Raw genomic sequence first — 110,853 nt, 5'->3', positions numbered from 1 at the left:
ACCGAGTTGCGCAGGCCGGGTCCGTTATCGTTGCGAACCATAGCGAGTCCGACAGCAGGAGCTGCTTCCCGCAGGCACCCATACTTCTGCTGCTCCCTCTCCTTCGAGCGGGTCGCCATGCCAAAGGCAGCCATCGTCGCATCAGCCCGCGGCTGATCCGTCAACACCCACGCCAGTGGCATCCTTGTGGCGACGTCGAGCATCAAGACGAGATAGATGCGCTGTTTCCGGATACCGTCTTCCAGTTCCACGAGGCGCGCGCGCTGGACCTCGTCCAGTTCTTCCCACTGCCCGGCCTCCTTGATCCCGACGATGATGGACAGCTTGCATTCATCGATCTCGACCAGCTCGCCCAACATCTGCGCACGGACATCGGTCGAACCGGGGCCCCGCTTGTTATGGGCGTCTTTCTCGCCATTGCGGGCGATATGCCGCGCGATCGAAGGCACGTTCTTCATGATGTGGGCACGCAGGGTGGCGAGGGATGGCACTTGCAGGTCCTTGAGGCCCCTGCTGCGACGAAGTCTGTTCTTGCTTTCGATGAGGTCACGCAGCTCAGCGTGAGCTACCGCCATTGAAGGTTTGCGCTCAGTTAGCCAAACCTTGCTGGCCTCCGTCATGAGCAACCGGACATCGTGGGTAACCCGACCGCTGCGGTTACCCTTGAGTCGGTGCCTGTCCTGCAGCGAAACGCTGTGCGCCCCTTCGTCTTTGAAAATGCGGAGGTACTTCAGGAGTGTCCGCCCTTTCGGCAAGGGCCAGGCCAGCTTTGCCCGTCCACCCCGCATCTCCGCGCGGCCGATCTTCTGACCAAAGATTGTCCCTGCGGTCTCTTCGATCTCGCGCCGCACCTGTGGCGTGTTGAGACGGCCCTCGGTCAGCCGGCCGTCGCGACCTTCGATCTCCGACATGGCATGGCAGAGTGCTGCCCGGAACTTGACGTTTTCACGTTCCTCCTCGGAAAGCTGCCACCGGTACCGGAAGTAGCCATGGGCTTTCTGGTCGACCGCATTGCCGGTCGCGGCAGCCAACATGCTGGCACCCTGCTTCACGGGACGACCATCGCTATCGTGAAATGGAGCCCATCCAGATCCTGTCAGGTTGATCAGTGCATGGCCCTGCTCGGACCGGGCAGCGACAAGCACCTGCTCTCCCTCGGCCGTTACGAGGGCAGCAGTCGGAAGTTCAGGGAGCCTCGACTTGCTCATTCGGGCCACCAGATACGCGAATGATAGCCCACCACCTGGTCGAGGTTCGCCTTGATCTGGCCGCGGCCGATAAGGCGCAGGATCGACTGGAAGGAGCGCCACGGCTCGAGGTCGATGGCGGCGATCAGGTCACGCATGAGCCAGAGGTTGCGCTGGTGGCAAGCCGCGTCGAAGACAACCTCGTCAGCCCAATCGTCGGGATGATCGAGAGCGATCCTCATCCGCCGCAAATTGTCCCGGCGCGGGCGCGAATAGGAATCGGCATCAACGACCAGAACGCGATGCCCTTCGCTGGCGGGCGTGGCCGCCACGATTGCCAGCAGCTGCGCTTTCGTGCGCGGGCGCTTCAGGCTTTCCCTATAGCGCACGTAGATCAGGCGCCGCTCGCCGGACGTCAGCGTCAGGCGGAAATCGTAGGTGTGGCTCTCGAGGGCACCGTCGAACTTGAACTTCACGGTGCAGGGCTGAAACTCGAGATCGTAGGTATCCCGGTGCATCAGCAGGTCGTGCGCCACGGCAAGCTCGGCAGCGCTATCGCAAAGGCCGATCTTCGGCTGGTTGTCGTTGGCCGGCACCCGGTAGGTCAGCATGACCTTGTGGCTGGAATGGCTGGCGGACAGCGGGTTGCGCACGCCGGTGTAGGGCAGAACGCCCCGCACCTGTCCCAGCTGGATGGCCGTCTGTCTTTTGTACTTGAGCGGGGAGTACCGCCATTCGTCGTTATCGAGGATCATGTCTTCTTCCGCTCCCGGAAACCAACGGCTCCGGGCGATCGATGGATATGACCGCCTGCGTTGTTGCGGGTGCCCGGTGTTCGGGTCTACGGTCCGCGATGTGATAGGGCCGCAGTCGGCCTTCGACTTCTGCGCGCTCTTCGGGGCGCGCTCTTTTTTTGCCTGCTCTGCGCCCTGACGCCGTGTTCGAAGCCCGCTGTATGGCGGCCCGGTGGGTCAGGTACGGCTTCCTCGAAATCTCCAACCGCCTCGTCTGCCTTCAACATGAGCGAACCGGGTGAAAATCCCGAGCGGAGATTCTCGGTTGTCCACATGTTCGAGGCAGCGAGGCCTAAAGCAGCACCCCGGAGATTCGTAAACACCTGAAATTATGCGAAAAATCGAGGATTATGATTTTTCGCAAACCTTCCTGCGCCTTGCCTCCAAGGGGCTGACGCCCCCCTCTGACCGAGGTCGCGGCGACTATTTTTCAGATGACCTTACGTCATGAAGAAGGGTCTTCTCGAGTGAACCCGCGCTTTGCCCACGGCCGCTTGTAGCGTGCCGCCGATCGGCTAACCTCCGGCCATGCCGAAGCCCAATCCGTATCGCCCCTACCAGCCCGACCCTGCCCAGATGGCGCTAAGACCCATCGTGTCGGGGAATGACATCAACGGGCTGGATGATCCCGATCCGCATCCGCCGCGCCTGGTCTACTGGGCCCCCGATCCGGACCAGATCCCGCATGGCAAGATGCAGCGTTGGTTCTACACGGTCCAGCCCGACGCCCCCGCCCTTCTCGCGGAACGGGCCGCGCGGCAGGCGATCCTCGAAGCGCCGTTGCCGGAGGTCGGCACCGAGCAGGTCACGCGCGCGCCTGAAGATTGGACCGCCCTGCTCGACAGCTTTGTCGAAGCCAGCCTGTGCGAGAAGACCGGCGTCGCTGAGATGCAAGCCGAGTGGTGCTACGAGGGCCGCTCTGTGCCGCAGTCGCGGGTGATCATGCTAGGGGTGCGGCACGACTACGCCCGGCTTAGCCAAGCGCCCGAGGTCGAGGCCTGCGCAGAGGTCATCCATCAGTACGGACGGGCCGCGCATGCCGCCAAGCAGGTTGCGGGCTGGCTGCGTCAGGAGGGATGGGCAGCGGAGCCGGTGACCGGGCCGATGACCGGGGACTTCACCCTCATCCCACCCGCGCTGGCCTGCGGCTTCGGGGAACTCGGCAAGCACGGCTCGATCATCGACCGCGATCTCGGCGCGAACTTCCGGCTCTCGGCGGTGCTGACCAATGCACCCTTCGCCCCCACCCCGCAGCGTGAGCATGGCATCGATGCCTTCTGCGCGAGCTGCCGGATCTGCGAGGATGCCTGCCCGCCCGAGGCGATCTACCCGGAGAAGCAGCAGGTCCGCGGCACGCGCAAATGGTACGTCGACTTCGATAGATGCCTGCCCTTCTTCAACGAGCACCATGGCTGCGGGATCTGCATCGCGGTCTGCCCTTGGTCGCGGCCCGGCGTAGGACCGAACCTCGCCGAGAAGCTAGCGCGGCGGGCCGACCGCGAGAGCCTCGCCTCCACCTAGATGAAGCGGGTCTATTGGCGCAGCACTTTATCAGGCAGCTCTGGTTCCTAGCATCCCCGGATGACAGAGCTGCCGCGCTTCGTTGTCTGCGCCCCAAACTCAAGCTCGTACTCAGGTCAAAACGCACATTTCTTTGGATCTTGCAGTCCAAGGGGGCGATGTTGCGCGAATCAGCCCCGAGCATGACTGCCCCCTTTCCGGTCTTTTCTCAGCGAACCGCTTCTATCTTAGTCCTGCCAAGGCCCGAGATCGTTCGCTTGGCTTGAAGCGCGACGGGAGAGGGAAAACTTCGGGCCGCACCGGATTAGCGCAATTGCGCCACTCGACACTGGCGAACTCTCGGATTCGGACATCCGCGCGATCTGCGACCGGCTGAACGCCCCCCCGGGAACGCCTCGGATGGAAGCTCTCCGCCGAGGGGTTCCGGGCCACGATGCTGGAGAAGAGGCCACGAGCGCCCTACCGTGAGACAATACAAAGGCGCGGTCTGAGTATTGCTCATAGGCATTCTCAGACCGCCCTAATCGGACGGTCAGCCGGAGCGGAATATCCGCGCCGCTGCCGCTGCGGCCACACCCACTACGATTCCCCAGAAGCTGCCACCGAGCCCCCAAAGTCCTGCGCCCGAGGCGGTGACGACGAAGGTCAGGAGCCCCGCCTGCGCCTCCCGCGGATCGGCCATCATCTCCGACAGGCCCCGCCCGATCGGGCCCAGAAGCGCCAGCCCGGCCAGGAGGGCGATCACCTCGCCCGGCAGGAGCGACAGCGCCGCAACAATGCTGCCGCCGAACACACCCGCAAGGCAGAAGAACACGCCACAGGCCACCCCGGCGACATAGCGGCGCGACGGGTCGGGATGGGCCTCGAGACCCGCCCCCAGCGCCATGGTGATGGAGGCCAGCGCCGTGGTGATACCCCCCATCAGTGCGGCAGGGAGGGCTGCCAGGCTTGCTGCCACGAGGATCGGTCGAGCCGGTGCGTCGAAGCCGTTTGAGCGCAGCACGGCCAACCCGCCGAGGAACTGTCCGGTCAGCGTCACGACCACCAAAGGCAGCGCCAGCCCGAGCAACGCCTGCGACGAGAAGACCGGCGAAGTCATGTGAGGCTGCGCCAGACGCAACCCGACCTCCCCGAGCGGCACCTCGTAGACCCCCCATGACAGCGTCAGCGCCAGCAGCAGCACAATCGGCATCACCATGCGTGGCAGGCGCGCCTGCAGGACGAGAAACGCCGCGAGTAGCACCGCGAAGGCCAGCGGCATCGCGCCAAGCGCCCCCATAGCCTCGGTGCCGAAGCGAAACAAGATCCCCGCCATCATTCCGCTCGCCACCGCGCGCGGCACCAGCGCGACGATCCGGTCGAACAGCCCGCTCGCCCCGATGACGAGGATAGCCGCGGCGGTGACCAGATAGGCCCCTGCCACCTCGCCTGGTGACAGCGTTGGCCCAGCCGAGATCAGCAGCACCGCCCCGGGTGCCGACCATGCAACCAGCACCGGCGCGCGCAGCCACAGGCTTAGCCCGATGCAGGCCAGCCCGGCCGAGACCAGCGTTGCGAAGACCCAAGACGAGAAGACCTGCGCTCCCACCCCCATCGCCTGGGCCGCCTGCGACAGGATCAGGAGCGGCCCGGCGCAGGAGACAAGCACCGCCAGAAGCCCCGCCGTCACCGCCGAGGCCGAGAGATCACGCGGTCCCCGCCCCCGGGCGGCAGGAGTCGCGACGGGCGCCGTACCCTCGTTCACGCCGCTCGTCGCGCCGCGTCGGGCATCCGCGCCAGCGCCGCCAAAAAGTACGGGCGGAACCCCTCGGGATGCTCGCTCATCGGGAAATGGCCTAGCTCGTCCATCACCGCCAGCGTCGCGCCGGGGATCGCATCGGCGGTGCGGCGGGCATCTTCGGGCGTGCAGGTCAGGTCATAGGCGCCGACCATTAGATGCACCGGCGTACGCGCGGTGTCGATGTCGCCCAATCGCCCGATTAAGCTGTCGTCGCGGGTGTAGAAGCTCAGATCGCCACGGAACACGCCGGGCCCCGACTGCATGAACATCCACTGGGTGTTCCAGCGCTCGGCTTCCGGCGCGTGGGGCGAGATGTTGGCCGAGACCAGCGCCGCGCCCATCTCGCCGCCATGGGCGTCCGGGCGGTGGAACCAGTCGATGTCGTACCATGCGGGCTGGAAGTCGCTGGCCTCGATCGCGATGAAGCCCGAGAACCGCTCGGGGTGCAGCGCGGCGAGCTGCAGCGCGATCCGCCCGCCCATGGAGCAGCCCGCCAGCACCGGTCGCTCGAGCCCGAGTGTCTCGACCATGGCCAGCACAGTTTCGACATAGGCCTCGGTGGTGAGCAGGTATTCCTCGGTCTCGAACCCCTCCGGCGGCAGCGACTTGCCGTGCCATGGCATGTCGAAGGCGACGAGCCGGTTCGAGGAGGTGAGCTCGGCGTCGTTGAGCAGGTGCCGCCATTGTCTGGTGTCGGCCCCGGCAGTGTGAAGGCACAGCACCGGACGGCCCTGCCCGGCCTCCTCGAAATAAACGCGATGGGCGCGCCCGCCCAGTTCCAGCTTCAAGTAGCGCCCGGTGATCGCCTCGATCGTCCCACTCATGCCGCTACCTCTTCGACTTCGCGCCCCAGCGCCATGAATTCCTTGAAGAAGCGCAGGTTCTTCACAAGCGTGAGGATGTCGCCATCGACTCGGCCCCGGCCGATCTTTACCAGTCCAAAGATGTCGTGAAAGCCCGGCTCGGGCTTCTCCTGCCAGAACGCTTCCAGCGCCTCGGCATCGGTGGTGAGCGCGAAGCGCCACGGCGTCTTGCGGCTCGGTCCGCACTGGATCGCCGCCAGCGCGCCGCGATCGAAGACTAGGTAGTATTCCGCGTCGTCCACCTTCAGCAGCACAGTCTCAGAAAACAGCCGTCCCAGCCGCCGCAGGTGCGGCATACCGTTGAGCCGGGCCTGCATGGCGCGCAGTCTGGCTTGCATGATCCTCTCCTCTCGCTCACCCGGATGGGCGTTCGGGCGGCAGGCTGCCGTGGAAGGGGCGCGGCGGGCAATGTCGCTCAGGGTATCCCGCGATACCCCGGAGATCGCCCCGCCACGGCTCGGAAGTTCGGGTATCGGGCGATACCGGCCCAAGCATTGGCCGGGCCGGGCCGCTCGCTCAAGATGCCCGCGAAGCGACCCCTTGGAGGAGGAATGAGGATGCGCAACGTTACCAGAGAGACCGTCACAGATGCGGTCGTCGCCTCGCTCGGCCAGCACGGCGAGATCAGCGACCGCCAGCGCGAGATCATGACCGCGCTGGTCCGTCACCTGCATGATTTCTGCCGCGACGTGACCCTGACCCATGGCGAATTCATCGAAGCCTGCCAGTTCCTCGCCCGTGCCGGCGCGGCGTGCGACGACAAGCGGCAGGAATTCATCCTGCTCGGCGACATTCTCGGGGTCGAAGTGCTGGCCGACATGCTCACCCATCCGGTCGAGGGTAGCGAGAGCGAATCCACCGTGCTCGGCCCCTTCTACCGCGAGAACCCGCCAGTGCTGCCCAAGGGTGCCTCGACCGTGCAGAAGCATTTCGACAACGAGGAAACGGTCTATTTCGAGGGTCATGTCAGGGACGCCCATGGCAATCCCGTCACCGGCGTCACCATCGACGTCTGGGAGGACGCGCCCAACGGTCTTTACGAGAACCACGACCCCGACCAGCCCGACTACAACCTGCGCGGTCGCTTCGAGACCGACGAGAACGGGCACTACGCCTTCCGCGCGGTGCGTCCCGTGGCCTACCCGATCCCCGACAACGAGACTGCGGGCGAGCTGCTGCGCTACATGGGCCATCACCCGAACCGCCCTGGCCACATGCATTTCATCCTCTCCAAGGACGGCTACCGCACCCTGGTCAGCCAGGTCTACGACGCTGACAGCGACTGGCTCGACAGCGACTCTGTCTTTGCGGTGAAGGAGAGCCTGATCGCTAAGTTCGAGAAGGCCGGTGACGATCTCGACACCGACCTGCGGGTGAGCTTCGATTTCGTGCTCAAGGAGGGGGCGGCCGAGGCCGCGCTCGCCGCCGAGTAGAATTCACCCCCTTTGCGTATCCCAGACCCCTGCTTCGGCAGGGGTTTTTTTCGTGCCAGTGCCGCCCGTACCCCATATGATCGCAGTTCGGGGGAGACAGATGAATTTCAGACAACTGACCTACTTCACGGCGCTGGCTGAGGAGCTGCATTTCGGCCGCGCAGCGGAACGTCTTGGCATGGCGCAGCCGCCGCTTAGTCGCCAGATCAAGCAGCTCGAGGAGGAGCTCGGTGCCCAGCTCTTCGACCGCAGCCGCAGCGCAATCTCGCTCACGCAGGCGGGCGAGCGGCTCTACGAGCGTGGCGTGTCGATCCTGCGCCAGATCGAGGATGCCCGGCTCGAGGTGAAGCGGATCGGCCAGGGCGCCGAAGGCCGTCTCAGGATCGGCTTCGTCGGCTCATCGACCTTCGGCATCCTGCCAACTATCATTAAATCCTTTCGGGCCAACTACCCCGAGGTCAATCTCAGCTTGCTGCCGATGAACAACGCGCAGCTGCACCGCGCGCTGGTGGCGCGCGAAATCGACGTGGCCTTCGGGCGCCCGGCACTAGTGGATGCCGAATTCGTCACCCGCGAGTTGCTCGAGGAAAAGCTGATCTTGGCCCTACCTGACACTGTCGATACCGGCGGGCGTATCGTGGCCAAACTCGAAAGGTTGGCGACGCACAATCTGATCCTCTACCCTGAATACCCCCGGCCGAGCTTTGCCGACTTCATTCTCGACGCTTGTGAGAAGGCCGGCTTCCCGGTGCCACTTCGAGTCTGGTGCATGGATCTACAGACCGCACTTAGCCTCGTCTCGGTGGGCGAAGGGGTCTGTATCGTCCCGGAATCAGTTTCCTCGGCACCGCGCAAGGGCATGAAGTTCCTGCGCATCGAACCTGAGATCGCACGGACCGCACTGTCGCTGAACTATCGCTATGACGAACAGAGTGCGCATGTGCGCAACTTCGTCGACATCGCCCAGAAGGTCGCGCGCAAAATGTTTTGAATCACGGGCCGCCGCGTTGGCGGCCCGTACCGATGCAGCCTTCAGACCCCGAGCCAGCGATGCTGCGCCTCCACGTCGGCGCGGATCTCGGAAGCGCTGCCGGTCCAGACCACCTGCCCCTTACTAACTACCGCCACGTCGTCGGCAAGGGAGGTGGCGAAACCGAAATTCTGCTCGACTACCACCATGGTCAGCCCCGCGCGCTTAAGCTCCTGCAGCTTGTCATGGATCAGCTTGACGATAATCGGTGCCAGTCCCTCGGTCGGCTCGTCGAGGATCAGCAGCCGCGGGTTCATTAGCAGCGCCCGCGCGATCGCCAGCATCTGCTGTTCGCCGCCCGAGAGTTGCGTGCCGCCATTGTCCATCCGCTCGCCCAAGCGCGGGAAGAGTTCGAGCACTCGCTCGAGCGTCCAGCTCCCCGCGCCTTTCGCAGCAAAGCGCCGCGCCGCGAGTTCGAGGTTCTCGCGCACCGTGAGCGAGGGAAAGATGTCCCGCGTCTCCGGCACGTAGGCGATGCCGTCGCGGGCCACGTCGAAGGGGCGCTTGGCGATCGGCACGCCGTCGAGGCGGATCTCGCCGCCCCGGCAGGGCAGCAGCCCCATGATGGTCTTGAGCGTCGTGCTCTTGCCGGCGCCGTTGCGGCCCAGCACCGCCAGCACCCGTCCCGGCCGCGCCGCGAGCGACAGCCCGTGCAGCACCTGCGTCTCGCCATAGCCCGAGCGGACATCCAGCAGATCAAGCATCTTCCCAGCTCCCCAGATAGATTTCCTTGAGCAGGCTGCTGCCGCGCGCCGCCTCGGGCAGCCCGTCGAACACCACCTCGCCGTAGTTCAGCACCGTGATCGTGTCGGCCACCGCGAAGGCGAGGTCTATGTCGTGCTCGATGATCAGCAGCGTCAGGTCGCGCGGCAGCGCGGCCAGCAGATCGTGGAAGCCCTTGGCCATCTCCGGCCCGACCCCGGAGGTCGGCTCGTCCATCAGGATCACCTTGGGCCGGGTGGCCAGTGCCACGCCGACCTCGAGCTGTCGGCGCATGCCATAGGAGATCTCGCTTACCCTTGCGTCGAGATGGTCCGACAGCCGCAGCTGCGCGGCGACCTCCTCCACCGTCTCGCGTACCTCCGGGTGGAGGAGCCCGTCGCGACCGAGCCCCATGCCCCGGCCCTGCGCCACCATCGCCGCGAGGCCGAGATTGTCGGCCACGCTGAGCCCGTCGAACAGCGTGTTCTTCTGGTAGCTGCGCGACAGGCCGGCCCTGGCGCGCTGCGCCACCGGCAGCGCGGTGACGTCCGCGCCGTCGAGGATGATCCGGCCCGAGCTCGGGGCGATCTCGCCGGTGAGCTGGTTGAACAGCGTGGTCTTGCCGGCGCCATTGGGGCCGAGAATGACGCGGCGCTCGCCGCGCTCCAGCTTTAGCGACACGTCGCGGGTGACGTGGATCGCGCCGAAGCTCTTGTCGAGATTGCGGGTCTCAAGCATTGCCGGGCACCTCCTTGGCCAGGGGTTGCGGTTGGCGGGCCGCGCGGCGCCGCCCGACCCAAGCCTCCAGGGCGCCGAAGATGCCGTTGGCGCGGCTCATCACCACCGCTATCAGCACCAGGCCGGTGACAAGGTGCCAATAAGGGGTGATCGCGCCGACCTCGTGCTTGAGCACCACGAAGAAGGCGGCGCCGACCAGCGGGCCGACCAGCGTGCCCAGGCCTCCGAGGATCACCACCACCAGCGCCTCCCCCGAGACGGTCCAGGACAGCAGGCCGGGCGAGACATACATGATGTGCTGCGCCGCCAGCGCCCCCGACAGCCCGGCGATCATGCCCGACAGGCCGAAGACATGCGCCTTGACCCGCCAGACGGTGAGGCCGAGCGCGCGCATCCGCTGCTCGCTCTCATGCACGCCCGACAGGCTGCGCCCCAGCCCCGAGCGTAGCACGAAGGCGCAGGCGGCATAGGCCAGCGCCACCATGGCGAGGCAGAACAGCGCGAAGTTGCGGCTGTCCATCAGGTCGAGCCCGAGGACCGAGAGGTCAAGCCGTGAGATGCCGCCCAGACCGTCATCGCCACCGAAGACGGGGGTCTCAAAGATGTAGGAATAGGCCATCTGCCCGAAGGCCAGCGTCGCCATGATGAAATAGATGCCGTGGCTGCGCGCGCAGACCGCGCCGATCGCCCAAGCCAGCGCCCCGGTCAGCCCGATCGCGCCCAGAAGCGCGATGGGCGGCGCGACGCCCGCCTGCGCCTGCAGCATGGCGTAGCCATAGGCCCCGACCCCGGCCAGCGCGCCATGCGCCAGCGAGACCATGCCGCCGAAGCCCGCCACCATGTCGAGCGCCAGCACTAGGATCGCGAGGATCGCGATCTCGGTCAGGATCTCGAGGCCGAAATAGCTCGCGCCGAAGGCGTAGCCGATGCCCGCGACGGCGAGCAGCGCCAGCGCCGCGACGCGCAGGGGAGTGTGTCTGAACATCGCTCTATCCTTTCGCGGGGAAGAGGCCGGTCGGCCGGGTCACGAGGACCAGCGCCAGCAGGGCGTAGATGAGAACCGAGGAGAGCTGCGGCGCCAGCACCGCGCCGAAGGTCTGCACCACCCCGTAGATCAGCGCCCCGGCGATCGCCCCCTTGAGCGATCCCAGCCCGCCGATAACGATGACGATCAGCACCGGGATCAGGATCTGCAGCCCCATGTCGGGCGTCACCGACAGGAGCGGCGCGGCCACCGCCCCCGCCAGCCCCGCCAGCGCGCAGCCGACGCAGAACACCACGAAGAACAGCCGCTCGACATCGATGCCGAGGCAGGCGGCCATGGCGTCGTTGTCGACGCCGGCGCGGATCATCGCGCCGATCTGGGTGCGCCCCAGCACGAAGGCCAGCACGGCGAGCACCGCTAGCCCCAGCCCGATCACGAACAGCCGGTAGGCCGGATAGTCGACGCCCAGAAGCCGCACCTGACCCTCGAGCAGCGCCGGCACGTCCGAGGCCAGCGCCACGTCGCCCCAGATGATGCGGGTGAGGTCCAGCAGCGCGAAGATCAGCCCGAACGTGACCAGCACCTGCGCCATCGGGCCCGAGCGCCGCATCCGGCGGATCAGCCCGCCATAGAGCACCACCCCCATCGCGGCGACGGCGATCGGGGCGACGATCAGCCCGACCCAGAAGCCGCCCCAGGCACCCGCCACGCTGGCCGCGACATAGGCGCCGAGCGCGTAGAGCGCGCCATGGGCGAGATTGACGAAATGCATCAGGCCGAAGATCACCGTCAGCCCGACGGAAAGCAGGAATAGCAGCATCGAGAGTTGCAGCGCGTTGAGCGCCTGCAGCACCCAGAAGCCGGCGTCATGGGTCATGGCGGGTCTCCCGGTTCGGATCGCAGGGAAAGGATCGGCCGCGCCCGGTCGGGCGCGGCCGGGGCCCTCAGTTCATCTCGCAGCCATTGGCCGGGTCGGCCTCGGCCGGCAGGGTGGCGAGCACCTTCTGCGTCAGCCCGTCCTCGCCGGCGACGGTCTCGTAGACATGGATCGGCTGGACGATGTTGTTGGTCGCGGGGTCGATCGACAGCTGGCCGCGCGGTCCGCCGAAGCTCACCTCGCGCAGCGCCTGCGCCAGGCTCTCGCGGTCGGCGGCGCCGGTGGCCGTCGCCTCGATCAACGCCCGCGCGGCGTCGTAGCCATGCACCGCGAATTCCGAGGGCAGCCGGTCGTTCTCGGCCTCGAAGGCCTGTACGAAGGCGGCGTTGGCCTCGTTGTCGATGGTCGGCACGTAATGCCCCGCCGCGATCACCCCCTCGGCCGCCGGCCCCTCGGCCGCGACGTAGAGCGGCGAGGTCAGGAAGCCGGAGCCGTAGAGCGGCAGCTCGCCCTTGAGGCCGAAGCTGTCATACTGCTTGACGAAGGAGATCGCCTCGCCGCCGGCATAGAAGACATAGACCGCGTCGGCGCCGCTGGCCTTGGCCTGAGCGAGATAGGGCCCGAAATCCTGGGTCTGCTGGAACGGCGTGAACTCCTGGCCGACGATCTCGCCGCCCGCCGCCTCGAAGGTCTCGACGAAGCCGCCGATCATCTGCCGCCCGGCGGCGTAATCGGGGGCGAGGGTGTAGACCTTCTCGACGCCCTGCCCGGCCAGCCAGGTGCCCATCGGGCGGTTGACCTGGCCGTTCGAGAAGGAGATCCGCGTGATGTAGGGCGAGCAGTCCACGCCGGTGGCCTCATCATTGCCGGCATTGGCGACGATCAGCGGCACGCCCGCCCCGTCGACCATGTCGCGCACCGCGCCGAGCACGCCGGAGGACACGATGCCGACCATCACGTCGACATTGTCCTGCAGCATCAGCTTGCGCGCCTTGGCAAGCGCCACGGGCGGCTTGACCTCGGTGTCCTCGGCGATCACCTCGAAGGTCGCGTCGGTCTCGGCGCCGAAGGTATCGAGCCCGAGCCGGAAGCCCGCCTCGATGTCGTTCCCGAGCGCGGCATAAACGCCCGAGAAGGGCAGCAGCAACCCGACATCGATCTGCTCGGCGGATGCGGTTTCGACGCAGAAGGTCGTGGCGAGCCCGGCAAGGGCCGCCTTGGTGATGGTCGTCATGATTCTCTCCTCCACTGTTTCGGCCGCGCCGCCTCCCACGGCTCAGCCAAGATCTCCGCCTCCCACGGGCAATGTGACGCCCGTGATGTAGGATGCCTCGTCCGACGCCAGGAACAGGATCGCGCCTGCCTGCTCGTCGAGCGTGCCGTATCGTTTCATCAGGCTGGACTGGATCGTCTGGTCGACGATGGTCCGGTACCAGTCCTCGCGCTGTTCCTGTTCCGCGTTGGGGTTGCGCGGCACGGCGCGCGGCGGCGCCTCGGTGCCGCCCGGCGCGGTGGCGACGACGCGGATGCCGCGCTCGGCAACCTCCCAGGCGAGGCTGGCGGTTATCGCATTCACCCCGCCCTTGGCCGCCGCATAGGGCACGCGGTTGAGCCCGCGCGTCGCGATCGACGAGACGTTGACGATCACGCCGCGTCCCGCCTCCAGCATCGGCTCGAGTGCCGCGCGGCAGCAATAGAGCGTCGGGAACAGCGAGCGGCGGATCTCGGCGTCGATCTCCTTCTGGGCATAATGCTCGTAGGGCTTGGCCCAGATCGTACCGCCGACATTGTTGACGAGGATGTCGATCCGGCCGAACAGCTCGACCGCCTTCTTCATCGCCTTCTCGCAGCCCGCATAGGTCTCGAGATTGGCGCTGATGTCATGCGCCACGCCGCCCGCCGCGCGGATCGCCCGCGCGACCTTGCGGCGTTGTGGCGCCCGGTCGACGATCAGCACCTCGGCGCCCTCGGCCGCCGCGCGCTCGGCGACGCGCTGGCCGATGCCCTGCGCGGCGCCGGTCACCACCATCGCGCGGCCCGCGAAGCGTCCGCTCATGCCGCCGCCGCCGACTCAGTGGGGGCGAACTTCTCGTAGTGGAAGCTCGCGGGCTCCACGCCCAGCGTGGCGAAATGCTGGCGCACCGCCTCGACCATCGGCGGCGGGCCGCAGAGATAGACGTCGCAGTCGCCCCCGTTCAGATCCCCGGCCGCGATGTGGTCGGTGACGAAGCCTTTGCGTTCATGCGCATCTTCCTCTGCCGCAAGGATGGTGATCACCTCCACCCCACCGATCCTTTCGGCCAGCGACTGCACCCGCTCCAGTTCCACCAGATCGGCGGCGCGGGTCACGGCGTAATACAGCGTCACCGGCTGCTCGCAGCCCTGCGCGGCGAGCTGTTCGAGCATTGACAGGAAGGGCGCGAGCCCGGTGCCGCCCGCAAGCCAGAGCTGCGGCCGCTCCACCGGGCGCAGGTAAAATGCGCCCATCGGTCCGGTCAGCTCTAGTCGATCACCGATGGCGGCGGCTTGGGCGAGATAGCCGCTCATCACCCCGCCGGGCAGATTGCGGATCAGGAAGCTGGCCTCGGCAGCACCGGGCGCCGAGGAAAAGGAATAGGAACGATGCACCCCCGCACCGGGCACCGAGACGTTGACGTATTGCCCCGGCAGGAAGCCCATCGGCTTGTCGAGCGTCACGCGCAGCCCGAAGGAGGTCTCCGACAGCACGTCCACCCCGGCCACCGCGCCGCCCAGCGTTTCGGCGCCAGTCTTGCAGACCAGTGAAGAGGCCGGAACGCGGATGACGCAATCGCTCTCGGGGATCATCTGGCAGGTCAGGACATAGCCTTCCTCCGCCTCTTCCTCGGTCATCGCCTCGTCCATGTAGAACTCGAGCTCGTACTCGCCCTTCTCGGCGAAGCACTTGCAGGTTCCACAGACGCCGTCGCGGCAATCCATGGGGATGTTGATCTTCTGCCGGAAGGCGGCGTCGGTCACCTTCTCGTCCTCGTCGCAATCGATGACGCGGGTGACCCCGTCCTCGAAATTGAGCGCGATGCTGTAGCTCATGCTGTTCCTCCTCCCGGTCGCGCGCCCCCTCCCCGGGGCGCGCGGACGCCTCGGCCATCGATCGATGGCCGCGGCTCAGATGTGGTAGACGTCGATCACGTGGTGGATGCGGTCGTTCTTCAGCACCACCTTCTTGTCGGCGATCAACGGCTTCTCCCCCGAGACGTCGAGCGTGTAGAAGGACGTCCCCCAGTGGGTGTCGGTCTCGCCGTAGCGGTAGGTGTTGGTGATCCAGTTGAACCGCAGCTTGATCGTATTGCCGGCGCGCTCCAGAACCTCGATGTTCGAGAGGTTGTGCTGGGTGCGCGGCTCCGGCAGCGAGGTCGCCGAGGAGCGGTCGGTCTTGATCCGGAACACCCGGTCCTCGATGCCCGAACGGTCGTAGTAAAAGATCAACGACATCTCGTTCTCGGGATCTTCGGTCAGCGTGTCGAAGTCGTCCCAGGCAGGCATCCAGAACTGGCAGTCGGGATGGTAGAACCCGATCCAGTCGTCCCATTCGCGGTCGTCGAGGGCGCGCGCCTCGGCATAGAGAAACGCCTGGATCCGCTCGAAGCTCAGTTCGGTAACAGTAGCGGGGCGGTCGATGGTTTCGGTGCTCATGATCTTACTCCGCAGCGATGGTGTTGTTACCAAGAGCGGCGCGCTCCTTCTCGACCGCCTTCGCCATCCGCTCCGTCCATTGCCGGTGCTGGACCACGAAGAGGCCTTCATCCTCGGTGCGTGCCCCCGACATGATCGGCTCGATGCCGAGCGCCTTTGCCTCCTCGTCGGGGCCGGTGATCCAGTGGGTGGCGCCGCGCGTCAGGTCGTTCCACTTGGCATGGGCCGCGCCTTGGTAGCCGCGCTGCGTGGCGCGGAATTCCTCGGTGTCGTCCGGCGTGGCCATGCCTGAGGCGTTGAAGAAGTCCTCGTATTGCCGGATCCGACGCGAGCGCGCCTCCTGGCTCTCGCCCTTGGGTGCGATGCAGTAGATCGTCACCTCGGTCTTGGTGGGGCTGATCGGGCGGAACACCCTCAACTGCGAGCTGAACTGGTCCATCAGGAACAGGTTCGGATAGAGGCACAAGTTGCGCAGCACGCCGACCATCCAGTCGGCCTTGGCCTCGCCGTACTTGGCGGCGAACTTGTCGCGCTCAGCATAGAGCGGGCGGTTGGTCGGATCGGCCCAGGTCGTCCATAGCAGCAGGTGGCCGTTGTCGAAGCTGTAGAAACCGCCCTTCTGCTTGGACCATTTCGAGGCGTCGGTGGCCTTGATCTTGTCCTCCTTGCCCTCCTGGCCGCGCCGCCCGGTGGTGGCAACATAGTTCCAATGAACCGAAGAGACGTGATAGCCATCGGCACCATTCTCGGCCTGCAGCTTCCAGTTGCCGTCGAAAGTGTAGGTCGAGGCGCCGCGCAGCACCTCCAGCCCCTCCTCGGACTGGTCGACCACCATGTCGATCAGTTTGCGGGTCTCGCCCAGATACTCCGCGAGCGAGGAGACATCGGCGTTGAGCGAGCCGAACAGGAAGCCGCGATAATTCTCGAACCGCGCCACGCGGGTCATGTCGTGGCTGCCATCCTTGTTGAACTGCTCGGGATAGCCACCGGTCTTGGGGTCCTTGACCTTCAGAAGCTTGCCGGTGTTCGAGAAGGTCCAGCCGTGGAACGGGCAGGTAAAGGTCTTCTGATTGCGGCGCTTGAAGCGGCACAGCATCGCACCGCGATGGCTGCAGGCATTAACCAGCGCGTGCAGCTCGCCTTCCTTGTCGCGGGTGATCACGACCGGGGTGCGGCCCATGGTCAGCGTGTAGTAATCGCCCGGCTCGGGGATCTGGCTTTCATGCGCCATGTAGATCCAGTTGCCCTCAAAGATGTGCTTCATCTCCAGCTCGAACAGGTCCTCGTCCGAGAACATGTCGCGGCGGGCGCGGAAGATGCCCTTCTCCGGGTCGTCCTGCACGATGCCGTCGAGGCGGCGCTCGATCTCCGTAAGATCCGTCGATGTGAACATGGCTATTCCTCCTCCTCGGCTGTCCGGCGCGGCGGCGCCCCGGACAGCATTGCTGTTGCGCGCGGCGCGGGGGCCGCGCCTTACTCCCCCGCGACGCTGCGCAGCACGCGCCTCGCGTCGCGGTCGTAACAGGCGATCTTCTCGGGGTCCGGCACCACGCCGAGACCCGGCCCCTGCGGACGCACCAGCGAGAAGTCGCGATACTCTATCGGCGAGGCCAGGATCTCGTCCTTCATCAGCAGCGGTCCGAACAGTTCGGTTCCCCAGCCGAGCCGCTCCACCGTCGAGAAGAGCTGCACCGCGGCGGCGGTGCCGATCCCGGCCTCGAGCATTGTGCCGCCATAGATCCCGATCCCGGCCGACTGGGCGATCGCCACCACCTCGGCGGCGCGCCTCAGCCCGCCGGACTGGGCGATCTTGACGGCGAAGACATCGGCCGAGCGTTCGGCCGCGACGCGCATCGCGTCCTCCGGCCCTTGAAGGGCCTCGTCGGCCATCACCGCGATCTCGTAGGCGTCGCTGAGATGGCCCAACGATTTGTGGAAGCGGGCGGCTATTGGCTGCTCCACGAGATCGACGCCGATCTCCTGCAGCCCCCTGAGGCCGTGGCGTGCTTCGGTGACGTTCCAGGCTTGATTGACGTCGACCCGGATGCTGGCGGCGTCGCCGAGTGCCGACTTGATCGCGCCAACATGGGCGAGGTCGTCGCGCAATGCGCGCTTGCCGATCTTGAGCTTGAAGATGTTGTGTCGGCGCGCGGCGATCATCTCGCGCGCCTCGTCGATATCGGTCTCGGAATGACCGCTGGCGAGCGTCCAGGCCACCGGCATCGTCTCGCGCACCGGGCCGCCGAAGAGCTGCGCCACCGAAACGCCGAGCCGCCGTCCGAGCCCATCCCACAGCGCCGTCTCGACCGCGCAGCGAGCGATGGGATTGCCGCGCACCAGCTTTTCGACGCGGTGGGTAACGGCGTTAATGTCGTCACCGTCCATCCCGGTGATCGCCGGGGTGATATAGGCGTCAATGGCAAGCCGGATGCTCTCAGGGCTCTCGGGCCCGTAGCTCATTCCCCCGATCGCGGTGCCCTCGCCCCAGCCCTCGGAGCCGTCGCCGAAACGGATCCGCACCAGCACGACAGATTGCACGGTCATGGTGGTCATCGACAGCACATGGCCTCGGATCGTTGGAATATCGAGGATCGTCGTTTCGACGTGTTCGATCTTGCTCATCGGGTCCCCATGCGGCGTTTGGGCTTCGGTCGAAAGGACCATGGGCCAGCCGAAGGGCCGGAATCCAATACCGAGGCGGTCTGATGCGATACCCGAGCCCCGGGGCCGCTCGACCGAGCTTGCGCCCTGTCCTAGCGTGGCCACATGGCGAAAGGGAACGCGGATGGATCGGCTAGCCTGCGACAGGATGTTCGCCACGGTGGTGGAGACGGGAAGCTTCGCGGCGGCGGCGCGGCGGCTCGGCACCAGCTCGGGGCAGGCCTCGAAGCTGGTGGCGCGGCTCGAGGCCGATCTCGGCGCGCAGCTGATCCAGCGCTCGACCCGGGCGCTGTCGCTGACCGAGGCGGGCCGCGCCTATCACGAGCGGCTGCGCCCGCTGCTCGAGGAGTTCGACGCGCTCGACGCCGAGATGCGGCGCGAGGGCTTCGAGCCGCGCGGCCTCTTGCGCCTCACCGTGCCGCTCAGCTTCGGCTCGGCGATCCTAGCGCCGCTCCTGGGCGACTTCGCCGCGCGCCACCCGCAGGTCGCGCTCGACGTGGCCTTTTCCGACCGGCTCGCCAATCTGGTCGAGGAAGGCTTCGACATGGCGCTGCGAATCGGCCAGCCACGCGACAGCGCGCTGATTGCGAGGCGGCTCTGCGCCGTGCGCCTCGTCACCTGCGCGGCGCCCGCTTACCTCGCCCGGCGCGGCCAGCCCGAGCGGCCCGGCGATCTCGCGGCGCATGACTGCATCCTTGACGGTAACCTCGCCCAGCCGGGGCTGTGGCCGCTGCGCGGGGCGGGCGGCGCGGCGCAGCCCGTGCAGGTAAAAGGCCGGATCACCTTCGCCAATGCCGAGGCCTGCGCCATGGCCGCGCGGGCGGGCCTCGGGATCTGCTTCGGGCCGAGCTTCGTGGCCGGGCCGATGATCCGGGCGGGCGAGCTGGTGCCGGTGCTGGAGGCGTTCGAGGCCGAACCGCTCGGCCTGCACGCGATCTACCCGCCCTCGCGCCACCTCGCCGCCAAGTCTCGCGCGCTGATCGATTTCCTCGCCGAGCGGTTCAGGGGACCACCGGACTGGGACGCGGCGCTTCCATTCCGGAAGGAATGACTTTCCGATCTCCCGTCTAATGTTTGCGGCGGAACGGGTGCAGATAGTCGGCACGGCACCGGCGGGCCCCGACCCGGCGCGGCGCCGACCGTCACACCTGCCGCGCCGCGCGGCCCCTCGAAAGGACCGGCACCATGACCGATACCCGCACCGCCCCCTGGGGCCTCCTGACGCTCCGCGTCACCCTCGGCGTCTTCTTCCTGCTGCACGCCTATCTGAAGTTCTTCGTCTTCACCCCCGCCGGAACGGTCGGCTTCTTCCAGAGCCTCGGCCTGCCCGGGCTGCTGGCCTGGGCCGTGATGCTGGGCGAGCTGGCGGGTGGCCTCGCGCTGATCGCGGGGCTGTGGACCCGGCCGGTGGCGCTCCTGTTGCTGATCCCGGTCGTGGGCTCGATCTGGACGCCGCATTTCGCCGCCGGCTTCTGGTTCTCGAACGAGGGCGGCGGTTGGGAGTTTCCGCTGTTCTGGGCGCTCGCCCTCGTCGTGCAGGCGCTTCTGGGCGACGGCCCCTATGCCTGGCGCGCCAGCCCCTCGCTGCGCGCCCTGCGCGCCTGACCCCTCCCGCCGCGGGCCCGGCGACCGCGGCCCCCACACACAGGGAGACCGACATGGCCACCAGCGATGCCCCGATCGAGATCGACCGACTGCGTCTCGTTGTGCGCGACCTCGATCTCATGCGCGGCTTCTATGCCACCGCCCTCGGCCTCGACGAACTGGCCGCCGACGGCGACAGCGCCAGGCTCGGTGCGGGCGGGCGGACGCTGCTCGACCTGCGCCGCGACACCGCCGCCCGCCCCCGCGATCCGCGCGCGGCGGGGCTGTTCCACACCGCCTTCCTGCTGCCCTCGCGCGCGGCGCTGGGGCGCTGGCTGCGGCATGCCGTCGACACCGGGCTGCCGATGCAGGGCGCGGCCGATCACCTCGTCAGCGAGGCGGTCTACCTCGCCGATCCCGAGGGCAACGGCATCGAGGTCTATGCCGACCGCCCCCGCGACCAATGGCGCCGCGATGCGCGCGGCATCGCCATGACGACCGAGCCGATGGACGGCGCGGGCGTGCGCGCCGCCGCCGAGGGGGCATGGCACGGCGCGCCCGAGGACATGGTGGTCGGCCATGTCCACCTGCAGGTAGGCGACCTCGCCGCGGCCGAGGCGTTCTGGGCGCAGCGGCTGGGCTTCGACGTCACTTGCCGGCTGCCCGGCGCGCTGTTTCTCGGTGCGGGCGGCTATCATCACCACGTCGCCGCCAATGTCTGGAACAGCCGCGGCGCGGGCCCCCGCGCGGCCGGCACGACGGGGCTGGAGGCGGTGGTGCTGCGCGCCGAGAGCGGCGCGGCGCCCGCCGCCACGGACCCATGGGGCATCCGGATCGAAACCGAAGGCAAGGAGAGCCATCATGCTCATTGACGGCAAGTGGAGCGCCGACTGGCACCCGGTGCAATCGACCGACGAGAAGGGCGGCTTCGTGCGCCAGACCTCCGGATTCCGTCACTGGGTGACGCCGGACGGCGCGCCCGGCCCTACCGGCGAAGGTGGCTTCAAGGCCGAGGCTGGCCGCTACCACCTCTATGTCGCGCTGATCTGCCCATGGGCCTCGCGCACGCTGATCGCCCGGCGGCTCAAGGGGCTGACCGAGTCGATCGGTGTCACCGTGGTCGATCCGCGGCTCGGGGCCCAGGGCTGGGCCTTCGGTGGGTATCCCGGCGCTGACGAGGACCGGCTGAACGGCGCGCGTCACATGCACGAGATCTACACCCGCGCCGATCCGTGCTACACTGGCCGCGCCACCGTGCCGGTCCTGTGGGACAACGCCACCGGCACCATCGTCAACAACGAGAGCGCCGACATCCTGCGCATGCTGAACTCGGGCTTCGGCGAGTTGGCTCAGGGCGGGATCGACCTCTACCCTGAGCCGCTGCGCACCGAAATCGACGCGCTCAACGCCGAGATCTACCCCAGCCTCAACAACGGCGTCTACCGGGCCGGCTTCGCCACCACGCAGGAGGCTTACGAGGAGGCGTTCGAGGCCGTATTCGCCATGCTCGACAGGATCGAAACGCGGCTTGCGGTAGGTGGTCCCTTTCTCTTGGGCGAGGCCTTCACCGAGGCTGACATCCGGCTTTTCGTGACGCTGATCCGCTTCGACGCCGCCTATCACGGGCTGTTCAAGTGCAACTTGCGGCGCGTCGCCGATTACCCTGCACTGGCCCGTTTCCTCCGGGATATGCTAGCTGTCGAAGGGGTGCGCGAGACGGTCGACATCGACCATATCAAGGTGGGCTACTACTCCATCAGCGCGTTGAACCCAAACGGCATCGTACCCAAGGGCCCCGACATGTCGGCGCTGCTGCCCTGCTGAATGGCGGGCGGGACGGTCGGGCCGTCCCGCCCTGGCAACTCACACTCCTTCGAGCGCCACGGTGATGCCCTGGCCCACACCGATGCACATGGTGGAGAGCGACTTCTCGCCCGGCTTCAGCTCCAGCGCGGCGGTGCCGGTGATCCGTGCCCCGGACATGCCCAGCGGGTGGCCGAGCGCGATGGCGCCGCCATTGCGGTTCACCCGCGCGTCGTCATCGGCGATGCCGAGATCGCGCAAGGTGGCGAGCCCTTGGCTCGCGAAGGCCTCGTTGAGCTCGATCACCGCGAAATCCTCCGGTGTCAGCCCGAGCCGCGCCATCAGCTTCTTCGAGGCGGGCGCGGGGCCGAAGCCCATGATGCGCGGCGCGACGCCCGCCGTCGCGCCGCCGAGGATACGCGCGATCGGGGTCAGCCCGTGCCTCTTCGCCGCCGCCTCGGAGGCGATGACCAGCGCCGCCGCCCCGTCATTGACGCCCGAGGCGTTGCCCGCCGTCACCGAACCGCCCTCGCGGAACGGGGCGCGCAGCTTGGCCAACGCCTCGAGCGAGGTGGCGCGGGGATGCTCGTCGGTGTCGACGATCTTCGGATCGCCCTTGCGCTGCGGGATCTCGACCGGGGTGATCTCGCGCGCCAGCCGCCCCGAGGCGATGGCCTCGGCGGCCTTGACCTGGCTGCGCAGGGCGAAAGCGTCCTGGTCCTTGCGCGAAATGGCGAACTCCTCGGCCACGTTCTCGGCGGTTTCGGGCATCGAGTCGACGCCGTATTGCGCCTTCATCAGCTTGTTGACGAAGCGCCAGCCGATGGTGGTGTCGAAGATCTCGGCCGCGCGCGAGAAGGCCGTCTCGGCCTTGCCCATCACGAAGGGCGCGCGGGACATGCTCTCGACGCCCCCCGCCAGGATCAGCTCGGCCTCGCCCGCGCGGATGGCGCGCGGCGGTGATCACCGCATCCATGCCCGAGCCGCAGAGCCGGTTCATCGTGGTGCCCGGCACCGCCTCGGGCAGACCCGCGAGCAGCGCCGACATCCGCGCCACGTTGCGGTTGTCCTCGCCCGCCTGGTTGGCGCAGCCATAGATCACCTCGTCGACCGCCTCCCAGTCGACGCCCTCGTTGCGCGCCATCAGCGCGCGCAGCGGGATCGCGCCCAGATCGTCGGCGCGCACGGTCGAGAGCGCGCCGCCATAGCGACCGATCGGGGTGCGGATGTAGTCGCAGATGTAGGCATCAAGCATGTCAGAGCTCCGGAACGGTGAGATCGGCCACGGGGCCGTCGAGATTGAGCGTCGCGCCGGTCACGGCCTGCAGATCGCCCATGGAGATCGCGGGCAGCTTCTCGCGCAGCACGAAGCGCCCGCCCTCGATATCCACCACCGCCAGCGAGGTGTAGACCCGCGTCACGCAGCCGACCCCGGTGAGCGGCAGCGAACAGCGCTCCACCAGCTTGGGCGCACCGGTCTTGGTGACGTGGTCGGTGATCACCGCGACGCGCCCGGCGCCATGCACGAGGTCCATCGCGCCGCCCACGGCGGGCACCCCGCCCTTGCCGACGCTCCAATTGGCGAGGTCGCCGGTCTCGGCCACCTCGAAAGCGCCGAGGATGGCCACGTCGAGATGACCGCCGCGCACCATGGCGAAGCTGTCGGCGTGGTGGAAGAAGGCGGCGCCGGGGTTGAGCGTCACCGCCTTCTTGCCGGCATTGATCAGGTCCCAGTCCTCCTCGCCCGGCGCGGGGGCCGGGCCGAAATCGAGGATGCCGTTCTCCGTGTGGTAGATCGCCTGCCGCCCCTCGACCTGGTAGCGCGCCACCATCTCGGGAAAGCCGATGCCGAGATTGACATAGGCGCCGTCCTCGATGTCCTGCGCCGCGCGCCAGGCGATCTGGGCGTTGGAGAGCTTGATGTCGGAAATGTCGGTCACGGGTAGACGGCCTCCGCCCGGTTGAGGTCTTCTTCCTGCTGCGGGGTCTCGACCCGCACCAGACGCTTGACGAAGATGCCCGGGGTCACGACCTGCTCGGGATCGATCTCGCCCGGGGCCACGATCCGCGTCGCCTGCACGATCGTGGTGGCGGCGGCCATGCACATCAGCGGGCCGAAATTGCGGCCAGCCTTGCGGTAGACGAGGTTGCCGTGCCGATCCGCCGTCTCAGCCTTGACCAGCGCGTAGTCGGCCTTGAGCCAGCGCTCCTGCACGTAGCCGCGCCCGTCGAACTCCGCGGTGGGTTTGCCTGCCGCCAGCTCCGTGCCGAAAGAGGTTGGCGTGTAGAAGGCGGGAATGCCCGCACCGCCCGCGCGGATCCGTTCGGCCAGGGTGCCCTGCGGCACCAGCTCCAGTTCGATCCGGCCGGCGAGATAGGCCTCGGTGAAGGCGCGGGGATCCTTGGACTTCGGAAAGGAGCAGACGATCTTGCGCACCATGCCGGCGTCGATCATCGCGGCAATGCCGATCCGGCCATTACCGGCATTGTTGTTGATCACAGTCAGATTGCGCGGACCGCGATCGATCAGTGCGTGGATCAGCTCGATCGGCGCGCCCGAGCCGCCAAAGCCTCCGATCATCACGCTCGCCCCGTCGGGGATGTCCGCCACCGCCGCGGCGGCGACATCGCCTATCGTTTTGTCCATGCTCCTATTCCTCCGCTACACCGCGCCATGGCGCGGATCCATGGCGTCCGTGCTACGGTTCGGCACACAGTCGGAGCAAGCGACAACGTTCGCATCTCGAACTTTGTTCGGCCACCGTTTAAATATGTGCGCATGACGAACAAATCATCTGATGTCATCGCGGCCTTTGCCAAGGGCCTTCGCGTGATCGAAGCCTTCGACGCGCGACATCCGCGACTCTCCGTTGCCGAGACGGCTACGCGCACCGGGCTTGATCGCGCCACTGCGCGACGCTGCCTGCTGACGCTGGTGGCGGGGGGATATGCCGCTCATGACGGGAAGTACTTCACGCTGACACCTCGGGTACTGCGGCTCGGCATGGCGGCGCTCGCCACCTTGCCATTGGCGCAGATCGTACAGCCCTGGCTCGACCAACTCTCGGAGCGCGTCGGCCAGTCGGCCTCGATCGCGATCCGAGACGACACCGAGATCGTCTATCTCGCCCGCGCTGCACAGCGGCGGGTAATGTCGATCGGGCTGATGCCGGGCTCGCGGCTGCCGGCGCATTGCACCTCACTCGGGCGGGTGCTGCTCGCCGCGCTGCCCGAGCCGCAAGCCCGCGCGCTGGTGGAGCGAAGCGATCTCGCGCCGCGCACGGCGCTGAGCCTCACCGACCCCGAGGAGATCATGGCGCGGGTGGCGCAGGCACGCCGCGACGGCTTCGCGATCATCGACCAAGAGGTCGAGATCGGGCTGCGCTCGATCGCGGTGCCGCTGATCGACGCGCGGGGGCGGGTGGTGGCGGCGCTCAACGTCGGCATGGCCGCGACCCAGGACCGCGCCGAGACGCTGGTCGAGACCTACTTGCCCGAGATGCGCCGGGTGCAGTCAGGGCTGGAGCGGGTAATCGCGTGAGAAACGGGGCATCCCCCCTGACCTTGTTGCACATCTCGGTGAGGGGGATTCACCGAGCGGGTCCTGACGGTTAGCTCGGGGGGCATGCCGAAGCCTTCCCCGATCCGCTACCGCACGACGAACTGGTCCGACTACAACGCAGCGCTGCGCAAGCGGGCTCGCTGTCGGTCTGGTTCGATCCCGAGATGGTCTGGCACGCCGAAAAGACCGGCAAGCGTGGCCGACCCGAGACCTTCTCGGACGCTGCGATCCAAACATGTCTTACCCTGAAAGTGCTCTTCAGCCTTCCGCTCCGGCAGACGGTCGGGCTGATCGAGAGCCTGATCCAGATGGCGGGGCTGGATTGGCCGGTTCCGGACTATTCGACGCTGTGCCGGCGGCAGGCGCGGATCGCAGTGCAGATCCCATATCGAGCATCGGAACAGCCGCTGAACCTGCTTGTCGACAGCACCGGCATCAAGTTTCGCGGTGATGGTGAGTGGCAGGCTCGAAAGCATGGCCCATCACGCCGAAGGCAATGGAGGAAAGTCCATATCGCCATGGATGCGGGCACGGGAGATGTGCGCGCGGTCGAGTTCACCTCGAGCCGCCAAGGCGACAGCCCGCTGCTGCCGGACCTGCTGGCGCAGATCCCGCCGGAGGAGGCGATCGGCACGGTCACCGCCGATGGGGCATACGATACACGACGATGCCATGGCGCCATCATCGACCGAGGCGCCGCCGCTGTCATACCGATCCGGCGCAATGGTCGCGCCTGGAAAGAGGACTGTCCCGCTGCTGCCGCGCGAAATGAGATCCTGCGGGCAACCCGGCGCTTGGGTCGGACGCTCTGGAAGAAGTGGACCGGCTATCACGTCCGAAGTCGGGTCGAGGCTGTGATGAACTGCCTGAAGCTCTTCGGCGAGAGGATCATGTCACAAGACCCCGACCGCCAGACCGCTGAAGTCCAGATCCGCATCGCCATCATGAACCGCTTCTCGGCCCTCGGCAGGGCCGAGATCGAAGCCGTCCGCTGAAGGATGACGGGAAAGGGTGCAGTCATGCTCGGGGCTGATTTGCGCAACATCGCCCGGACAGGCCGCCCGCCATGCCTGAAACCGGAGCGCGGGGTGCCTCGTTCGCTTCCTGCAGGCACGCAACCAAGGGAAAGCACCATGTCCGACTTGCCCCACCCCTGCCGGATCCTGCGACCGGGCGAGACCTGTTGGAAGATGGCGCAGGCCGATCGCCTGGCCGTCATCGTGGATGCGGCCGATTACTTCTCCGTCATCCGCGAGGTCGTGCCGCAGGCGCGCCAGAGCGTCCTCTTCATCGGCTGGGACTTCGATACCCGGATCGAGCTCGAGCCCGGGGCCCCGAAGGGCGAGGCGCCCAACACGCTCGGAGCCTTCCTCGACTGGGTGGCGGAGCGGACCCCCGGGCTGCAGATCCACATGCTGAAATGGGACCTGGGTGCGCTGCAGACCCTGGCGGGGGGTTCGACGCCGTTGATGGTGGCGGACTGGTTCTCGCATCAGAACATCCACATGCGGCTCGATCACGCGCATCCCTCGGGCGCCGCCCATCACCAGAAGATCGTGGTGATCGACGACGCGCTGGCGTTCTGCGGCGGCATCGACATCACGGCAGCGCGCTGGGACACGCGCGAGCATCGCGACGCGCACCCCCATCGCCGGCGTCCGACCTCGAAACGGCACTACGGTCCCTGGCACGACATCACCACCGCCGTCAGCGGCGAGGCTGCCCGGGCCTTGGGCAAGCTCGCCCGGGACCGGTGGGAGGCGGCGACGGGCGAACGGCTTGACGCCCCGATGCCGGGCGAGCCGATCTGGCCCGACAGGCTTTCGCCGGTGGCGGTCGAGCAGCCGGTCGCCATTTCCCGGACACTGCCGGAATATCAGGGCCGCGCGGAGGTGCGGGAGATCGAGGCGCTCTACCTGGAGATCATCCGCCAGGCGCGCCATAGCCTCTACATCGAAAGCCAGTACTTCGCCTCGCACCGCATCGCCGAAGCGATGGCGGCGCGGCTGCGCGAACCGGACGGGCCCGAGATCGTGGTGATCAACCCGCAAAGCGCCGAGGGCTGGCTCACGGCTGAAGTGATGGGCGCGGCGCGGGCGCGCCTGCTGCGATTGGTGCGTGAGGCGGACCATCACGACCGGTTTCGCCTCTATACGCCGGTGGCGGCCGAGGGGGCGCATATCTACGTCCATGCCAAGGTCGTGGTCATGGATGACAGGCTGCTGCGGGTCGGCTCGTCGAACCTCAACAACCGGTCCATGGGCTTCGACAGCGAATGCGACCTGTCGATCGAGGTGGATGACGCGTCCGACCCGCAGCTGCGCGCGAGCATTGTCGGCCTGCGGAACGATCTTCTGGCCGAGCATCTGGGCGTTCCCAACGCGGCCGTGGAGCGCCTGCTGGACGAGATGGACGGATCGCTCGTGCGGGCGATCGACAGCCTGCGGGGTGAGGGCCGCAGCCTCGTGCCGTTCGAGCCCTCCGAGTATGCGGATGTCGAGATCGAGGCCATCGGTGAGAACGAGCTCTTCGATCCCGAAAGCGTATCGAGCAGCTGGACCGGCTAGGCCCTTGCCCAGCTCGGGTCCCGGAAAGGCGCGCCCTCAGTCGGAGTCCGCCTTCTGGTAGAGCTTCACGAGCAGGTTGCCGAAGGCGCCGATGAACATGAAGAAGGCGCCGAAGATGAACAACCAGACGCCCACCGTCTGCCACTTCATGTCGATCACTCCCGCATCGGGGTTCTGCTGTTCGAACACCGGCAGGAACAGGACGCTGCCGGCCAAGAACATCACGTTGCCTGCCAGGCCCAGCGAGAGGTGGATCCATTCGTAGTCCTGCACCAGGGTCTTGATGGGGTTGGCCATCCTGCCCTCCTGTCTTGCGTATCCTTTTCCGATCCGGATCCCCCCGGACTGATGAAAAAGCGCGGCCGGTGCGTCACCGGCCGCGCCCTCTCGATCCTCCGTCAGTCGCGCACCGGACGCCCGAACGCGGCGCCTGCCACGGCCGCGACGAGACCCAGCAGCGAGGCGATGAAGGCGGCCATCGCGGCGTTGCCCGCCGCATCGACTGCGGTATCCATGGCCTGGGTCGCCGTTTGGCGCGCCTCCTCCAGCGCCGATTGCGCTGCATCCACGGTTTCCTCCAGCTGCGCCTGAACTTGATCGACGAATTGCTCCGCTTCCGTCTGCGAGATGTTGAAGCGATTTTGCAGCATTGAGAGCGCCTCGGCCCGATCCTCCTCGTTCAGCACCCCGCCCTGGCCGAACAGCGTGCCGACGAGATCGTCGATCTCACCGGGGGCCGTGCTCGGCTGCTGGATGACCTCCTGGGCGGTGCCCTGCACCGCGTTGAGCGCGCGGCGCTGCTCGGCCTGATCGATGACCTGTCGGAAGATCTCCCGCGCCTCGGCCTGGAAGTTCTGCGGCGTGAGGCCTTGAGCGTTGAGGGTCTGGCGCAGATCTTGCGGCAGTGCTTCCATGCTGACATTGGGCAGTGCAAAGTCCGGCAGCTGCATGTCTTCGGGGATTACGGCCTGCGCCGCATCGGCCACGTTCTTCGCGGTGCTGGTCAGAAGCGAGCCGGTCATGTTCACCAGGCTCATCGAGGCCGACACGCCGAGCCAGACCGCGGCGAGCGTGGCCAGCCCCCAGACGGCCGCGCCGTGCAGCATGCTGCCGGTCTTGTGCAGGACGCCTGCGAAACGACCTGCCGCATAGCCACCGACCAGCAGGGCCAGAATCTGCGATACCACGATCCACCACGGCGCCACCGAGGGCACGGCCCCAATCGGATTAGCCTCGGTCGGCTCCAGCGCGGCAAAACCCCACCAGAGGCCCAAAAGGCTGAGCAGTATGAAGGCGGCGAGGCCGATGACGGTCCCCGCGAAGATGGCGCCCCAAGACGCCCGGCCGCCCCGGTCGAGCGTGGCCTCCGTAGCCGTGGCGGCAGCTGTGGTTGGCTTCATCGCGATCACCCTTGTGTTACCTGTCTTAAGGGCGAACGGGAGAATTTCGGGATGGTTCCCCCCAGGTGCCAACCCTTGCCCGCGGCAACGCATCTCGAGCGGTGGCAGCGAGATGGGCGGAACCCCCTTGGACAGCACCGGTTGACCTCCCAACCGAAGCGGCAGCTTGAAAGGCCCATGCAGAAGATCGAGATCACCGGACCCAACCCCGACCTCATCCACGACATGATCGGGGGTGGTGACGTGCCTCAGGTCAAGATCGAGGCCGAATTGTACCTGCCGCGAGACACGCGTGTCCCCTGTCCGGCCGTGGTGGTGTCCGAAGGTCTCGGCGGCTTGCAGGACAAGCGCGAGCGGGATTATGGCCGCCTGCTTTCGGATGAGGGCTACGTGGTCTTGGTCATCGACAGCTTCGGCGCGCGAGGTGTCGGCAGCAATGGCGACTTCCTTCGCGCCATGTCGGTCACCGAAGCGATGATGCTCGGGGATGCCTTCACCGGGCTGCGTTACCTGGCGGACCGTCCTGACGTGGACGCGCGCCGGATCGGCATCATCGGTTTCTCCTATGGGGGCATGATCACGCAGCTGGCCGCCTATGAGCAGCTGGCCCAGGCATATCTCCCCGACGGTCCCCGCTTCGCCGCGCATGTCAGCTACTACGGTTGCTCCATCCCGCGTCTGGAGGATCCGACCACGCCCGGGGCCCCGGTCACCATCCTGATCGGCGGCCAGGACCGCAACGTGAGCATCCCCCGGGTCCATGACATCGCCGGCGACCTGCGCCGCGGCGGCTCACCCACAGAGGTCATCACTTACGACGACATCTACCACCAATGGGACGGGACGGATGAAACGCGGCGCTGGGTACCAGCCAACCTGCGGCGGCTGCATCTGCGTGTCGGGCGCGATTATAGCATTCGCGACGAAAAGGGTTCCATGCAGATGCAAGGCCGCTGGAGCCGCCGGGCCCTGATCGCACGGCGCACCGACCCGCGCGGCTATCACATCCAGCGAAACCGGATTACGACGTTGAAAAGTAACGAGGTGCTGCTCGAGCGATTGCAGAGCATGTAGAGGCCGCCCGGCATCGATGCCAAGCTGGCCCGAACGCCGGGAGCGATCGAGCAGTACGGGTCCAGCTCGCAGCGCCTGCAACGATCCGAGAGCTCCCCGGCGACCTGGTCGTCTGCGTTCCATTGACAGCGCATGGCAGCCCACCAGGCGCGCGCCTCTCGCCCTCAACTCCCGGTCACGAAGCATTCATGCATGGACCTGCCGCCTTCTCCGCGTGTTGCCCCTGACCGAATGAGGGAGCAATCGCCATGCAATGGCTCGCCGAACACAGCGCTGCCCTCTCCTTGGTCACGAATGCGGCCATGCTCGTGGTTTGGATTTCCTACCTGAACATCTTCCTGTTCAGTTTCCTGCGTCAGCGTCGCCAACTTGTCACGATCACCCAAGGCGCCGGTGCTGAGCTGAAGGCCAAGTGCTTTGTCTCCAACCTCGGTCTGGAACCGATCTACATCGTCGAGGTGGTCGTCGACTTGATGGTGAATGGAAAGCCGTGCCAGGCGGTCGTCACAGACCGCACATTGATGACTGACCATGAACTGGAGGATCCCCGCGAGGCGACGAACCAAGGGCCCCTTCAGAGCGGGCGTCACAGCAGCATCGGGGAGTTCGAAGATCTCGTCCGGCGGGGCCTTTCGGCGAGCAAGCGCGAGGGCAGCCTCGAAGACGTGTCCGAAGTCACCATCACCGTCGTCACAGCGACGGCGGCCAAGGGAGCGGTCACGGGCTCACGGCGTGCCTTTGTCATCGAAGGCACAGGGGAGGACCGGATCTTGCATGGGCGCACGCTGATGGCCGAGCAAATTACGGGCCGGGCGGCCAGCCGCAAGCTGCGCCGCGACCTGGAGGTACGCCTCGGGATTGGATGAAGGTCATTTTCCGGCGATGAAGGCCGCGTTGCTCTCGCAGCGCATTGGACCGCCAAGCCCTTAACCAGAGAAACCGAACTGCCAAGCCGCCAGCGGCACCGCGAGCAGCAGAAGCATGGAGGCAAGCACCACGATCCCGTCGCGTGTCAGAAGCCCGGCCGCAAATAGCGCGATGACAGCAGAGGCGATCGATCCAGAGGTGGGGATGATTTCCATGAAGGGCATGAACAGGGTCAGCCCGAGGATCAATATCAGCGGCAGCCAGAGCCACGGCCGGTGAAAGAAAAAGGTCAGCCGGGTCTTCAGAAAACGCTCCGTGAAGCGAACCGGGCCCCGAAGCCAGCCAATCCCCTTGCACAACTTCGCGCGCGACATCTCCCGCCGGGTGACAAAATCCGGCAGCCAGACGCAGTCGCGCCCTGCGATCATCTGCACCACCAAGATGAAGACGATGGCCGCCACCGTGGCGGTGATGCCGGGAATGGCGCTCGCTGGTGACGCAGAAATCAGCGAGAATACGAGCATCAGCGACGCGAAAGATCGATGTCCCAGCTTGGCGATCACGGTTTCCACCTTGACGCTTTCACCCTCAACCGAGCTTTCCAGCTGATCCAGGACATCACTGAGCGCTCGCGTGCGGGGATGTGACATGGTGTGTTCTCCGTATCCGGGCAAACGGCTCTCGAGCGCGATGGGTCCCAGGCTGCTTTCAGCGGCCCGATCAGCACCTGTCATGGCATCGCCCCGTCGACCTGACGGTCGACGGGGCTCGGAAGCGACCACATTGTCAGGACAAGGCGCGGATCAGCTGCCCAGACGCTCATAGTCGAACCGCTCCAGTTCACCGACCTCATCCTCGGTATAGGGCAGGTCGTAGTAGGGGCTGCCCGCGTCCCAGCCCATGTCGTAATCGTAGCCATAGAAGGGGTAGGCTTGATAGCCGGCGCCGTAGCCGGAGCTTGCGTTGGCGACCACCGCGGCAACTTTGCCGTCGCGCAGAATCAGGTCGCTGATGTAGCCATACTCCGAATAGAGATCACCATCCTGCAGTCGTGCAGAGTCGCCGATCAGCTCAGTCGCCCGCCAAGCGCGCAGGACGGTCGCGTCATCCAGACCAGAAACGACCTCTTCGGCCGCCTCGTCGGCGCGCACCGCGTCATATGTCCACAGGTCGTAATCGCTGACATTGTCTTCGGTGACCGGCACGAGAATGCCGTCGCCATCATCGGCCAGCGCCACCTCCTCGAAGGGAATGCTCACGTGGGTGTCGCCGATGTCCCAGAAGCCGCCGACTTCGGCGATGACCGACAGCACACGACCATCCGGACCGATGAGAAGATCCTCGACATCGCCGATCTCCTCACCGGTGATACCATAGACTTCCATCTCGTCGATGAACTCCTCGGCGCTGATACCGCCAGCATAGACATCGTCGTAGTTCCAGTCGGACAGCGAGATGACATCATCCACCTGAAGCGTATTCACCGGGTCATAGCCGAAGCTGCCGAAGGTGGGGACAGCCTCATACTCGACCTGCGAGATGGTGAGATTGTCGTCGGAATCGTAGACATCAAAGAGAACGGTCGCGAACTGCTCCTCGTCGAGCGGGCCACCGCTCCAGCTGTCGAAGAGACCGGCATTCACTGCGCCATCGGAAAACTCGTCGTCGGTCAGAAGACCGTCGCCATCGAGGTCCACCGCATCATAGCCGATGGTCTCGTAGTCATCGAACCAGGTGTTCCAGTTGCTCGTGTATTCGGCCTCGGTCAGCACGCCATCGTCATCGGTGTCCCAGGCATCGTAAAGGCCGCCGACGAACTCCTGTTCCACGATGGTGCCATCGCTATTGGCATCCCACAGCCCGAACAGTTCGCCACTGTAATTCTCGAACTCCACAGAGCTGAGCTCGAGGTTCCTATCGGTGTCGATGTCGTCATAGGTCCACGTGGTCTGGGCCAGAGCAGGCATCGCCCCGGTCACGGCAAGGGCCAGCCCCATGGCGGTCGCGGTCTTCAGTCGCATATCGTGTCTCCTCCTGGTCGGTAAACGGCCGCCGGCGACGCTGTCAGCGCATCGCCACGTGCGACGACCTCTTGGATGGCCGCCCAACGGTCCGATCCATATGCGGTTCCGATTTCTGACGGAGCTGTGAGGCCGTTTTCGAAACTGCAGCGCTCTCTCCCCGTTGGGTCAGTTCAACCGAGCCCATGATCCATACCCACGCGATTTCAGGAGTGAGCATGATGATCAGAACTGTCGGTATTGTAGCCGTGGCCGGCGCTGCTGCCCTGATCGCAGCCAGCTTTGTCAGCGACGACATGGCCGATGTCACCCAGGTCGACAACGAGTTCAGCCAGCTTGCGGAACCGCCCACGGCGGATATCGGCGGCAATGCGGATTCACACACCGAACCTGTGGAGGATATCGGTGAAGAGGCAGTTCCCGCGATCGACCAGCCGACGACCGAGATGTTGACCAATGAGGTCGAAGAGGAAACCCTGCCGCCGGTGCCCGGACGGGAACCGACCGTGCTGCGCGGGGATGATATCCTTGCGCGCCAGGTCGAAAGCGAAGCGGAGGCCATCCTCGGCACTGAAGCCGCGGGTTCCAATGTGGGCCTCGCGATCCTCGAAGAGGCGGTGTCATCGGAAACCTTCGACTACGACGCCCTTCTCGAAGAGATCGGCAACTCGTCCCTTGAGGAGAACCGCAAGGAGGAACTCATGACGGCTCTCGGGCAGACCGGCGGTGAGCGCGAGGCTGTCGCGGAGCTGCTCGAGCAGCGGCGTTCCCTTGATTTCGACAGTGGCCTCTGGGACCGGGATGGCGATGGCCTGATCACCAAGGTCGAGTTCGATCTCGCTTGGGTGGAGGCAACAGAATATACGACGAGCTACGACGGCGATCTCAGCGGCGGGCTGGACGCACCAGAAGAGCTCACAGGTGACTTCTCCGCCTTCGACCTGAACAGCGATGGTGTGCTCGCCGGTCCCGAAATTGCGCATCTCGCAGCCATGCTTGAGGGCGAGCCGGCGGAGAGCACCGAAGCCGATTAACGAACGAACTCGCCGAAGCGCGTTGTGGGGGCAAGCAGAAGAGGCTGCCCTCCGGTATGGAACCGATCGCAGAGCAAGGGGTTCGCCTATCATCAGACCGCACGGTCAATGTGTCATTCAGTGGCTGCATGGGATCTTGATGCCTATGCAGCCACTGAAACAGCATCAGAAGGTTACTGGTCCTCGTCGTTGAGACCCCCGCTGGTCTGGATCAACGGATCTCCCCCCGGCCGATAATCAGGGCGATCTTCGTCATTGAAAACGGTGCCACCAGCCCCGGTCGGCGTCAGTGGCTCCGTGCCGGTTTGCATATCCGCGCACGCCGTAAGAAAAAGTGCAGCGGGAAGAAGAAACTTGTAAAACATGTTGGTTCCTTTCTCTCGAACTCTGGCTCAACACGCCCGCCGCACAATCTGTTCAAATTTCTAGGTAGGTTCGAAAGCAAATTCCGCCCTCCCCAGTAGGTGGTAGATAGCAAGCACGGCATCAGCACTTTAGCAGGCTTTTTCATTTCTCAATTGTTCGCGCGGCAATCAGAGCCGCATTCGCCGACCGCTGCGGTGAGCGCGTCTACGTCTCCAGCATCGCCTCCGCCTGTCGCTGTATTGCCGGCCGTGGCGTAACTGGCGTTGACCACTGTGTCGCCGCCGTTTCCCTCATCGAGTATGACCGCTGAGCCAAGAATTGCGGCCGAAGTCAGGGCCGCGCCGCCAAGGCCGGATGCCATGGCAGTTCCAACCCCGGGAGAGGAGGCCGATTCCCGCGCAATGACCACCGTCTGGCCAGGGTCGCTGACGTCATAGGTTGTCAGCGCCGTAAGGACCGGCGCTCCCCCTGATCCGTCCGCCGCGACGGTGACGACATCCTGAAGAACACGACCATTGGCCAGCTGATATGCCGGCAGTGCGGTGGTCCTCATCTCCGCGCAGCCGGTCATCAGGACAAGCGCGACGGCCGTAAGCATCCTCGGAATGTTGGACATTGAATGCTCCGCTCAGTTGCTCGGCTTGCAGTCCGCCTGTTCGCCCGGGCAGATAACGGTGACCGCGTCTATATCCGCGTCCCCCGCAGAGTCGTTGCCGGTATTACGGTAAGAGACCGAAACGTCGCTGATAGAGCCCAGCCCATGCACGTCGCTCTGCGCAAGCAGTTCCGGCCGGAAGATGCGCAGCGTCATCTCCAGATCATTCACTCCACCAATCGGCTGAAAGAAGCTTTCCATCCTGTCCTCACGCCAGACCGAGAACGTCTTGAACTCCTGGAAAACGAGAGCACCCTCGATGTAGCTGATCTCCGCATCAAGATTAGACACTTCCAGCCGGGAGAGCTGTTTCTCTTGGCCCATCCCGAGGAGGTTCGGCACGACGTCTCCTGCCATCTTTACATCTGAGGCAGTGAACTCGAGGAGGAGGACCGTCTCCGACACTGCCTTCGCCTCGCCCTTCGCAGCGCCCTGCTGTGCCCAAAGCGAAGGCGACGACATCACGAGCGCCAAACCAGCGGTAAGAACGATTTTCGATGCAACGGGCATGTCGGGCCTCCTCTTAGATTAGCACGTCAACGTGGGATCTCGTTGCTCGTTCCGATGAGCCTCAGGCCACGCTCTTTACCTCGACATCTGCTCGGGCCTACGCGAAACATCTGAACACACGCCCTGACGCGTCTTCGAATGTCCGTTAGTAGACCAATGTCGTGGATCGCCCGGATTGGCAGGAACAAATCCACATGGTTCCCGTTGGGCCGAACACGTCCGGGGCGAGGTCGCTTCGCATGTCTAAAGGGTCCGGCCGGTGCAAAGCGAAGACGCACGAGCGCCCGCCGGTTCACCCTTTCAGGAAGGCTTGGCGGTCCAACGAGGAGCATCGGTTCAAGAGCGGATCGGTCTTCTCGGGAAACGTTGTCCCGCGCAGATGAGACGATGGCGATGGGAGAAAACATCATGCCCAATACGCATCATCTGTACGGCTCCGACGCGGCTCGCCGGAGCCGTGCGGACGCGAGACGGGTCGGATCGAACTCGGATCCGACCCGATCTTGAGACGCAGCGCCCGGACAATGTCCCGATGGGTTTTCGTCCGCCGGATGAGCCTCATCGTATATCCACCCGAAAGGAGAGACGTATGACGATCAAGCTCAAGCTTCTTGCCGCCGCTGCGACCGCCGCCCTCCTCGCAGGTCCCGCGACCGCCCAGATGTTCGGCGACGAATACGGCACGGATTACGACTACGACACCTTCAACACGGGCTTTGGTGAAACCGGCTACTACGACGCGCTCGACACGGATGACGACACGTTCCTGAACGAGAGCGAGTATTCCACCGGTCTCTATGCCGACTACGACCGCGACAATGACCGCGTCATTTCGGAAGAGGAATTCGGTCTGGGCACCGAGCGCTATCTCGGCGCCGATTACGAATCCGACTTCGCCACTTACGACGCGGATGAGGACGGCTTCCTCGATCAGGAGGAGTTCGGCGAGTTCTACGGCGCGGACTACACCGACCACTACGCCGGTCTCGACACGGATGGCGACGAGCTGCTGAGCGAGGACGAATACACTACCGGCATCTATGACAGCGCCGATCTGGATGACGACCAGGTCGTCACCATCGAAGAGGAAGGCTGGTTCGAAGGCTGGTTCGACGGCGACGACATCGAGGCAGAAATCCAAGAGGTCGGCGAGGTCTACTGATCTGCTGCCCCCCTGCCGGGGCGCCGTGCCACGCGGGCCGCGGTAGATGAAGCTGCGAGGGGGTGGACGACTTCCACCCCCTCCTCCCTCGCGGGTGATCCTGCAGAAGTCGACCGACGGACTATCGCTTACGATGCGCCGCCTATGACGGGAGACAATGTCCCGGCGGTCGCTCGCCTCCACCCCGGTCCGACCCGTTCGTCATGACGTGATGCGCCTCCTGCGGCCGCTGCGAGCGAAACGACCAATGGTGTTCCCCGCAGGCTTCCCTCGGTCCGGCTCCTCGGCCGACCCTCCTCCATTCTGACATGTGAAGGACTTATCTCATGACCTTTCCCATGCTGCGTAGCGCCGCTTCGGCGATTGCCATAGTTGGTATACTGTCGCCTGCCACGCCTGCATTGGCGCAGGAGAGCGCCGAGAGCTCAGGCAACTTTTCAGCACCCGCCGACTTCACCGGAATCGTCGAAGCCCAAAGCCCCGCGGTCGTGGGCATTGCTGCAAAGGGCGTCGTTGGGCCACCGCCGCGTTTGCGTGACATGCCGCCCCCGCCCTTCGGTGCGCCCGAGCCGCAACAGCCGCGCGAAGGCACGGCGATGGGGTCAGGCTTCATCATTGATGGCAGCGGCCACATCGTCACGAACAACCATGTGGTGGAAGGGGCCAGCGAGATCGAGATCCTGATGCAGGATGGTGAAACCCGCGAAGCCTCCGTCATCGGCACCGATCCGGCCACCGACATCGCAGTGCTCAAGCTCGAGGATACTTCCGACCTGACGACGGTCTCATGGGGAGACAGCGACGCCATGCAGCCCGGGGCTTGGACGATCGCGATTGGCAGCCCCTTCGGTCTTGGTGGCACAGTGACCGTGGGTGTGCTGTCCGCCACATCGCGCGACATTCGCTCTGGACCCTATGACGACTTCCTGCAGACCGATGCCTCGATCAACTCGGGCAATTCCGGCGGCCCGCTCTTCAACGACGCCGGTGAAGTGATCGGCGTGAACACGGCAATCTTCTCGCCGAGCGGGGGCAATGTGGGGATCGGGTTTGCCGTACCCGCCAGCACAGCACAGGACGTTGTCGAGCAGCTCATCGAAACCGGCAGCGTGGAGCGCGGCTTCATCGGCGTGAGCCTGCAGGGGCTCGACGACAACCTCGCTGAAGCGCTGGGGCTCGACAACGCCAACGGTGCCATCGTGATCGGCGTGGAGCCCGGCAGCCCTGCCGCCGCCGCAGGCCTGCAGGAAGGAGATGTCCTGTTGGCGCTCGATGATGAGGAGATCGAAGACCCCCGCGGACTGACGCGCCGGGTGGGCGAGCTTGCGCCCGATACCACCATCTCTCTCGATCTTCAGCGCGATGGCCAGAACCAAACGGTTGAACTGACGCTGGCCGAACGGGACACGCAAGACAGCGCCAGCAGCGAAGGTCCGGCGGTAGAAAGCGGCGTGCGCATGGGGCTCGGTCTTACGGCAATCCCGGAGGTCGTGCGGCGCGAGATCGGTCTCGAAGAGGGCGTAGGCATCATGGTGCAGAATGTCGCTCCCGGCAGCGCCGCAGCCGAAGCCGGGTTGGTTCAAGGCGACATCTTGACGAAAGCCGGGGGCAGCGACATCTCCAACCCGCAAGATCTCATTGACGCCTGGAAGTCAGCCGTCGATGCAGAAAAGCCGCTTCTGGTCCGCGTGCTGCGCAACGACCGGTCCCTGTTCGTGGCCGTCGATCCAGCGCAGGCTGTTGAGCAGTAAGTTATCGAAGAAGGGCCAGAGGACTATCCACTGGCCCTTCGAGTGTCGCTTGCCATTTCCGCCGATTTGCCTGTGCCGCCTTGGCTGTCAGGGTAGTGCGACCGAAAAGGGAGAACCGCATGGAACGCGTATTCGAGCATGAGGGAGACATTTGCCGGATTGATGCCCGGCTCGACGACGAGGTCTGGCACGTGCGCGCAATGCGGGGCAAAAAGATCCTGTGTCAGGCCGGACGCGTGCCGAAGACCTATCGACTTGATGCCGAGGCTCTCGGCGGTCTCGATCCGCTCGAGGCGATGATAGACACCTACGAGGCGCGCATCCGCTCCGGCGATCTTTAAGACATATCTTGCTACACGAACTTGATCGCCCAGCTGAGTTGAACGGAAACCTTTGAAAAAGGCGAGATGCAGCTCATGAATGGTCTTGCCCCCGTTTCACCGAACACTCAGGCAGTTGCGGTTTGAGCTGCGATGAATTCGCGGGGCGAGCGCATCTTCAGCCCTGAGTGTGGGTGATGGCTGTTGTAGTCCTCGAACCAGTCGGCGAGCAACTCGAGGACGGTGATGGCATCTGGCAGCGGCGTGACATGGACGTAGTCGCGCTTCAGCGTTTTCACGAATGCCTCCGCGATGCCATTGCTCTGCGGGCTCTTCACCGGCGTGTAGCAGGGCTTCAGGCCGAGTTGCCTGGCGAAGATGCGGGTGTCCTTGGCGACGTAGGGCGAGCCATTGTCGCTGAGCATCTCAACCGGATGCGGCGTGCGGTAGCCCCCGAAGCGGGTCTCGACGGCCTCCAGCATCATGTCGCGGATGTCCGAGCCGCTTATGCCGGCGTTCACCACGGCCCGCCAGGCGATGATCTCCCGGTCATGCGCATCGATGATGAAGGCCCCTCGAGCGACATCGCCGTTCCAGCAGGTGAACTCGAAGCCGTCCGAGCACCAGCGCAGGTTAGAGCGCATGGTGATGACCTTGCCCTCATGCGTCTGATCCGGCCGCTCGGTGTATCTGCGTGCCAGCAAAAGGTCGTGCGCCTGCATGATGCGGTAGACCCGTTTGTGGTTCACCGGCGCCGCGCCTTCGGCCCGGAGCCGCCGGTTCAGAACCGCCGCGATGCGCCTGTAGCCATAGGTCGGCCGTGCCGCCACCAGCGCCGTGATCAGTGGCAGCACCACCGCGTCTTGCGCTTTGTGATAGCGCCGACGCGGCTTCGCGCTCCCGTCCAGCCGGGCATTCAGGTTCGAGCGGGAGACACCCAGCGTCTCGGCCACGGCCTTCACCGCGAACCGCCCTTCGGCTGCGACTGCGCGAGCCAGATCGGTTTTTTTGACCGCGACTTGTCGAGGGCTTCCTTGAGGATCTCGACCTCGAGCGTCTTGCGCCCGAGCTGCCGCTCCAGTTCCCGGATGCGCTCCTCCATCTGCCGGACAGCGCGATTGCCGGTAACGTCGTCATCTCCGGACACGGCCACGGCTCCCCCATCCAGCATCAGGCGCCGCCAACGATACAGCAGGTTTGCCGCTACGCCATTGCGGCGGGCGACCACTGAGATGCTGGCGCCCTCTTCCAGCGTCTCCTCGACGATCCGAAGCTTCTCGGCCGCAGACCAGCGGCGCCTGCGGCCGCCATCGGTGATGATCTCGTAGTCAGACATAAGCACGTGCTTAGGCATATGCCTAAGTCTCCATGGTTATGCCTGAGTGTCCGGTCGAAACAGGGGCCAGTTCAATGAACTTGGGCCATGAAGTGGTAGGCATTGCCGCGTGCAATACAACGGCGATCAAGCTGGCGCGCGCGCATGCACCCGACTTGGGCCTCGTCGACCTGCACCTCGCAAGACAGACAAGCGGTGCCGAAGCCGCGGCCCTCATGCGCGCCGACCTCGGCATCCCGTCGATCGTCGTCAGCGGCAGCCTGCACGAGCTGGCGGAGGCGGACATCGCTCCGGTGGCCATGCTCGGCAAGCCGTTCAACCCGATGAAGCTGCACGCCGCGATCCGTGATGTAGACGATGGCCGAGATCAGCTGGCACGGGCGGTCAAATAAGACACGACGGCGGTCCTGCGCCCCCTGTCTAAGCGACCGCCATCGGTACCGCGAGCGAGGCAGCAAAGCGGAACGCGATGCAAATCGCGGCGGCCGCGGACGCCAGCGCGGCCCGGCGGTTGAGCAAGGCGCTGCGGTTCATCGCGACGACCATCCGATTGAGGTCGGCATGGTCGAGATCTTCGAAGCGCGAGATGCGACGCACCGTGCGGGCTCCGGCCTGATACCACAGCGCCGCGGCCACGAGCGAGCTGACGATCGCGGCCAGATCGAGGATGACGAACAGTATGGGCATGTCAGGCGGTCTCGCTTGGTGACGGGTCGGTCTCGGGCGGACTTGTTTGCGCCGGGACATGGAGCGTCGTCAGCAGATGCCAAGTGATCTCGCTCTCCAGCTGCTCCGCGGCAGACAGGGGGCAGAAAAGCGTGATCTCGGCGCGCAGCTTTCCCAGATCCGTCGTCCGAAACCGGATCGTAGGCGCCGGGTCCGGCAGGTCGGCATGGGTGCGGCGTTCGATCGCGGCATTGGCCTTGGCGGCCCGCTCGCGGAACGGCTCGTAGCGCTCCTGCACGATGCCTGCGACCTTCTCCCGTAGCCCTTCCAGCTTCGGCATCGGCTCCAGCGTCACCGCGAAGTGGTGATAGGCGTGCTCACGCAATGCCGTCTGATTTCGAACGGGGGTGACCAGAAGCATGCTGTTGGGCATCACGATGGTCCGGCCGGTGGGCATGTGGGCATGGGCTCCAGCGCCGAATTCCTGCACCGTTGTGGCCAGCAGGGTATGGTCCGTGACCTCGCCCCGGATCTCGCCCACCTCGATCCAGTCCCCGACCGAGAAGGCGCGCGTCGTCGCGCGCAGCACGGCGCCGGAGAGGCACAGGATCAGCTCCTTGGTGGCCACGACGATCGCGACGGCGACCGCGGTCAGGGACAAGGCGAAGGTCCGCAACTGCGGTGCCCAGATCAGCACCAGGCCCACGAGAGTCAGGAAGAGGAAGAGGTTGCGGCTCGATGCCATCAGCCTGCGCTGCTCATGGACCGGCAGCTCCGACCGGGCGCGGATCGCGCGCAGGGCCGCCTTGCGCGCGATCCAGAGGGTCGCGAGCAGCAGCAGCGAAGCGAAAAGGTCGAACTGCGGCAAAAGCGCGGGATCGAAGGGAAGGTTCAGCCTATCGAGCATGGGCAAGAACTGAGTGCTGCACGGAGCGTAGGCAAGCATTTCGGATAGGGCTGGCCTCCGATGCCCATGTCTCATCCGCCATGCCATCCACGCGAGCGCATCGGTCGATGGCAGGCAGCCCAGCCAACTGAGCCCCCGGGCGGCTGGAGGTGGTCGCAGGCGTCGTCCGACATATCATCGTGGGTCCGGACACCCATGAACGGACGATAATGAGGGAGTTTGGTCGATGATGGACATGTGGCTGCCGCTGATCGGAGGGCTTGTCCTCTTGATCGCCGGCGGGGATCTCCTGGTCCGCGGCGCAGTGAAGGTCGCCGAGCGGCTGGGGGTTTCGCCGCTCGTGATCGGTCTCACGCTCGTGGGGTTCGGGACTTCCACGCCCGAACTCGTGACCTCGGTTCAGGCGGCCCTGTCGGGATCACCGGGGATCGCGATCGGCAACATCGTCGGTTCGAACATCGCCAACATCCTGCTGATCCTCGGCATCTCCGCGCTGATCCTGCCCATCGCGGTCTCGTCCTCGGCGCTGCGCCGAGATGCCGTCGTCATGCTCGGGGTCGCAGTGGTCTTCGCCGTCCTCTCGTTCGCCATGCCGTTCGGGCGACTTGTCGGCGTCGCCCTCATCGCGGCCCTCATCGCCTACATCTACCTCGCCTTCCGGCAGGAAAGTTCTGCCGCGGAGCATGGAGCCATCTACGACAAGGCCGCGGCGCTGGAAGCGGTGGACCCGGGCCTGCATCCGAAGCCGTCGCCTGCGGGCGGCATGATCACGCCTCTCCAGCTGGCGGTCGGCGGGCTCATGCTGGTGGTGGTCGGCGGCGCCTTTCTCGTGAAGGGCGCGGTGGCGATCGCCCAGTCCTTCGGCATACCGGAGACCGTGATCGGCCTGACCATCGTGGCCGTCGGCACCTCGATGCCGGAACTGGTCACCTCGGTGGTGGCCGCCTTCAAGCGACAGAGCGACGTGGCCTTCGGCAACATCGTCGGCTCGAACATCTACAACATCCTGGGCATCGGCGGCGGCACCGCGCTCATCTCCCCCACACGGGTCCCGGAGCAGATCGTCACCTTCGACAACCTGCTGATGGTGGGGGTGTCCCTCCTGCTCGTGATCTTCGCCGCCACCGGCCTCCGGATCGCCCGCTGGGAGGGCGCCGTGCTGCTGACCGGCTACCTGGTCTACCTCTACGTTCTTTGGCCGTAGACCAACCGCCAGAATTCGGTCGGAGGTCATGACAGGTTCCCGCCAATTGTGTCCACGGCTTGGCTCCGTGCGCCACGTGGCGCGAAGGTCTATAAAGGGCTGTCCCAGACGCTTGCTGCGCCCGATGCGAACGACCGGCTTATGTTTGCAAGCTTCCGGGCCCCATCGCTAAGGACTATCGAAGCAACTCAAGAATAGCGGTCGCCCCGCGACGACGGTATTCGAAAGGCACAGCCCAGAAGCCTTCGCTTCTTGGTCACCCCTGTTCGTCTCCGAGATCTCTATGGCTTTACTTCCCCTCACTGTTCCACTTGGCGAACGGGAACCAGCTTTTTCATTCATGTCACGTCTTGCGAACCGGAACGGCTTGTCTGCTGTGACTTTCGGCGCAGATTTCGAGCTCCCATTTTCGGACGTCATCCAGGGTGATGAGTTGGCCTGCCGACGACTGGCTGAGCTGGGCGGAGTAGCGCCGGCGGCTCTGCTTGAGTGGACACCCGTCCATCTTGGCGAACGCGAGCATTCGTTTCGCAGGGAGCTCTTTCACGCCAAGAGCATCAAGCCCGTCGGGATCCGCGGTTGTCCTGCATGCCTTCGAGAGGACTTGGTCAAGGATTCGTCGCTATGGATGCCCCACCTGCGCGCCGACTGGCTACTTCGCCCTCTCCGTATCTGCGAGAGGCACGAAGTCCCGCTGGTCGCGCTATGGGCCGAACCGGCCTTGACCCAGCGCTTCGATTTCACAGCCCGCCTGACAGAGATCCGCGCTTCCCTCGAACAGGGACACCTCGACTGCGAGCCGAGGGAGGCGAGCGCTTTCGAAGCATACGTTCTAGACCGGCTGCATGGTCGCCCTAGTGGCGGCTGGTTCGACGCTATTGACCTGCAGGTCGTCTGCACCTTCGCTGAGCTACTGGGCCGGGCCGCAGTCCGCCTTGAGACTGAAGGGCGAGGTCGCGTTCATCCGGAGGATCTATGGGCCGTAGTGCAAACAGGGTTCGAACTCTCAGCCAAGGGGCCGGATCAAGTCCGCGCTGCGCTCACGCGCCTGCAAACCAGATTGGGCACGCCCCGGCAGGGTCCGAAAGGTGTCTTTGGCGATCTGTATGGTCGGTTCGCTCATGAGCTGCCCTCCAGCTCCTATGACATCTTCCGCGAGATCCTTCGCAATCACATTCTAACTACCTGGCCGGTCGGCCCCGGAGACAACGTAATGGGAGAGCCTGTTCTGGAACGCAGGCACCATTCCGTTCGAACGGCCGCGGAGGAATACGGCGTCGATGATCGCCGCCTACGCAAGCTTCTCCGAGCGAAGGGAATTCTGGCCCACGCGTCGGGTGACGATGAGTGGGAAGTATTCGACGCCAAGGCTGCGAAGCCCATCCTCGAAAGTCTCGACCGAATGGTAAGCGCAATCGAACTGCAGCAGATGATGAACATCTCACGGGGGCATTTCGAATCGCTCAGAGCGGATGGCCGCTTCCCCCCGGCAATTACGGCAACAGATGCAAAGCCCCTGTGGCAGGCAACGGATGCTCGCCGTTTTGTCAACGAGTTGCTACGAGGCGCCCTGACAGTCGACGCCAAGATGCATGGCTGGCGTACGCTACAGGAGGCTTGCCATCAACTTCGGGTCCGCCCCTCCGAGATAATAAATTTGATCGAGAAAGGCGAGCTTCGCCGGATCGGCCGCTACTCGCAGGCAACGGGTTACGCCTCGATCCTCGTCGACCGAAAGGAACTGGAGAGCAAGCTACACTTCGGTGACGCCCCTGGCCTTACGCTGGAGGTGTTCGCAAAATCGGTAGGTCTCAAGCCGCGGCAAGCCACGCGGCTTGTGGCAACTGGGCACATCCGCGTCACCAAGGCCCCCAATCCAAAGCGCAAGACAGTTCAATCTTATATCGCTGATAGCGACCTTCAGGATTTCCATTCGACTTTCGCTCCTCTGCGAGGCCTGTCCTTAGAAACGGGATGGTCATGGCAGAAGCTGCTATCGCCTGCTTTTGGCCTTCAGCAGCTGAGGTTCTCCGACGGGGAGACTGAACACGAAAATCTCTTCCTGTGGGCGATACTTGAACGCCATTTCCTGTGCCGGTGGCCCAAAAGAGAATGACCCCGGCATGTCTGCCGGGGTCATCGTAGAAAGCGCTTGACGTGCATCTCGCACGCTTATGCTTTCAATTCGCACTCTTATGCCTTTTTGGCAAATACCCTCAGCCCAAATCACCCGCACTTCGAATGGCCGCAGCTGCCGCAGGTCATGCAGCCTTCGACCATGCGCAGCTCGAAGCTGCCGCAGGAGGGGCAGGACTTGCCGCGCGGGGTGTCGAGGTTGACGACCTGCTGCTGCGGGTCCTCCTTGAGCCCTTGGCCCTCGCCCGCGAGGAAGCCGGTGGAGATCATGTGCTTTTCGATCACCCCGCCGATCGCCGCGAGGATGGAGGGGACGTATTTGCCCTGCATCCAGGCGCCGCCGCGCGGGTCGAACACGGCCTTCAGCTCCTCGACCACGAAGCTCACGTCGCCGCCGCGCCGGAACACCGCCGAGACCATCCGCGTCAGCGCCACGGTCCAGGCGAAATGCTCCATGTTCTTGGAGTTGATGAACACCTCGAAGGGCCGGCGATGGCCGCCGACGACGAGGTCGTTGACGGTGATGTAGATCGCGTGCTCGCTGTCGGGCCATTTCAGCTTGTAGGTCGCGCCTTCGAGTTCGGCCGGGCGGTCGAGCGGCTCGGACATGTAGATCACCTCGCCCCCCGTGGGCTCGGCGGGGGCCGATTTCGCCTCGGGCGCCTTGGCGGGCTCGGAGACCGACAGCACCGAGCCGGTGATGTCGTTGGGGCGGTAGGTGGTGCAGCCCTTGCAGCCCGTCTCGTAGGCTTCCATGTAGACGTCCTTGAACGCCTCGAAGGAGATGTCCTCGGGGCAGTTGATCGTCTTGGAGATCGAGCTGTCGATCCATTTCTGCGCCGCGGCCTGCATCTTCACGTGGTCCATCGGCGCCAGCGTCTGGGCGTTGACGAAGTAGTCGGGCAGCTCTTTGTCGCCGAACTTCTCGCGCCAGGCCTGCACGGCGTAGTCGACCACCTCTTCCTCGGTGCGCGAGCCGTCCTTCTGAAGCACCTTGCGGGTGTAGGCATAGGCGAAGACCGGCTCGATGCCCGACGACACGTTGCCCGCATAGAGCGAGATGGTGCCGGTGGGCGCGATCGAGGTCAGCAGCGCGTTGCGGATGCCGTGCTTGGCGATCGCGTCACGCACGTCCTTGTCCATCTGCATCATGTTGCCGGTGGCAAGGTACTTCTTGGCGTCGAAGAGCGGGAAGGCGCCCTTCTCCTTCGCGAGCTCCACGGAGGCGAGATAGGAGGCGCGCGCGATGCGCTTCATCCAGGCCTCGGTCTGGGCCGCCGCCTCGTCCGAGCCGTAGCGCAGCCCGACCATCAGGAGCGCGTCGGCGAGGCCGGTGACGCCGAGGCCGATGCGGCGCTTGTTGCGGGCCTCCTCGGCCTGCGCCTCGAGCGGGAAGTTCGAGGCGTCGACGACGTTGTCCATCATCCGCACGGCCATGGCGACGAGATCGTCGAGTTCGGCCTCGTCGAGCTTCGCGCCCGCCTCGAATTCGTTCTTCACCAGCTTGGCGAGGTTGATCGAGCCCAGAAGGCAGGCGCCATAGGGCGGCAGCGGCTGCTCGCCGCAGGGGTTGGTGGCCGAGATGCTCTCGCAATAGCCCAGATTGTTCATCTGGTTGATGCGGTCGATGAAGATCACGCCCGGCTCGGCCTGCTCATAGGTCGACTTCATGATCGCGTTCCACAGGTCGCGCGCCTGCACGGTCTTGTAGACCTTGTCCTTGAAGACGAGATCCCATGAGCCGTCGGCCTTCACCGCCTCCATGAACGGATCGGTGACCAGCACCGACATGTTGAACATGCGCAGCCGGGCCGGGTCGGACTTGGCGGTGATGAAGGCCTCGACGTCGGGGTGGTCGCAGCGCATCGTCGCCATCATCGCGCCGCGGCGGCTCCCTGCCGACATGATGGTGCGGCACATCGCGTCCCAGACATCCATGAAGGACAGGGGACCGGAGGCGTCGGCGGCGACGCCCTTCACCTCGGCGCCGCGCGGCCGGATGGTCGAGAAATCATAGCCGATGCCGCCGCCCTGCTGCATGGTGAGGGCGGCTTCCTTCAGCATGTCGAAGATGCCCGACATCGAATCGGGCACGGTGCCCATGACGAAGCAGTTGAACAGCGTCACGGCGCGCGCGGTGCCGGCACCGGCGGTGATCCGGCCGGCGGGCAGGTAGCGGAAATCCTCGAGCGCGCCGTAGAACTTCTCCTCCCAATGCGCCGGGTCCTTCTCGGGGGCGGCGAGCGCGCGGGCGATGCGGCGCCAGCTATCCTCGACCGAACCGTCGATCGGCGTGCCGTCGCTTTCCTTGAAGCGATACTTCATGTCCCAGATCTGTTCGGCGATGGGCGCGGAAAAACGGGTCATGAGGGCGGTCCTTCGGCTTGGTACATATCGGAAATTCAGGGGGGACTCGGGTCCCGACGGTGACCGTGGATATAGTGTATCATAGCATGATCCAAGCTAGAGATTGTGTTTGACACAGCCTTATCCACAAGAAATTGCGCTTCTGCCACAACACGAAAACGCGACTTGCGGCCCCTGCCCGGGCCACCTAAGTGCTTGCCCATGCTGCATCTCATCAAGCTTTCGGTCGGAACCGAAGACGTCTCGGACCTTGCCGCCTGGCAGGCCGACCGGCGGGGCCAGGGTCCCGACGGGCTGCCGCGCCATGTCACCCGCATGTGGCCCAAGCGCGCCGATGAGGTGCTCTCGGGCGGCTCGATCTACTGGGTGATCAAGGGCGTGATCCTGTGCCGCCAGCGGGTGCTCCGCTTCGACGAGGTGGATCGCGGCGACGGCATCCGCCGCTGCGCCATCATCTGCGAGCCGGATCTGAAACGGGTCGCCGCGACGCCCAAGCGGGCGTTCCAGGGCTGGCGCTACCTCAAGCCCGAGGATGCGCCGCGCGACATCGCGCCGGGGCGCGAGGCCGAGGAGGCGCTGCCGCCCGCGCTGCAGGCGGCGCTGGCCGAGATCGGCGTCCTCTAGAGCCCGAGCCTGTCCTCGAGCGCGTCGAGCGTGGCGCGATGCGCGTCGGACCATGGCGCGGTGTTCGACTTGAACAGCGTCGCCTGGCTCGAATGGATCATGCCGTCGGAGAGGATCTTGAGCCCGTTGGCGCGCAGCGTCTCGCCGGTCGAGGTGATGTCGGCGATCGCCTCGGCGGTCTCGTTGCGCACCACCCCCTCGGTCGCGCCCTGGCTGTCGACGAGCTGGTAGTCGGCGACGCCATGCTCGCGCAGGAACTCGCGCGTCAGCCGGTGATACTTGGTCGCGATGCGCAGCCGGAAGCCATGGGTGCGGCGAAAGGCGGCGGCCACGGCGTCGAGATCGTCGAGCGTGTCGACATCGACCCAGGCCTGCGGCACCGCGATGATGAGATCGGCGCCGCCGAAGCCCATATGCGCAAGCTCGCGCAGCCGCAGGTCCCAGCCCGCGACCTTCTCGCGCACGAGGTCCGAGCCGGTGACGCCCAGATGCAGCCGCCCCGCGGCCAGCTCGCGCGGGATCTCGCCCGCCGAGAGCAGCGCCAGCTCGACGCCCTCGATCCCCTCGACCACGCCCGCATATTCGCGGTCATTGCCGTTCTTGCGCAGGCTGAGCCCGCGCGCGCCGAACCAGTCGAAGGTCTTTTCCATCAACCGCCCCTTGGACGGCACGCCGAGGCGGATCATGCCCGGCCCTCCCTGATCTGGACGACGAGTTCGGGGCGGATGACACCGCCCACCGCCGGGACGGCGCGGCCCTGCCCCAGCTGCCGGGTCAGCGCGTCGTAGCGCCCGCCGGTGGCGACGGGCGGCAGGTCGGCGCGGGTGGGCGACTGGAAGCCGAAGACGAAGCCGTCGTAATATTCGAGCGTGGTGCGGCCGAAGCTGCCCTCGAAAGGCAGCGTCTCGACATCGACCCCGCGCGCCGAAAGCGCATCGAGCCGCCGCGTGAGCCCCGTCACCGCATCCGAGATGGCGGGCATGTCGACCGCGATGTCGCGCAAGGACGACAGCACGTTGGGCGCGGTCTCGCGCAGATCGACGATCATGTCGATCAGCGCGGTCTCCTCCTCGCCCAGTGGCGGCGTTTCGGCCTCGGCGCGCAGCGTGGCGATGCGCGCCTCGATCTCGGCCCGGCTGCGCAGCCCCGGCAGGGTCTCGATCCCGGCCATCGGATCGGCGGCGGCGAGCAGCGCCGTCTTGTGCGCGGGCAGCGGCGTGCGCGCGCTGTAGCGGTCGAGCAGCGCCCGAAACCGGCGCGGCCGCCAGACATGGCGCAACAGCGCGGCCTTGCGGGCCTCCGAGGTCCCGAGCCCCCGCACCGCCGCCATCAGGATACCGATATCGCCGGTCGAGGGGCGCAGGTCGAGCCCTTCGAGCGCGCCCGCGATGGTGGCGAAGACCTCGGCATCGGCCTGCGCCGGATCGCCGCCGAAGATCTCGAAGCCGGTCTGCAGGAACTCGATCGGCCGCGCCGGGTCGGTCTCCTGCCGCCGGAACACCTCGCCCGCATAGGTATAGCGCGCCGGATCGCCGCCCTCCTCCATATGCGCGCGCACCACCGGCACGGTGAAATCCGGGCGCAGCATCATCTCGCCCCGAAGCGGGTCGGCGGTGACATAGGCGCGGGCGCGGATGTCCTCGCCGTAAAGGTCGAGCAGCACGTCGGCGGGCTGCAGGATCGAGGTGTCGACGGCCTGCGCGCCGGTCGCCTCGAAGATCGCCGAAAGCCTTGCCGCCTCGGCGCGGGCGGGCCCGCCCATGGGACCGGGCATCATGAGGACTGGCCTTCGATCATCGCCCGCACCCGCGCGACCAGCTCGGCCCGCGGCACCTCGATCTGGGAGGGGCGGTCCTTCCATTCCTCGAGCGTGGCGTTCTGCGCGATCTGCGCGCCGAGGATCAGGTCCTTGATCTGCACGACGCCGCGATCCTTCTCGTCGCCGCCCTCGATCACCGCGACCGGGCTGCCGCGCCGGTCGGCGTATTTCATCTGGTTGCCGAAGTTCTTCGGGTTGCCGAGATAGACCTCGGCCCGGATGCCCGCCGCGCGCAGCTCGGAGGCCATCGCCTGGTAGTCGGCCATCCGGTCGCGGTCCATGACGGTGACGACGACCGGCCCCTGCGCCTCGGCCTCGCTCCGGCCCTTGGCCGCCAGCGCGGCGAGCAGCCGGTCGACGCCGATCGACACGCCGGTGGCGGGCACGGCCTGACCGGTGAAGCGCTTCACGAGATCATCGTAGCGCCCGCCGCCCGCGACCGAGCCGAACTGGCGCGGGCGGCCCTTCTCGTCGAGGATCTCGAAGGTCAGCTCGGCTTCGAAGACCGGACCGGTGTAGTAGCCAAGGCCCCGCACGACCGAGGGGTCGATGACCACGCGGTCCGGCCCCATGCCCTGCGCGTCGAGCAGCGCGGCGATGGTCTCCAGCTCGTCCACGCCCTCGGCCCCCATGGCCGAGCCGCCGACCAGCTCGCGCAGCCGCGCCAGCGTCTCGGGGGCCGTGTCGCGGCGGGCCTCCATGAAGCCCATGACCACCTCGGCCTGCTCGGCCCCGAGGCCCGCGCCCTTGGTGAAATCGCCGCTGTCATCCTTGCGCCCCTCGCCCAGAAGCGCCCGCACGCCGTTAGTGCCGAGCCGATCGAGCTTGTCGATCGCGCGCAGCACGATGCCGCGCTCGGCCGCGAACTTCTCCGGCTCGGAGGGGTCGAGCACGCCCGCCACCTCCATCACGCCGTTGAGCACCTTGCGGTTGTTCACCCGCACGATGTAGTCGCCGCGCGAGATGCCGACCGCCTCGAGCGTGTCGGCCAGCATGGCGCAGATCTCGGCATCGGCGGCGACGGAGGGCGCGCCCACCGTGTCGGCGTCGCACTGGTAGAACTGCCGGAACCGCCCCGGGCCCGGCTTCTCGTTGCGCCAGACGGGCCCCATGGCGTAGCGGCGATAGGGCGTGGGCAGGTCGTTGCGGTGCTGGGCATAGACCCGCGCCAGCGGCGCGGTCAGGTCGTAGCGCAGCGCCAGCCAGTCGCCGGGCTTCGCCCCTTCGACATCCTCCTGCCAGGCAAAGACGCCCTCATTGGGGCGGTCCACATCGGGCAGGAACTTGCCCAGCGCCTCGACCGTCTCGACGCCGCTCGTTTCCAGCGCGTCGAAGCCGTAGGCATGATAGACCTCGGCGATCCGGCGCAGCATCGCGGCGCGCGCGGTGACCTCGGCGCCGAAATAGTCGCGGAACCCCTTCGGCGTTTCAGCGCGGGGGCGGCGGATCTTGTCCTTGGCCATGGATCGTCCTTTCGGGAGCGGAGTCGCGCGCGGGCTTAGCGCGGGGCGGTCGCGGGAGCAAGCTTCGGGGCTTGAAACCCCGGCGCGGCTGGTGTGTTTAGCGGATATGAGCACACAGATCGACATCGAAGAGCGGCTGAGTCACCTGATCCGCACCGTCGACGACCTGTCGGACGTGGTGGCGCGCCAGGAGCGCGAGATCGCGGTGCTGACGCGTCAGGTGCTGCGGCTGACCGAGCGGGCCGAGGCGGATGCCGAAGGCTCCGTCACCCTGACCGACCAGCGCCCGCCGCACTGGTAGGGTCTCAGCCCTCGACCCCCATCGCCAGAACGCGCCTGTCATGCAGCAGCATGTCGGCGTGGCGTCCGCTCGCGCCGAAGGCGGCATAGGCGGTGAGAAAGCTGGTGTTGCGCGCGAGCCGGTCCGTGGCCGCGCCGCAGGGCTGCCCTTTTGGCACGCCGCAGATCTGCCGCTTCACCTCCTCATAGGCCATGGCGATCGGCCCATGGGCCACGCCCGCGCCATAAGCTGTCGTCTCATGCACCGAGACATCGCCGAACAGCGCCAACGCGGCGGTGAACTGCCGGGCGCAGCCATCGTCGAAACCGGTGAGATATTGCGTGCGCCGCGCGGTCGAGTTGGCGGCGGTGTCATAAAGCGTGAAGCCCGCCTCCGTGGCCACCGGCGTGCCCAGCGCCCGCCTGGACAGGCCGCAGACCCTGGCGACCTCGCCGAAGGGCAGCGTCGCACCCGGCGCGATCTCGCGCGTGTCGGGCGGCGGCGTGGAGAGGCTGGCGCTGCCGCCGCCGGGACCGGCCTCGCAGGCGGCAAGGAGGATCAGGGCGCAGATGACGGGCGCAAGGCGCATGGGGCGCATGGGGCGGTCTCCGGTTGCAATCTGGCGAGGTTCTAGCACGCCGCGCGCCCGCGTCCATCGCGCGGGCGGCAGCGCTTCAGACCTCCTCGACCTCGATCACGCCCGGAAGCGATCTGAGCGCGCCCTTGATCTGCGGCGTCACCGGCCAGTCGGCGCCGCAATCGATCTCGACCTCGCCGGGCAGCCCCTCGCCCATCAGGCAGATGCTGATCGGCCCGCGCGCGATGCGCTGGCCCTTCGGCACCTCGCGGCCCGCGCGTTCCAGAACACCCGCCAGCATGGTGATCGCATCGGGCTGTTCGAGGAACACCCTGAGCCCCGAGCCGCCCGCATCCGCGACCACCCCCTCGATCGGCGCGACCGAGCGGCCAAGAAGCTTGAGCTGGTCGCTCTCCATCGTCGCCTCGACCTGCACCACCACCTGTGAGCCGGTCTCTAGGTGCTCTCGCGCCGCCTCCAGCGTGTCGGAGAACATCGTCACCTCGAACTGCCCGGTCGGGTCCGAGAGCTGCACGAAGGCGAAGCGGTTGCCGCGCGCCGATTTGCGCTCCTGCCGCCCCGCCACCGTGCCTGCCATCTTGCCGACGAAGGCGCCGCGCGCGCCCGCCTGCTCGGTCACCTCGTCGAGCGTCATCACCCCTTTGCGCTTCAGGGGCGCGAGGTAGTCGTCGAGCGGGTGGCCCGAGAGGTAGAAGCCGACCGCCTTGAACTCCTCGGCCAGCCGCTCGGCGGGCAGCCAGTCGGTCACCTGCGGCATGCGCGGCTCGGGCAGGTCTTCGCCCGCCTCGCCGAAGAGCGAGACCTGCGCGGAGGCCTTCTGCTCGTGGATCGCGGCCGAATAGGCGACCAGCGCGTCGAGCCCGGAAAAGACCCGGCGGCGGTTGCGGTCGAGCGCGTCGAAGGCCCCGGCGCGGGCCAGCATCTCCAGGGGCCGCTTGCCCACCTTCTTGAGCTCGACCCGGCGCGCGAGGTCATAAAGCGTGGCGAAGGGCCTGTCGCCGCGCCCCTCGACGATCAGCTTCATCGCCTCGAGCCCGACATTCTTCAGCGCGCCCAGCGCATAGACGAGCTTGCCGTCCTGCACGTCGAAACTGGCCTGGCTGCGGTTCACGCAAGGCGGGGTCCAGTCGAGCGCGAGCCCCTTGCGGACCTCCTGGAAATAGACGCCGAGCTTGTCGGTGAGGTGGATGTCGCAGTTCATGACGCCCGCCATGAACTCCACCGGATGGTTCGCCTTGAGCCATGCGGTCTGGTAGCTGACCACGGCGTAGGCTGCGGCGTGGGACTTGTTGAAGCCGTAATTGGCGAACTTCTCGAGAAGGTCGAAGACCTCCATCGCCTTCTTCTTGTCGACCCCGTTCGCCATCGCGCCTTCGACGAATTTGGGGCGCTCCTTGGCCATCTCCTCGGCGATCTTCTTGCCCATGGCGCGGCGCAACAGGTCGGCGCCGCCAAGGCTGTAGCCCGCCATGACCTGCGCGATCTGCATCACCTGTTCCTGGTAGACGATGATGCCCTGCGTCTCGGCGAGGATGTAGTCGATCGAGGGATGGATCGAGGTGATCTCGCGCAGACCGTTCTTGACCTCGCAATAGACCGGGATGTTCTCCATCGGGCCGGGGCGGTAGAGCGCCACCAGCGCCACGATGTCCTCGATGCAGGTGGGCTTCATGCGCTTGAGCGCATCCATCATGCCCGAGGATTCCACCTGGAACACCGCGACCGTCTTGGCGCGGGAATAGAGCTCGTAGGTCTTGGCGTCGTCGAGCGGGATCAGGTTGATCTGGTTCTCACCGCCCTCGGGCGGCTGGTAGATCTCGGTCCCGTCCTCGGCGACATGCAGCGGGCGGCCCGATTTCAGGATCAGGTCCATCGCGTTCTGGATGACGGTGAGCGTCTTGAGCCCGAGGAAGTCGAACTTCACCAGACCCGCCTGCTCGACCCATTTCATGTTGAACTGGGTTGCGGGCATGTCGGAGCGCGGATCGCGGTAGAGCGGCACCAGCGCGTCGAGCGGCCGGTCGCCGATCACCACGCCCGCCGCGTGGGTCGAGGCGTTGCGGTAGAGCCCCTCGACCTGCTGGGCATAGGTCAGAAGGCGGTTCACCACCTCCTCGTTCTTGGCCTCCTCGCGCAGGCGCGGCTCGTCGGCCAGTGCCTTCTCGATCGAGACGGGCTTCACCCCCTCCACCGGGATCATCTTCGACAATCGGTCGACCTGCCCGTAGGGCATCTGCAGCACCCGGCCCACGTCGCGCACGGCGGCCTTGGACAAAAGCGCGCCGAAGGTGATGATCTGGCCCACCTTCTCGCGGCCGTATTTCTCCTGCACGTAGCGGATCACCTCCTCGCGGCGATCCATGCAGAAGTCGATGTCGAAGTCGGGCATCGAGACCCGTTCGGGGTTGAGAAAGCGTTCGAACAGCAGGGAGTAGCGCAGCGGGTCGAGGTCGGTGATGGTCAGCGCGTAAGCGACGAGGGAGCCCGCGCCCGAGCCCCGGCCCGGCCCGACCGGGATGTCGTGCTCCTTGGACCATTTGATGAAGTCGGCGACGATCAGGAAATAGCCCGGAAAGCCCATTCCCTCGATGATGCCGAGCTCGAATTCGAGCCGCGCCTCGTACTCCTCGACGCTCACCGCATGCGGGATCACCGCGAGGCGGGCCTTCAGCCCCTCCTGCGCCTGACGGCGCAGCTCGACCACCTCGTCATCGGCGAATTTCGGCAAAATCGGCGCGCGCTTGTAGGTCTTGAAGGCGCAGCGGCGCGCGATCTCGACGGTGTTCTCCAGCGCCTCGGGCAGGTCGGCAAACAGCGTCGCCATCTCCTGCGGGCTCTTGAAGTAGTGCTGCGAAGTGAGCCTGCGGCGCGGCTCCTGCTGGTCGACATAGGCGCCCTGCGCGATGCAGATCAGCGCGTCATGCGCCTCGTAGATCTCGGGCTTGGGAAAATAGACGTCGTTGGTCGCGACCAGCGGCAGGTCCATCGCATAGGCCATCTCGACATGGCCGCGCTCCGAGAGCTTTTCCGCCTCGGGCAGCCCGTCCTCGCCCGGGTGGCGCTGCAGCTCGACATAGAGCCGGTCGGGGAAGGCCGCCTTGAGCCGCCGCATCAGCGCCTCGGCCTTGGGCCTCTGGCCCTGCCGCAAAAGCCGCCCGACGGGGCCGTCCGGGCCGCCCGAGAGGCAGATCAGCCCGCCCGAGAGCGCCTCGATCTCCTCGATCGAGACCTGCGGCAGCTGCCCGTCCTCCTTCAGGTAGAGGCAGGAGTTCAGCTTCATCAGGTTCATGTAGCCGGCCTCAGACTGCGCCAGCAGAACGATGGGCGCGGGCAGCTCGGGCTTCTTGCCCGGCTCGGGCGGCAGGTAGCACAGATCGACCTGGCAGCCGACGATCGGCTGCACCCCCGATTTCGACGCGCCTTCGGAGAATTCGAGCGCGGCGAACATGTTGTTGGTGTCGGTGATCGCCACCGCGGGCATCTCGGCCTTGGCGGCGAGGCCGGGCAGCTTCTTCACGGGAATCGCCCCTTCGAGCAGCGAATGCTCGGTGTGGACGCGCAGGTGGATGAATCGGGGATTGGCCATGGGGGAGGTTCTACCCCGCCCGGGCGGGCGCGGGAAGCGCGCGCCGCCCCTGCCCCCCGGTCAGTCGGAAAGTTGTGATGCGAGATCCACGAGCTTTTGCGAGCCGGTCAGATCGGCGGCGGCCTGCGTGGCGCGGATCGCCTTGCCGTCGGCGCTCTCGACCGAGAGGAGCTGCCACGGCACGAGGATGCGGGTGCCCTCCGAGGTCTCGACCAGCGCGCCTGCGAGCTTGCCGCCGGGAATGGCCACGAAATCGCGCACCGTGCCGACCGTCTTGCCCTCAGCGTCGGTCAGCTCCATGCCAAGGAAATCCCGGATCAGCAGCTGGTCGGCGGCCATCTCGCCGAGCTTTTCGACGGCATCGCCGATGGGGCCACCCATGGCCCCGTCGATGCCGTCGATGCTATCGAGCGGCGATTGCGCCCCTGCCGGTCCGGCAATGAGGGCGGCGAGGGCAGCGGCGCGAAGGGGGCGGATCATGGTCGGGCTCCTTTCTGGCATGACCGGGGCGAACGCGGGCCCATGCGCTCGCGTTCCGCAACGACAGATACGAGAGGCTTGCCAAGCGCGCCCCGCATCGGGTTTCATGTCGGGTGACATGAGGGTGTCCCGGTCTACGCCGCATCGACCGGGAGCGGTTGCCCCAAGGCACATGGTAAGGCGGCGGATCTATCGTGATGACCGAGATCGCGTTTCTTCTCAACGGGGAGACGGTACGCGCAGGCGGAGCGCCGACGCGCAGCCTGCTCGATTACCTTCGTGAACAAAAGGGCCTGACCGGCACCAAGGAGGGCTGCAACGAGGGCGATTGCGGCGCCTGCACCGTGATCGTCACCGACCCCGATGGGGGGCTCAAGGCGCTCAACGCCTGCATCCTGTTCCTGCCGCAGCTTCAGGGCCGCGCCGTGCGCACGGTCGAGGGGTTGGCCGAGGGCGGCGCGCTGCACCCGGTGCAGCAGGCGATGGTGGAGCACCATGGCAGCCAGTGCGGCTTCTGCACGCCGGGCTTCGTGATGGCGATGGCCGCCGCCCACGCGCAGGGCCGCACCGACCATGACGACCAGCTCGCGGGCAATCTGTGCCGCTGCACCGGCTACGCGCCGATCATCCGCGCCGCCGAGGCCGCCGAGGGCGCGGCCCTGCCCGCATGGATCGATGGCGACCGCGAGAAGCTCGCGGCGCTGTCCGCCCAGACCACCGCCGGCGAGGCGGCGCAGAGCGCCGATGCCGCCGCCGCGCCCGCTGGCGGCCGCGCGCCCTATGAGCCCGAGGCGGGCCGGGGCTCGGACGCCACGCTGACCGAGGCGCCGGGCTTCATCCCCGAAAACGCCGACGAGCTGGCCGCTTGGTATCTCGACCACCCCGAGGCGACGCTGATCGGCGGGGCCACCGACGTCGCGCTATGGGTGACCAAGGGGCTGCGCGCCCTGCCCGAGACCGCCTTTCTCAACCGCTGCGAGGATCTCAAGACCGTCGAGACCGGGAATGGCCGCATCCGCTTCGGCGCGGGCGTGACCATGACGCGGGTGATGGAGACGGTTGAGGCCCCCTACCCCTCCTATGCCGAGATGGTGCGCCGCTACGGGTCGGTGCAGGTGCGAGGCGCCGCCACCATCGGCGGCAGCCTCGCCAATGGCTCGCCCATCGGTGACAACGCCCCCGCGCTGATCGCGCTCGGCGCGACGATCCACCTGCGGCGAGGCGACGACCGGCGCGAGCTGCCGCTGGAGGATTTCTTCATCGATTACGGCAAGCAGGACCGGCAACCGGGCGAGTTCGTCGAGGCGGTGAGCCTGCCCGAGGGCCGCGACAGCTTCCGCGTCTACAAGATCTCCAAGCGCTTCGATCAGGACATCTCCGCCGTCTGCGCCGCCTTCGACGTGACCGTCGAGGACGGCACCGTCACGCAAGTCCGCACCGGCTTTGGCGGCATGGCCGCGACGCCCAAGCGTGCTGCGGCCTTCGAAGCCGCGCTCACCGGAAAGCCGTGGAGCATGGAGAGCGTCGAGGCGGCGCTGCCCGCGCTGGCCGATGATTTCACCCCGCTGTCGGACATGCGCGCCTCCGCCGCCTACCGTCTGGAGGCGGCGCAGGGCCTCGCGCGGCGCTACTTTGCCGAAGTCTCGGGCCAGCGAACCAGCGTGTTGGAGGTGAAGGCATGAGCGTCGGCAAACCCCTCCCGCATGACAGCGCCGTCCTGCACGTCACCGGTCAGGCGCGCTACATCGACGACATCCCCGCCCCGGCCCACGCGCTGCACCTCGCCTTCGGCCTGTCGCGCATCGCGCGCGGGCGCGTGGTGTCGATGAATCTCGACAAGGTCCGCGCCGCCCCGGGCGTCGTGGCGGTGCTGACGGCGGACGACCTCGACCGCCCCGCCGACTGCTCGCCCAGCGCGCATGACGAGCCGCTCCTGTCGGACGGCACGGTGCATTACATCGGCCAGCAGCTTTTTCTCGTCGCGGCCGACAGCCACCTCGCCGCGCGCAAGGCGGCGCGGCTGGCGGAGGTCGAATACGAGGAAGAGGAGCCGATCCTCACCGTCGAGCAGGCGCTCGCCGCCAATTCGCGCTTCGAGGACGGGCCGCGCATCTGGACCAAGGGCGATGCCGACGCCGCCATCGCGAATGCCCCGCGCAAGCTCAAGGGCCGGATCGAGATGGGCGGTCAGGAGCATTTCTACCTCGAAGGCATGGCCGCGATGGCCCAGCCGCAGGAGGACGGCATGACCGTCCACTCCTCCACCCAGCACCCGACCGAGATCCAGCACAAGGTGGCCGACGCGCTCGGCCTGCCGATGTCGGCCGTGAAGGTCGAGTGCCGCCGCATGGGCGGCGGCTTCGGCGGCAAGGAAAGCCAGGGCAACGCGCTCGCCGTGGCCTGCGCGATCATGGCCGCGAAGACGGGCCGCGCCTGCCGGATGCGCTACGACCGCGACGACGACATGACCATCACCGGAAAGCGGCACGATTTCCGCGTCGATTACGAGGTCGGCTACGACGATCAGGGCCGCGTGCTGGGCATCGACTTCACCCATTACACCCGCTGCGGCTGGTCGCTCGACCTGTCGCTGCCGGTGGCCGACCGGGCGATGCTGCATGCCGACAACGCCTATCTTCTGGATGCCGTGCGCATCACCTCGCACCGGCTCAAGACCAACCACCAATCCGCCACCGCCTATCGCGGCTTCGGCGGACCGCAGGGGGTCTTGGGCATCGAGCGGGTGATGGATCAGGTGGCGCATGAGCTTGGCCTCGACCCGGTCGAGGTGCGCCGTCGCAACTTCTACCGCGCCGCGAGCCAGCTGAACGAGCAGCCGCAGCATCACGACGACCCCGCCCCCGCCCTGCCCAAGGACGGCGACACCGACCTCGCCTCGCGCGGGGCGCAGGCGCAGCTCCCCGAGAGCGAGGCCGAGCCGGAACAGGGCCGCAACACCACGCCCTACGGCATGGAGGTCACCGACTTCATCCTGCACGAGATGACCGAGCGGCTTCTGGAAACCTCGGACTACACCGCGCGCCGCGACGCCATCGCGCAGTGGAACGCCGAGAACCCGGTGATCAAGCGCGGCATCGCCTTTTCGCCGGTGAAGTTCGGCATCTCCTTCACGCTGACCCATCTCAACCAGGCGGGCGCGCTGGTGCATGTCTATCAGGACGGCTCGATCCACCTGAACCATGGCGGCACCGAGATGGGACAGGGGCTGTTCCGCAAGGTGGCGCAGGTCGCCGCCGCCCGTTTCGGCGTCTCGCCCGAGCGGGTGCGGATCACCGCGACCGACACCCACAAGGTGCCCAACACCTCGGCCACCGCCGCCTCCTCCGGCTCCGACCTCAACGGCATGGCGGCGCAGAACGCCTGCGACACGATCCGGGGCCGGATCGCCGAGTTCCTCGCCGGGCTGCACCAGTGCAGCGCGACGGAGGTGCGCTTTGCCGACGACCAGGTGCATGTCGGCGGCGAGACCCTGAGCTTCGAGCAGGCGGTGAAGCTCGCCTACGAGGCGCGGGTCAGCCTTTCGGCCACCGGCTTCTACAAGACGCCGGACCTGAAATGGGACCGGATCAAGGGACAGGGCCGTCCCTTCTTCTACTTCGCCCATGGCTGTGCGGTGACCGAGGTGGCCATCGACACGCTCACCGGCGAGAACCGCATCCTGCGCACCGACATCCTGCACGATGCGGGCCACTCGCTGAACCCGGCGCTCGACCGCGGCCAGATCGAGGGCGGCTACGTGCAGGGCGCGGGCTGGCTGACCACCGAGGAGCTGGTCTGGGACGATCACGGCGCGCTCAGGACCCACGCGCCGTCGACCTACAAGATCCCCGCCTGCTCGGACCGGCCGGATATGTTCGAGGTGAACCTGTGGGACGCGCCCAACCCGGCGCAGACCATCTACCGCTCCAAGGCCGTGGGCGAGCCGCCCTTCATGCTCGGCATCTCGGCCTTCCTCGCGCTGAGCCACGCAGCCTCGGCCTGCGGGCCGAACTACCCCAACCTCGATGCACCCGCCACCGCCGAGCGGGTGCTGGCCGCCACGCGGAGGGCCCGCGGGTGAGCTTCGATCGCGACGCCCTCGCCGCCTGCATCGCCGCGCATGGCGCGGCGGTGCGGGTGCTGGTCGCCGCGACCGCCGGATCGGCGCCGCGCGATCCGGGCACCGCGATGCTGGTCTGGGAAAACGGCCAGTCCGGCACCATCGGCGGCGGCGCGCTGGAGCACGAGGCGGTGCTGGCCGCGCGCGACATGCTGGAGGCGGGCCGCGCCACGGCGCAGCGCCGCCTGCCGCTCGGCCCCGCCTTGCGCCAATGCTGCGGCGGCGCGGTGACGCTGGTCTGGGAGCGGTTCGACGAAGCCACCCTGCCCCCGCCCGGCCCCCGTGCCCGCGCGATGGGCCCGGCCGGTGACATGCCCGAAGCGGTCGCCCGCAAGCGCGCGGCGATGCGCCCCGGCGCGCCGCCCGCGCTCCTCGACGGCTGGCTGATCGAGGCCGCCATGCCCGAAGCCCGGCCGCTCTGGGTCTGGGGCGCGGGCCATGTCGGCCGCGCCATCGTTTCGGTCATGGCGCCGCTGCCGGGCCGGGCGATCACATGGATCGACCTTGCCCCCGACTGTTTCCCCGACGATATCCCCGAGGGCGTCACCGCGATCCCCGCCGCCAATCCCGCCGCGCTCATGCCGCGCGCGCCCGCCGAGGCCGATCACCTGATCCTGACCCGCGACCACGATCTCGACCTCGCACTGTGCCACGCCGCCCTTGCCCATGGCTTCGCCAGCTGCGGGCTGATCGGCTCGGCCACCAAATGGGCCCGCTTCCGGTCACGCCTCTCCGCGCTGGGCCATTCCAATGCCTTGATTTCCCGCATCGCCTGTCCGATAGGCGACACCTCTCTCGGCCGCGATCCCCAGGCCATTGCCGTCGGGGTCGCGAGCGCGCTACTGAAAGGCGGGAATGAAAAGATGACGAGGGACCGCGCCGTATGACGACGCCGCTGCTGGAGCTGTCCGGCCTGACCAAGGCCTATCCCGGCGTGGTCGCCAATTCGGAGGTCTCCTTCGACATCGCCCGCGGCGAGGTGCACGCGCTGCTGGGCGAAAACGGCGCCGGGAAATCCACGCTGGTCAAGACGATCTACGGCCTCGTGCAGCCCGATACCGGGCAGATGCGGCTCGACGGCAAACCTTTCGCGCCCCCGGAGCCGCGCGCCGCGCGCGCCTCCGGCGTCGCCATGGTGTTCCAGCATTTCTCGCTCTTCGACGCGATGAACGTGGCCGAGAACGTCGCGCTCGGCATGGAGGAGCCGCCCGCGCTGAACCGGCTCGCGCAGCAGATCCGCGAGGTCTCCAACGCCTACGGCCTGCCGCTCGACCCCGACCGCATCGTCGGCGACCTCTCGGCAGGCGAACGGCAGAGGGTCGAGATCGTGCGCTGCCTGCTGCAGGAGCCGCGGCTCCTGATCATGGACGAGCCGACCTCGGTGCTCACCCCGCAGGAGGTGAACATCCTGTTCGAGACCCTGCGCAAGCTGCGCGCCGAAGGCGTCTCAATCCTCTATATCAGCCACAAGCTCGAAGAGATCCGCACGATCTGTGATCAAGCCACGATCCTGCGCCACGGCAAGGTCGTCGGCAAATGCGACCCCAAGACCACGGCGGCGCGCGATATGGCCGAGCAGATGGTCGGCGCGACGCTTTCGACGCCGTCGCGCGCGGGCGGGCGCACCGGCGAGGTGGTGCTGGAGCTGACGGGCCTTTCCGCCCCCGCCCCGCGCGCCTTCGGCACCGCCCTGCGCGATATCGATCTTGAGCTGCGCGCGGGCGAGGTGCTGGGCATCGGCGGCGTCGCGGGCAACGGGCAGGACGAACTGGCCATGGCGCTCTCGGGCGAGATGGCAACCGCTCCCGGCATGATCCGCTTCAAGGGCCGCGAGATCGGGCGCGAAGGGGTCACCGCGCGCCGCCACATGGGTCTCCTTTGCGCGCCCGAAGAACGGATGGGCCACGCCGCCGCCCCCGACATGAGCCTCACAGAAAACGCGCTGCTGACCGCCGGTCCGCGCGAGGATCTGGTGCGGCACGGCTTCCTGCGCTGGGGCCGCGCCAAGGGTTTCGCCGAAAAGGTGATCGAGCGCTTCGACGTGCGCACCCCCGGCCCCGGCACGGCGGCGCGGGCGCTGTCTGGCGGCAACCTGCAGAAATTCGTCATCGGGCGCGAGATCATGCAGCGCCCCGAGGTGCTGGTCGTCAACCAGCCGACATGGGGCGTCGACGCCGCCGCCGCCGCGACGATCCGGCAGGCGCTTCTGGATCTCGCCGAGGCGGGTGCTGCGCTGATCGTGATCAGCCAGGACCTCGACGAGCTGATGGAAATCTCGGACCGCTTCGCCGCGCTCAACGGCGGCACGCTGAGCGCCCCGCGCCCGGCGCAGGGCCTGGGAATCGACGAGATCGGGATGATGCTGGGTGGCGCGCATGACATGGCGCCAGCGCATGGGGAAAGCTGAGGGATCTTGCGTATTTTGAGAAAGATGAACGGGGGGCCGCGCGCCCTGGAGACCGCCACGTGATCCGGCTCGAACGCCGCCCCGAGCCGTCCCGCGCCTGGACCGTCGCCACGCCCTTCGTCGCCGTGGCGCTCACCATGGTCGCGGGCGGGCTGATGTTCGCCCTGCTGGGCAAGGACCCGGTCGAGGCGATCCGCACCATCTTCTGGGATCCGCTCTTCGGCGATTTCGCCTCTTATTCGCGGCCCCAGCTTCTGGTGAAGGCCGGGCCGCTCATTCTCATCGCCATCGGCCTGTCGCTCGGGTTCAGGGCGGGCATCTGGAACATCGGGGCCGAGGGACAATACATCCTCGGCGCGATCTTCGCCGCCGCCACGGGCCTCGCCTTCTACCCCGCCGAAAGCTGGCTCGTCTTTCCGGCGATGATTCTGGCGGGCGCGCTGGGCGGCATCCTCTGGGCGATGATCCCCGCGCTCCTGAAGGTCCGCTTCGGCACCAACGAGGTGCTGGTGTCGCTGATGCTGGTCTACGTGGCCGAGGCGCTGCTCGCCTCCATGGCGCTGGGGCTCCTGCGCAACCCCGAGGGCATGGGCTTTCCCGGCTCGCGCAACCTCGCGCAATACCCCTCCGCCGCCAATCTCGACCTCATCCCCGGCACCGGGCTGCATTGGGGCGTGGCGCTGGCGCTGATCGCCGTCATCGTCGGGCAGGTCGTGATGACCCGCCACCAGCTCGGCTTCCGCGTCCGCCTCGCCGGGCAAAGCCCGCGCGCCGCCGTCTTCGGCGGGGTCAATCCGGGCTGGCTGATCGTGGTCTGCATGGGCATCTCCGGCGGACTCGCCGGGCTCGCGGGCATGTTCGAGGTCGCCGGTCCGGCGGGCCGCCTCGGCATCGATTTCAACGTCGGCTACGGCTTCACCGCGATCATCGTCGCCTTTCTCGGGCGGCTGAACCCGATCGGCATCCTGCTGGCGGGCCTGCTGATGGCGCTGACCTATATCGGCGGCGAGCTGGCGCAGCTGCAGATGAACCTGCCGCTCGCCGCGATCCAGATGTTCCAAGGGATGCTGCTCTTCTTCCTGCTCGCGGTCGACGTGCTGACGGCCTTCCGCTTCCGCATGGGCCGGAGGGCCGTGGCATGAGCAATATCGATCCGATCCTGCTGCTCTCGGCGATCATCATCGTCTCCACCCCGATCCTGCTCGCCGCCATCGGCGAGCTGGTGGTCGAGCGCGCGGGCGTGCTCAACCTCGGGGTCGAGGGCATGATGATCACCGGCGCGGTCTGCGGCTTCGTCGTGGCGACCCTGAGCGGCTCGCCATGGCTCGGCTTCGCGGGCGCGGCGCTGGGCGGCGCTCTTCTGTCGATGATCTTCGGCATCCTCACGCAGCTTTTCTTGTCGAACCAGGTGGCCACCGGCCTCGCGCTGACGCTGTTCGGCCTCGGCCTCTCGGCGCTTCTGGGCCAGGGCTATATCGGCGTGAAGGGCCCGGCCGTCCCCGATCTCTATCTGCCGCTGCTGCGCGACATTCCCGTGCTCGGCCCGATCCTGTTTCGCCATGACATCATCGTCTATCTCGCGCTCGCCATCGTGCTGGGCGTGTGGATCTTCCTCAACCGCACGCGCGCAGGCCGGGTGCTGCGCGCGGTGGGCGAGAACCACGACGCCGCCCATGCGCTGGGCTACAAGGTGGTGCGCGTGCGCCTCATGGCGATCGCCTTCGGCGGCGCCTGCGCCGGGCTTGGCGGCGCCTATCTGAGCCTCGTGCGCGTGCCGCAATGGACCGAAGGCATGACAGCGGGCGCGGGCTGGATCGCTCTCGCGATCGTCGTCTTCGCCAGCTGGCGGCCCGGGCGGCTGGTGCTGGGCGCGTGGCTCTTCGGCGGCGCCACGGCGCTGCAGCTGGCGCTGCAGGCCTCCGGCGGCGTGCAGATCCCGATCGAATACCTGCAGATGGCGCCCTACTTGGCGACCATCCTCGTTCTCGTCATCCTGCGGGCGGGGCGTGCCCCCGGCTCGCTCGGCCGCCCCTTCCACGCCTCGAGCTGAGGCGGAAGTCACCACCAACAGGGAACAACGACATGACCTTCAAGACAGTGCTTCTGGGTGCCACCGCCGCCATGGGCCTCGCCACCGGCGCGATGGCGCAGGACGACAAGACCAAGGTGGGCTTCATCTATGTCGGCCCGATCGGCGATCTGGGCTGGTCCTACCAGCACGACCAGGGCCGCCTCGCCGTCGAGGAAGAGTTCGGCGACCGGGTCGAGACCGTCTATGTCGAAAGCGTGCCCGAGGGCCCCGACGCCGAGCGCGTGTTGACCCAGATGGCGCTGCAGGGCGCGGACATGATCTTCACCACCTCCTTCGGCTTCATGGAGGCGACGATGAACGCCGCCCAGAAGTTTCCCGACGTGAAGTTCGAGCACGCCACCGGCTACCAGCGCGCCGACAACGTCTCGACCTACTCCGCCCGCTTCTACGAGGGCCGCGCGGTGCAGGGCCTGATCGCGGGCGAGATGACCGAGAGCAACATCATCGGCTATATCGGCTCCTACCCGATCCCCGAGGTGATCCGCGGCATCAACGCAGCCTACCTGCAGGCCAAGAAGGTCAACCCCGAGGTCGAGTTCCGCGTGGTCTGGGCCTACACCTGGTTCGACCCGGCCAAGGAGGCCGAGGCCGCCAAGGCGCTGATCGACGCGGGCGCCGACGTGATCCTGCAGCACACCGATTCCACCGCGCCGCAGGCCGCGGCACAGGAGGCGGGCGACGTCATCACCTTCGGCCAGGCCTCCGACATGTTCGACTACGCGCCCAAGCCGCGCGTTTCCTCGATCATCGACAACTGGAACCAGTACTACATCGACCGCGTCGGCGCGGTGATGGACGGCAGCTGGGAGTCGCAGGACGTCTGGGGCGGCATCGACAGCGGCATGGTCGAGATCGGCGAGATCACCGAGGCCGTGCCCGCCGAGGTCAAGGAAGCGGCGCTGGAGCTGAAGGACAAGATCGCCGCGGGCGAGCTGCACCCCTTCACCGGCCCGATCAACAAGCAGGACGGCTCGGCATGGCTGGCCGAAGGCGAAACCGCCGATGACGAAACGCTGGCGGGGATGAACTTCTACGTCGAAGGCATCAAGGGCGAGATCCCGCAGTAAGCCGCGCACCCCCGACACGAGAAAGGCCCGCCATTGGCGGGCCTTTCCTGCTTTCGGCCCCAAGCCGGACGAGCCCCCTGCCCCGCGCGACCCGGACCGCCGAAACCGGGCTCAGCCATCCGCGCGGATGGTGGCGTTCTTCGGATCATAGGGGCTGTCCTCGCAGACCTCGGCATCCCAAAGCTCGCGGAACATCCGCACCTTCAGCTTCGTGCCCGGCGTGGCGAGGTCGGGGCGCACATAGCCCATGCCGATCGACTTGCCGAACCCCGCCGACCAGCCGCCCGAGGTCAGCCGCCCGACCTTTTCCCCGCCCGCATAGAGCGCCTCGCGCCCCCACGGGTCGGCATCCCCCGGCCCGTCGATCAACAGCGTCACGCATTTCGACCGGATGCCGATGGCCTCCATCGCCGCCTTGCCGTGGAAATCCTTCGACAGGTCCACGAAGCGGTCGAGACCGGCCTCGAGCGGCGTCGCGTCGCGGCCCAGCTCGGTGCCGAAGGCGCGGTAGGACTTCTCCTGCCTGAGCCAGTTCTGCGCCCGTGCGCCGACCAGCTTCATGCCCGAGGGCTCGCCCGCCTCGATGAGCTTGTCCCACAGGTGGTTCTGCATCTCGATGGGGTGATGCAGCTCCCAGCCCAGCTCGCCGGTATAGGCCACGCGCAGCGCCCGGACCGGCACCATGCCCAGCTCGATCTCGCGGCAGGACAGCCACGGGAAGCGCTTGTTCGACAGCGCGGTGGCCGGGTCGGCGTCGCGCACCAGCCGGTTCAGCACCTCGCGCGAGCGCGGGCCCGCGATGGCAAGGACGCCCCATTGGGTGGTGACGTCCTGCACCTCGATCCGGCCGAACTCCGGCTCGCGGTCCTCCACGGCCTTGCGCAGGAAATCGGCGTCATAGGCGCTCCATGCGCCCGCCGAGACGAGGTAGAACCGGTCCTCGGCCAGCCGGACGATGGTGTATTCGGTGCGCGTGGTCCCTGCATCGGTCAGCGCGTAGGTGAGGTTGATGCGGCCGACCTTCGGCAGCTTGTTGGTGGTGAACCAGTCGAGGAAGGCCGCCGCCCCCGGCCCCTTCACCTCGTGCTTGGCAAAGGCCGTGGCGTCGATCAGCCCGACGCCCTCGCGGATCGCGCGCGCCTCGCTCGCCGCATACTCCCACCAGCCGCCGCGCCGGAAGCTGCGCGAATCGTGGTCGAAGCTCTCGGGCGCGCCGACGGGGCCGTAATAATTGGGCCGCTCCCAGCCATTCACCTGCCCGAACTGCGCGCCCTTCTCCTTCTGCCGGTCATAGGCGGGCGAGGTGCGCAGGGGCCGCGCGGCCGGGCGCTCCTCATCCGCGTGGTGCAGGATGTAGACATGCTCATAGGCCTCCTCGTTCTTGGCCACGGCATAGTCGGTGGTCATCCAATCCCCGAACCGCTTGGGGTCGAGCGACGCCATGTCGATCTCGGCCTCGCCCTCGACCATCATCTGCGCGAGGTAATGCCCCGCGCCGCCCGCGGCGGTGATGCCGAAGGAAAAGCCCTCCGCGAGCCACATGTTGCGCAGGCCGGGTGCGGGGCCGATCAGCGGGTTGCCGTCGGGGGTGTAGCAGATCGGGCCGTTGAAATCGTCCTTGAGACCCACCTCCTCCGAGGACGGAATGCGGTGGATCATCGACATGTATTCCTCCTCGATCCGGTCGAGATCGAGCGGGAACAGGTCGGCGCGGAAGCTGTCGGGCACGCCGTAGGGGAAGCGCGCGGGCGCGCCGCGCTCGTAAGGACCCAGGATCCAGCCGCCGCGCTCCTCGCGCACGTACCACTTGGCGTCGGCGTCGCGCAGCACCGGGTGCTGCGGGTTGTCCTTGCGCCATTCGACCAGCGCCGGGTCGGGCTCGGTGACGATGAACTGGTGCTCGACCGGGATGGCGGGGATCTTGATGCCCAAGAGCCGCGCGGTGCGCTGCGCGTGGTTGCCGGTGGCGGTGACGACATGCTCGGCGGTGATGACCTGTTGCTCCTCGGAGGGCACGAGATTGCCGCCCTTCTCGACCATCTTGGTCACCGTCACCCGCCATTCCGAGCCGGTCCACGCGTAGCCGTCGACCTGCCACTTGCGCTCGATCGAAACGCCGCGCTGCCGCGCGCCCTTGGCCATCGCCATGGTGACGTCGGCGGGGTTTATGTAGCCGTCGGTGGGATGAAAGATCGCGCCTTCGAGGTCGTCGGTGCGCACCAGCGGCCAGCGCTCCCTGATCTGCGCGGGCGTCATCCACTCATAGGGCACGCCCACCGTTTCGGCGGTCGAGGCATAGAGCATGTATTCGTCCATGCGCGCCTTGGACTGCGCCATGCGCAGGTTGCCGACGACGAAGAAGCCCGCGTCGAGCCCGGTCTCCTCCTCCAGCGTCTTGTAGAACTTGATCGAGTGGTCGTGAATCCAGGTGGTGGCGTAGGACATGTTGAAATAGGGCAGCAGCCCGGCCGCGTGCCATGTCGAGCCGGAGGTCAGCTCGTCGCGCTCCAGCAGCATCACGTCCTGCCAGCCCGCGCGGGCGAGATGGTAGGCGATCGAGGTGCCGACGGCGCCACCGCCGACGACAAGGGCTTTCACATGGGTCTTCATCGCGCGCACTCCGGGCTGGCCTTGCCCCGCACCATCGCGCGATTGGCGGCGAAAGGGCGAAGCCGGGCGACATCTCGCGCGCCGAATGCGACAAGCCGCGCCGCCGCGCTGTTGTGCGCCCCTTCCCGCCCCCGTAAAAGGCGCCCAACGTCTGGGAGGACATCCATGCAGATCTGCCGCTCCATCGCCGCCATCCGCGACGCGGTCGCGGGGTTCCGCGCCGAAGGCCACGGCGTCGGGCTGGTGACGACGATGGGCGCGCTGCACGAAGGGCATATGAGCCTCGTGGCCGCCGCCAAGCGCGGCCATGACCGCGTGGTCGCCACGATCTTCGTCAACCCGACCCAGTTCGGCGACCCCAAGGATCTCGAGACCTATCCGCGCACCGAAAGCGCCGATCTCGCGATGCTGGAGGCGGCGGGCTGCGACGCGGTGCTGATCCCGCGCGCGGACGAGATCTACCCGCAAGGCGACGAGACCATCGTCGAGACGCAAAATCTCGCCATGCGGCTGCACGGCGCGGTGCGCCCCGGCCATTTCCGCGGCGTCGCCACCGTCGTCACCAAGCTCTTCAACATCACCCGCCCCGACGCCGCCTATTTCGGCGAAAAGGACTACCAGCAGCTGCAGGTGATCCGCCGCATGGCCACCGACCTGCACATGGGCATCGACATCCACGGCGTGCCGACGCTGCGCGAGGCGGACGGGCTCGCCATGTCGTCGCGCAACGTGCGACTGACGGCCGAGAACCGCGCCGCCGCGCTCTGCCTGAGCCGCGCGCTCGACCGGGCCGAGCGGATGGCGGCGGAGCGCGCCAGCCCGGCGCGGATCGAGGCCGCGATCCGCGCCACCATCGCGGACGAGCCGCGCGCCACGCTCACCGGGCTCGACATGGTCGCCCCCGAAAGCCTCGCGCCTTTGCGCCAATCGCCCGACGCGCCGCTGTCGGAGCCCATTGCCATCATGATCTCGGCCCAGTTCGGCGAGGTCCTGTTGATCGATCAAAGGGAGATCGCCCCATGAGCAGCCAGACCGAAACGATCCGCCGCATCACCGTGCCGCAGATCGCCCGCCGCAAGGGCGGCGAGCCGATCGTGTCGCTGACATCCTATCACGCGCACACCGCCGCCATCGTCGACCGCTACGCCGATTTCATCCTCGTGGGCGATAGCCTCGGCATGGTGATGCACGGCATGGAAAGCACGGTCGGCGTTTCGCTCGACCTGATGATCATGCATGGCCGCGCCGTGGTGCGCGGCACCAAGCGGGCGCTGATCGTGGTCGACATGCCGTTCGGCAGCTACGAGGAAAGCCCCGCCATGGCCTTCCGCAATGCCGCCCAGATCATGAAGGAGACCCAGTGCGGCGCGGTCAAGCTCGAGGGTGGCGCGCGCATGGCCGAGACGATCCGCTTCCTGACCGAGCGCGGCATCCCGGTGATGGCGCATATCGGCCTGACCCCGCAATCGAGCCACGTCATGGGCGGCTTCAAGACCCAAGGCCGCGACGAGGACACATGGGAGGCGCATCTCGAAGACGCGCGCGCCGTGACCGAAGCCGGCGCCTTCGCCGTGGTGCTCGAAGGCATGGTGGAGCCGCTGGCGGCCAAGATCACCAAGGCCGTGGAGATCCCCACCATCGGCATCGGCGCCAGCGCGGAATGCGACGGCCAGATCCTCGTGCTCGAGGACATGCTGGGGCTGAACCCCTGGACCCCGAAATTCGTCAAGGTTTACGGCCAGCTCGGCCCAATGATCGAGGATTCGGTCAAGCGCTACGCCGAGGACGTGAAATCCCGCGCCTTTCCGACCGAAGACGAAGTGTATCGCTAGGGTCACCCCCTGAAGGAACGGACATGCTCGACCGCCGCACCCTGATCGCACTTGGCCTCGCCGGGCTGCTCGCCGCCTGCGGCACGCCGGACCCGAACCCGCTGTCGCGCGCCGCGCGCAGCGAGATGCAGCTGGCCGATATCGAGGTGACGGCCAGTGGCGCGGGCTTCGAAAGCGGTGCCGCCCGCGATTACGCCAGCCGCATCGCCCCCGATCTCGACGCGGCGCTGAGCCGCGAATTCGCCGACCGGCTGGAGCGGGGCGGGCAGTGGCGGATGCAGGTCGAGGTGTCGCGCCTCAACCTCGCCGGCGGCACCGCCACCGCGCTTGGCCGCGACCAGTCGCGGCTGTCGGGCGCGGTGCGGGTGATCGATCCTGCGGGCGCGCTGCGGGCCAGCTATACCATTCAGGTGCTGGCGGGCGAAGCTGCCGAAAGCCGCACCGGCACGCTGCTGGGCGCGGTCGCCAATTCGGCGCGCGGCTACTACAGGGAGCTGGTGGCAGGCTTTGCGCGCGATGCGCGCGCGCAGGTGCTTGGTGCGGATCTGCCCGGACAGCGGATGGTCCGGCGGATCTCCAACTGATCAGGTGCCCAGCGGCGCCCCGTTGCCGGAGGACTGCCGCCTGCTGCGCGACCGGAGGCGATGGGCCGCCGCCGCATAGGCGCCAAGCACGCCGAACAGCACCATCAGGACACGGGCGGCAGAGAGATCCTCATGGGTCTCGGCGCCCAGGCAGGCAAGGCCCGAGACGGCGGCGAGCGTCAGGAATGCGATGGCCCAGTTGCGCATGTGACCATAAGTCCAAGTGGTTGCAGATGACCGCAAACGCGGAAAACGCGGGCAAGGTTCCCTGCGCGGAGCGTTTTCAGACATCGCGCGGCGTCACGAGGTCGGGAAGCCGCACCCCTTGCGCCAATGCCTCGATATTGGCGATCACCCGCTCGCCCATCGCCAGCCGCCCCTCGACGGTGGCCGAGCCCATATGCGGCAGCAGCACCACGTTGGGCAGCGCGCGCAGCCGCGGATTGATCTCGCGTCGCTGCTCGAACACGTCGAGCCCCGCCCCCGCGATCTCGCCCGCCCGCAGGGCCCGCGTCAGCGCGTTCTCGTCGATCACCTCGCCGCGCGAGGTGTTCACCACCACCGCGCCGGGCTTCATCAGCGCGATGCGGCGCGCATTGACGAGGTGATAGGTCGCGGGCGTGTGCGGGCAGTTGATCGAGAGCACGTCGCATTGCGCGACCATCTGGTCGAGGCTCGGCCACCAGCGCGCGCCGAGCTCCGCCTCGAGCGTGCGCGGCAGGCGGTTGCGGCTGTGATAGCCGATCCGCATGCCGAAGGCGGCGGCGCGCCGCGCCACCGCCTGCCCGATCCGCCCCATCCCGAGGATGCCCAGGCTGCGCCCATGGATGCGCCCGCCGAGCAGCAGATCGGGCGACCAGCCCTCCCAGCCGCCCGATTGCAGCAGCGCGAAGGCCTCCGGCAGCCGCCGGGTCACCGCGAGAATCAGCACCATGGTCACGTCCGCCGTGTCCTCGGTGACGACGTCGGGGGTGTTGGTCACCGCGATGCCGCGCGCGGCGGCGGCGGCGACATCGATGTGATCCACGCCCGCGCCGTAATTCGCCAGGAGCCGCAGCGCCTTTCCCGCCTTTTCGAGGGCGGCGGCATCGATCCGCTCCGACAGCGTGGTGACGAGCACCTGCGCCCGGCCCAGCGCCGCCCCGAGCGCCTCGCCCGCAAGCGGCGTCTCCGCCGGCCCGGGGGTGAAGTCGAACCGCGCGGCGAGATCCGCCTCGACCGCGGCGGGCAGGCGTCGCGTCGCGATCACACGAAGGCGTTTGTGTGCCATTTCGCTCCCCCCTTGCGCTTTTCCCCGGCGCGGCTTCATGACAGAGTGCCCGGGCCGCGGGCGCGGTGCAAGAACGCGCCTCATGCGCCCCGCGCGGCCAATGTACCGGGACCGGACGGATACAGCTCGAATGATGAATTTCGGACCAATCGCGGCGTTGCTGGTGGCTCTCGCGGCACAGCCCGCGCTCGCGCAGCAGGACGAGACGCGCCCCAGACTGCGTCCCGCCGATCTCACCGCCACCGCGCCCGCCCAGGCGGCCCCCGACGTCGCCGCCGCGCTCGCGGCCGCCGTTGCGACCGCCGCGCCCGAGGGCGAAGAGGGCGAAACCGCGCCGCGCGAGATCGCGCTGCCGAAGGGCCCCACGCGCGGCCCCGAGACCAACCTGCCGCTGCCGCGCTTCGTCTCGCTTTCGACCGACCGGGGCAATGTGCGGCGCGGGCCGTCGCTGTCGCACCGGATCGACTGGGTGTTTTTGCGGCGCGACATGCCCTTGCAGGTCACCGCCGAATACGGCCACTGGCGCCGCGTCACCGACCGCGAGGGCGTCGGCGGCTGGATGCATTACGCGATGCTCTCGGGCGTGCGCAGCGTCATCGTCGATGCCGAGACACTGCTTTTGCGCGCCAGGCCCCGCCCCGACGCCGCCGTGGTGGCGCAGCTCGAAGCCGGGGTGGTGGCCCGCCTGGGCGAATGCGAACCCGACTGGTGCCGCCTGACCGCCGGTGGCTACAGGGGCTGGGCCCCCAAGACGGAGCTTTGGGGCGTGGCCCCGGACGAGATCCGGGACTGAGCGCGTGGCGCGGCGAAGCCATGAGGACCGGCTGAATCTTTCGGCCGGGATCGCCTCGGTGTCGGTGGCGCTGATCCTGATCGCGGCCAAGCTCTGGGCGCTGTTCCAGACCGGCGCGCTCTCCGTCGCGGCGACGCTGGCCGATTCCGCGCTCGATCTGGCGATGTCGCTCGGCGCGCTCGCCGCGATCACCTATGCCGCCCGCCCCGCCGATGACGACCATGCCTTCGGCCACGGCTCGGCCGAGGATCTCGCGGCACTGGGCCAATGCCTGTTCATCCTCGGCTCCGCCGCGCTGATCGGCGGCGCGGGCGCGCAGCGGCTGGCCAACCCGGCGCCGACGGTGCCGATGTCCGAGGGCGCGGGCATCGCGGTGATGGGGCTCTCCATCGCGCTGACCCTCGCGCTCGTCGCCTGGCAGCGCCACGTGGCGCGCGCCACCGGCAACCGCGTCGTGGCGGCGGATTCGCTGCATTACATCGGCGACCTGATCCCCGCGATCGGCGCGATCGGCGCGCTCTGGGCCTCGCGCCGCTTCGGGCTGGGCTGGATCGATCCGGTCGTCGCCATCGGCGCGGCGCTCCTGATGGCGCATGGGGCGCTGCGGATCGGGCGCGACGCCTGGGACGCGCTGATGGACCGGGCCGTCGATGCCGAGACCGTGGCCGGGATCGAGGCGATCGCCAGCGGCTTTCCGGGCGTGCGCGGGTATCACGACCTGCGCACCCGCCGCTCGGGTGGGCGGGTTTTCGTGAACCTGCATGTCGAGCTCGACGGGGCGCAGAGCCTGCACGAGGCCCATGCCATCGGCGCGGCGCTCAAGCACGCGATCCTCGCGCGCTACCCGCGCGCCGACGTGATCATCCACAAGGACCCGGTCTGAGGTCAGTAGTTCGACGGCGGGTCGGAGGCGGGAAAGCTCTCATCCCCGGTCTCGTCCTGAAGATCCCAGCGGCGCGGCGGATCGCGCATCTCCTCGCGCCCGGCCTGCCGCACGGGGCCGTCATCATGCGCGAAGGCCGCGCCGGAGCGGGGCTGCGCCGGCGCCTGCCCCATGCCGGCCTGGACCGCCTGGCGCATGTCATGGCGGTAGCGGCGCATCAGCCAGACCGCGCCGCCGACAAGGGCCAGCATCGTCAGCGGGCCGGGCCCGCGATTGCGAAGACGTCTCATGGCAAGGCTCCCGAGTTCTGCCCAAGGCTATCGTGGGTTGAACGCGCAGCGCTCGGGCGCCGTTCCGCCCCCTCCCTCCCCCCATGGGCGGGCGGGGGAACAGCGCAGGAGCGGGCGACGTTGGCCTGCCACAGACATGATCACCGGAGGCCGCCATGACCGTAACGCTCGAAACCCTCGAAGGCCGCCTTCTGGCGCAACGCAAGGTGCTGGTCCGCCTGGTGGCCGAGCTCGACGGCCCGGCGGGCGATGCCTTGCGCGAGTATGTCCGCGACCGCAGCCACATGAGCGCCGCCGAGGAAGACCCCGGCGCAGTCCCGGGCGAGGGGCTGTCGATCGAAGGCGCGCTGGCCGACGAGATGCACCATATCTCCGAAGCGGCGGAGGCGCATCGCAAGGCCCGCTGAGCCGCAACCCTTGCGGGATGCGAAAAAGGGGGCGCGGTGATCCGCGCCCCCTTTTCCATCGGGTTCGACGATCCTCGAAGAGATCAGTCCCAGAAGCCTTCGTCGACGCCTTCGAGCGATTCGAGCTCTTCCTCGCTCATGCGCGTGACGATGGCATAGCTGCGATCGTCGACCGCCACGAGGCGCACGTCGCCGGTGGCCAGCATCACGTGCTTGTCGGCGATGTCGAGAAAGCCGCCGACCTCGGCCACGACGCCGACCATCTGGCCGTCGCGCGACAGGATCACGTCCTCGATCTCGCCGATCTCGTTCCAGTCGGTGCCGAGCGCGTCATAGGTGCCGACGGTGTCCCAGCCTTCGTCCGTGGCCTCGTTGAGGGTGTAGATCGCGCCGCCGGTGATGTCGCGGCTGCGGATCAGGTCGCCCTGCATGGTCGCCATGTCGGCGCTCGTCATGGTCGAGAAATCGGTCATGGCATGGGTTTCGGCCAGCGCGCCGGTGGCGGTGACGGAGAGGGCGAGGGCGCTTGCGGTGAGCAGTTTCATCTCTGTGTTCCTTTTCGTCGTTCAGTGTTGCCGCCCCAACGGCTCGAACCCGCCCGATGTTCCGATCCCCCTGCCCCGCCTTGCCCGCGCCCTGCCCGTTCAGGCGGCGAGCCCGCGCCCCCTGAGCAGCGCCTCGACGCTCGGGGTTGCACCGCGGAACCGCTCGTAGAGCAGCCCCGCCTCCTCCGAGCCGCCGCGCGAGAGCACGTGTTTCTCCAGCCGGGCAGCCGTTTCCGCATCGAAGGGATCGCCCGCCTCGCGGAAGGCCTCGAAGGCGTCGGCATCCATCATCTCGGACCACAGATAGCTGTAATAGCCCGCGGCATAGCCGTCGCCCGAGAAGACATGCGCGAAATGCGGCGTGGCGTGGCGCATGACGATGGCGCGCGGCATGCCGATCTCTTCGAGCACCTCCGCCTGCCGCTGCATCGGGTCTGCGGGCGCGGGGCCGCAATGGAACTCCAGATCGACGATGGCCGAGGAGGATTGCTCGACCGTGGCGAAGCCCTGGTCGAAATTCGCCGCCGCGAGCATCCGTTCCATCAGCGCCTCGGGCATCGGCTTGCCGGTCTCGGCATGGGTGGCGAATTCGCGCAGCACCTCGGGCACCTCCAGCCAGTGCTCGAAGAGCTGGCTCGGCAGCTCCACGAAATCGCCCGCCACCGAGGTGCCGGAAATGCTCTCATAGGTCACGTCGGACAGCATCTGGTGCAGCGCGTGGCCGAATTCGTGGAACAGCGTGCGCGCGTCGTCGAAGGACAAAAGCGCGGGCTCGCCCGCATCGGGCTTCGCGAAGTTGCAGACGTTGAGCACGAGGGGACGCACCTCGCGCCCGCCCATGCGGTGCTGGTCGCGCATCGTGGTGCACCATGCGCCCGAGCGCTTGGAGGGCCGGGCGAACCAGTCGCCGATGTAGACGGCGAGGTGATCGCCGTTCCGCGTGATCTCGAAGCTGCGCAGATCCGGATGATAGGCGGGGGCCTCGATCTCGCGCGCCTCGATGCCGAACAGGCGGTTTGCGACGGAAAACGCCGCCTCGATCATCCGGTCGAGCTGAAGATAGGGTTTGAGCGTGCCGTCATCGATCTCGTGCTCGGCCCGGCGGCGCGCCTCGGCGTAGTAGCGCCAGTCCCACGGCTCGAGCGGGCCGTCATGGCCATCGGCGTGCAGCATGTCGGCGTAGATCGCGGCATCGGCCTCTGCCGCCGCCCGCGCGGGCGTCCAGACCGCGTGCAGCAGCTCGCGCACGGCCTCAGGCGTGCCCGCCATCTCGGTCTCGAGCTTCCAAGACGCATAATCGTCGTGCCCCAGAAGCTTCGCCCGCTCCTCGCGCAGCTGCAACGTCTCGGCTGCGATAGCGCGGTTGTCGGTCTCGCCGCCCTTCATGCCACGCGCGGTCCAGGCCTCGAAAGCCTTCTTCCGCAGCGCCCGGTTGGGCGAATATTGCAGGAACGGCACCACGAGCGAGCGCGACAGGGTGATCACCGGCCCCGCATCACCGCCCGCCGCGCGCGCGGCGGAGCGCAGCCCCTCGGGCAGATCGGCGAGATCTTCGTCAGACAGCGGCAGGGTCCAGCTCGATTCGTCCTTCAGCAGGTTCTGCGAGAACTGCGTGCCCAGCACCGAAAGTCGGGCGCGGATTTCGGCCATGCGCTCGGCCTGCGCGCCTTCGAGCCGCGCGCCCGCCCGCACGAAGCGGCGATGGGTGAGCATCAGGACCCGCGCCTCCTCCGGCCCGAGATCCAGCGTCTCGCGCGATTGCCAGAGCGTCTCGATCCGGTCGAACAGGGCGCGGTTGCCGATCACCCATGACATGTGGGCCGAGAGCATGGGCGCGAAGTTGCGCTGCAGCGCCTGCCGCGCGGGCGTGCTGTCGGCGCTCGCCACCGCGTAGAAGGCGCCGAGAACGCGGCCCATCGCCTCGTCGGACATCTCCAGCGCGGCGATGGTGTTGTCGAAGGTCGGCGGCTCGGGGTCGGCGGCGATCGCCTCGACGGCGGCACGGGCCTCGGCGATGGCGGCCTCGGCGGCGGGCATCCAGTGGTCGTCCTCGATCCGGTCGAAGGGCGGCAGGCCGAAGGGCGTGTCCCATGGCGCGAGTAGCGGGTTGGTCATGCGGGTCTCCTTTGGAGGGAAACCTATGAGCCTGCGCCCCCTGCTTCCAGCCCCCGCCCGCCGCAGGTGGCGCAACCCGCGCGCGGCTTGATGCGGATGGTCCGCGTTTCGGCATAGAGCGTGTCGTGGATCATCAGCCGCCCGGCCAGCGTCTCGCCCGCCCCGGTCAGCCGCTTGACCGCCTCGGCGGCCATCATCGCGCCGATGATCCCCGGCAGCGGCGACAGCACGCCCGCCTCGGCGCAGGAGGGGATGAGCGCGGCGTCGGGCCGCTCGGGAAAGACGCAGGCCCAGCAGGGCGTGCCGCGCGCGGGCTCGTAGAGCGAGATCTGCCCCTCCCACTGGGTGAGGGCGGCGGCGACGAGCGGCCTTCCGGTGGCGACGGCGGCGGTGTTGACGGTCTCGCGCGTGGTGAAGTTGTCGGTGCCGTCGAGGATCAGGTCATAATCGCCGAACAGCTCTTCGGCGATCTCGGCGGTCAGACGCCGCGCATAGGGGCGGATCTCGACATGCGGGTTCTGGGCGCGCAGCTTTTCGGCGGCGGCGTGGACCTTGGGCCTGCCGATCTGGTCTTCGTCGAACAGCACCTGCCGCCCGAGATTGCTCAGATCGACATCGTCGTCGTCGATCACGCCGATGGTGCCGACGCCGGAGGCCGCGAGATAGGTCAGCGCCGGGCAGCCCAGCCCGCCCGCGCCGACGACCAGCACCTTCGCGCGCCTGAGCGCCCCCTGCCCCGGCCCGCCGATCTCGCGCAGGGTGATGTGGCGCGCGTAGCGGGTAAGTTCGGTTTCGGAAAAGCCCTTGCGCGGCGCGGGGGCTTCGGCGGGCGCGGCGCGGGCCTTCAGCAGGCGCAGCCCCCGGCCATAGCCCCAGACCAGCGCGCCGGCGGCGAGGATCAGCAGCCACAGCGCCGCCTCGCCCCCTGTCGCCATGCGCAGCGGGTGACCATCGGGCAGGACCAGATGCGCCGCGATCACGCCGGTCATCAACAGGCCGATCATGTAAAGCCGCGCCTGGCGCGGCGCGCCGGTGAGCGCGCCGATGCCCCACAGCGTGGCGATCATCACGCCGACGAGGATCACGAGAGCCCCCCGGTCGAGCCGAAGCCGCCCGCGCCGCGGGCCGTGTCGTCGAGATCCTCGACCATCTCGAAGGCCGCCCGCACCACCGGCGCCAGCACCGCCTGCGCGATGCGCATGCCATGGGTCACGGTGAAGCTTTCCCGCCCGGCATTCAGGACGATCACGCCCAAGGGGCCGCGATAATCGCTGTCGATGGTGCCGGGGCTGTTGGGCAGGGTGATGCCGTGTTTCAGCGCCAGCCCCGAGCGTGGCCTGAGCTGCAGCTCGAACCCCTCGGGCACGGCGATGCGCAGCCCCGTGGGCACCAGCGCCCGCGCGCCGGGGGCGAGCGTCAGCCCGGCCTCGCGATCGCCGGGCGCGAGGTTGGCCACGATATCGGCCCCCGCCGCTCCCGCCGTCTGGTAGTCCGGCAGGGCAAGGCCGCGGTCCGCCTCTTCGGTCCGGCACAGCCTTACCCCGATGCGCGATTCCATGTTCATCTTTCCTCAAATACGCCCGCCGGAGGCGGTCCCGTCCCCGGCCCCGAGCGCCTCGGCCAGCCGCTGCGCGAGCCGGTCGGCCACCGCGCTCTTGGACATGCGCGGCCAGTCCTCCGCCCCTTCCCCGGTGATCAGCGTCACCGCGTTCTCGGTCCCGCCCATGATCCCGGTTTCGGGCGAGACGTCATTGGCGAGGATCCAGTCGCAGCCCTTGCGCGCCCGCTTGGCCGTGGCGTGGGAGACCACCTCGTCGGTTTCGGCGGCGAATCCCACCACGAGTTCGGGCCGCCCCACGGCCATGCCCGCCACGCGGGCGAGGATGTCGGGGTTCTCGGCCAGGGACAGCCCCGGCAGCGCCCCTGCCTGTTTCTTGATCTTGCGCGCCTGCGCCGTCTCGACCCGCCAATCGGCCACGGCGGCGGCAAAGATGGCGGCGTCGGCGGGCAGCGCCGCCTCGACGGCGGCAAGCATCTCGGCGGCGGTCTCGACCTTCACGACATCCGCGCCCATGGGCGGCGCGGCGCTGGCCGGGCCGGTCACGAAGGTCACCCTTGCGCCGAGCCGCAGCAGCGCCTCGGCGATGGCCGTGCCCTGCGCGCCCGAGGAGCGGTTGGCGATGTAGCGCACCGGGTCGATCGGCTCATGCGTCGGCCCGGAGGTGACCAGCACGTGCCGCCCCGAAAGCGGCCCTTGGTCGGGGCGCAGCGCCCGCTCGATCGCGGCGAGGATGGCGGCGGGTTCGGACATCCGCCCCGGCCCGTATTCGCCGCAGGCCATCTCGCCCTCCTCGGGCCCGACCACCATGATGCCGTCGCCCTTCAGCGTGGCGAGATTGCGCTGCGTCGCGGGATGCTCCCACATGCGGACATTCATCGCGGGCGCGATCATCACCGGCGTGTCGGTGGCGAGAAGCAGGGTGGAGGCGAGGTCCGAGGCGCGGCCCTGCGCCATCCTGGCCATCATGTCGGCGGTGGCGGGGGCGACGACCAGCAGGTCGGCCACGCGCGACAGCTGGATATGCCCCATCTCGGCCTCTGCGGTGAGGTCGAACAGCGCCTCGTGCACCTTCCGGCCCGCCAGCGCGGACACGGAGAGCGGCGTGACGAACTCGCCCGCGCTCTTGGTCATCACCGGCGTCACCTCGTGGCCGGCCTTCGACAGCTGGCGGATCAGGTCGAGCGACTTGTAGGCCGCGATGCCGCCGCCAATGATCAGGAGAATATGCGACATGGCTTCGCCCCGCAGTCAATGCGGGGCGACCCTAGGGCTTTGGTGCGGCGGGGGCAATCGCGGCTCAGGCGAAGAAGCCGCGCACCTCGCGCGATTGCGTCTCGAGGCTGCGGCGCATCTTGCCGAAGGCGGCGGCCTCGAGCTGGCGCACCCGCTCCTTGGAGAGGCCCAGCTCGTCGCCGAGGCTTTCGAGCGTGCGCGGATCGTCGCGCAGCTTGCGCTCGCGCACGATGAACTGCTCGCGCGTGTTCAGCGCGGTCAGCGCACTGAGCAGCCACTGGCGCAGCATTTCCGTGTCATGGCTGTTCTGCACCAGCTCGGCGGCCTGCTGCCCGTCATCGACCAGCGCCTCGATCCATTCGCGCCCCTCATCCTCGGTCGACTGGGTGGCGTTGAGCGAGAAATCCGAGCCCGAGAGCCGGCCTTCCATCATCTCCACATCGGCGAGCGGCACGCCCACCTCCTTGGCGATCATCTTCCTGAGCGTCGCGCCGTCGAGCTCGCGGCCCTCGGCCGCGGCCTCGCGCTCGATCCGGGCCTGCACCCGGCGCATGTTGAAGAAGAGTGATTTCTGCGACGAGGTCGAGCCGGTGCGCACCATCGACCAGTTGCGCATCACGTAATCCTGGATCGACGCCTTGATCCACCAGACCGCGTAGGTCGAGAAGCGCACGCCCCGGTCGGGGTCGAACTTGTCGGCCGCCTTCATGAGGCCGAGAGAGGCCTCCTGAATGAGGTCGTTCATCGGTGCGCCGTAACGGCGGAATTTCGACGCCATCGAGATGGCGAGCCGCATATAGGCGGTGATGAGCCGGTGCAGCGACTTTTCGCAGCGCTGATCGCGCCACGCATAGGCGAGCCGCAGCTCTGTCTCCGCATCCAGGAGTTCCGCCCGCATCGCGTTGCGGGTCATCGACTGGTCCGCAAATCCGTCAAAAGCCATGTCATCGTCCCCGGGACATTGAAGGGTCGGTGTTCTTGCCATGGCCGGACGGCCTGCTAGTCACCTTGCTGACCCATTAACGCCGCGATCGCTCAGAAAGTTTCCCCGATGGTCTTGCAGAAATTGACGCTGGTTCTAGGCGGCGCCGCCTCGGGCAAGTCGGACATTGCCGAAAGCCTTGTGCAAAAGGCCGGCGGACGGCGGGTCTATGTCGCGACGGCGCAGGCTTTCGACGCGGAGATGCGCGACAAGATCGCCCGCCACCGCGCCACGCGCGGGCCGGGCTGGCACACGATCGAGGCGCCGCACGACCCCGGATCGGCCATTTCCGGCCTCTCGGATGGCGATATCGTGCTGATCGACTGCGCGACGCTGTGGCTGTCGAACCTGCTGCTGGCCGAGGCCGACATCGACGCCGAGACCGCGCGCCTCTTCGCCGCGCTCGAAGACTGCGCCGCGCCGGTGGTGATCGTCTCGAACGAGGTCGGCGCCGGGATCGTGCCCGACAACGCGCTGGCGCGGCGGTTTCGCGCGGTGCAGGGCGGCTTCAACCGCCGCCTCGCCGCACGGGCCGACACGGTGATCGGCGTGATGGCGGGGCTGCCCTTCGCGCTCAAGGGGCAGATGCCATGAGCGCGCTGTGGCTGATCCGGCACGGGCCGACCCATGCCAAGGGGATGTGCGGCTGGTCCGACCTGCCTGCCGACCTCTCGGACAGCGCCGCCCTCGCCCGCCTCGCGGCGCGACTGCCGCAAGCGCCGGTGGTCTCCTCGAGCCTCGACCGCGCGGTGCGCACCGCCGATGCGGTAACGGGCGCGCGGCCCCGCCTGCCGCATGAGCCCGATCTGCGCGAGATCCATTTCGGCGCGTGGGAGCTGATGCGCCACGACGAGATCGAGGCCGAAAGCCCGGCGCTGATCCGCGATTTCTGGGATCGCCCCGGAGAGGTGGCCCCGCCGGGCGGCGAAAGCTGGAACGCGCTGCGCGCCCGCTGCGACGCGGCGATCGACCGGCTCTGGACGGGGGGCGACCTGATCGTGGTCGTGCATTTCGGGGTGATCCTGACGCAGCTGCAACGCGCGCTCGGCTGCAGCGCGCATGAGGCCTTCGGCCACAGGATCGAACCGCTCTCGCTCACCCGGATCACGCGCGGGCCGGAGGGCTGGCGCGCCGCCGAGATCAACAGCCTGCCCTGAGCCCGGGGTTAACCTTTCCTAAACCCCTGCCCTGCCAGCCTTCGGGGCGGGGAGGATGCGAGCATGGTGGCGCGGGCCTATACGGTGGCCTTCGAAGGGGTCGAGGCGCGGCTGGTCGAGGTGCAATGCGCCGTGACCGCCGGGATGCCCGGCTTCACCATCGTCGGCCTGCCCGACAAGGCGGTGAGCGAGGCGCGCGAGCGGGTGCGCGCGGCGCTCTCGGCGCTTTCCATCGCGCTGCCGTCCAAGCGGGTGACGGTGAACCTGTCGCCCGCCGACCTGCCCAAGGAGGGCTCGCATTTCGACCTGCCGATCGCGCTGGCGCTGCTCGCCGCGATCGAGGTTCTGCCCGAGGAGGATGTCGCGGCCACGGTGGCGCTGGGCGAGCTGTCGCTTTCGGGCGACCTGGTGCCCGTCATCGGCGCGCTGCCCGCGGCCATGGCCGCCGCCGAGGAGGACCGCCGCCTGCTCTGCCCCGCCGCCTGCGGCGCGGAGGCGGCCTGGGTCGAGGCGGTGGAGGTGATCGCGGCGCCGACGCTGGCGCGCGCGATCCGGCATTTCACCGGGCAGCAGGTCATCGCCCCCGCGCAGCCGGGCCTCGCCGCCCCCGACGCCGCCGCGCGCGACCTGCGCGACGTGAAGGGACAGGAGCGGGCCAAGCGGGCGCTGGAGATCGCCGCCGCCGGGCGGCATCACCTGCTGCTGGTCGGCACGCCCGGCTCGGGCAAGTCGATGCTGGCGGCGCGCCTGCCCGGCATCCTGCCGCCGCTTTCGCCGGTCGAGGCGCTGGAAACCTCGATGATCCACTCGGTCTCGGGGCTTTTGACCGATGGCGGCATCAGCCGGGCGCGGCCTTTTCGCGAGCCGCATCACACCGCCTCGATCGCGGCCATCGCGGGGGGAGGCCGGGGGGCCAAGCCCGGCGAGATCAGCCTTGCGCATAACGGCGTGCTGTTCATGGACGAGCTGCCCGAATTTTCGCGCAGCGTGCTCGAAACCCTGCGCCAGCCGATCGAGACCGGCGAGGTCGTGGTCGCGCGCGCCAATGCGCATCTGCGCTATCCTTGCCGCTTCCTGCTGATCGCCGCGGCCAACCCCTGCCGCTGCGGCTATCTTTCGGACCCGGCCCGCGCCTGCGCCCGCGCGCCGGGCTGCAGCGAGGAATATCTCGGGCGGATCTCCGGCCCGCTGATGGACCGCATCGACCTGCGGGTGGAGGTGCCGCCCGTGGCCTTCACCGATCTCGACCTGCCCGAGCCGCCCGAAGGCTCGGCGGAGGTCGCGCTTCGTGTCGCGGCGGCGCGCGAGATCCAGACGGCGCGCTTTGCCGAGACCGGGGCGCGGGTCAACGCCGATGCCGAAGGGCAACTGCTCGAAGAGATCGCGGCGCCCGATGCCGAGGGCCGCAAATTGCTGCTGCGCGTGGCCGAGCGGTTCGGGCTTTCGGCGCGCGGTTATCACCGGGTGCTGCGGGTGGCGCGGACCATCGCCGATCTGGACGGATCGGAAACGGTCCGGCGCGGCCATGTGGCCGAGGCGGTGGGCTACCGCCTCGCGCTGGGGCGCGATGCGTGATCCGCGCCGCGCGTGGCGCGCTAGCCGCGCTTTGCCTCGATCGCCTCCCAGATCTTCGCCGCGACGTTGATGCCGTCGAAACGCTCCAGCTCTTGGATGCCGGTGGGCGAGGTCACGTTGATCTCGGTCAGCCAATCGCCGATCACGTCGATGCCGACGAGGATCTGGCCCTTTTCCTTCAGGAGCGGGCCGATCCTGGCGCAGATCTCGCGGTCGCGCGCGGTCAGCTCGACCTTTTCGGCCCGCCCGCCGACATGCATGTTCGAGCGGGTCTCGCCCTTGGTCGGGACGCGGTTGATCGCGCCGACCGGCTCGCCATCGACCAGAAGCACGCGCTTGTCGCCGCGGGTCACGGCGGGCAGGAACTTCTGCACGATCAGCGGCTCACGGTTGATGCCCGAGAACATCTCGTGCAGCGAGGCGAGGTTGCCGTCCTCGCTGTGCAGCTTGAACACCCCCGCCCCGCCATTGCCGTAGAGCGGCTTGAGGATGATGTCGCCATGCCTGTCGCGGAAGGAGCGCAGCGTCGCGAGGTCGCGCGCGATGGCGGTGGGCGGGGTGAGATCCGCGAATTCCAGCACCAGGAGCTTTTCGGGGTAATTGCGCACCCAGAAGGGATCGTTCACCACCAGCGTGCCGGGGTGGATCATGTCGAGCAGGTGGGTCGTGGTGATGTAGCCCATGTCGAAGGGCGGGTCCTGTCGCAGCCAGACCACGTCCATGGTCGAAAGATCGACCTCCTGCTCCTCGCCGAGGCTGTAATGGTTGCCCTTTTCGCGGCGCAGCTCCAGCGGCCAGCCGCGCGCCGTCACCCGGCCCTCCTGAAAGGCGAGCCGGTCGGGCGTGTAGTAGAACAGCTCGTGACCGCGCGCCTGCGCCTCCTCCCCGATGCGGAAGGTGGTGTCGCCGTCGATATCGACGCTGGCGATCGGGTCCATCTGCAGAGCGACCTTGAGGGGCTTGGGCATGGGGGCGGCCTTTGGCTGGGAACGCGTTTTCCGATCCATGACGCAACTGCGCCGCCGCCGCAATGCGCCGGGCCTGCGCCCGGACGCACATGAGCCGCCGGATCAGCCGCCGTCGAAGGCGTTTTCCATCACATGCACCGCACCGCGCCCATCCACGAGCGCGAGATCGAAACGCATTTCGGTCAGAAGCCCCTCGGGCGCTTCGCCGCAATAGGCCTCGGCCGAACGGCGGATGCGCGCGATCTGGCGGCGGGTGAGGCGCGCGACGGCGGCGTCGAAGCTGCGGCTGGCCTTGACCTCGACAAAGACGAGACGCGCGCCCTCGCGCGCGATCAGGTCGATCTCGCCGCCCGGGCCGCGCCAGCGCCGGGCCTCGATGACCCGGCCCTTCCGCGCATAATGCCGCGCGACGCTGTCCTCGGCGGCGATGCCGGAGAGATAGCCCCGGCGGCCGCGTTCGGCCCGAAGCCCGGGCGCGCCTGTCGATGGCGGCGGGGCGTCGGGTTCAGCCATCGCGGGAGGCGTGGCCCGGGCCGGCCGCGGCAGCCGGCCTGCCGGTGAAAGATCGAGGCAAAGCTGCGGCGCCGTGCCGGTCGCCTCGGCAGCCGAACCGCGCCGTTTTCTCCGCCGTGCCGTCAGCGGGCCGCCGCCTTCAAGAGCCATCTCCATCTGCATCGTCCGGCCTCTTTTCCAGCGCCAGCGCCGCCTGATAGACCTCGCGCCGCGGCAGGCCCAGCGCGCCCGCCACGGCCGTCGCCGCGTCCTTCATGCGCATCGTGCGCATCGCATCGCGCAGCGCGGTTTCCAGATCGTCGCCGCTGACCTCCTCTGTTTCGGCGCGGCCCACGAGCACGACGATCTCGCCCTTGAGCGTGCGCCCCGCGATGGCCTCGCAGACCTCCGACGTCGTGCCGCGGATCACCTCCTCGAACCGCTTGGTGAGTTCGCGGCACAACGCCACTTGCCGTTCTCCTCCCAGAACATCGCGCAAGGAAGCTAACAAGTCATGAACGCGCTTGGGGCTTTCATAGAGCACCAGCGTGAAGGACAGCGATCTGAGCGCCGCGATCTCGGTCTCGCGCTGGGTCTTGGCGGGCGGCAGGAAGCCCGCGAAGGCGAAGCGGTCGGTCGGCAGCCCCGAAACCGCCAGCGCCGCGAGCACCGCAGAGGCGCCCGGCGCGGCGAGAACCTTGTGCCCCCCCGCGATGGCGGCGCGGCCCAGCGCATAGCCCGGATCGGCGACGAGCGGCGTGCCGGCCTCGGAGACATAGGCCACCGAGCCCCCGGATTCGAGCACCGCGAGTATCCGCGCGCGGTCCTGCGCGCCCGAATGGTCGTGATAGGCCAGAAGCAGCCGCCCGTTCAGCGGAACGCCGTGGATTTCCATGAGCTTGCGCAGCGTGCGCGTGTCTTCGGCGGCCAGCGCGTCGGCGCCGGCCAGAAGGTCGAGCGCGCGCAGCGTGATGTCGCGCGCGGTCCCGATCGGAGTCGCCACAAAGTGCAGCCCCGGCGCGACCGGTCTGGTTTCGAAATTCGTCACTGGACCCCTGCCCGCCCCGGTTTATGATTGGTTGCGAACCTGCCCCGCGCTTGTGCCGGAGAAAGTGATGCCCATGATCGCCCGTTTGACGCAGCCCCGCAAGGCCGCGGCCCGACTTCTCGCCCTGTTCTCGATGCTCTGGCTCGCCGCCTGCCAGCCCATGGTCGCGTCGGGCCCGGTCTCCGAGGCCCAGCGCGTCACCCCCGGCGCGCCCGTCAAGGTGGCGCTTCTGGTGCCCGCGGGCTCGAATGCGGGCGCCGATCAGCTGCTCGCCACCAATCTCGAGAACGCCGCCCGGCTTGCGATCGCCGATCTGGGCGATGTCGAGATCGACATGACCGTCTATCCGACCGCCGGCAATCCGACCCGCGCCGCGCAGGCCGCCAGCACCGCCGTCGCCGAGGGCGCGCAGATCATCCTCGGGCCGCTCTACGCCGAGGCCGCCAACGCCGCCGGCGTCGCCGCGGCCGATGCGGGCGTCAACGTGCTGGCCTTCTCGAACAACCCGACCATCGCGGGCGGCAATGTCTTCATCCTCGGGCCGACCTTCTCCAACACCGCGACGCGGCTGGTGCAATATGGCCGCGCCAACGGCATCGACCGCTACGTCGTGGCCTATGGCAACGATTTGCAGGGCGCGATCGGCCGCGATGCGATCGTCAACGCCGTCAACAGCTCCGGCGGGGCCGTCGCCGGCACCCAGGCCTATGAGCTGAGCCAGGCGGGCGTGCAATCGGCCGCGCCGCGCGTGGCAGAGACGGTGCGCGGCACCGGCGCCACCGGCGTCTTCACCACGGCGGGCGTCAACGCCGACCTGCCGATCCTCGCCACCGCGCTCAACGAGGCCGGGATCACGCCGCAGCAGGCGCGGATGATGGGTCTGACCCGCTGGGACGCGGCGCCGCAGGCGCTGGCGCTGCCGGGGCTGCAGAACGGCCTCTTCGCCGTGCCCGACACCGCCCGCAGCCGCGCCTTCGAGCAGCGCTATGCGGCCACCTACGGCGCGCAGCCGCACCCGCTGGCGGGCCTTGCCTATGACGGCATCGCCGCCATCGGCGCGCTGGCCGCCACCGGACGGGCCGACGCGCTGACCCGCAATGCGCTGGTCCAGAGCCAGGGCTTCAAGGGCACTTCGGGCATCTTCCGCCTGCTCTCCAACGGCACCAACCAGCGCGGCCTGGCGGTCGCCACGATCCGCAACAACCAGGTGGTTATCCTTGACGCTGCTCCCACAAGCTTCGGCCGCGCCGGTTTCTAGGACCGCGCCTCACGAAAAGCCCGACACGACCGACGCGCCGGAGGATCTGATCCTTCCGGCGCGCGACATTTTCGACGCCGAGGCCGTGGCCGAGGCGCTGCGCGCGGCGCGCGCGGAGGCAGCCGACCCGATGGCCACGAGGCGCGCCGTCGTCGCCGTCCTGTCGCAGGCCCGCCGCGCGGGACGCGACGCCATCGCCCGCGGCTTTGCCACCAGGCCCTTCGCCGCCCGCCCGGTGACCCGCGCCCATGCCTGGCTCACCGACCGGATCGTCACCACCTGCTTCGACATGGCCCGCGAGATGCACCCGCTGCACAACCCGACCGAGGGCGAGCGGCTTTCGCTCATGGCCGTGGGCGGCTATGGGCGCGGCGAGATGGCGCCGCATTCCGACGTGGACCTCCTGTTTCTCACGCCGTGGAAGATCACCCCCTGGGCCGAGAGCGTCATCGAATCGATGCTCTACATGCTGTGGGACCTCAAGCTGAAGGTCGGCCATGCGAGCCGCACCGTGAAGGACTGCCTGCGCCTGGCGAAGGAGGATTTCACGATCCGCACCTCGCTGATCGAATGCCGCCGCCTTGCCGGGGACACGGCGCTCGCCGCCAGCCTGCGCGAGCGGCTCTGGGCCGAGCTGTTTTCCTCCACCGCGCCCGAATTCATCGCCGCCAAGCTGGCCGAGCGCGATGCGCGCCACCTCAAGCAGGGCGGGCAGCGCTACGTGGTCGAGCCCAACGTCAAGGAGGGCAAGGGCGGGCTGAGGGACCTGCAATCGCTCTACTGGATCGGCAAATACGTCTACGGCGTGCAGGATGCGGCCGAGCTGGTGGAGCATGGCGTCTTCACCGAGGAGGAATACGCCGAATTCGTGCGGGCCGAGGATTTCCTCTGGGCGGTGCGCTGCCACCTGCATCTCGTCACCAACCGGGCGATGGACCAGCTCACCTTCGATCTGCAGGTCGAGCTGGCCGAGCGGATGGGCTATCTCGATGGCGGCGGGCGGCGCGCGGTCGAGCATTTCATGCAGGACTATTTCCGCCACGCCACCCGCGTGGGCGAGCTGACGCGCATCTTCCTGACCGCGCAGGAGGCCACGCATCTGAAATCCGAGCCGGTGCTGACGCGGCTTCTGGCGCGGCGCAAACGCGCCCGCCCGCCCTACCGCATCGTGCACAACCGGCTCGACGTGGCCGACGAGGCGGCCTTCCTCGCCGATCCGGTGAACCTGCTTCGGATCTTCGACGAAAGCCTGCGCACCGGCCATCTGCTGCACCCGGACGCGATGCGGCTCATTGCCGCCAATCTGCACCTGATCGACGCGCGGCTGCGCGAGGACCGCGAGGCCAATCGCATCTTCCTCGACCTGATGGTCAAGCGCGGCAACCCCGAGCGCGCGCTCAGGCGGATGAACGAGCTGGGCGTTCTGGCGGCCTTCCTGCCCGAATTCGCGCCGATCGTCGCGATGATGCAGTTCAACATGTATCACCACTACACGGTCGACGAGCACACCATCCAGTGCATCTCCACCCTCGCGCAGATCGAGCGCGAGGAACTGATCGAGGAGCTGCCCGTGGCCTCCTCGATCCTCAAGGCCGGGGTGAACCGCCGGGTGCTCTATGTCGCGCTGCTCCTGCACGACATCGGCAAGGGCCGCGACGAGGATCATTCGGTGCTGGGCGCGCAGATCGCGCGCCGGGTCGCCCCGCGGCTCGGGCTGGGCCGCAAGGACAGCGAGACGGTCGAGTGGCTGGTGCGCCATCACCTGCTGATGTCGGACATGGCGCAAAAGCGCGACATCTCCGAGCCGCGCACCGTGCGCGGCTTTGCCCGCGCGGTAAAGACCAAGGAGCGGCTCGACCTTCTGTGCGTGCTCACCGTCTGCGACATCCGCGGCGTCGGCCCCGGCACCTGGAACAACTGGAAGGCGATGCTGCTGCGCAGCCTCTACACCGCCACCGAGGAGGCGCTCGCCACCGGGCTCGAGGATCTCAACCGCGGCGCGCGCGAGGCCGAGGCCAAGAAGGCGCTGCGCGCGGCGCTGGCGGACTGGCCGCAGCCGGAGCGGCGGGCCGAGATCAACCGGCATTACGGCCCCTACTGGCAGGGCCTGCCGCTCGACAGCCACGTGACCTTCGCGCATCTGCTGCGGGGCCTCGGGGCGGACGAGATCCGCATCGATCTCATGCCCGACGCCGACCGCGACGCGACGCGGGCGAGCTTTGCCACCACCGATCATCCGGGGCTGTTCTCGCGGCTCACCGGCGCGCTGGCGCTGGTGGGGGCCAATATCGTCGATGCGCGCACCTATACCGCCAAGGACGGGCTCTGCACCGCCGTCTTCTGGATCCAGGACGCCGAGGGCCACCCCTACGAGGAAAGCCGCCTGCCCCGGCTCGAACAGATGATCGGCAAGACGCTACGCGGAGAGGTGGTGACGCGCGACGCGATCAAGGACCGCGACAAGATCCGCAAGCGCGAGCGCGCCTTCCGCGTGCCGACCTCGATCGCCTTCGACAACGAGGGCTCGGAGATCTTCACCATCATCGAGGTCGACACCCGCGACCGGCCCGGCCTCCTGTTCGACCTGACCCGCACGCTGGCCGCGGCAAACGTCTATATTTCCTCCGCCGTCATCGCGACCTATGGGGAGCAGGCGGTCGATACCTTCTACGTCAAGGACATGTTCGGATTGAAATACCATTCTGAGACCAAGCAGCGCGCGCTCGAGCGCCGGCTGCGCGAAGCGATCGAAGCGGGCGCGCGGAGGGCCGTGTCTTGAAGCCCATCCGCCTCGTGCAGGGCTTTCTCACCGTCGGCATCTGGACCCTGCTCTCCCGCGTCTTCGGCTTCGCGCGCGACATCATGATCGCGGGCTATCTGGGCGCGGGCCCGGTGGCCGAGGCCTTCCTCGTGGCCTTCTCCCTGCCCAACATGTTCCGCCGCTTCTTTGCCGAGGGCGCGTTCAACATGGCCTTCGTGCCGATGTTCTCCAAGAAGGTCGAGGCGGACGAGGATCCCGAGCGCTTCGCGCAGGAGGCCTTCGCGGGCATGGCCTTCCTGCTCACCCTCTTCACCGTGATCGGCATCCTTGCCATGCCCGCACTGGTCTTTGCCATGGCCTCGGGCTTTGCCGAGGACGAGCGCTTCGATCTTGCGGTGGAATATGGCCGTCTGGCCTTTCCCTACATCCTGTTCATCTCGCTCGCCGCGCTGGTCTCGGGCGTGCTCAACGCCACAGGCCGCTTCATGGCCGCCGCCGCGGCGCCGGTGCTGCTCAACGTCATCTTCATCGCCGCCGTGCTGGTCGGCGCGGCCTTGGGGCGCGATCCCTCCGAAAGCCTCGGGCTGGGGCTCGACCATGCGCTGGGGCTGCGCGTCGGCGATACGCTGGCCGCGGCGGTGCCGTTGGCGGGGCTGGCGCAGCTCGCCCTCGTCTGGATCGCCGCGAAGCGCGCGGGCTTTCACCTGCGCCTCACCCGGCCCCGCATGACGCCCGAGTTGAAGAAGCTCGCCGCCATCGCCGCGCCCGCAGCCCTCGCGGGCGGCGTGGTGCAGATCAACCTGCTGGTGGGCCGGCAGGTGGCGAGCTTCTTCGAAGGGGCCGTGGCCTGGCTCAACTATGCCGACCGGCTCTACCAGCTGCCCCTCGGCGTGGTCGGCATCGCCGTGGGCGTGGTGCTCCTGCCGGACCTGTCGCGCCGCCTGCGCGCGGGCGACGAGGCGGGCGGGCGCGATGCCTTCAACCGCGCCGCCGAGATGAGCCTCGCGCTCACCATCCCCGCCGCCGTGGCGCTCGTGGTGATCCCCGTGCCGCTGGTCTCGGTGCTGTTCGAGCGCGGCGCCTTCACCACCGACGACACCATGGCCACCGCGCTCACCGTGGCGGTCTACGGCCTCGGCCTGCCCGCCTTCGTGCTGCAAAAGGCGCTGCAGCCGCTGTTCTTCGCGCGCGAGGACACCAGGAGCCCGTTTCGCTACGCGCTCGTGGCGATGCTGGTCAACGCGGTGGTGGCGATCGGGCTTGCCCCGGTGATCGGCTTCATCGCCGCAGCGCTGGGCACGACGCTGGCGGGCTGGGCCATGGTCTGGCTGTTGTGGCGCGGCTCGCGCGCCATGGGGGCGGCGGCCGAATGGGACGACCGCTTCCGCCGCCGGCTGTGGCGGATCTGCGGCGCCTCGGCGCTGATGGGCGTGGTGCTTTTCGGCGGCGCGGCGCTGCTCGGCCCGTTCCTTGCCACGCCCATGATCCGCTACGCGGCGCTGGCGCTGCTCGTGGCGATCGGCATGGCGGCCTATTTCGGCTTCGGCCAGCTTCTGGGCGCGTTCCGGCTGGCCGAGTTCCGCCGCGCGGTGCGGCGCTAGCGCGTTCGCATCCGCGCCAGAAAGCCGCGCGCGCCACCCGGCGCCAGAAGCGGCGACAGCGCGATCCCGGCGATGAAACCGGCGGCGTCGGCCACCCATGCGGGGTCGGCGCCGAACATCAGGCCGAACACCAGCTGCAGCCCCAGCAGCACCCCGATCAGCCGGAAGGCGGCGAGCCGATTGGCGCCGTTGCGCCCCAGCTGCAGCCACATCAGGTAGGTGAAGGCGCCGATCAGCCCGTAGACTGCCGGGTAGGCGCCGATCAGCGGATAATTGGTCGAGACAAACATCCCGAAGGCCAGCGCCCCCGCCAGCGTCGTCGCCAGCAAGAGCAGGCCGAGCGCCAGCGGGTGCAGCACCTCGCCCACGAACTTGCCCAGCGCCAGAAGGAGCGCCACGGCAAAGAGCGCATGGGTCAGGCTCATATGCACGAAGGGGTAGCTCAGCAGCCGCGAGGCGAGGCCCCAGTCCCAGCGCATGGCAAGCCGGTCGAACACGGCGGGCGAAAAGCCGAAGCCCTCGATCGCGCCGATGCGCCAGCCGATCGCCTGCGGCCCGCCGACGAGCCCGGTGGCGCCGAGCGACAGCGCCGCCTCGACCCCCGCCATGACCAGCGCCAGCACCACGATCAGCGGCGGCAGCGTGCCGAAGGGTCCCTCCATCGGGGCGTGGTTCGGATCGGGTCTCGGATAATATCCCTGCGGTCGCATCTTCGCCCCTTCGGTTGACCTCGACAGGGGGCATGGCTAATCGGAATGCCACCCGGTTTCCAGCAGGACACGCGCCATGACCGACACCACCTTCGCCCCCCGCGTCTTTTCGGGCATCAAACCCTCGGGCGGGCTGACGCTCGGCAACTATCTGGGGGCCATCAAGCGCTTCGTCGAGATGCAGGGTGGCGATTTCGAGACGATCTTCTGCGTGATGGACCTGCACGCCATCACCGTCTGGCAGGACCCCGAGGAGCTCAAGCGCGCCACGCGCGAAGTGGCGGCGGGCTATCTCGCCTCGGGCATCGACCCCGAAAAGTCGATCCTGTTCAACCAGTCCCGCGTCGCGGCCCATGCCGAGCTGGGCTGGCTGTTCAGCTGCGTGGCGCGCATGGGCTGGATGAACCGGATGACCCAGTTCAAGGAAAAGGCCGGCAAGAACGCCGAAAAGCAGAGCCTCGGGCTCTACGCCTACCCCTCCCTGATGGCCGCCGACATCCTCGCCTACCACGCCACCCACGTGCCCGTGGGCGAGGACCAGAAGCAGCATGTGGAGCTGACGCGCGACATCGCGGCCAAGTTCAACCATGACTACGGCACCGAGTTCTTCCCGCTCACCACCCCGGTGATCGAGGGCCCGGCGATGCGGGTGATGAACCTGCGCGACGGCACCAAGAAGATGTCCAAGTCCGGCGAATCGGACATGGAGCGGATCAACATGATCGACGATGCCGACGCCATCGCCAAGAAGTTCAAGAAGGCGCGCACCGACCCCGCGCCGCTGCCCGAGAGCCTCGATGAGCTGAAGGATCGCCCGGAGGCGAAGAACCTCGTGGACATCTATGCCGGCCTGTCGGGGGTGAGCGCGGAACAGGTGATCGCCGAGTATGGCGGCGCAGGCTGGGGCCAGTTCAAACCGGCGCTCGCCGATCTCGCGGTGGAAAAGCTGGCGCCGATCTCCTCGGAGATGGCGCGGCTGATGGACGACCCGGCCGAGATCGACCGGATCATGGCGAAGGGTGCCGAGCGCGCCCGCGCCATCGCCGATCCGATCGTGGCGAAGACTTCCGAGATCATGGGCCTCATCCGCTGAAGCCCGGCGGAGGGGCCTTGCGCGGCCCCTCCGGTTCATCTTTCCACAAATACGCAAACCCGGCATCGGCGGCGGGACGCAGCTGCGGCCTCTCGCGCGCCACGACCCTTCGGCATGCGTATTTGAAGAAAGATGAAAGGGAAGCGATGCGCTCCCCTTTCAGCGCCATCTCAGATCAGCCGCACCTGCGTGCCGACCTCGACCAGCCCGTAGAGCCTGGCGATGTGCTCGTTGTAGAGACCGATGCAGCCATCCGAGGAGGGCCGGCCGATCTTGCGGGTGTCGTGGGTGCCGTGGATGCGGTAATACTGCCAGCTCAGATAGAGCGCATGGGTGCCGAGCGGGTTCTCGGGCCCGGCGGGCACGACCCGCGGCAGCGAGGGATCGCGCTCGCGCATCGAGGGCGTCGGCGTCCAGGTCGGCCCCTCGATCTTGCGGATCACCTCGGTGTAGCCGAGCTTGGTCAGCTCCGGGCTGACCGGCACCGACGAGGGGTAGAGCCGGTAGGTCTCTCCGTCGCCGCCCCAGTAATGCACCGCCCGCGCGCTCGTGTCGGCGACGATGACGCCGACGCCCAGCGCGTCGAAATGATCGCGCCAGTCGATCTTCTGCAGCGCCGAGACGTTGCGCTGCACCGCGCCGGTGGCGGCGATGGCGGGGGCCGCGAGCGTCACGAGACCGGCGGTGGCCGTGGCGATGAAGGCACGTCGGGACTGTGTCATGCAAACTCCTTGCCTGTTTTGCCTCTCCTTCCGCGTCCGGGGCGCGAGGATCAACTCACGACGACGCGAGCCGGGGCATCGCCGCCGCGCATTGTTGCAACGATGCCGTGCCGGGCAAGCCGCGCGGCGCGCTCGATCCGAGGCGCGGCGGCAACGTCCGGACGCCCCGTGGCCCGCGCGGCCCCGAGGCCTCTCGACCGCTTCGTGCCGCTGGCCTAGCCTGCGAGCCAAAGCGGAGGACAGGCATGGCGACGGGCACCGATATCCGGACCTATCACGACGGGCGCTGGCACGAGGGGGACATCGCGGTGATCCGCGCCTCGGACCACGGCGCATGGCTCGGCACCACGGTGTTCGACGGGGCGCGCTACGCGCATGGGCTGACGCCCGATCTCGACAAGCACTGCGCCCGCACCAATGCCTCGGCAAAGGCGCTGATGATCACCCCCACCGTCTCGGCGCAGGAGATGGTCGACATCGTCCGCGAAGGGCTCGCCGCCTGCCCGAAGGATGCGGCGATCTACATCCGGCCGATGTACTGGGCGCTCGATGGCGGCCCCTTGGGCATCCTGCCCGAGCAGGGGCCGACCGGCTTCGCCATCGCGCTCGAAGCGATCCCGATGGCCCCGCCGGAGGCCGCGACGACGCTGACCACCACCCGCTTCCGCCGCCCCGTGATGGAGGATGCGGTGGTCAACGCCAAGGCGGGCTGCCTCTACCCCAACAATGCGCGCATGATCGCCGAGGCCCGCGCCAAGGGCTTCGGCAACGCGCTGGTGGCCGACGCGCTCGGCAATGTCGCCGAAAGCGCCAGCTCCAACGTCTTCATCGTGAAGGATGGCGAGGTCTTCACGCCGGTGCCCAACGGCACCTTCCTCGCGGGCATCACCCGCGCGCGCCACATCGCCAACCTGCGAGCCGACGGGGTAAGGGTGCATGAGGTGACGATGTCCTTCGAGGACGTGCACGCCGCCGACGAGGTCTTCTTGTCGGGCAACATGCACAAGGTCACCCCGGTCACCGCCTTCGACGAGACCCGCTACGAGATCGGCCCGGTGACGAAGCGGGTGCGCGAGATGTACTGGGACTGGGCGGCGACGGCGGGCTGAAATGCGGCTCTGGCGCCTTCTCGACCGGCTGCTGGCGGTCCTGCCGCTGGGGCTGACGGCGCTGGCGCTGGCGCTGCTGCTGTCGCAGAATCCCTTTGCCGCGCCCTATCTGGAGCGCGGCACCGAAGCCGTGGCGCTGGAGCTGCGCGCGGCGCTGGCACGCGAGGTGACGCCGGACTGGTACGTGGCCGGAATGGACCGCGCGCTTCTGGCCGAGGATCTCGACGCGATGCGCATGATCGCGGCCACCGGCGCGCGGCACGGCATCGCGCCCTCGCCCGCGCTTCTGGGCCGGATGCAGGCGCTGGAGGCGCGCGAGACCGGGGCGCTGGCCGCGGCGCGCGATTGCGCGGTCTGCGCCGCCGACATCACCGCCTGCCCGCGCGTGGCGCTTCTTGCGATGTGCGGCGTCACGGTGGAGATGACGCCCTTGGGCGATCTCAACGCGCTGCGCCGCGCGGGCCAGGCCGCGATCGCGGGCGAGGAGATCGACCGGATCGAGGTGGCGCTGGCGGGCGTGGGCCTCGGCGCGACCGGGCTGGTGCTGGCCTCCGGCGGGACCAGCGCCACCGTGAAGGTCGGCGCCACCGCGCTCAGGCTGGCGCGCAGGATGGGCAAGGTCAGCGAAGGCTTCGCCGCCGAGCTGCGCCGGCTCTCGGATGTGGGCTTTCGCCCCGACAGGCTCGACGATCTGGCGCTGGGCCGGGTCGGCATCGACGAGGTGGCGGATGCCGCGAAGCTCGCTCGGGTGGGCGAGCTGGCCTCCGATCTGGGCCATGTCGCGGCCAAGACCTCCCTGACCGACGCGGTGCTGATGCTGGAGCATGTCGATGATGCCGCCGATGCGCGCCGTCTGGCGCGGCTGTCGGATGCCGCCGGGCCCGAGACCCGCGCCACGCTCGACATTCTCGGCAAGGGCCGCGCCTTTCGGGCGCTGGTGCGGCTGTCGGATCTCGCCATCGGGGCGGCGGCGCTGGTCTGGCTGCTGGCCGGGCAGCTGCTGATCCTCGTGGGTGAGCGCATCGGCCGCCTGCTGTTGGCGCTGTTGCGCGCCCCGCTGCGCGCGCAGGCCCGCGCCGCGGTGCCCCCCGCCCCCGCCTCGCTGCGCGCCGAGCCGCCGCTGACCCGGCCGCAGCCGCGGCTGCGCCCCGACCCGCCCCTGCGCCGCCCCGTTGTGCCGCACCCCGTCCTGAGCCAGACTGCGGCCGAATAGGAAGACCCCATGCGCAAGTTCCTCGTGATCCTCGACGACACCCGTGAATGTCTCAACGCCATGCGCTTTGCCGCGATGCGTGCGGGCAAGACCGGCGGCGGCGTCACCATCCTGTCGGTGATCCCGCCCGACGAGTTCAACCACTGGGTCGGGGTGGGCGAGATCATGCGCGCCGAGGCGCGCGAGCGGATCGAGGTGCATTTCGAGGTCTTCGCCAAGTGGATGCGCGACCGCCAGAACGTCCACCCCACCCTCGTGATCCGCGAGGGCGAGACCGTGCCCGAGATTCTCGCCCAGATCCGCGAGGACGAGGAGATCGGCATCCTGGTGCTCGGCGCGGGCGCCGACCGCAAGGGGCCGGGCCCGCTGGTGAGCCAGCTGACGCGCGAGGCGGGCAGCCTGCCCGTGCCGATCACCATCGTGCCGGGCGACATCTCCAAGGAGCGGCTCGAGGCGATCACCTGACCGTTCATTTAGAACCGTTCCAAATCTTGACTTCGGGCCGGTCAGGGCGCATATCGGGAGCCTGAAACGAAAGGTGGTCCCGATGTTCATCCAGACCGAATCCACGCCGAACCCCGCGACGCTGAAGTTCCTGCCGGGGCAGACCGTGCTCGAGATGGGCACGGCCGATTTTCCCTCCGAGGAGGCCGCGCAGGCCAGCCCGCTGGCGCGCCGCATCTTTTCGACCGGCGGCGTGGCGGGCGTGTTCCTCGGCTCGGACTTCGTCACCGTGACCAAGACCGACGCCGTCGAGTGGGACCACATCAAGCCCGCCGTGCTGGGCGCGGTGATGGAGCATTTCCAGTCCGGCGCCCCGGCGATCGACGACGGCACGCCGAGCAGCGCGACCGCGGGCGGACATGCCGAGCACACCGGCGAGGACGGCGCGATCGTCGAGCAGATCAAGGAGCTGCTCGACACCCGCGTGCGCCCGGCTGTGGCGCAGGATGGCGGCGACATCACCTTCCACGGCTTCGACCGCGGCGTGGTCTACCTGCACATGCAGGGGGCCTGCGCGGGTTGCCCCTCCTCGACCCTGACGCTCAAGATGGGCATCGAGAACCTGCTGCGCCACTACATCCCCGAGGTGGTCGAGGTGCGGCCGGTCGCGGCCTGATGACACCGCTTCTGGCGATCGACACATCGGCCGCGCATTGCGCGGCCGCTCTGCGTCTTGAGGGGCGGACCGTCGCCCGCATCGAGCCGATGGCCAAGGGGCAGGCCGAGCGGCTGATGCCCTTTCTCGAAGAGCTTCTGGCCGCCGAGGGCCTTGGTTTCAAGGACCTCGCGGCGATAGGCGTCGGCTGCGGCCCCGGCAATTTCACCGGGCTCAGGATCGGCGTCTCGGCCGCGCGCGGCCTGGCGCTGGGCTTGGGCATCCCGGCGGTCGGCGTCACCGGCTTCGAGGCGGCGGGGCTGGGCCATCCGCGCCCCGTCACCATCGCCCTGCCCGCCCCGCGCGATCATCTCTGGCTGCAGCGCCTGACCGAAACCGGCGCCGAGCCGCCCCGCCTTGCCCCCGCCTCCGAGGCGGGAGAGGTGCCACACGCCCCCGATGCGGAGACGCTGGTGCGCGCCATCGCCGAGATCGCCCAAGGCCGGGCGACGACGCCGCAGCCGCGCCCGGCGCCGCTCTATGTCCGCCCCGCCGATGCCGCGCCGCCGCGCGATCCCGCGCCCGTGCTGATCGGATGACCGCGCCCGCGGCATTGGCCCTGACCCATGCCGCGGCCTTTCGCGGCGAACGGGGCTGGAGCGCGGAGGAATTCGAAGGGCTGCTCTCGGCCCCCGGAACGATCCTTTCGGGCGATGCGACGAGCTTCGTTCTGGGCCGGGTGACGCTCGACGAGGCCGAGATCCTGACCTTGGCGACCCATCCCGATCACCTCCGCTTGGGCCATGCCGGGCGCGCGCTCGCGGCCTTTCATGCCGCCGCCCATGCGGCGGGCGCGCGCATGGCCTTTCTCGAGGTGGCCGAGGATAATACGGCGGCCCGCGCGCTCTATGCCGCATGGGGCTATGCGCAGGCCGGGCGCAGGCCGGGCTACTACGCCCGCCAGGGGCGCGCGCCGGTGGCGGCGCTGATCCTCACGCGCGCATTATCGGGCCGCGATGCCCCCGGCCCGGACGCCGATCCGGAGGCTACGCAGCGTCAGACGGCGCGGTGACTTGGCGCAAATCAAGGAAAAATCAGTTGACCCCCGAGGCCCTGACAAGGCCTTATCCTGCCATGAGCCGGCGCGTGACCGGCAGGCGCGGCGTGATCCCTCACCCCGCGTCGTGACCTGACAGGGAGCTATTGATGACCCATCTCGCGAAATTCCTCGGCGCGACCGCAGCCCTCGCCCTCTCGGCGGGCGCCGCCCTGGCCGACCCGGCGCTGATCTACGATCTGGGCGGCAAGTTCGACAAGTCGTTCAACGAGAGCGCGCATAACGGCGCGACCCGCTGGGCCGAGGAAACCGGCAATTCCTACGCCGAGGTCGAGCTGCAGTCCGACGCCCAGCGCGAGCAGGCGCTGCGCCGCTTCGCCGAGGCCGGCAACAACCCGATCGTCACCGTCGGCTTCTCCTTCATGACGCCGCTCGAAGAGATCGCCACCGATTATCCCGACACCAAGTTCGTGATCATCGACGGCGTGGTCGATCAGCCCAATGTCCGCTCGGTGATCTTCAACGAGCACGAGGGCTCCTACCTCGTCGGCCAGATGGCGGCGATGGCTTCCGAGACCGGCACCGTCGGCTTCATCGGCGGCATGGACATCCCGCTCATTCGCAAGTTCGCCTGCGGCTATGCCCAGGGCGCGCAGGCGGTGAACCCCGACATCACCGTTCTGTCGAACATGACCGGCACCACCCCCGCCGCCTGGAACGACCCGGTGAAGGGCTCGGAGCTGACCCAGGCGCAGATCTCCCAGGGCGCGGACGTGATCTATGCCGCCGCGGGCGGCACCGGCATCGGCGTGCTGCAGACCGCCGCCGACCAGGACATCCTGTCGATCGGCGTCGACAGCAACCAGAACTACCTGCAGCCGGGCAAGGTGCTGACCTCGATGGTCAAGCGGGTCGACAACGCGGTCTATGACGCCTTCGAGGCGGGCACCGACATCGAGACCGGCATCAACGTCATGGGCGTGAACAACGAGGGCGTGGGCATCGCCGTCGACGAGCACAACGAGGCGCTGGTGACCGAGGAGATGACCGCCGCGGTCGAGGACGCCAAGGCCAAGATCGCCTCGGGCGAGATCGAGGTGCATGATTACATGAGCGACGAAGGCTGCCCCTCGCTCGATTTCTGATCGCCCCGCAAAGCATGACACGAGGGGCCGCGCCGCAAAGCGCGGCCCCGTTTCGCAGTTGAGGACCGGACATCCCATGACCGACCAGACCCCCGCGATCGAGCTCAAGGACATCTCCAAGGCCTTCGGCCCCGTGCAGGCCAACAAGGACATCTCGATCCGGGTGATGCCGGGCACGATCCACGGCATCATCGGCGAGAACGGCGCCGGCAAATCGACGCTGATGTCGATCCTCTACGGCTTCTACCGCGCCGATTCCGGCGAGGTCTTCATCAATGGCAAGCGCACCGAGATCCCCGACAGCCAGGCCGCGATCCGCGCCGGCATCGGCATGGTGTTCCAGCATTTCAAGCTGGTGCAGAACTTCACCGTGCTCGAAAACGTCGTTCTGGGCGCCGAGGATGGCCGCATGCTGCGCCCCTCTCTCGCCAAGGCGCGGCGCGAGCTGAAGGATCTCGCCGCCGAATACGAGCTCAACATCGACCCCGATGCGCGGATCGAGGATATCGGCGTCGGCATGCAGCAGAGGGTCGAGATCCTCAAGGCGCTCTACCGGCAGGCCGACATCCTCATTCTCGACGAGCCCACCGGCGTGCTGACGCCGGCCGAGGCCGACCACCTGTTTCGCATCCTGCGCGGCCTGCGCGACCAGGGAAAGACGATCATCCTGATCACCCACAAGCTGCGCGAGATCATGGAAAGCACCGACACGGTGAGCGTGATGCGGCGCGGCGAGATGACCGCCACCGTCAAGACCGCCGAGACCTCGCCGCCCGAACTGGCCGAGCTGATGGTCGGGCGCAAGGTGCTGTTGCAGGTCGAAAAGCCCCCCGCCACCCCCGGCAAGACGATCCTCGAGGTCGAGAACCTGACGGTGGTCGACAGCAAGGGCGTGGAGCGGCTGCGCGGCATCGGGCTGGAAATTCGCGCGGGCGAGATCCTCGGCGTCGCGGGGGTCGCGGGCAACGGCCAGTCCGAGCTGCTCGAGGTCCTGGGCGGCTACCGCAAGGCCAAGGGCAGCATCCGCCTCAACGGCACGGAGATCGACCTGTCCGGCTCGAAATCCGACGCGCGCACCCGGCGCCAAAACGGCATCGCCCACGTCCCCGAGGACCGGCACCACGAGGGGCTCATCCTCGATTTCGCCGCCTGGGAGAACGTGGCCTTCGGCTATCACGACCGGCCCGAATTCAACAAAGGCGTCTTCATGGACAACGCGGCCATCAAGGCCGACGCCGCCGCGAAGATGGAGCGCTTCGATGTGCGCCCGCCCAACCCCAACCTCGCCGCCAAGAACTTTTCGGGCGGCAACCAGCAGAAGATCGTGGTCGCGCGCGAGATCGAGCGCAATCCCGACCTGCTGCTGATCGGCCAGCCGACGCGCGGCGTCGATATCGGCGCGATCGAGTTCATCCACGAGCAGATCGTGGCGCTGCGCGACGCGGGCAAGGCGGTGCTGCTGGTCTCGGTCGAGCTCGACGAGATCATGTCGCTGTCCGACCGCATCGCGGTGATGTTCGACGGCAAGATCATGGGCGAGCGCCTGCCGTCCGAGACCGACGAGCGCGAGCTGGGCCTTCTGATGGCGGGCATCACCGATACCGACAAACCCCATAGCGAGGCCGAGATCGAGGCCAACCTTGCCAAGACGCGCGCCAGCGTCGCGAAGGAGGCCTGAGATGCAGAAGATGCCGCAATGGGCGGATGTGGTGCTGATCCCGCTGATCAGCCTGCTTCTCGCCGCCATTCTCTCGGCGCTGGTGATCCTCGCCATCGGCGAGAACCCCTGGGCCGCGCTCAAGCTGATGGTCGATGGCTCGATGGGCTCGACCTATGCCTGGGGCTACACGCTCTACTACGCGACCAACTTCATCTTCACCGGCCTTGCCGTGGCGATCGCCATCCATGCGCGGCTGTTCAACATCGGCGGCGAGGGCCAGGCGATGCTGGGCGGCTTGGGCGTGGCGCTGATCGCGCTCTACATCCCCTGGCCGCACTGGACGCTGGCGCTTTTGGGCGGCGCGGTGGGCGCGGCGCTGTTCGGGGCGGCCTGGGCGCTGATCCCGGCCTGGCTTCAGGCCAAGCGCGGCAGCCATATCGTGATCACCACGATCATGTTCAACTTCATCGCCGCGGCGCTGCTGAACTACCTGCTGATCGGCGCGCTCAAGCCTTCGGGCTCGATGGAGCCCGCCACCGGCCGCTTCCCCGAGGCGACGCATCTGCCGACCTTCCAGGACATGTTCTCGACCGCCGAGACCGCGCTGTTTCGCGGCGCGCCGGTGAACGTGTCGTTCTTCGTGGCGCTGATCGCCTGCGTCGCGGTCTGGGCGCTGATCTGGCGCACCCGGCTGGGCTACGAGATCCGCGCCTTCGGCCAGTCGGAATCGGCGGCGAAATACGCGGGCATCTCGCCCACCCGGATCATCGTGGTCACCATGCTGATTTCCGGCGGGCTCGCGGGGATGATGGCGATCAACAACGTCATGGGCGAAGCCGAGCGGCTGGTCCTGAACGCGGTCGAGGGCGCGGGCTTCATCGGCATCGCCGTGGCGCTGATGGGGCGCAGCCACCCCTTCGGCGTGCTGCTCGCGGCGCTGCTCTTCGGCTTTCTCTACCAGGGCGGCGCCGAGCTGGCGCTGTGGACCTCGATCCCGCGCGAGCTGATCGTGGTGATCCAGGCCCTCGTGATCCTCTTCACCGGTGCGCTCGACAACATGGTCCGCATGCCGCTGGAGGCGATGTTCCTGAGGCTTAGGCCCGCGCCGAAGCCCGCCCGCAAGACCGAACCGGCGGAGTGAGCCCATGGATTTCCTGACCCTTCTGCAGGTGCTCGACACCACCATCCGCCTTGCCACGCCGCTGCTTCTGGCCTGTCTCGCGGGGCTGTTTTCCGAGCGCGCGGGCATCTTCGACATCGGCCTCGAAGGCAAGATGCTGGCCTCGGCCTTTCTCACCGCCGCCGTGGCCGCGGCCAGCGGCTCGGTGCTGATCGGCACGGTTGCGGGCATCGGTGCGGCGCTGGCGCTTTCGGGCGTGCATGGCCTCGCCTCGATCACCTTCCGCGGCAACCAGCTGATCTCCGGCGTCGCGATCAACTTCCTCGCCGCCGGTCTCACGGTGGTGGTGGCGCAAAGCTGGTTCGGACAGGGCGGCCGCACGCCGCAGCTGTCGGGCAATGCCCGTTTCGAGACGATCGACCTGCCGCTCGCCGCCGAGATGCGCGACATTCCCATCCTCGGCCCGATCTATGCCGAGCTGATCTCGGGCCACACGCTGCTGGTCTATGTCGGCCTCCTGATGGTGCCGCTGACCTGGTGGGTGCTGTTTCGCACCCGCTTCGGCCTGCGGCTGCGCGCGGTGGGCGAGAACCCCGCCGCCGTCGACACCGCCGGCGTCTCGGTGGTGGGCCTGCGCTTTGCCGCCGTGGCGATCTGCGGCCTGCTGACCGGCCTCGCCGGCGCCTATCTCTCGACCGGGCTTCAGGCGGGCTTCGTCAAGGACATGACGGCGGGGCGCGGCTACATCGCGCTCGCGGCGCTGATCTTCGCCAAGTGGCGGCCCTGGTACGCGCTCGGCGCCTGCCTGCTGTTCGGCTTCCTGCAGGCGATCGCCCTGCGCCCCGACGTGATCGAGGGCACGCTCGGCTTCGAAGTGGGCGTGCAGCTTCTCGACGCCCTTCCCTATATTCTCACGGTGGTGATCCTCGCGGGCTTCGTCGGCCGCGCGATCCCGCCCCGCGCCGGAGGCGAACCCTATGTCAAAGAGCGTTGAACTCGCGGGCCTGATCAAGGCCCAGGCCGGATCCGAGCCCGTCAAATACGGGCTGATCCTCGGCTCGGGGCTGGGCCATATCGCGGGCGCCGTGGACGGCGTGACCATCCCCTATGACCAGCTTTCGGGCTTTCCCCATGCGGGCGTGTCGGGCCACAACCCGGTGCTCGCCATTGGCGAACTCGAAGGCCAGCGCGTCGCCGTCTTCGGCGGGCGGGCGCATTACTACGAGCGCGGCAATCCCAACGAGATGCGCCTGCCGCTCGAAGTGCTCAAGGAGCTCGGCGCCGAGGCGGTGATCCTGACCAATGCCGCGGGCTCGCTGCGCTCGGAAATGCCCACCGGCTCGATCATGGCGCTGTCGGATCACATCAACTTCTCGGGGATGAACCCCCTGATCGGAGAGCAGACCGACCGGCGCTTCGTGCCGATGGGCGACGCGCATGACGCCGATCTGCGGGCGCTGCTGCATGCCGCGGCCAAGGCCGAGGAGGTCGAGATGCATGAGGGCGTCTATGCCTGGTATTCCGGCCCCTCCTTCGAGACCCCGGCCGAAATCCGCGCGATCCGTACGCTGGGCGCCGATGCGGTCGGCATGTCGACCGTGCCCGAGGTGATCCTCGCGCGCTTCATGGGGCTGCGCGCGCTTGCCGTCTCGGCGATCACCAACATGGCCGCCGGCATGTCCGACGAGAAGATCGGCCATGAGCACACAAAGGCCATGGCGCCCTTGGGCGCGGCCAAGCTCGAACAGGTGCTGCGGCGGATGCTGCGCGACATGGGCTGATTATGCCGCGTCGCGGCATTCTTTGCGCCGGGGGGCTTGGAAATCCCCCCGGGGGCTGACTTAATCGCCCCGTCGCAAAAGGCATGCCATGCAGCTCTACCTCCCCATCGCCGAGGTTTCGGTCAACATCTTCCTGATCCTCGGCCTCGGCGGTCTGGTCGGCGTGCTGTCGGGGATGTTCGGCGTCGGCGGCGGCTTTCTCATCACGCCGCTGCTGTTTCTCGCGGGCATCCCGCCCGCCGTGGCCGTCGCCACCTCGACCAACCAGATCGTCGCCTCCTCCTTCTCGGCGCTCTTGGGCCATCTGCGGCGGCGCACCGTCGATATCGCGATGGGATCGGTGCTGCTCGCGGGCGGCCTGATGGGGTCGGCGCTCGGGATCGTGGTGTTCAACTGGCTCAAGGCGCGCGGTCAGGTCGATCTGCTGGTCGAGCTGAGCTACGTGATCTTTCTCGGCACGGTCGGCGCGATGATGTTCGTCGAGAGCCTGAACGCGCTGATCAAGTCGCGCCGCCCCGGCGCGCGGCCCAAGCGGCGCAAGCATTACTGGGTCCATGCGCTGCCCCTGAAGATGAAGTTCCGCGTCTCGGGGCTCTACATTTCGGCGATCCCACCCCTGCTCGTGGGGCTTTCGGTCGGCGTTCTGGCGGCGATCATGGGGGTGGGCGGCGGCTTCGTCATGGTGCCGGCGATGATCTACCTCCTCGGCATGCCCACCAAGGTCGTGATCGGCACCTCGCTGTTCCAGATCATCTTCGTCACCGGCTTCACCACCATGCTGCACGCGGTGACCAACCAGACGGTCGATATCGCGCTGGCGCTCCTGCTGATCGCGGGCGGGGTGATCGGGGCGCAGTTCGGCACCCGCATCGGCGCGCGGATGAAGGCCGAGCAGCTGCGCATCCTGCTGGCGCTCCTTGTGCTCGCGGTCTGCGGGCAGCTGGCGCTGGGGCTGGTGCTGGAGCCCTCCGAGCTTTACGAGATCCAGCCGGTGACGGCGCAATGATCCGACTGGCGCTCCTGCTTCTGGCGCTCGCCTCTCCCGCCCGCGCCGAGGAGATCGTGCTCGGGCTGAGCCGCGACCAGGTCGCCATCACCGCGACCTTCGACGGCTCCGACATCCTGATCTTCGGCGCGGTCCACCGCGAGGCGCCGCCGCCGGTGAACGCCGATCCGCTCGAGGTCGTGGTCACCGTGGCGGGCCCTTCCGAGACCGCGGTCGTGCATCGCAAGGAGCGGCGCGCGGGCATCTGGGTCAACACCGATCCGGTGACGATCAAGGGCGCGCCGACCTTCTACGCCGTCGCCACCACCGGCCCCTTGGACGATGTGCTGGGCATCACCGAGGATCTGCGGCTGGCGATCTCGACCTCCCGCGCGATCCGCGCGGCGGGCAACCGCGCCTTCGAGACGGCCGATCACGTCGCGGCGCTGGTGCGAATCCGCGAGGCGCAGGGGGTCTACCGGCTGCAGGAGGGGGCGGTGGATCTCGACCGCGAGACGCTGTTTCGCACGGCGCTGGCCCTGCCCGCCGACCTGGTCGCCGGCAATTACACCACCCGCATCTTCCTGACGCGCGGCGGTAAGGTGATCAACAGCTACGAGACGGTGATCGGCGTGCGCAAGGTCGGCATCGAGCGCTGGATGTTCGACTTCGCGCAGGAGCGCGCGCCGCTCTACGGGCTCCTGTCGCTCGTTCTGGCGATCGCGGCGGGCTGGGCGGCCTCGGCGGCCTTTGCCGGGTGGCGGCGCTGAAGGCCGCTAAAATCCCCGCTATTCCGCCCCTCCCGCCGCGGGGCTGCGCCATGCTAGGTTGATCCCGGTGAGCGGTAGCAGGCGAAGAGGAGCACCGATGTCCCATCGCTGGATGTTCGACGTATTGACCGATCTTGAAACCTATGCCCGCCGCAACGGGCTGCCGCAATTCGCCCAGAGGCTCTCCGAGGCGGCGGGACAGGCGGCGCGCGAGCTTGCCACCGCCCCCGATGAGCCGGGCAAGGCGCCGCACCGCGCCGAATAGGCGCCGCACCGCCTCTGGCCCCCGCCGCGGCGCGCGGATAGGGTCGCGCCATGACCCTTCCTGCCGCCGTGACCTTCTCCTCCGACCAGGCCGAAGCCTGGGATGCCGTGACGCAGCTTCTGCGCTCGACCGGCGTGGATCTCGATGACGAGCTTCTGAGCGCGCCCGCCTCGGATGCCCGCCGCGCCATCGCCGTGATCGGCAAGGCCGGCTCGGGCAAGACGCTGCTGCTGGCGGAACTCACGCGAAAGCTCAAGGAGGCGGGCGTCGACATCGTTTCGGGCGATTGGGAGGGGCGCAGGAAAAAGGACCGGCGCACGCTGGCCATTCTCGCGCCGACCAACAAGGCGGCGAGCGTGCTGCGCAATCGCGGCGTTCCCGCCACCACGATCCACCGCATCCTCTACACCCCGGTCTACGACCCCGAATACGAGAAGATCGCCGAATGGCTCGGCGGCGATGGCGAAAAGCCCAATATTGAGGGCCTCACCGAGGAGGCGCTGGCCCGCGCCGCTTCCGCCTTCGCCACCCATGGCTCGGTGCCCGCAGCACTCGCGGCCGCGGGGCTCAGGGGTTCGGATTTCATCACCGGCTGGAAGCGCCGCGAGGAGCCGCTCGACATCGGCTTCATCGACGAATCCTCGATGCTCGACGAAAAGCAGGTCGAGGATCTGAAAGAGATCTTCCCGACGCTGGTGCTGTTCGGCGATCCGGCGCAGCTGCCGCCCGTGCAGTCCTCGGGCGGGATGGTGTTCGACGCGATGAAGGATGCCGACAAGCACGTGCTGCACCGCATCCACCGGCAGGATGCCGACAACCCGATTCTCGATCTGGCCCATGCGCTGGCCGATCCGCAGGTCGATTTCTATGCCTTCGAGCGGCTGGTGCAGGAGGCCGCGAGCCGCGACGAGCGCGTGGTGATGGCGCGCCGGGTCGAGGCCGAGCTGATGGCGCGCAGCCCGGTGCTGGTGTGGCGCAACGCCACGCGCATCCGCCTCATTCACGCCTTCCGCGCCGCTTACGGCGCGCCCGAGGGCGACCTGCTGCCGGGCGAGCCGCTCATCTGCGACGGCATCGAGCTGCCCCTGAAGCACCGCAAGAAGCGGCTCGATCTGGAAGCGCGCGGCCTGATCAAGGGGGCGCAGGTGGTCTATATGGGCCCCGGTCGCAAGCCGGGGTTTTCGCGGCTGCACGTGATGGGCGCGCCCGAGCCGCAGCTTTCGGCCGCCTCGATCGTGCGGATCGAGCAGGAGGGCGACGCCGAGCCCTTCATTCCCTATGCCGCGCGGATGGGCGCGACCTTCCTGCACGGCGCCGCCGTGACGATCCACAAGGCCCAAGGCTCGCAATGGGACACGGTGCAGGTCTTTGCCCCCGATATCGAGATCGCCTCGCGCATGGGGCGCGTCGAAGCCGGGCAGCCCTTGTGGAAGCGGCTGGCCTATGTGGCGATCACCCGCGCCGAGCGCGAGCTGCGCTGGGTGGTCCGCTCGATGCTGGCCAAGCCGACCGACAGCCTCGGCACCGATGATCTGGTGGCGCCCGCCGCGCCCTTCACGCTCAGCGCCCCGGCGTCGGAGGGCTGAGATCGGGTGCTGCCGCGGCAAGGCGCGCGGGCTCGAAATGATGCGCGACCGAGGCCGCGTAAAAGCGCAGCACCGGCTCCGCGCCGGGGGCCGGGCGCAGCCCCTCGCCGCCCTCGACCAGCAGCCCGCGCCGCAGCAGGTTGTCGAGCGCATCGGCGGTGATCCGGGCGGCGTCGCGGCGCGGCAGGGCGACGCCGCGCGCATGCAGCATGCCGAGGCAGGCGGCGACGCGGATCTCGATCCGCTCGGGCGGCAGCGGCGAGACATCGAGCAGGATGCCCGCCACCAGCGGCACCGGCAGCACCGGCATCACCTCCTCGATCCGCGACATCATCTCGCGCGACAGCCGCGCCGTATCCTGCGGCTGCGGCGCGGCTCCGCCCAGGAATTCGGCCAGCGACAATGGCGCGCCGAAACCCACCGAGGCCGTGCCGAAGCCGCGAAACCGCCCCGTCAGCCGCTGGCCCAGATGCCCCAGCACCGCGCCCGCCAGCCGCGCGGGCGGCACGCGAAACCGCCGGTTGCCCGCCGCACCGGCGCCGATCAGCACCCGGTCCTCGAGCACCCGGTCGTAATTCAGCGCCACCGGCACGAAGATCACGTCGCGCGGATGGTTGCCGAAATCCTCGACGATATGGCCCAGAAGCCCCGTCTTCGGGGGTGCCATCCGGCCGGTGAGGCTCAGGCCCCCCTCGGGAAAGATCGCCTGCGTCACGCCCCCCGCCGTCGCCATCTGCACATAGCGCTGCAACACCCGGCGATAGAGCGCGCCGCGATCCCGGCGGCGGATGAAATAGGCCCCCATCGCCCGGATCAGCGGCGCCAGCGGCCAGACCCGCGCCCATTCGCCCACCGCGTAGGAGAGCGCCGAGGTGCGCGCGGCGAGCCATGTCACCAGCACGTAATCCATGTTGGAGCGGTGGTTCATCACGAAGACCACCGCCGCATCGGCGTCGATCGCGTCGAGCGCGTCGCGGTCGAAGGCCCCGAGCCGGATCCGGTAGAGCGCCCGGCTGAGCCATTTCGCCGCCCGCGTGCCGAAGGTGAAATAGGCCGTGGCCGAAAAGGAAGGCACGATCTCGCGCGCATAATCCCCGGCCAGCTCGAAAGCCACGTTCTCGGGCACGCCGTGGCTTTGCGCGTGCTCGACGATCGCCTGCGCCACCGCCGGATCGTAGATCAGCCGCTGGATCATGTCGTGGCGGCGCGCCAGCTTGAACGGCTCGATCGGCCGCGCGAGCCGGGTGTTGAGCCGCGCCACCGCGCGCTCCATCCGCTTGCGAAAGAACCAGCGGACCGAGGGAAATAGAAAATGCGAGGCGAAGGTGACCGTGGCGAAAAGCACGATCAGCACCAGAAGCCAGAGCGGGATCTCGACGGGGCGGAACATGGCCCGACCCTGCCGCAATCGGGCGGCAGAGGGTAGCGCCGAGATGCGCGTGGCCATACCGGCATTGCGCCGCAGCGGCCCGGACGATGCGTTTTGACCACACCTCGCGGGGCCGATCCCGCGCAAATGCCCCCGAGGCGGCCGGAGCGGTCGGCCCGGTCTGGACGCTCGCGGATGGAAGGCCCATCATGAGGGCCCGCAGAAGGCGGGAGTTTCCCGCCAAGGATGAAACGCGATCTCGGCCCGGTTTGGGGGCGGTGATCGATCTCGCCGCCACGAACCGGACCTTGCCATGACCAAGCCTTCCCCCCTGCCCCGGCCGAAGGACGGCCCCGCGCCGATCCGGCTTCGCCCCGATCTGCCGACGCGCGCGGGCTTTGATTCCGATCATCCGCTGGCATGCGGGCTGGTGGGCCGGGAAGGCCCGGCCATCGCCCATCTGGGCGATCTGGCGGCGCTGCTGGCGCGCCCCGCCACCGGGCCTGTGGTGATCGACGCCGATGCGACGGGGCCGTGGCTTCTGGCCATGCTCGTGGCGCTGGCCGAAGCCTGGCCCGGCGGCACGGGCGCGCTGCGCGGGGCGCTGTGCAACGATGCGCTCGATCTCTATCGCGGCCCTGCCGCGCCGTCATGGTCGAGCGAGGCCGCGCTCGATCTTGCGGCCGATACCCTCTCATGGAGCCGGCGCGCCCTGCCGGGGCTGCGCGGCGCGCGGCTGCGGGTCGCGGCACCGGTCGAGGGCGATGCGCTGCGCCCGCTCGTGGCGGCGCTGCATTCGGGGCTGGCGCTTCTGGCGGCGACGGCGCGGCGCGAGCGGCCGCAGCATCTGCGCGCCGCGGCGACGGGGGTGGAGTTTCTCATGCCGGGCAACGGCCCCGGCGACCGCGCGGCGGGGGCCCTCCTGTCGCAGCTGTGGCGCGCGCTTCTGGTCGAACGCCACGGGCCGGGCTTCGCGCTGCCCGAGGATCTGGTGCTCTACCCGGATGGCCGCGACGCGCCGAGCTTTGTCGATGCCGCCGTGCCGGGATGCGATGCGCTGCGCGCCGCGCTGTCGCAGCGGGAAACGGCCGAGGGCGCGGCGGCCTGGCTGTCGCGCCCCGCGGCGACAATGG

106 protein-coding genes and 2 pseudogenes (2 of these 108 running past the window's edge) are annotated in these 110,853 nt (G+C 67.9%); 57 read left to right on the top strand and 51 right to left on the bottom strand.

Annotation, left to right across the window (positions count from 1 at the left end; genetic code table 11):
- Both CJ301_RS05675 and CJ301_RS05670 read right to left on the bottom strand, forming a co-directional pair.
- Positions 1-1,145: the 5' portion of a DDE-type integrase/transposase/recombinase gene (locus CJ301_RS05675; protein ID WP_162620428.1), read on the bottom strand. Its footprint begins 967 nt before the window's first position; 1,145 of the gene's 2,112 nt are visible here — the first part of the coding sequence; it begins with the start codon at positions 1,143-1,145; the stop codon falls past the left edge of the window.
- 59 nt (positions 1,146-1,204) lie between these two features.
- Positions 1,205-1,942, bottom strand: a complete 738-nt coding sequence (locus tag CJ301_RS05670) for a hypothetical protein (RefSeq protein WP_099275170.1) — start codon at positions 1,940-1,942, stop codon at positions 1,205-1,207.
- Between the two features lie 567 nt (positions 1,943-2,509).
- On the opposite strand from CJ301_RS05670, the gene CJ301_RS05665 reads away from it, so the two are divergent.
- Positions 2,510-3,502 carry a 4Fe-4S dicluster domain-containing protein gene (locus CJ301_RS05665; RefSeq protein WP_099275168.1) on the top strand — a complete coding sequence of 331 codons (993 nt, stop codon included), beginning with the start codon at positions 2,510-2,512 and terminating at the stop codon, positions 3,500-3,502.
- Between the two features lie 532 nt (positions 3,503-4,034).
- Here the strand turns inward: CJ301_RS05665 and CJ301_RS05660 are convergent.
- From CJ301_RS05660 to CJ301_RS05650, 3 genes are read right to left on the bottom strand one after another with little or no spacing between them, the layout of a single operon-like run.
- Positions 4,035-5,246 carry a benzoate/H(+) symporter BenE family transporter gene (locus tag CJ301_RS05660; RefSeq protein ID WP_099275166.1) on the bottom strand — a complete coding sequence of 404 codons (1,212 nt, stop codon included), beginning with the start codon at positions 5,244-5,246 and terminating at the stop codon, positions 4,035-4,037.
- Complete coding sequence (locus CJ301_RS05655; protein WP_099275164.1) at positions 5,243-6,106, bottom strand: alpha/beta fold hydrolase; 864 nt, start codon at positions 6,104-6,106, stop codon at positions 5,243-5,245. The genes CJ301_RS05660 and CJ301_RS05655 overlap by 4 nt, the downstream gene beginning before the upstream one ends.
- Positions 6,103-6,483 carry a hypothetical protein gene (locus tag CJ301_RS05650; RefSeq protein ID WP_099275162.1) on the bottom strand — a complete coding sequence of 127 codons (381 nt, stop codon included), beginning with the start codon at positions 6,481-6,483 and terminating at the stop codon, positions 6,103-6,105. Before CJ301_RS05650 ends, CJ301_RS05655 begins: the two co-directional genes overlap by 4 nt.
- A 219-nt stretch (positions 6,484-6,702) precedes the next feature.
- Here CJ301_RS05650 and CJ301_RS05645 point away from each other — a divergent pair, with 219 nt between their 5' ends.
- Together CJ301_RS05645 and CJ301_RS05640 are read left to right on the top strand one after the other, a co-directional pair.
- Positions 6,703-7,578 (top strand): dioxygenase, encoded by an 876-nt coding sequence (locus CJ301_RS05645; RefSeq protein WP_099275160.1) that lies wholly within the window; start codon positions 6,703-6,705, stop codon positions 7,576-7,578.
- Between the two features lie 100 nt (positions 7,579-7,678).
- Positions 7,679-8,569, top strand: coding sequence for a LysR family transcriptional regulator (locus tag CJ301_RS05640; protein WP_099275158.1), 891 nt, complete (start codon positions 7,679-7,681; stop codon positions 8,567-8,569).
- Between the two features lie 41 nt (positions 8,570-8,610).
- Here CJ301_RS05640 and CJ301_RS05635 read toward each other — a convergent pair whose 3' ends face one another.
- The 10 genes from CJ301_RS05635 to CJ301_RS05590 all read right to left on the bottom strand — a co-directional run bounded on the left by CJ301_RS05635 (position 8,611) and on the right by CJ301_RS05590 (position 18,204).
- The gene (locus CJ301_RS05635) at positions 8,611-9,312 is read right to left on the bottom strand and encodes an ABC transporter ATP-binding protein (protein ID WP_099275156.1); all 702 of its coding nucleotides are present in this window, start codon (positions 9,310-9,312) and stop codon (positions 8,611-8,613) included.
- Positions 9,305-10,048, bottom strand: a complete 744-nt coding sequence (locus CJ301_RS05630; protein ID WP_099275154.1) for an ABC transporter ATP-binding protein — start codon at positions 10,046-10,048, stop codon at positions 9,305-9,307. The genes CJ301_RS05635 and CJ301_RS05630 overlap by 8 nt, the downstream gene beginning before the upstream one ends.
- Positions 10,041-11,033 (bottom strand): branched-chain amino acid ABC transporter permease, encoded by a 993-nt coding sequence (locus CJ301_RS05625; protein ID WP_099275152.1) that lies wholly within the window; start codon positions 11,031-11,033, stop codon positions 10,041-10,043. Before CJ301_RS05625 ends, CJ301_RS05630 begins: the two co-directional genes overlap by 8 nt.
- 4 nt (positions 11,034-11,037) lie before the next feature.
- Positions 11,038-11,910 carry a branched-chain amino acid ABC transporter permease gene (locus CJ301_RS05620; protein ID WP_099275150.1) on the bottom strand — a complete coding sequence of 291 codons (873 nt, stop codon included), beginning with the start codon at positions 11,908-11,910 and terminating at the stop codon, positions 11,038-11,040.
- A 67-nt stretch (positions 11,911-11,977) separates the two neighbouring features.
- A complete protein-coding gene (locus tag CJ301_RS05615) occupies positions 11,978-13,144 on the bottom strand; it encodes an ABC transporter substrate-binding protein (protein ID WP_254050079.1) in 1,167 nt (388 codons plus the stop codon).
- Positions 13,145-13,186: 42 nt separating this feature from the next.
- On the bottom strand, positions 13,187-13,966 hold the full coding sequence (locus CJ301_RS05610) for a 1,6-dihydroxycyclohexa-2,4-diene-1-carboxylate dehydrogenase (protein WP_099275148.1): 780 nt from the start codon (positions 13,964-13,966) through the stop codon (positions 13,187-13,189).
- On the bottom strand, positions 13,963-14,979 hold the full coding sequence (benC, locus tag CJ301_RS05605; RefSeq protein ID WP_099275146.1) for a benzoate 1,2-dioxygenase electron transfer component BenC: 1,017 nt from the start codon (positions 14,977-14,979) through the stop codon (positions 13,963-13,965). The genes CJ301_RS05610 and benC overlap by 4 nt, the downstream gene beginning before the upstream one ends.
- Before the next feature lie 75 nt (positions 14,980-15,054).
- On the bottom strand, positions 15,055-15,582 hold the full coding sequence (gene benB / locus CJ301_RS05600; RefSeq protein ID WP_099275143.1) for a benzoate 1,2-dioxygenase small subunit: 528 nt from the start codon (positions 15,580-15,582) through the stop codon (positions 15,055-15,057).
- Positions 15,583-15,586: 4 nt separating this feature from the next.
- Positions 15,587-16,975 (bottom strand): benzoate 1,2-dioxygenase large subunit, encoded by a 1,389-nt coding sequence (gene benA / locus CJ301_RS05595; protein WP_099275141.1) that lies wholly within the window; start codon positions 16,973-16,975, stop codon positions 15,587-15,589.
- Positions 16,976-17,055: 80 nt separating this feature from the next.
- The gene (locus CJ301_RS05590; protein WP_099275139.1) at positions 17,056-18,204 is read right to left on the bottom strand and encodes a muconate/chloromuconate family cycloisomerase; all 1,149 of its coding nucleotides are present in this window, start codon (positions 18,202-18,204) and stop codon (positions 17,056-17,058) included.
- A gap of 163 nt (positions 18,205-18,367) precedes the next feature.
- Here CJ301_RS05590 and CJ301_RS05585 point away from each other — a divergent pair, with 163 nt between their 5' ends.
- The 4 genes from CJ301_RS05585 to CJ301_RS05570 all read left to right on the top strand — a co-directional run bounded on the left by CJ301_RS05585 (position 18,368) and on the right by CJ301_RS05570 (position 21,651).
- Complete coding sequence (locus CJ301_RS05585; RefSeq protein ID WP_099275137.1) at positions 18,368-19,294, top strand: LysR family transcriptional regulator; 927 nt, start codon at positions 18,368-18,370, stop codon at positions 19,292-19,294.
- Positions 19,295-19,428: 134 nt separating this feature from the next.
- Positions 19,429-19,848: a DoxX family protein gene (locus tag CJ301_RS05580; RefSeq protein WP_099275135.1), complete on the top strand. Its 420-nt coding sequence runs from the start codon at positions 19,429-19,431 to the stop codon at positions 19,846-19,848.
- A 53-nt stretch (positions 19,849-19,901) separates the two neighbouring features.
- Positions 19,902-20,699: a VOC family protein gene (locus tag CJ301_RS05575; protein ID WP_099275133.1), complete on the top strand. Its 798-nt coding sequence runs from the start codon at positions 19,902-19,904 to the stop codon at positions 20,697-20,699.
- Positions 20,689-21,651, top strand: a complete 963-nt coding sequence (locus CJ301_RS05570; protein WP_099275131.1) for a glutathione S-transferase family protein — start codon at positions 20,689-20,691, stop codon at positions 21,649-21,651. Before CJ301_RS05575 ends, CJ301_RS05570 begins: the two co-directional genes overlap by 11 nt.
- A gap of 39 nt (positions 21,652-21,690) precedes the next feature.
- Here the strand turns inward: CJ301_RS05570 and pcaF are convergent.
- From pcaF to CJ301_RS05555, 3 genes and pseudogenes are all read right to left on the bottom strand, one after another.
- Positions 21,691-22,885: pseudogene (pcaF, locus tag CJ301_RS05565) on the bottom strand (3-oxoadipyl-CoA thiolase).
- Position 22,886: 1 nt separating this feature from the next.
- Entirely contained in the window at positions 22,887-23,570 is a 684-nt protein-coding gene (locus CJ301_RS05560) for a 3-oxoacid CoA-transferase subunit B (RefSeq protein ID WP_099275129.1), read from the bottom strand.
- Positions 23,567-24,277 carry a 3-oxoacid CoA-transferase subunit A gene (locus CJ301_RS05555; RefSeq protein ID WP_099275127.1) on the bottom strand — a complete coding sequence of 237 codons (711 nt, stop codon included), beginning with the start codon at positions 24,275-24,277 and terminating at the stop codon, positions 23,567-23,569. Before CJ301_RS05555 ends, CJ301_RS05560 begins: the two co-directional genes overlap by 4 nt.
- 132 nt (positions 24,278-24,409) lie before the next feature.
- Between CJ301_RS05555 and CJ301_RS05550 the strand changes: the two genes are divergently transcribed.
- The 3 genes and pseudogenes from CJ301_RS05550 to CJ301_RS05540 all read left to right on the top strand — a co-directional run bounded on the left by CJ301_RS05550 (position 24,410) and on the right by CJ301_RS05540 (position 27,759).
- A complete protein-coding gene (locus tag CJ301_RS05550; RefSeq protein ID WP_099275125.1) occupies positions 24,410-25,171 on the top strand; it encodes an IclR family transcriptional regulator domain-containing protein in 762 nt (253 codons plus the stop codon).
- Between the two features lie 84 nt (positions 25,172-25,255).
- A pseudogene (locus CJ301_RS05545) lies at positions 25,256-26,187 on the top strand (IS5 family transposase).
- A 138-nt stretch (positions 26,188-26,325) separates the two neighbouring features.
- A complete protein-coding gene (locus CJ301_RS05540; protein ID WP_099275123.1) occupies positions 26,326-27,759 on the top strand; it encodes a phospholipase D-like domain-containing protein in 1,434 nt (477 codons plus the stop codon).
- A gap of 36 nt (positions 27,760-27,795) precedes the next feature.
- On the opposite strand, the gene CJ301_RS05535 is transcribed toward CJ301_RS05540, so the two are convergent.
- Positions 27,796-28,056: a YrhK family protein gene (locus CJ301_RS05535; RefSeq protein WP_099275121.1), complete on the bottom strand. Its 261-nt coding sequence runs from the start codon at positions 28,054-28,056 to the stop codon at positions 27,796-27,798.
- Positions 28,057-28,157: 101 nt separating this feature from the next.
- Positions 28,158-29,159, bottom strand: coding sequence for a hypothetical protein (locus tag CJ301_RS05530; RefSeq protein ID WP_099275119.1), 1,002 nt, complete (start codon positions 29,157-29,159; stop codon positions 28,158-28,160).
- A gap of 177 nt (positions 29,160-29,336) precedes the next feature.
- Here CJ301_RS05530 and CJ301_RS05525 point away from each other — a divergent pair, with 177 nt between their 5' ends.
- Together CJ301_RS05525 and CJ301_RS05520 are read left to right on the top strand one after the other, a co-directional pair.
- Positions 29,337-30,233 carry a dienelactone hydrolase family protein gene (locus CJ301_RS05525; RefSeq protein ID WP_162620427.1) on the top strand — a complete coding sequence of 299 codons (897 nt, stop codon included), beginning with the start codon at positions 29,337-29,339 and terminating at the stop codon, positions 30,231-30,233.
- A gap of 248 nt (positions 30,234-30,481) precedes the next feature.
- A complete protein-coding gene (locus CJ301_RS05520; RefSeq protein WP_099275115.1) occupies positions 30,482-31,099 on the top strand; it encodes a hypothetical protein in 618 nt (205 codons plus the stop codon).
- Between the two features lie 60 nt (positions 31,100-31,159).
- On the opposite strand, the gene CJ301_RS05515 is transcribed toward CJ301_RS05520, so the two are convergent.
- Both CJ301_RS05515 and CJ301_RS05510 read right to left on the bottom strand, forming a co-directional pair.
- Positions 31,160-31,750 carry an exopolysaccharide biosynthesis protein gene (locus tag CJ301_RS05515; protein WP_099275111.1) on the bottom strand — a complete coding sequence of 197 codons (591 nt, stop codon included), beginning with the start codon at positions 31,748-31,750 and terminating at the stop codon, positions 31,160-31,162.
- A 153-nt stretch (positions 31,751-31,903) separates the two neighbouring features.
- Positions 31,904-33,121, bottom strand: coding sequence for a PRC-barrel domain-containing protein (locus tag CJ301_RS05510; RefSeq protein WP_099275109.1), 1,218 nt, complete (start codon positions 33,119-33,121; stop codon positions 31,904-31,906).
- 218 nt (positions 33,122-33,339) lie between these two features.
- Here CJ301_RS05510 and CJ301_RS05505 point away from each other — a divergent pair, with 218 nt between their 5' ends.
- Positions 33,340-34,155: a hypothetical protein gene (locus tag CJ301_RS05505; RefSeq protein ID WP_162620426.1), complete on the top strand. Its 816-nt coding sequence runs from the start codon at positions 33,340-33,342 to the stop codon at positions 34,153-34,155.
- 173 nt (positions 34,156-34,328) lie between these two features.
- Here the strand turns inward: CJ301_RS05505 and CJ301_RS05500 are convergent, their stop codons facing one another.
- From CJ301_RS05500 to CJ301_RS05490, 3 genes are all read right to left on the bottom strand, one after another.
- Positions 34,329-34,520, bottom strand: coding sequence for a hypothetical protein (locus tag CJ301_RS05500; RefSeq protein WP_099275103.1), 192 nt, complete (start codon positions 34,518-34,520; stop codon positions 34,329-34,331).
- 149 nt (positions 34,521-34,669) lie between these two features.
- The gene (locus CJ301_RS05495) at positions 34,670-35,137 is read right to left on the bottom strand and encodes a hypothetical protein (protein ID WP_099275099.1); all 468 of its coding nucleotides are present in this window, start codon (positions 35,135-35,137) and stop codon (positions 34,670-34,672) included.
- Positions 35,138-35,149: 12 nt separating this feature from the next.
- Positions 35,150-35,686: a hypothetical protein gene (locus CJ301_RS05490; RefSeq protein ID WP_099275097.1), complete on the bottom strand. Its 537-nt coding sequence runs from the start codon at positions 35,684-35,686 to the stop codon at positions 35,150-35,152.
- A gap of 589 nt (positions 35,687-36,275) precedes the next feature.
- Between CJ301_RS05490 and CJ301_RS05485 the strand changes: the two genes are divergently transcribed.
- From CJ301_RS05485 to CJ301_RS05475, 3 genes are all read left to right on the top strand, one after another.
- Positions 36,276-36,848, top strand: a complete 573-nt coding sequence (locus CJ301_RS05485) for a hypothetical protein (RefSeq protein WP_099275095.1) — start codon at positions 36,276-36,278, stop codon at positions 36,846-36,848.
- A 326-nt stretch (positions 36,849-37,174) separates the two neighbouring features.
- Positions 37,175-38,599, top strand: a complete 1,425-nt coding sequence (locus tag CJ301_RS05480) for a Do family serine endopeptidase (RefSeq protein WP_099275093.1) — start codon at positions 37,175-37,177, stop codon at positions 38,597-38,599.
- A 119-nt stretch (positions 38,600-38,718) separates the two neighbouring features.
- The gene (locus tag CJ301_RS05475; RefSeq protein WP_099275091.1) at positions 38,719-38,940 is read left to right on the top strand and encodes a hypothetical protein; all 222 of its coding nucleotides are present in this window, start codon (positions 38,719-38,721) and stop codon (positions 38,938-38,940) included.
- Between the two features lie 107 nt (positions 38,941-39,047).
- Here CJ301_RS05475 and CJ301_RS05470 read toward each other — a convergent pair.
- Positions 39,048-40,273 (bottom strand): IS3 family transposase gene (locus CJ301_RS05470; RefSeq protein WP_099275089.1). Its coding sequence is split into 2 segments (ribosomal slippage): positions 39,048-39,931 and positions 39,931-40,273, totalling 1,227 coding nucleotides; the frame shifts between segments, so codons are not numbered across the junction.
- Positions 40,274-40,329: 56 nt separating this feature from the next.
- Here CJ301_RS05470 and CJ301_RS05465 point away from each other — a divergent pair.
- Entirely contained in the window at positions 40,330-40,647 is a 318-nt protein-coding gene (locus tag CJ301_RS05465) for a response regulator (protein ID WP_099275087.1), read from the top strand.
- A gap of 28 nt (positions 40,648-40,675) precedes the next feature.
- On the opposite strand, the gene CJ301_RS05460 is transcribed toward CJ301_RS05465, so the two are convergent.
- Positions 40,676-40,942, bottom strand: coding sequence for a hypothetical protein (locus CJ301_RS05460; protein WP_099275085.1), 267 nt, complete (start codon positions 40,940-40,942; stop codon positions 40,676-40,678).
- Between the two features lies 1 nt (position 40,943).
- Positions 40,944-41,789: a mechanosensitive ion channel family protein gene (locus tag CJ301_RS05455; protein ID WP_162620425.1), complete on the bottom strand. Its 846-nt coding sequence runs from the start codon at positions 41,787-41,789 to the stop codon at positions 40,944-40,946.
- 265 nt (positions 41,790-42,054) lie between these two features.
- On the opposite strand from CJ301_RS05455, the gene CJ301_RS05450 reads away from it, so the two are divergent.
- Positions 42,055-43,032: a calcium/sodium antiporter gene (locus tag CJ301_RS05450; RefSeq protein ID WP_099275081.1), complete on the top strand. Its 978-nt coding sequence runs from the start codon at positions 42,055-42,057 to the stop codon at positions 43,030-43,032.
- Positions 43,033-43,315: 283 nt separating this feature from the next.
- Complete coding sequence (locus tag CJ301_RS05445; protein ID WP_099275079.1) at positions 43,316-45,148, top strand: TniQ family protein; 1,833 nt, start codon at positions 43,316-43,318, stop codon at positions 45,146-45,148.
- A 110-nt stretch (positions 45,149-45,258) separates the two neighbouring features.
- Here the strand turns inward: CJ301_RS05445 and CJ301_RS05440 are convergent, their stop codons facing one another.
- A complete protein-coding gene (locus CJ301_RS05440; RefSeq protein ID WP_099275077.1) occupies positions 45,259-47,535 on the bottom strand; it encodes an adenosylcobalamin-dependent ribonucleoside-diphosphate reductase in 2,277 nt (758 codons plus the stop codon).
- A gap of 201 nt (positions 47,536-47,736) precedes the next feature.
- Here CJ301_RS05440 and CJ301_RS05435 point away from each other — a divergent pair, with 201 nt between their 5' ends.
- Entirely contained in the window at positions 47,737-48,159 is a 423-nt protein-coding gene (locus CJ301_RS05435; RefSeq protein WP_099275075.1) for a DUF1489 family protein, read from the top strand.
- Here CJ301_RS05435 and hisG read toward each other — a convergent pair.
- From hisG to hisS, 3 genes are read right to left on the bottom strand one after another with little or no spacing between them, the layout of a single operon-like run.
- The gene (gene hisG, locus CJ301_RS05430; protein ID WP_099275073.1) at positions 48,156-48,845 is read right to left on the bottom strand and encodes an ATP phosphoribosyltransferase; all 690 of its coding nucleotides are present in this window, start codon (positions 48,843-48,845) and stop codon (positions 48,156-48,158) included. The two genes, CJ301_RS05435 and hisG, sit on opposite strands and share 4 nt — an antisense overlap.
- Positions 48,842-49,936, bottom strand: coding sequence for an ATP phosphoribosyltransferase regulatory subunit (locus tag CJ301_RS05425; protein ID WP_254050078.1), 1,095 nt, complete (start codon positions 49,934-49,936; stop codon positions 48,842-48,844). The genes hisG and CJ301_RS05425 overlap by 4 nt, the downstream gene beginning before the upstream one ends.
- On the bottom strand, positions 49,933-51,441 hold the full coding sequence (hisS, locus tag CJ301_RS05420; RefSeq protein WP_099275069.1) for a histidine--tRNA ligase: 1,509 nt from the start codon (positions 51,439-51,441) through the stop codon (positions 49,933-49,935). The genes CJ301_RS05425 and hisS overlap by 4 nt, the downstream gene beginning before the upstream one ends.
- 106 nt (positions 51,442-51,547) lie before the next feature.
- Here hisS and CJ301_RS05415 point away from each other — a divergent pair, with 106 nt between their 5' ends.
- A complete protein-coding gene (locus CJ301_RS05415) occupies positions 51,548-51,742 on the top strand; it encodes a SlyX family protein (protein ID WP_099275067.1) in 195 nt (64 codons plus the stop codon).
- Between the two features lie 4 nt (positions 51,743-51,746).
- Here CJ301_RS05415 and CJ301_RS05410 read toward each other — a convergent pair whose 3' ends face one another.
- From CJ301_RS05410 to CJ301_RS05400, 3 genes are all read right to left on the bottom strand, one after another.
- On the bottom strand, positions 51,747-52,319 hold the full coding sequence (locus CJ301_RS05410; RefSeq protein ID WP_099275065.1) for a hypothetical protein: 573 nt from the start codon (positions 52,317-52,319) through the stop codon (positions 51,747-51,749).
- Between the two features lie 76 nt (positions 52,320-52,395).
- Positions 52,396-55,905: a DNA polymerase III subunit alpha gene (gene dnaE, locus CJ301_RS05405; RefSeq protein ID WP_099275063.1), complete on the bottom strand. Its 3,510-nt coding sequence runs from the start codon at positions 55,903-55,905 to the stop codon at positions 52,396-52,398.
- 60 nt (positions 55,906-55,965) lie between these two features.
- Positions 55,966-56,385, bottom strand: a complete 420-nt coding sequence (locus CJ301_RS05400; RefSeq protein ID WP_162620424.1) for a PRC-barrel domain-containing protein — start codon at positions 56,383-56,385, stop codon at positions 55,966-55,968.
- Between the two features lie 197 nt (positions 56,386-56,582).
- On the opposite strand from CJ301_RS05400, the gene xdhA reads away from it, so the two are divergent.
- Genes xdhA through CJ301_RS05365 form a run of 7 tightly spaced genes read left to right on the top strand, consistent with a single transcriptional unit; the run spans position 56,583 to position 66,071 of the window.
- Positions 56,583-58,067, top strand: a complete 1,485-nt coding sequence (gene xdhA / locus CJ301_RS05395; protein ID WP_099275059.1) for a xanthine dehydrogenase small subunit — start codon at positions 56,583-56,585, stop codon at positions 58,065-58,067.
- Complete coding sequence (xdhB, locus tag CJ301_RS05390) at positions 58,064-60,466, top strand: xanthine dehydrogenase molybdopterin binding subunit (protein ID WP_099275057.1); 2,403 nt, start codon at positions 58,064-58,066, stop codon at positions 60,464-60,466. The genes xdhA and xdhB overlap by 4 nt, the downstream gene beginning before the upstream one ends.
- A complete protein-coding gene (gene xdhC, locus CJ301_RS05385) occupies positions 60,463-61,392 on the top strand; it encodes a xanthine dehydrogenase accessory protein XdhC (protein WP_099275055.1) in 930 nt (309 codons plus the stop codon). The genes xdhB and xdhC overlap by 4 nt, the downstream gene beginning before the upstream one ends.
- Positions 61,389-62,912 carry an ABC transporter ATP-binding protein gene (locus CJ301_RS05380; protein WP_099275052.1) on the top strand — a complete coding sequence of 508 codons (1,524 nt, stop codon included), beginning with the start codon at positions 61,389-61,391 and terminating at the stop codon, positions 62,910-62,912. The genes xdhC and CJ301_RS05380 overlap by 4 nt, the downstream gene beginning before the upstream one ends.
- 59 nt (positions 62,913-62,971) lie before the next feature.
- Positions 62,972-64,054 carry an ABC transporter permease gene (locus tag CJ301_RS05375; protein ID WP_099275050.1) on the top strand — a complete coding sequence of 361 codons (1,083 nt, stop codon included), beginning with the start codon at positions 62,972-62,974 and terminating at the stop codon, positions 64,052-64,054.
- A complete protein-coding gene (locus tag CJ301_RS05370; RefSeq protein WP_099275048.1) occupies positions 64,051-64,962 on the top strand; it encodes an ABC transporter permease in 912 nt (303 codons plus the stop codon). The genes CJ301_RS05375 and CJ301_RS05370 overlap by 4 nt, the downstream gene beginning before the upstream one ends.
- Positions 64,963-64,994: 32 nt before the next feature.
- On the top strand, positions 64,995-66,071 hold the full coding sequence (locus CJ301_RS05365; RefSeq protein WP_099275046.1) for a BMP family ABC transporter substrate-binding protein: 1,077 nt from the start codon (positions 64,995-64,997) through the stop codon (positions 66,069-66,071).
- Positions 66,072-66,182: 111 nt separating this feature from the next.
- Here CJ301_RS05365 and CJ301_RS05360 read toward each other — a convergent pair whose 3' ends face one another.
- Positions 66,183-68,681: a GcvT family protein gene (locus CJ301_RS05360; RefSeq protein ID WP_099275043.1), complete on the bottom strand. Its 2,499-nt coding sequence runs from the start codon at positions 68,679-68,681 to the stop codon at positions 66,183-66,185.
- A gap of 165 nt (positions 68,682-68,846) precedes the next feature.
- Here CJ301_RS05360 and panC point away from each other — a divergent pair, with 165 nt between their 5' ends.
- From panC to CJ301_RS05345, 3 genes are read left to right on the top strand one after another with little or no spacing between them, the layout of a single operon-like run.
- The gene (gene panC / locus CJ301_RS05355; protein ID WP_099275041.1) at positions 68,847-69,704 is read left to right on the top strand and encodes a pantoate--beta-alanine ligase; all 858 of its coding nucleotides are present in this window, start codon (positions 68,847-68,849) and stop codon (positions 69,702-69,704) included.
- On the top strand, positions 69,701-70,513 hold the full coding sequence (panB, locus tag CJ301_RS05350; protein WP_099275039.1) for a 3-methyl-2-oxobutanoate hydroxymethyltransferase: 813 nt from the start codon (positions 69,701-69,703) through the stop codon (positions 70,511-70,513). Before panC ends, panB begins: the two co-directional genes overlap by 4 nt.
- Before the next feature lie 23 nt (positions 70,514-70,536).
- Positions 70,537-71,097, top strand: coding sequence for a hypothetical protein (locus CJ301_RS05345; RefSeq protein WP_099275037.1), 561 nt, complete (start codon positions 70,537-70,539; stop codon positions 71,095-71,097).
- Here CJ301_RS05345 and CJ301_RS18635 read toward each other — a convergent pair whose 3' ends face one another.
- Both CJ301_RS18635 and CJ301_RS05340 read right to left on the bottom strand, forming a co-directional pair.
- Positions 71,098-71,304, bottom strand: coding sequence for a hypothetical protein (locus CJ301_RS18635; RefSeq protein ID WP_162620423.1), 207 nt, complete (start codon positions 71,302-71,304; stop codon positions 71,098-71,100). It lies immediately after the preceding gene.
- A 76-nt stretch (positions 71,305-71,380) separates the two neighbouring features.
- Positions 71,381-72,367 carry a 2-hydroxyacid dehydrogenase gene (locus tag CJ301_RS05340; protein ID WP_099275035.1) on the bottom strand — a complete coding sequence of 329 codons (987 nt, stop codon included), beginning with the start codon at positions 72,365-72,367 and terminating at the stop codon, positions 71,381-71,383.
- Positions 72,368-72,497: 130 nt separating this feature from the next.
- Here CJ301_RS05340 and CJ301_RS05335 point away from each other — a divergent pair, with 130 nt between their 5' ends.
- Entirely contained in the window at positions 72,498-73,160 is a 663-nt protein-coding gene (locus tag CJ301_RS05335; protein ID WP_099275033.1) for an SH3 domain-containing protein, read from the top strand.
- 4 nt (positions 73,161-73,164) lie between these two features.
- Positions 73,165-74,043, top strand: a complete 879-nt coding sequence (locus CJ301_RS05330; protein WP_099275031.1) for a cation diffusion facilitator family transporter — start codon at positions 73,165-73,167, stop codon at positions 74,041-74,043.
- 2 nt (positions 74,044-74,045) lie between these two features.
- Here CJ301_RS05330 and CJ301_RS05325 read toward each other — a convergent pair whose 3' ends face one another.
- Entirely contained in the window at positions 74,046-74,333 is a 288-nt protein-coding gene (locus CJ301_RS05325) for a hypothetical protein (RefSeq protein WP_216823250.1), read from the bottom strand.
- 155 nt (positions 74,334-74,488) lie between these two features.
- On the opposite strand from CJ301_RS05325, the gene CJ301_RS05320 reads away from it, so the two are divergent.
- Positions 74,489-74,740 carry a hypothetical protein gene (locus CJ301_RS05320; RefSeq protein WP_099275029.1) on the top strand — a complete coding sequence of 84 codons (252 nt, stop codon included), beginning with the start codon at positions 74,489-74,491 and terminating at the stop codon, positions 74,738-74,740.
- 83 nt (positions 74,741-74,823) lie between these two features.
- On the opposite strand, the gene CJ301_RS05315 is transcribed toward CJ301_RS05320, so the two are convergent.
- From CJ301_RS05315 to CJ301_RS05290, 6 genes are all read right to left on the bottom strand, one after another.
- Positions 74,824-75,285 carry a PRC-barrel domain-containing protein gene (locus CJ301_RS05315; RefSeq protein WP_099275027.1) on the bottom strand — a complete coding sequence of 154 codons (462 nt, stop codon included), beginning with the start codon at positions 75,283-75,285 and terminating at the stop codon, positions 74,824-74,826.
- Between the two features lie 99 nt (positions 75,286-75,384).
- On the bottom strand, positions 75,385-77,400 hold the full coding sequence (locus tag CJ301_RS05310; protein WP_099275025.1) for a M3 family metallopeptidase: 2,016 nt from the start codon (positions 77,398-77,400) through the stop codon (positions 75,385-75,387).
- A gap of 23 nt (positions 77,401-77,423) precedes the next feature.
- Complete coding sequence (locus CJ301_RS05305) at positions 77,424-78,485, bottom strand: HesA/MoeB/ThiF family protein (RefSeq protein ID WP_099275023.1); 1,062 nt, start codon at positions 78,483-78,485, stop codon at positions 77,424-77,426.
- Positions 78,482-78,958, bottom strand: a complete 477-nt coding sequence (dut, locus tag CJ301_RS05300) for a dUTP diphosphatase (protein WP_099275021.1) — start codon at positions 78,956-78,958, stop codon at positions 78,482-78,484. The genes CJ301_RS05305 and dut overlap by 4 nt, the downstream gene beginning before the upstream one ends.
- A gap of 12 nt (positions 78,959-78,970) precedes the next feature.
- Positions 78,971-80,194 carry a bifunctional phosphopantothenoylcysteine decarboxylase/phosphopantothenate--cysteine ligase CoaBC gene (gene coaBC, locus CJ301_RS05295; protein ID WP_099275019.1) on the bottom strand — a complete coding sequence of 408 codons (1,224 nt, stop codon included), beginning with the start codon at positions 80,192-80,194 and terminating at the stop codon, positions 78,971-78,973.
- 64 nt (positions 80,195-80,258) lie between these two features.
- The gene (locus tag CJ301_RS05290) at positions 80,259-81,137 is read right to left on the bottom strand and encodes an RNA polymerase factor sigma-32 (RefSeq protein ID WP_099275017.1); all 879 of its coding nucleotides are present in this window, start codon (positions 81,135-81,137) and stop codon (positions 80,259-80,261) included.
- 108 nt (positions 81,138-81,245) lie between these two features.
- Here CJ301_RS05290 and cobU point away from each other — a divergent pair, with 108 nt between their 5' ends.
- The 3 genes from cobU to CJ301_RS05275 all read left to right on the top strand — a co-directional run bounded on the left by cobU (position 81,246) and on the right by CJ301_RS05275 (position 83,908).
- On the top strand, positions 81,246-81,770 hold the full coding sequence (gene cobU / locus CJ301_RS05285) for a bifunctional adenosylcobinamide kinase/adenosylcobinamide-phosphate guanylyltransferase (RefSeq protein WP_099275015.1): 525 nt from the start codon (positions 81,246-81,248) through the stop codon (positions 81,768-81,770).
- The gene (locus CJ301_RS05280) at positions 81,767-82,333 is read left to right on the top strand and encodes a histidine phosphatase family protein (protein WP_099275013.1); all 567 of its coding nucleotides are present in this window, start codon (positions 81,767-81,769) and stop codon (positions 82,331-82,333) included. Before cobU ends, CJ301_RS05280 begins: the two co-directional genes overlap by 4 nt.
- A 63-nt stretch (positions 82,334-82,396) precedes the next feature.
- A complete protein-coding gene (locus tag CJ301_RS05275) occupies positions 82,397-83,908 on the top strand; it encodes a YifB family Mg chelatase-like AAA ATPase (RefSeq protein WP_099275011.1) in 1,512 nt (503 codons plus the stop codon).
- A gap of 20 nt (positions 83,909-83,928) precedes the next feature.
- On the opposite strand, the gene gshB is transcribed toward CJ301_RS05275, so the two are convergent.
- From gshB to rsmI, 3 genes are all read right to left on the bottom strand, one after another.
- Positions 83,929-84,876, bottom strand: a complete 948-nt coding sequence (gene gshB / locus CJ301_RS05270) for a glutathione synthase (RefSeq protein ID WP_099275009.1) — start codon at positions 84,874-84,876, stop codon at positions 83,929-83,931.
- Positions 84,877-84,978: 102 nt separating this feature from the next.
- Positions 84,979-85,389, bottom strand: a complete 411-nt coding sequence (locus CJ301_RS05265) for a YraN family protein (RefSeq protein ID WP_099275228.1) — start codon at positions 85,387-85,389, stop codon at positions 84,979-84,981.
- A gap of 139 nt (positions 85,390-85,528) precedes the next feature.
- A complete protein-coding gene (gene rsmI / locus CJ301_RS05260) occupies positions 85,529-86,380 on the bottom strand; it encodes a 16S rRNA (cytidine(1402)-2'-O)-methyltransferase (protein WP_099275226.1) in 852 nt (283 codons plus the stop codon).
- Positions 86,381-86,489: 109 nt separating this feature from the next.
- On the opposite strand from rsmI, the gene CJ301_RS05255 reads away from it, so the two are divergent.
- Genes CJ301_RS05255 through murJ form a run of 3 tightly spaced genes read left to right on the top strand, consistent with a single transcriptional unit; the run spans position 86,490 to position 92,036 of the window.
- Positions 86,490-87,674, top strand: a complete 1,185-nt coding sequence (locus CJ301_RS05255; RefSeq protein ID WP_173812328.1) for a penicillin-binding protein activator — start codon at positions 86,490-86,492, stop codon at positions 87,672-87,674.
- Positions 87,634-90,453, top strand: a complete 2,820-nt coding sequence (locus CJ301_RS05250) for a [protein-PII] uridylyltransferase (protein ID WP_437438407.1) — start codon at positions 87,634-87,636, stop codon at positions 90,451-90,453. The genes CJ301_RS05255 and CJ301_RS05250 overlap by 41 nt, the downstream gene beginning before the upstream one ends.
- Entirely contained in the window at positions 90,450-92,036 is a 1,587-nt protein-coding gene (gene murJ / locus CJ301_RS05245; protein WP_099275005.1) for a murein biosynthesis integral membrane protein MurJ, read from the top strand. The genes CJ301_RS05250 and murJ overlap by 4 nt, the downstream gene beginning before the upstream one ends.
- Here the strand turns inward: murJ and CJ301_RS05240 are convergent.
- Positions 92,033-92,698 (bottom strand): rhomboid family intramembrane serine protease, encoded by a 666-nt coding sequence (locus tag CJ301_RS05240; RefSeq protein WP_254050077.1) that lies wholly within the window; start codon positions 92,696-92,698, stop codon positions 92,033-92,035. The two genes, murJ and CJ301_RS05240, sit on opposite strands and share 4 nt — an antisense overlap.
- Positions 92,699-92,822: 124 nt before the next feature.
- Between CJ301_RS05240 and trpS the strand changes: the two genes are divergently transcribed.
- Entirely contained in the window at positions 92,823-93,839 is a 1,017-nt protein-coding gene (gene trpS / locus CJ301_RS05235; protein ID WP_099275001.1) for a tryptophan--tRNA ligase, read from the top strand.
- A 170-nt stretch (positions 93,840-94,009) separates the two neighbouring features.
- Here the strand turns inward: trpS and CJ301_RS05230 are convergent, their stop codons facing one another.
- Positions 94,010-94,561, bottom strand: coding sequence for a L,D-transpeptidase (locus tag CJ301_RS05230; protein WP_099274999.1), 552 nt, complete (start codon positions 94,559-94,561; stop codon positions 94,010-94,012).
- A 245-nt stretch (positions 94,562-94,806) separates the two neighbouring features.
- Here CJ301_RS05230 and CJ301_RS05225 point away from each other — a divergent pair, with 245 nt between their 5' ends.
- From CJ301_RS05225 to CJ301_RS05160, 15 genes are all read left to right on the top strand, one after another.
- Positions 94,807-95,670, top strand: coding sequence for a branched-chain amino acid aminotransferase (locus CJ301_RS05225; RefSeq protein ID WP_099274997.1), 864 nt, complete (start codon positions 94,807-94,809; stop codon positions 95,668-95,670).
- A 1-nt stretch (position 95,671) separates the two neighbouring features.
- A complete protein-coding gene (locus CJ301_RS05220; protein ID WP_099274995.1) occupies positions 95,672-96,883 on the top strand; it encodes a hypothetical protein in 1,212 nt (403 codons plus the stop codon).
- Positions 96,884-96,892: 9 nt separating this feature from the next.
- A complete protein-coding gene (locus tag CJ301_RS05215) occupies positions 96,893-97,348 on the top strand; it encodes a universal stress protein (protein ID WP_099274993.1) in 456 nt (151 codons plus the stop codon).
- Positions 97,349-97,430: 82 nt separating this feature from the next.
- Positions 97,431-98,003, top strand: coding sequence for a NifU family protein (locus CJ301_RS05210; RefSeq protein ID WP_099274991.1), 573 nt, complete (start codon positions 97,431-97,433; stop codon positions 98,001-98,003).
- On the top strand, positions 98,003-98,581 hold the full coding sequence (tsaB, locus tag CJ301_RS05205) for a tRNA (adenosine(37)-N6)-threonylcarbamoyltransferase complex dimerization subunit type 1 TsaB (protein ID WP_099274988.1): 579 nt from the start codon (positions 98,003-98,005) through the stop codon (positions 98,579-98,581). Before CJ301_RS05210 ends, tsaB begins: the two co-directional genes overlap by 1 nt.
- Positions 98,578-99,054, top strand: a complete 477-nt coding sequence (locus CJ301_RS05200; protein WP_099274986.1) for a GNAT family N-acetyltransferase — start codon at positions 98,578-98,580, stop codon at positions 99,052-99,054. Before tsaB ends, CJ301_RS05200 begins: the two co-directional genes overlap by 4 nt.
- Before the next feature lie 134 nt (positions 99,055-99,188).
- Positions 99,189-100,184, top strand: coding sequence for a BMP family lipoprotein (locus CJ301_RS05195; RefSeq protein WP_099274984.1), 996 nt, complete (start codon positions 99,189-99,191; stop codon positions 100,182-100,184).
- A gap of 76 nt (positions 100,185-100,260) precedes the next feature.
- Positions 100,261-101,862: an ABC transporter ATP-binding protein gene (locus CJ301_RS05190; RefSeq protein WP_099274982.1), complete on the top strand. Its 1,602-nt coding sequence runs from the start codon at positions 100,261-100,263 to the stop codon at positions 101,860-101,862.
- A gap of 1 nt (position 101,863) precedes the next feature.
- Entirely contained in the window at positions 101,864-102,985 is a 1,122-nt protein-coding gene (locus CJ301_RS05185) for an ABC transporter permease (RefSeq protein ID WP_099274980.1), read from the top strand.
- Between the two features lie 4 nt (positions 102,986-102,989).
- The gene (locus CJ301_RS05180) at positions 102,990-103,958 is read left to right on the top strand and encodes an ABC transporter permease (RefSeq protein WP_099274978.1); all 969 of its coding nucleotides are present in this window, start codon (positions 102,990-102,992) and stop codon (positions 103,956-103,958) included.
- Entirely contained in the window at positions 103,942-104,745 is an 804-nt protein-coding gene (locus tag CJ301_RS05175; RefSeq protein WP_099274976.1) for a purine-nucleoside phosphorylase, read from the top strand. The genes CJ301_RS05180 and CJ301_RS05175 overlap by 17 nt, the downstream gene beginning before the upstream one ends.
- Positions 104,746-104,833: 88 nt before the next feature.
- Positions 104,834-105,751: a sulfite exporter TauE/SafE family protein gene (locus tag CJ301_RS05170; RefSeq protein WP_099274974.1), complete on the top strand. Its 918-nt coding sequence runs from the start codon at positions 104,834-104,836 to the stop codon at positions 105,749-105,751.
- Positions 105,748-106,500, top strand: a complete 753-nt coding sequence (locus CJ301_RS05165) for a TIGR02186 family protein (protein WP_099274972.1) — start codon at positions 105,748-105,750, stop codon at positions 106,498-106,500. Before CJ301_RS05170 ends, CJ301_RS05165 begins: the two co-directional genes overlap by 4 nt.
- Positions 106,501-106,597: 97 nt before the next feature.
- On the top strand, positions 106,598-106,765 hold the full coding sequence (locus CJ301_RS18630) for a hypothetical protein (protein WP_162620421.1): 168 nt from the start codon (positions 106,598-106,600) through the stop codon (positions 106,763-106,765).
- A 50-nt stretch (positions 106,766-106,815) separates the two neighbouring features.
- A complete protein-coding gene (locus tag CJ301_RS05160) occupies positions 106,816-108,351 on the top strand; it encodes an ATP-dependent DNA helicase (protein WP_099274970.1) in 1,536 nt (511 codons plus the stop codon).
- Here the strand turns inward: CJ301_RS05160 and CJ301_RS05155 are convergent.
- Positions 108,326-109,741, bottom strand: coding sequence for a 1-acyl-sn-glycerol-3-phosphate acyltransferase (locus tag CJ301_RS05155; protein ID WP_099274968.1), 1,416 nt, complete (start codon positions 109,739-109,741; stop codon positions 108,326-108,328). The two genes, CJ301_RS05160 and CJ301_RS05155, sit on opposite strands and share 26 nt — an antisense overlap.
- A gap of 292 nt (positions 109,742-110,033) precedes the next feature.
- Here CJ301_RS05155 and CJ301_RS05150 point away from each other — a divergent pair, with 292 nt between their 5' ends.
- Positions 110,034-110,853, top strand: partial view of a methylmalonyl-CoA mutase family protein gene (locus tag CJ301_RS05150; RefSeq protein WP_099274966.1) — the 5' portion only. It continues 746 nt past the right edge of the window; the window shows 820 of its 1,566 coding nt (coding positions 1-820); its start codon is at positions 110,034-110,036; its stop codon lies beyond the right edge, outside the window.

The sequence above is a fragment of the Limimaricola cinnabarinus genome (assembly GCF_002723615.1).
Taxonomy (GTDB): domain Bacteria; phylum Pseudomonadota; class Alphaproteobacteria; order Rhodobacterales; family Rhodobacteraceae; genus Limimaricola; species Limimaricola cinnabarinus_B.
This window is presented reverse-complemented; position numbering and strand designations above follow the sequence as displayed.

Excerpts from the sequence above, each read along its gene's own strand:
- CJ301_RS05655 (WP_099275164.1), bottom strand. The coding sequence starts at position 6,106 with ATGAGTGGGACGATCGAGGCGATCACCGGGCGCTACTTGAAGCTGGAA.
- CJ301_RS05475 (WP_099275091.1), top strand. The coding sequence starts at position 38,719 with ATGGAACGCGTATTCGAGCATGAGGGAGACATTTGCCGGATTGATGCC.
- CJ301_RS05450 (WP_099275081.1), top strand. The coding sequence starts at position 42,055 with ATGATGGACATGTGGCTGCCGCTGATCGGAGGGCTTGTCCTCTTGATC.
- CJ301_RS05325 (WP_216823250.1), bottom strand. The coding sequence starts at position 74,333 with ATGAGACGTCTTCGCAATCGCGGGCCCGGCCCGCTGACGATGCTGGCC.
- benB (WP_099275143.1), bottom strand. The coding sequence starts at position 15,582 with ATGAGCACCGAAACCATCGACCGCCCCGCTACTGTTACCGAACTGAGC.
- CJ301_RS05550 (WP_099275125.1), top strand. The coding sequence starts at position 24,410 with ATGACGAACAAATCATCTGATGTCATCGCGGCCTTTGCCAAGGGCCTT.
- CJ301_RS05555 (WP_099275127.1), bottom strand. The coding sequence starts at position 24,277 with ATGGACAAAACGATAGGCGATGTCGCCGCCGCGGCGGTGGCGGACATC.
- CJ301_RS05645 (WP_099275160.1), top strand. The coding sequence starts at position 6,703 with ATGCGCAACGTTACCAGAGAGACCGTCACAGATGCGGTCGTCGCCTCG.
- CJ301_RS05525 (WP_162620427.1), top strand. The coding sequence starts at position 29,337 with ATGCAGAAGATCGAGATCACCGGACCCAACCCCGACCTCATCCACGAC.
- panB (WP_099275039.1), top strand. The coding sequence starts at position 69,701 with ATGAGCAGCCAGACCGAAACGATCCGCCGCATCACCGTGCCGCAGATC.
- CJ301_RS05445 (WP_099275079.1), top strand. The coding sequence starts at position 43,316 with ATGGCTTTACTTCCCCTCACTGTTCCACTTGGCGAACGGGAACCAGCT.
- CJ301_RS05400 (WP_162620424.1), bottom strand. The coding sequence starts at position 56,385 with ATGATCCGCCCCCTTCGCGCCGCTGCCCTCGCCGCCCTCATTGCCGGA.
- CJ301_RS05320 (WP_099275029.1), top strand. The coding sequence starts at position 74,489 with ATGACCGTAACGCTCGAAACCCTCGAAGGCCGCCTTCTGGCGCAACGC.
- CJ301_RS05515 (WP_099275111.1), bottom strand. The coding sequence starts at position 31,750 with ATGTCACATCCCCGCACGCGAGCGCTCAGTGATGTCCTGGATCAGCTG.
- CJ301_RS05340 (WP_099275035.1), bottom strand. The coding sequence starts at position 72,367 with ATGGCACACAAACGCCTTCGTGTGATCGCGACGCGACGCCTGCCCGCC.
- CJ301_RS05635 (WP_099275156.1), bottom strand. The coding sequence starts at position 9,312 with ATGCTTGATCTGCTGGATGTCCGCTCGGGCTATGGCGAGACGCAGGTG.
- CJ301_RS05410 (WP_099275065.1), bottom strand. The coding sequence starts at position 52,319 with ATGCGCCCCATGCGCCTTGCGCCCGTCATCTGCGCCCTGATCCTCCTT.
- CJ301_RS05225 (WP_099274997.1), top strand. The coding sequence starts at position 94,807 with ATGGCGACGGGCACCGATATCCGGACCTATCACGACGGGCGCTGGCAC.
- CJ301_RS05335 (WP_099275033.1), top strand. The coding sequence starts at position 72,498 with ATGATGAATTTCGGACCAATCGCGGCGTTGCTGGTGGCTCTCGCGGCA.
- CJ301_RS05215 (WP_099274993.1), top strand. The coding sequence starts at position 96,893 with ATGCGCAAGTTCCTCGTGATCCTCGACGACACCCGTGAATGTCTCAAC.
- coaBC (WP_099275019.1), bottom strand. The coding sequence starts at position 80,194 with ATGTCGCATATTCTCCTGATCATTGGCGGCGGCATCGCGGCCTACAAG.
- CJ301_RS05580 (WP_099275135.1), top strand. The coding sequence starts at position 19,429 with ATGACCGATACCCGCACCGCCCCCTGGGGCCTCCTGACGCTCCGCGTC.
- CJ301_RS05220 (WP_099274995.1), top strand. The coding sequence starts at position 95,672 with ATGCGGCTCTGGCGCCTTCTCGACCGGCTGCTGGCGGTCCTGCCGCTG.
- CJ301_RS05195 (WP_099274984.1), top strand. The coding sequence starts at position 99,189 with ATGACCCATCTCGCGAAATTCCTCGGCGCGACCGCAGCCCTCGCCCTC.
- CJ301_RS05380 (WP_099275052.1), top strand. The coding sequence starts at position 61,389 with ATGACGACGCCGCTGCTGGAGCTGTCCGGCCTGACCAAGGCCTATCCC.
- CJ301_RS05460 (WP_099275085.1), bottom strand. The coding sequence starts at position 40,942 with ATGCCCATACTGTTCGTCATCCTCGATCTGGCCGCGATCGTCAGCTCG.
- CJ301_RS05585 (WP_099275137.1), top strand. The coding sequence starts at position 18,368 with ATGGATCGGCTAGCCTGCGACAGGATGTTCGCCACGGTGGTGGAGACG.
- CJ301_RS05620 (WP_099275150.1), bottom strand. The coding sequence starts at position 11,910 with ATGACCCATGACGCCGGCTTCTGGGTGCTGCAGGCGCTCAACGCGCTG.
- CJ301_RS05230 (WP_099274999.1), bottom strand. The coding sequence starts at position 94,561 with ATGACACAGTCCCGACGTGCCTTCATCGCCACGGCCACCGCCGGTCTC.
- CJ301_RS05510 (WP_099275109.1), bottom strand. The coding sequence starts at position 33,121 with ATGCGACTGAAGACCGCGACCGCCATGGGGCTGGCCCTTGCCGTGACC.
- CJ301_RS18630 (WP_162620421.1), top strand. The coding sequence starts at position 106,598 with ATGTCCCATCGCTGGATGTTCGACGTATTGACCGATCTTGAAACCTAT.
- CJ301_RS05670 (WP_099275170.1), bottom strand. The coding sequence starts at position 1,942 with ATGATCCTCGATAACGACGAATGGCGGTACTCCCCGCTCAAGTACAAA.
- trpS (WP_099275001.1), top strand. The coding sequence starts at position 92,823 with ATGACCGACACCACCTTCGCCCCCCGCGTCTTTTCGGGCATCAAACCC.
- CJ301_RS05360 (WP_099275043.1), bottom strand. The coding sequence starts at position 68,681 with ATGAAGACCCATGTGAAAGCCCTTGTCGTCGGCGGTGGCGCCGTCGGC.
- CJ301_RS05590 (WP_099275139.1), bottom strand. The coding sequence starts at position 18,204 with ATGAGCAAGATCGAACACGTCGAAACGACGATCCTCGATATTCCAACG.
- CJ301_RS05610 (WP_099275148.1), bottom strand. The coding sequence starts at position 13,966 with ATGAGCGGACGCTTCGCGGGCCGCGCGATGGTGGTGACCGGCGCCGCG.
- CJ301_RS05365 (WP_099275046.1), top strand. The coding sequence starts at position 64,995 with ATGACCTTCAAGACAGTGCTTCTGGGTGCCACCGCCGCCATGGGCCTC.
- CJ301_RS05440 (WP_099275077.1), bottom strand. The coding sequence starts at position 47,535 with ATGACCCGTTTTTCCGCGCCCATCGCCGAACAGATCTGGGACATGAAG.
- CJ301_RS05240 (WP_254050077.1), bottom strand. The coding sequence starts at position 92,698 with ATGGAGGGACCCTTCGGCACGCTGCCGCCGCTGATCGTGGTGCTGGCG.
- CJ301_RS05310 (WP_099275025.1), bottom strand. The coding sequence starts at position 77,400 with ATGACCAACCCGCTACTCGCGCCATGGGACACGCCCTTCGGCCTGCCG.
- CJ301_RS05290 (WP_099275017.1), bottom strand. The coding sequence starts at position 81,137 with ATGGCTTTTGACGGATTTGCGGACCAGTCGATGACCCGCAACGCGATG.
- CJ301_RS05370 (WP_099275048.1), top strand. The coding sequence starts at position 64,051 with ATGAGCAATATCGATCCGATCCTGCTGCTCTCGGCGATCATCATCGTC.
- CJ301_RS05165 (WP_099274972.1), top strand. The coding sequence starts at position 105,748 with ATGATCCGACTGGCGCTCCTGCTTCTGGCGCTCGCCTCTCCCGCCCGC.
- xdhB (WP_099275057.1), top strand. The coding sequence starts at position 58,064 with ATGAGCGTCGGCAAACCCCTCCCGCATGACAGCGCCGTCCTGCACGTC.
- CJ301_RS05650 (WP_099275162.1), bottom strand. The coding sequence starts at position 6,483 with ATGCAAGCCAGACTGCGCGCCATGCAGGCCCGGCTCAACGGTATGCCG.
- CJ301_RS05665 (WP_099275168.1), top strand. The coding sequence starts at position 2,510 with ATGCCGAAGCCCAATCCGTATCGCCCCTACCAGCCCGACCCTGCCCAG.
- CJ301_RS05500 (WP_099275103.1), bottom strand. The coding sequence starts at position 34,520 with ATGTTTTACAAGTTTCTTCTTCCCGCTGCACTTTTTCTTACGGCGTGC.
- CJ301_RS05520 (WP_099275115.1), top strand. The coding sequence starts at position 30,482 with ATGCAATGGCTCGCCGAACACAGCGCTGCCCTCTCCTTGGTCACGAAT.
- CJ301_RS05160 (WP_099274970.1), top strand. The coding sequence starts at position 106,816 with ATGACCCTTCCTGCCGCCGTGACCTTCTCCTCCGACCAGGCCGAAGCC.
- hisG (WP_099275073.1), bottom strand. The coding sequence starts at position 48,845 with ATGATCCGCCTCGGCGTGCCGTCCAAGGGGCGGTTGATGGAAAAGACC.
- CJ301_RS05275 (WP_099275011.1), top strand. The coding sequence starts at position 82,397 with ATGGTGGCGCGGGCCTATACGGTGGCCTTCGAAGGGGTCGAGGCGCGG.
- CJ301_RS05425 (WP_254050078.1), bottom strand. The coding sequence starts at position 49,936 with ATGATGCCCGGTCCCATGGGCGGGCCCGCCCGCGCCGAGGCGGCAAGG.
- CJ301_RS05180 (WP_099274978.1), top strand. The coding sequence starts at position 102,990 with ATGGATTTCCTGACCCTTCTGCAGGTGCTCGACACCACCATCCGCCTT.
- CJ301_RS05435 (WP_099275075.1), top strand. The coding sequence starts at position 47,737 with ATGCTGCATCTCATCAAGCTTTCGGTCGGAACCGAAGACGTCTCGGAC.
- CJ301_RS05630 (WP_099275154.1), bottom strand. The coding sequence starts at position 10,048 with ATGCTTGAGACCCGCAATCTCGACAAGAGCTTCGGCGCGATCCACGTC.
- CJ301_RS05155 (WP_099274968.1), bottom strand. The coding sequence starts at position 109,741 with ATGTTCCGCCCCGTCGAGATCCCGCTCTGGCTTCTGGTGCTGATCGTG.
- CJ301_RS05485 (WP_099275095.1), top strand. The coding sequence starts at position 36,276 with ATGACGATCAAGCTCAAGCTTCTTGCCGCCGCTGCGACCGCCGCCCTC.
- CJ301_RS05255 (WP_173812328.1), top strand. The coding sequence starts at position 86,490 with ATGATCGCCCGTTTGACGCAGCCCCGCAAGGCCGCGGCCCGACTTCTC.
- CJ301_RS05535 (WP_099275121.1), bottom strand. The coding sequence starts at position 28,056 with ATGGCCAACCCCATCAAGACCCTGGTGCAGGACTACGAATGGATCCAC.
- hisS (WP_099275069.1), bottom strand. The coding sequence starts at position 51,441 with ATGGCCAAGGACAAGATCCGCCGCCCCCGCGCTGAAACGCCGAAGGGG.
- CJ301_RS05625 (WP_099275152.1), bottom strand. The coding sequence starts at position 11,033 with ATGTTCAGACACACTCCCCTGCGCGTCGCGGCGCTGGCGCTGCTCGCC.
- CJ301_RS05210 (WP_099274991.1), top strand. The coding sequence starts at position 97,431 with ATGTTCATCCAGACCGAATCCACGCCGAACCCCGCGACGCTGAAGTTC.
- CJ301_RS05570 (WP_099275131.1), top strand. The coding sequence starts at position 20,689 with ATGCTCATTGACGGCAAGTGGAGCGCCGACTGGCACCCGGTGCAATCG.
- CJ301_RS05505 (WP_162620426.1), top strand. The coding sequence starts at position 33,340 with ATGATGATCAGAACTGTCGGTATTGTAGCCGTGGCCGGCGCTGCTGCC.
- CJ301_RS05490 (WP_099275097.1), bottom strand. The coding sequence starts at position 35,686 with ATGCCCGTTGCATCGAAAATCGTTCTTACCGCTGGTTTGGCGCTCGTG.
- CJ301_RS05415 (WP_099275067.1), top strand. The coding sequence starts at position 51,548 with ATGAGCACACAGATCGACATCGAAGAGCGGCTGAGTCACCTGATCCGC.
- CJ301_RS05640 (WP_099275158.1), top strand. The coding sequence starts at position 7,679 with ATGAATTTCAGACAACTGACCTACTTCACGGCGCTGGCTGAGGAGCTG.
- CJ301_RS05540 (WP_099275123.1), top strand. The coding sequence starts at position 26,326 with ATGTCCGACTTGCCCCACCCCTGCCGGATCCTGCGACCGGGCGAGACC.
- panC (WP_099275041.1), top strand. The coding sequence starts at position 68,847 with ATGCAGATCTGCCGCTCCATCGCCGCCATCCGCGACGCGGTCGCGGGG.
- CJ301_RS05575 (WP_099275133.1), top strand. The coding sequence starts at position 19,902 with ATGGCCACCAGCGATGCCCCGATCGAGATCGACCGACTGCGTCTCGTT.
- CJ301_RS05170 (WP_099274974.1), top strand. The coding sequence starts at position 104,834 with ATGCAGCTCTACCTCCCCATCGCCGAGGTTTCGGTCAACATCTTCCTG.
- benC (WP_099275146.1), bottom strand. The coding sequence starts at position 14,979 with ATGAGCTACAGCATCGCGCTCAATTTCGAGGACGGGGTCACCCGCGTC.
- benA (WP_099275141.1), bottom strand. The coding sequence starts at position 16,975 with ATGTTCACATCGACGGATCTTACGGAGATCGAGCGCCGCCTCGACGGC.
- CJ301_RS05265 (WP_099275228.1), bottom strand. The coding sequence starts at position 85,389 with ATGGCTGAACCCGACGCCCCGCCGCCATCGACAGGCGCGCCCGGGCTT.
- dnaE (WP_099275063.1), bottom strand. The coding sequence starts at position 55,905 with ATGGCCAATCCCCGATTCATCCACCTGCGCGTCCACACCGAGCATTCG.
- gshB (WP_099275009.1), bottom strand. The coding sequence starts at position 84,876 with ATGCCCAAGCCCCTCAAGGTCGCTCTGCAGATGGACCCGATCGCCAGC.
- CJ301_RS18635 (WP_162620423.1), bottom strand. The coding sequence starts at position 71,304 with ATGCGCAACTGGGCCATCGCATTCCTGACGCTCGCCGCCGTCTCGGGC.
- CJ301_RS05315 (WP_099275027.1), bottom strand. The coding sequence starts at position 75,285 with ATGAAACTGCTCACCGCAAGCGCCCTCGCCCTCTCCGTCACCGCCACC.
- CJ301_RS05530 (WP_099275119.1), bottom strand. The coding sequence starts at position 29,159 with ATGAAGCCAACCACAGCTGCCGCCACGGCTACGGAGGCCACGCTCGAC.
- CJ301_RS05480 (WP_099275093.1), top strand. The coding sequence starts at position 37,175 with ATGACCTTTCCCATGCTGCGTAGCGCCGCTTCGGCGATTGCCATAGTT.
- CJ301_RS05185 (WP_099274980.1), top strand. The coding sequence starts at position 101,864 with ATGCAGAAGATGCCGCAATGGGCGGATGTGGTGCTGATCCCGCTGATC.
- xdhA (WP_099275059.1), top strand. The coding sequence starts at position 56,583 with ATGACCGAGATCGCGTTTCTTCTCAACGGGGAGACGGTACGCGCAGGC.
- tsaB (WP_099274988.1), top strand. The coding sequence starts at position 98,003 with ATGACACCGCTTCTGGCGATCGACACATCGGCCGCGCATTGCGCGGCC.
- CJ301_RS05280 (WP_099275013.1), top strand. The coding sequence starts at position 81,767 with ATGAGCGCGCTGTGGCTGATCCGGCACGGGCCGACCCATGCCAAGGGG.
- cobU (WP_099275015.1), top strand. The coding sequence starts at position 81,246 with ATGGTCTTGCAGAAATTGACGCTGGTTCTAGGCGGCGCCGCCTCGGGC.
- CJ301_RS05615 (WP_254050079.1), bottom strand. The coding sequence starts at position 13,144 with ATGACGACCATCACCAAGGCGGCCCTTGCCGGGCTCGCCACGACCTTC.
- CJ301_RS05345 (WP_099275037.1), top strand. The coding sequence starts at position 70,537 with ATGCTCGACCGCCGCACCCTGATCGCACTTGGCCTCGCCGGGCTGCTC.
- CJ301_RS05200 (WP_099274986.1), top strand. The coding sequence starts at position 98,578 with ATGACCGCGCCCGCGGCATTGGCCCTGACCCATGCCGCGGCCTTTCGC.
- CJ301_RS05495 (WP_099275099.1), bottom strand. The coding sequence starts at position 35,137 with ATGTCCAACATTCCGAGGATGCTTACGGCCGTCGCGCTTGTCCTGATG.
- dut (WP_099275021.1), bottom strand. The coding sequence starts at position 78,958 with ATGGAATCGCGCATCGGGGTAAGGCTGTGCCGGACCGAAGAGGCGGAC.
- CJ301_RS05465 (WP_099275087.1), top strand. The coding sequence starts at position 40,330 with ATGAACTTGGGCCATGAAGTGGTAGGCATTGCCGCGTGCAATACAACG.
- CJ301_RS05190 (WP_099274982.1), top strand. The coding sequence starts at position 100,261 with ATGACCGACCAGACCCCCGCGATCGAGCTCAAGGACATCTCCAAGGCC.
- CJ301_RS05175 (WP_099274976.1), top strand. The coding sequence starts at position 103,942 with ATGTCAAAGAGCGTTGAACTCGCGGGCCTGATCAAGGCCCAGGCCGGA.